Here is a 115343-nt window from a genome sequence, read left to right as displayed (position 1 = left end):
CATTTACCGATTGCGGCAGTGGCATAACCCGCTTTCTGCAATACATTTCCCAGTGTATGGTTATCAGCAAGATCTTTATCAAATTGATTATCACGAACTCTCGCATGCCCTTGGCTCAAACCAGAAAGTAAAGACGATCTTGAAGGGGCACAAACTGGAGCGGCGGCATAGGCCTGGGTAAGGATTGCACCTTCGGCGGCCATCTTATCTAAATTAGGGGTAGAAGTCCAGGGTTTAGTGCGGTCGCCTAGCTTGGCACGTTGATTTTGCCAAAAGACACCCACATCACCATAACCAAGATCATCAGTGAGTACAAAGATGATGTTAGGTTTTTTTGATTGGCCAAATGCTAAATTTACCGATATAATTAAAATAGTTGTTAATGTGCAGTATTTTCTCATTATTTATTTAGCTGTCATTTTTTCTAGTAGCATCTCCAGTTCTCTCACTTTTTTAGGAAACTTAGTGGCCAAATTAATTTGCTCGGCGATATCTTCTTTCAGGTTGTACAACTGTAGTTCTTGACTATTCCCCATTTCAATGCCAACTAATTTGTAATAAGCTACACCATTGTTTGGCTTAATATACTTCCAATCTCCTTTTACAATGGCTATAGCGGTCTTGTTATTTCCTTCAATAAGCCATTCCTTTCCTTTTTTATCAGTACCGATTAAGGCGGCGAAATGATTTTCACTATCGGGCGCATCACCTTGTGGAATAGTTTGGTTTAACATACCTGCAAAAGAAGCAACAAAATCTATCTGACTCATGAGTGCGTTAGAAACTCCTGATTTAATCTTGTTAGGCCAGCTTACAATAAAGGGAACTCTTGTCCCACCCTCCAGTAAACTATATTTGCCTCCACGTACTGCTCCCAATTGTTCACCGCCATATCCCTTGGTTGCACCGTCCTCATATCCATCATCTAATACAGGGCCATTATCACTGCTAAAAACAATCATTGTGTTTTCATATAAACCATTAGTTCTTAGTATTTTAACAATCTCTCCAACGGTCCAATCCAACTGCAAAATCGCATCTCCACGATAACCTAGGCCACTTTTCCCCTTGAATTTCGTAGCAGGCATACGTGGCACATGGGGTTCGGTTGAGTTATAGGACAAGAAAAATGGCTCTTTTTTATGATCTATGATGAAATTTTGAGCTCTCTCTAAAAAAGTAAAGGTCAGCTCTTCATCGGTCCATCGAGCTTTCGTACCACCGCTCATCCAACCAATTCTTCCAATTCCGTTTACAATGGTATTGTTATGCCCTTGTCCGGGTGATGCTATCATCTTAAGCAACTCAGGATTTTCTTTTCCCGTTGGGTCATTGCCCACTTTTTGTTTATAGTCTACCAGTATAGGATCATTTGGATCAGTAGCTACCACGAAACGGTTTTCCATAAATACAGTGGGTACCCTATCAGCTGTTGCAGGAAAGATAAATGAATAATCAAAACCTACATCATTAGGGCTAGGTTTGATCTCACTATTCCAATTTTTCGACACCTGTTCGCCCAGGCCTAAATGCCACTTGCCCACAATTGCCGTTGTATATCCGGCACCTTTAAAAACCTTGGGTAAGGTAGTTTTATCGGTAGGAACAATCATTTTCGCATCACCGGGTAAAATCCCAGTACCTGTTTGTCTCCAAGGGTACTTTCCTGTCATTAACGCGAAACGAGAAGGGGTACAGGTTGGCGAGGTTGCATGGCCATTGGTAAAACGAATTCCATTTTCGGCAAGCTTATCTATATTGGGTGTTTTGATAATTTTCGAACCATAACAGCTTAAATCTCCATAGCCCAAATCATCGGTATAAATTAGAACGACGTTTGGTCTTTGCCCAAAACTAGGCAAACCAAATAGCATTAATAAAACTCCAAGTGTCAGTTTTCTGTAGCTCATAGTGATAACGAGTTTTACGATCTAGCCAAAAAAGGTTACTTATGTACTCGTTTCGTAGGTTAAATCGCTAGTGGCCATGGTTGTGTGTGATAGTTGAACACAAATATATTTTATTTTTATACATTAACCTAAAGCTAACAAGTTAAGTACCTACTGTACAGAATTATTCATATTTCAATGCCTTTACTGGCGACTTTCTGATGGTTTTTATGGCTTGTAATGAAACTGTAACTAACGTAAGCACTAAGCTAATCCCTAACGCACCTACAAAAGGTATATATGATAAATCTGCACGATAGTAAAAACCGTTTAACCATTCTCTAATTAAATAGTATGATGCAGGCCATATTAATAGATTTGCTAGGATAACCAATTTAATGAAACTACTATTCAGCAATCCTAATAAATCTCTGATTGATGCTCCTAATACTTTGCGGACTGCAATTTCCTTGGTTCGTTGTTGTACCTCAAAGAACACCATGCCAAACAGGCCTATACAACATAGAAAGATGGCAATACCCGCAAACGTAATAAATAAGGAACCTAATCTCATTTCCGACTGATAGAGTTGCTCAAGATGAGTATCCAAAAATGTCAACTCGGACGGAATAGTTGGAAAATATTTCTTCCACAATTCCTCTATCATTGCCTTAGTTGAAGATAAGTTAACCGAATTAGTTTTGACAAATAAATAGCCAGCCATGCCATTTAGCGACAAGTTAATTGCTAAAGGATTGACTTTATGATGAAGCGACATACCATTAAAATCAGCAACTACGCCAATAACCTTTCCTTGTAAACCGCCAAAATTTAATACCGTATCTACAGGATGAGTAAGATTTAATGCCTTAACTGCCGCTTCGTTCAATAGAATTGGTTTCTGTGCAATAATTTTTTGATATGCTTCGTATGATGAAACAGTCCCCATAACATTGTCATAGTCCACCATGTCGGCACCAAATTTATCCGAAAAGGCTCTCCCTTTTACTACCTGGATGTTTAAAGTGTTGATGAAGTTTAAATCCGCATAAACATGATCAGATTTATATTCTGTAGTATCATTATCGTTTGTCCAAGAAGATGATCCTCCAAAAGATTTACCGATGTTAAAAGAGGATAAGCTTAATGACTTTATATCAGCTTTTCGCTGCAGCTCTTCTTTAAAATTGGCATAATTTTCCCCAAACATCGTAAAAGACGAAACCAAAATCTGCTCTTTATCAAAACCTAAGTTCTTATCCCTTATAAAATTCAATTGGGTATATATAGCAAGTGTGCAGATGATCAAAAAAGCAGAGATACAAAACTGGAAGATCATGAGAATATTTTTAAAACCAAACTTTCCAGATGTGTGCCCCGTATATCCCTTGAGTGTCTTAACTGGCATTAATCTAGAAAGTATAATGGCGGGGTACAAACCCGCAACAAAGCCTGCAAACACGATGATCCCTAAAGATATTAAGGCCGTTTTCAAATTTACCATGCCAGAAAGTGAAACTTCGACGCCCAATTTACCTCCTAAGTATGGAATTAAATCGTGAGTTAAAATTAGCGCCAGCAATGCTGCAAGAATGAAATACAAATAACTCTCGCTTAAAAACTGGACTCTCAGCTGTCTGGGTGAAGCACCCATAACCTTCTTCACCCCTATTTCTTTTCCTCTTTTTATGGATGCCGCTATGGTTAGGTTAATGAAGTTTACAATTGCAATCAATAAAATAAAAAATGCCACAACAGAGAAGATATAAATATATTTAATATCGCTGTTTGCCTCCATTTCACTACCAGTATGAGAATACAAATGAATTTTGCTTAAAGGCATTAAGTTAATTTTTACAGTTTTTGGAAATTTGTATTTTCCATAAAGTGCTTTCAATCTCTGTTCAACAACCAGTGGAGATACGCCTTTCTTCAATTGTATGTACTGAGGAATTGATGAATAGCCGCTCCAATTTAATTTTTTCGAAAGACCAGTTCTGGTAATTAAATCTGCACGAAAATGTGAGGCTTTTGGCAAATCTTTCATAACTCCTACCACTTGATACGCATTAGGGTAGTTAGCTAATGTGATAAGCTGTCCTACCGCATTGCCTTTGGGAAATGCAGTTTTTGCAAAACCCTCAGAAATAATTAAGGTATTAGCTTCTTTCAAAAGATTTTTGCTATCACCAATTACTAATGGAACAGTAAATATATCGAAGAAAGTATTTTCAGTAGTGGCTAAATGTTCTTTAAAAAAGTTTTCTCCAACTTTAACCTGCACCTCATGGCTATGCAACATCGTTGTCTTGTTCACTTCTGGAACTTCGTCCCGTAGCATCTCAGCCAAACCAGATGGTAAATTGATTTCTTCTTTCTGGTCCTTGCTATTAATAGAGTGTAAGCGGTAAATTTCATTTACGTTTACGTTATGCTGATCAAATGAAAGTTCAAACATCACGTACGCTACTAAAAGTACAACGGTACTTAAGCCCACAATCAAACCAATTAACTTAATTAACGTAGTTAATTTATGATTCCAAATATTTCTTAGAGCGATTTTTAAATTGAGTTTAAACATCTCCTTTTAAGTTTTACGTATTACATTACAAGTAAGTGCGAAGGATATTACGTACAATATATAACTTATCATATGTTATTCGTATTTTAATGAATTGACAGAATTACTTACTGCAGCTTTTCTAGCTTGCAAGCTAACTGTGAATATCGCAATTGCAACAGATAACACCGTAGCAATTAAAAAAGGCCAGATAGGCATATCAATACGATAAGCAAAACCTGCCAGCCATTTCCTAGTTAAAATAAAGGCAATTGGCCAACTTATGAAATTTGCCATTAATACCAATAATAGAAATGACCGGTTTAGCATATTCATCAATTGCAAATTAGAGGCGCCCAATATTTTTCGAATAGCAATTTCTTTAGTTCTACGTTTCGCCATGAAAGTTGAAAGCGCAAATAGGCCTAGTAGTGAAAGAGCTATAGAAACTACACTAAAAAGTACAATCATGTTTATAAATCGCTTATTCTCTTCCAATATCTTCTCAAAAGAATCATTTAATGCAGCATATTGCATGGGGTAATTAGGATAGGCAAGTCGCCATTCTCGGGCGATTTTTTCTAAAATCTGCTCACTATTTTCCGAAGAAAATCTCACTAACATGTTATTAGTATTAGAACTACTTCCCAGTTTAGTAATTTTATACATTGTTGGTAGAACAGCTTTATCAAAACCCTCATTATGATAGTCTTTAATTACCCCCACAATTTGTAGAATAGCTTTTCCACTATTTTGACTAAAGTGTTTACCGATAACATCTTTACCCAGTAATTGGGCAGCAGACTCGTTAAGTACTGCAGAAGTTAAGGTATCTGCTTTGTATTGTGGAGAAAAAATACGACCCTTCACCACTTTTACGCCTAAAGCCGGTAATGCTTCCATGGTAACAGTTACACTGTTGATGTCGATTTTCTTACCTTCATAATCAATCGGAGCGTTGAAATTAAAGGCATTTCCAAGAACTTGCGTGGTAGTACCTACATATTGGACTCCCGCGATCCGCCTTATTTTACTTGCAAAATTTTCATCGTAACTTGATTTAATGTTGATGACTTTTGATTTGTCAAAACCCAAGTCTTTATGATTAATATAGTCAGTTTGCAGCTGCATTACACCAATACTAATCATAAACGTAACTGAAATAACGAACTGAAAAATCACAAGTGCATTCCTAAGGAAAATTCCTTTAAGCCCATTTTCATAATTGCCCTTTAATACTGAAACTGGGTTATAGTTTGACAATATCCAAGCTGGATAAAAACCAGCAAGTAAAGTAACCAGTAAAAATAGTCCGATAAGCTGGATGATCAATACAAACAACTGAGCATTGTGCCAAAAGCTTAAGTTGACATTAAAATATGAATTGAAAGAAGGCAATAGTACTTCAATTAAAATAACAGAGAAAAATAACGCAACCACACTTTGCAATGCCGATTCCAAAAGAAATTGAATAATTAGCTGCTTCTTATAAGACCCTAATACTTTTTTGACTCCCACCTCTTTGGCTCTCTTAACAGACTGGGCAGTGGCTAAGTTAACAAAGTTGATAATTGAAATCAATAATAGAAATATGGAAATAGCGATAATCGGCTTTACCTTCTCCAACCAATTTACCGTTAAAGCTGGATTTCCGTGAACGGTCTGTAAACTAACTAATTTTAAACCCGGACTTTTACTTTTGTCTTTATAATACTCCTCAAAGCCAACATCTTTGCCGGCAAAAGTTTTCTTTTTAAACGCTACGTAAACGTTCTGTACCAGTTTATTTAGTTTAGTCGTATCACTGTTGTCTGTTATCTTGGCGTAAATCTGACAATAATTAGTTGTCCCAGGATTTTCGGGATCATTATCTTTATTACCTGTGCGTGTAATCGCATTGAATGCTACGGTCTCTGGTGTCGAAGGAGCAGCTACCACACCTGTAACAATAAGCGAGTTACCTTCATCTCCTTGCCAAACTAACGTTTTAACTTGCTTTCCTAAAACATTCAAACTTCCAAATAACTTTAAGGCAATAGCTTCCTTAAGAACAATAGAATTTGGCTTTTCCAAAGCGGTTTGTTCGTCGCCCCTTAAAAATTTATACGGAAAAACATGAAAAAAATGATGATCTGCGTCTCTGATATCTCGAATCATCACTGGGTCTGCATGCTCAATCTTTACTGCAGTTCCGTCGCTGAACGACCAAACCTTATCTATCTTTGTAATTACCTCAATTTGAGGAATACGTTCCTTTAATAAATTGGCAACTCTGCTATTGTTAGATTCCTGCCAATGTTCGAGATTATCTGGCGTAGAAAAACTATGTCTTTCTCTCACTTGGTAGACATTTTTTAAGTCTGTCGACCACTTGTCGTAACTCTCTTCGTGATTGATATACAACAATATAAACAGGAATGCCGTTAAACCAAGTGCTAATCCGCCAATATTAATTGCAGCATACACTTTATTTCTAAATAAATTACGGAGCGCGATTTTTAGATTGAGTTTAAACATAACCTGTTGTTTAGTAAGCTGATTTCTTGGTTTGTCGAGTATTTTGATTATTTAGAAACTGATACATCTTCTTTGATTACGCCGTCCTCAATTGTCAAAATCCTGTTTCCAAATTGCGCATTTTTCTCAGAATGGGTAACCTGTAGGATTGTAATATTTTCTTCCTGATTAAGCTTTCTAAAAAGGTCCATAATTTGTTCGGATTGGGCCGACTGTAAATTACCAGTAGGTTCATCGGCTAAAATGATGGAAGGTTGTGCTACAAGCGCTCTCGCTATACCCACCAACTGTTGCTGTCCGCCGGACAACTGATTGGGGAATAAATCCTTTTTGGCGACCATATTAAAACGATCTAATACATCCGCAATGCGACTTTTACGTTCTGCTCCTGGTATTTTCTTGTAAAGTAAAGGCGCTTCAATATTCTCAGCTACCGTCATCTCATCTATTAAATGATACGCCTGAAATACAAATCCGATATGGTTACGATATAATTCAATCCGCTTACGTTCATTCATCGCTGTTACATCCTCACCCATAAAATGATATTCACCATACGTAGCTTCTTCTAACATTCCTAAGATATTAAGTAAGGTAGATTTCCCCGCTCCAGATGGCCCCATAATGGATACAAACTCTCCTTGTTTAATACTAGTGGTTACATGGCGTAAAATGTAACTCTTAACACCCTTGTTGGCGTAATATTTTTCTATGTTTTTTAATTCTATCATGTTCGTTATGTTAAGCTTTCAACCTAAACTACTCGTATTTTAATGCATCAATTGTGTTTGCTTTTGCGGCTCTATAAGATCTTAAACTTACGGTTACAATGGTTATGGTCATTGATGTTACCATGGCAATTACAAATGGCCAGATATCCAGCGCAGTTCGATATTGGAAAGTGGTTAACCAATTAGAAACAAATATATAAGCTATAGGCCAAGCCGCCATATTTGCAATTAAAACCATCCATAAGAAACTACTGTTCAGCATTTTTATCAATTCTAAGTTAGACGCTCCTAAAACCTTCCGAATAGCAATTTCTTTGGTTCGTTGGGTTGCCACAAAAGATATCAGGCCAAATAAGCCGATAAATGAGATAAAGATTACCACCCCAGCAAATACCTTAAAAAGTGTACCCATGATCTGTTCAGTTTCATAATAATTTTTCAAGCTTTCGTCGAAGAATTCATTTTCATATACAGAATCAGGAAAAGTAGTATTAAAAATCTGCTCAACGTTTTTTAAAGCAGCAGTCATTTCAGTTAATTCCATCCGAATAGCAATCGTAGAAACTCTACTTTTTCTAGAGAATATAGCAATTGGAGAAATCTCTTCATGCAGAGAATAATTATTAAAATCTTTAACTACGCCAACGATTGGGCCCGATTGGCCCCAGACTTTCATTATTTTACCGATTGCTTCATTCGGATTTTTTACGTTTAGCTTTCTGAGAAGTGTTTCGTTTACAACAAACTCCTTGGTAGTGTCACTTTTACTAAGCGTTCTACCCGTAACTAACTGCAGTCCAAATGTCTTGAAATAATTTTCATCTGCAATTTTAATGTTAAGCTGAAAATCTGCGTCTTTTGAGCTGTTATAAGTAAAGCTTGTTTGATTATTGTTACCGGAAGAGGGAGGTGCGGAACAAAAGCTAATCGTTTTTACACCCGGTACCGCCAGCACTCGTTCCTGAAAACTGTTATACCTTATTCGGCTCACACTATCGCTCGGAATACCTACCAATGCGATTGCTTTAGTATCAAAGCCGAGTGACTTATTACGGATATAGCTCATTTGCTTGATGACTACCAAAGTGCTTACAATTAACACAGCCGTAATCGCAAATTGAACCACAACCAATGTTTTCCGTAAACCAACACCACCTGCATTGGCTGCTATTTTATTTTTAATCGCTAAAGCCGGACTGAAACCAGACATAATTAAAGCTGGGTAAATTCCGGCCAAGAAGCTAACTAAAATGAGTAGGCCAAATAGGAAAACAAAAATTACAGGGTGTCCAAACAAACTGAAAGAAACATTGCCACCGAACAAATTTTCCATTTTTGGCAAAGCCAGCTCAGAAAATACACAGGCTAATAGTAAAGCAATAACGGTGATTAAAGTAGTTTCACTTAGAAATTGCCAAATCAATTGCTTGCGCCTACTACCCATTACTTTTCGAACACCGACTTCTTTCGAACGACTCACAGCCTGTGCAGTTGCTAAGTTTATAAAATTGATGCAGGCAGTTAGCAATAAAAACAGACCGATGATAGCCAGGCCGATGATCTGTTTATAAGGTGTATTTTGCTGAGCAAAATTCCCATAATCGTCGCTGTGATGAATGTCTTTTAAAGCTTGAAAATGATGAAACTCTTTACCTACGCTATTTTCTACATAATACTTTTTTAGAAATTGCTCCAAAGGTTTTATTAGGTCATTTTGGGAAACACCTTTTTTAAGCAGTACATAACATTCTGAATTTGACGAAACGGACTTCCATGACTTATCATTTTTGCTCACAAAGCTGGCATAGCTAACAATAATTTTTAGCGGAAAACTGCTGTTTTGGGGATTATCTTTTATCACACCAGTCACCTTAAAATCTCGCTCGTTATCCAAAGTAATGCTATTACCCAGGGCTTTGCGCCAGTCGCCAAAATAAGTGTTTGCTGTCTCCTCAGATAATACAACAGTGTTTGGAGCGGATAGAGATTGATTTGGATTTCCAGCTAGCCATTGATGATCAAATATTTCAAAAAACGATGGTTCGGCATAATAAACATAACTTGAAACTTTAATTTCGGCTTTACCAGGTAGTGCTTTTACTTTAACAATACCTACACCTTGTTGTATCGCAGCTACTTTCTCAAATTGAGAAAAGTCGGTTCTCATAGCCGCTGGCAGCGGAAGCGGAACACCCTGAGATTTAGAGTCATTTCCATCAGGATACTTCCACGAAGAAACTACACGATAAATCCTATCTTCATTTTTATAGTCTTTATCAAAACTCAAGTGATAACGAACAAAAATGAAGATTAGAATACAACTGGCCAATCCAATTGAAAGACCGAATATATTAATTGCAGTATATCCTTTGTATTTCCAAAGGTTACGAATAGCTATTTTTAAATTTAACTTAAACATACTTTGTTATTGTTGGGTTTGTTGAGGTGTGTTTATAGTGTGCTGAATGCCAATTTTGTACCAAGGTTAGTTAAGAATATAAATAGCTATATATCAGATCATTAAGAAAACAATACTTTCAAAACTGTTCGTTAACGAACATCTGTCTGTACAATTGTGAACGATTAAGATCTACTCATGCTTTAAAGCGTCAACAGGATTTGCCTTTGCTGCCTTTCGTGCTTGTAAGCTTACCGTAAATAAGGTTAGCACTATGGTGATAAGGGTGCTCAAAATGAAAGGCATCATTGGAATGTCGATACTATAAGCGAAAGTTTTAAGCCATTTTTTGGTAAGAATATAGGCTAATGGCCACGATAGCAAGTTGGCAATAACTACCATAACAAAAAATGAAGTATTAATTAACTTTAAGACTTGTAAATCTGTAGCACCTAAAATCTTGCGTATTGCTATTTCTTTCATCCGCCCATTGGTTATATATTTTGCAAAAGCAAACAAACCTAGCCCAGCTATAAAGATCGTGAGGATGGCTGCCGCGAAAAAAACAGATTGTAATTGTTCTTGTTTTTTGAAAAGTTTTCCATATAATTCATCTAAGAATTCATAACGAAAATCTTCCCCATCTAATGGATTAATCTCAGGCCATTTCGCTTTCAAGGTAGCCAATGCACTGGCCATTTGACGCCTATCCACTTTGAGCATAATCTGCGTTTTAAAGTTGCTACATGGATCCTTAATCATATAAATCGTTGGTTGAACTGAATTTTCGAAACCTTGTGATTTAAAATCTTTAATTACACCAACAATTTTATAATTGATTTCGCAGCCTCTAATAATTTTCCCGATTGGGTTCTTAAGTCCATACTTGGCCACCGCACTTTCATTAATTATCGCAGAATTTGCAGTATCTGTTTTGAAGTCTCCAGTAAAAAAACGTCCCTCTCGAAGCTTTATATCCAAGGTTTCGAAATAGTCGAAATCAACGTCTACGAAATCAATATTTGCTGAAATACCGTTAGCGGTGTAATTATTTATACCACTTGCTTTTCCATCAGGTATAAAACTTGCAACAGTTGCGGATTGAACTCCCGGGACTTTCAAAATCTTATCCCTCACTGGCTCAAATTTAACCGGTTGATTAAAGAACGAGATATTTTTAATGTATACCACTTGGTTTGGGGTAAATCCTAAATCTTCGTTCTGCATATATTTAAGTTGCGAGTTAATAATGAACAAGCCAATAATGAACACAACCGCAATACTAAATTGAAAAATCAATAGGCCGCTACGTAGCCAAGAACTCTGCTTACTTGTAGAAAAGTTGCCTTTTAAAACCAATGCTGGTTTAAAACCAGCTAAAACCAGAGCTGGATAGGTACCTGCTACTACGGTAATGATACATACAATAAGCGGCAATTGCAGCAATAAATCATTCCCAAAACTCCAGATTGCTAGCTTAACTTGGAATAGGTTATTAAAGCTTGGCAATACTAATTCTGCTAAAATCAAGGCCAAAATTGTAGCAGTCATGCATTGCATAAAGATTTCAAGCAGAAATTGTATAGTGAGTTGAAATCGATAAGCGCCCAGCACCTTTTTTATGCCAACTTCTTTAGCCCGTTTCGCTGCCTGTGCAATACTCAGATTAGTAAAATTGATACAGGCAATGACCAGCATTAAAACCCCTAATATCGAGAGCGCTATCAAAACTTTGTATGGTCCATTATTGCCGGCTTTCGGTCGTAGATGCAGATTAGACAATGGATCCAAAAATGTAGCAATACCTTTTACTTCGTCAATTGTTTTCTTGCTGCCGCTGCTTTTTAGTAACTCTGCTCTATATAGGTCCGTAATTTTTTGGGATAGCTTAATTACATCCGTTTCAGGTTTAACCTGTAAATAAATGGTGTAGTCATTCATGTCATAATTATCGCTTCCACCAAACTCATTACCTATTGATATCCCATCGAAATTAAAATTCGATTGTACGTTTTTTTTGATAGACCCATCAATTATTCCGGTTATACCAGAGTTACTTGCGCCAAAGCCAACCATTTCAGGTTTATGGTCATTTTTGTTGGGAAATAGCACGCGCATATTTTCCTCGCTCAAATAAGTGAGCCTTTGTGCATCTCCGCTCGGTTTTTGTAGGCCGCCATTAGGCTGGATATTCAATATCTTCGCCGCATGATAATCAGCTTGGAGAATATTGTTAGTAAAAATCGTGTTTTTGCCATTTTTGATCACCAGTTCAAAAGAACTTCCTTTCACAAGGCCAGCTAACTCAACTTCTGGGAAATTTTGCTTGATAGCTTTCGCAAATGGGGCAGCTACATAATTAGTTTTAAATTCGGGATAAGCGATACCTACCGCATAAATCCTATCATAATTCGGATTTTCTTTATCAAAACTGGTTTCATAAGTAGCATACATCATTAATAAAATAAAGGCAGCCAGAGCAATGGCTAATCCCCCAACATTAATGGCAGTTATTCCTTTATTTTTCCAAAGATTCCGAAGCGCTATTTTCAGGTTAAGTTTGAACATTTGCAATATGATTATGGATAATACTTTTATTCGTATTTAAGTGCATCCACTGGATTCGCATTAGCAGCTTTAAAAGATTGTAAGCTAACGATAATGACGGTAAGTAGTAAGGTAAATACGCCCGATAGGATAAATGGTAAAATTGGCATGCTTATCCTAAAAGCAAACTCACTAAGCCATTGATTTAAAATTAAATAAGCAACTGGCCAAGCAATTAAATTGGCTATAATTACTAGAATGGCAAAATTTCTATTTAATAGCTTAAGTATATCCATTAATGAGGCGCCGAGTACCTTTCTAATGTTAATCTCTTTGCTTCTCCGTTGAGTGGTAAATGCGGCAATAGCAAATAACCCCATCAAAGCCAAAATAATTGTTACAGCAGATAGCATACCGATTAACTTTCTTAATTGTGCCTGACTTGCTAATAATTTTTCAAATGACTTATTCAAAAAATTATATTTGATTGGAAATTCTGGTTCAAGTTTCGTCCATTGTTTTTCTATTTCAGCCAATGTTGCTGCAGACTGCGCGGGATTAATATTTACGATCACATAACGTAACGGATTACCTCTCATATATTGAAAAACAATGGGTTGATAACTTTTCTCGGGACTATAATGATTAAAATCTTTTACAAGACCTATAATGTTTACCTCCTGCCCGTGAAACTTTAGGGTTTTTCCTACAGGATCTGTAATACCAAAGGTTTTAGCAGCTGTCTCGGTTAAAATAATAGACTTTGCTGTGTCTGAGGTATTTGTTGCACTATAGCCTCGCCCTGCCAATAGTTTCATACCCATGGCATTAAAATAATCCACATCGACAGCTATAAAATTACCTGTATAAGTATTTCCATTAGCGCTGTAGCTATTTCCGCCCATATCTTCCCCCGGAATATGATCGGCCCTCGAAATCGTATTAACTCCAGCAATACCTTTCAATACATTTTTAATCTTATTGAAATGCTGATCACTATTATCCTGCATCATATTAATAGCCAAAACCTGTTGAGGCTGATATCCAAGATCCTTAGTTTGCATGTAATTAAGCTGACTGTTAATCACCCAAATACCAGAGATAAACAATATTGCAATAGCAAATTGAGCTACGATCAGCGTATTTCTAACCCAATATCCTTTATTGCTGGTATTAAAATTGCCCTTAAGAACAGTTGCCGGTAAGAAATTACTAATTAATAGCGCAGGATAAAGACCTACCAACAGCGTAATCATTACCAAAGCGACAGCAATTTGCATCAAGATTTCTTGATAGTCGCTTAAATTCTCAAGCACTATGGTAGTGCTCAGTACAGCATTAAAGGATGGTAGAAATAACTCTACCAAGATTAAAGCAATAGTTAAACTAAAAACACATTGTAATCCAGTTTCAAGAATGAATTGAATACCAAGTTGCATTTTTTGCGCACCAAGCACCTTTCTAACACTTGTCTCCTTCGCTCTTCTGGTGGCCATCGTGACGGCTAAATTGGTAAAGTTGATAGCGGCAATAATTAGAACTAAAAATGCAACAACAAGCATAATGTACATGTAATTTCCAATACCATTATTCGGAAACTCATATTCAACTTTGCTTTTTGTAAGATGAATATCTTTAATCGGTTGAAGGTATAGGCTGTTGTTATTGATAAAGTTGGTAAAACCAGCTTGATCCTCAACTGGCAGTTTTTTAAGTTCAGCCAGCAAAATTTCTTTTCTAGTTTTGTTAAAATTAAGTTTAGTCTGCGCTAAGTCAGCATTATTTGTTAGTTTCACATAGGTGTAATAGTTGTTGCTATAGAAATCGGCCGACGCACTTTTTTTGAACCTCCTGATCAAATTAAACTTAAAATGTGACGGATGACGGGCTACATCAACTACAGCTTCTACTAAGTATCCTGTATTATTATCGAGTGTGATAGTTTCTCCTACCGGATTTACACCTTTTCCGTACAAAATTTCGCTGTATTCTTTACTTAACACAACAGATTGAGGAGTATTTAAGGCGCTGTTTACTTCGCCATAAACGGCTTGATATTGAAATACTTTAAAGAAGTTACTATCGGCGAGCAAAATATCTTTCATGTAAAGACTTTTGCCCTTTGTTTTTACCAACATTTCGCCAAACCAATAATCTTGGATACGAGTAGCAGCGGCTACGGCTGGAATATTTTCTTTGCTAACTGTGGCTAGATTGCCTGGACTTAAGCCAACATCTTCTCCCTCTGTCGACGTGTAATTTACCCTATAAATCTGTTGGTAATCTTTATTCCAAGTATCGTAACCGCGTTGATAGTTGGCATACAGCATTGCCAAAATAAAAATTGTTAGGGCAACCGCCAGGCCTGAGATACTAATAAATGTGTAGCTCTTGTTCTTCCACAGATTACGAAAGGCAATTTTTAAGTTAAGTTTAAACATCGTTTACAATTTATTACGTGTGAGATATAGTTCTACCTTGATTTTACAGTCTTTTGAGACTATTCGTATTTCAAAGCATCAACCGCATTTGCTTTAGCAACCTTAAACGTTTGCAGACTTACTGTTAGCAAAGCAATTAAAATAGAGGCAACTACAGCTAGTAGAAATGGCAAATAGTTAACATCAATCTTATAATCATACTTCTTTAACCAGTTAGTCATTAAAATATAGGCTATTGGTATGGCAATGACGTTTGCAATTACGACAAGTTTCATGAAGTCCTTGTTAAGTAGCACAAGAATATCTGACAAACCTGCTCCCAGAACCTTTCTAATGCTAATTTCTTTGCTTCTCTGCTCAGCCATATAGAGTGCCAAGCCCAGTAAGCCCAAGCAAGAAATGAAGATAGCAAAGCCACCGAAAACGTTTGAAAGAATACTTAAGAGTCGCTCACTCTGTAATTTTGTTTGCATACCCTCACTTACGAAAGTTATTTCTGCCGGATACGCAGAATTAAATTTTTGAGTGCTTCTTTTAATCTGCTCAATCGAAGTAGTTAATGATTGATTAGGATTTAATCGGAGTAACAACACCCCACTAGTCTTAACATTGTAATAGAATAAAGTCGGCTCGCCAATTTTACCTAATCGCTCACTAAAATAATCCTGAATAACACCTACTATTTTTAAAGGCTCATTATCCCAATGGATAATCGTTCCAACGGGCTTTTTTAGGTTCATTAATTTAACAGCGGACTCATTTAGCAATACAGAGGTATTGGTATCCGCCGAAAATTGGGGAGAAAAATCTCTTCCTGCTAAAACTTTAGCTCCTATGGTGTTTGTGAAAGCAAAACCCGTACTCCGGTAATTAATAATCGAGCGGTCGGTTGCGGGCTTTCCTGGCCAACTTACATCTCCCGTTATAGTACCACCTTCGGTAAATGGACTTGCAAATTCTGAAGCAGCAACTATAGCCCCCGCCTGGAGGAGTTCCTTCTTAAAAATTTCAGTTTTGCTCGGATCTTTAAACGCTCCTTCTAAATCTAATTGAACCATATTGTTCTGATCGAAACCTAACGGTCTGTTCTTCAGAAATTGAATTTGATTGTATACCACAATGGCCGATATAATCATACAAACTGATAAACTAAATTGAAGTACAACCAGCGCTCTTCTAAATGATAAAGTCCCGATAGAGCCTTTAAAGCCTTTAAGCACTTTAACTGGGATAAAAGACGATAAGTAGAACGCTGGATAGCTGCCTGCAAGTAGACCAGTGATTAGAATTAAACCAATAATCACTGTCCAAAACAGATACGAACTATAATTTATTTCAATTGTAACTGCCAATAAATTATTGAAGTATGGAAGGGAAACTTCAACCAAAGCAAAGGCAATCATCATAGAGAAAAGCGAAAGCATTAGCGATTCTAGGATGAATTGACCCATGATGGTTTGTCTGCTCGACCCTAAAGCTTTTCTCACCCCAACCTCTCTTGCTCTCTTTTCTGAACGAGCTGTAGATAAATTCATATAATTTATACAGGCCACAAGTAGTACACATAATGCTAAAAAAGCAAATAACTTAACTTGGTCGATTCCACCTCCCACAACTTTTCCATTTTCAAATTGGCTATATAAATGAATTTTACTAAGGGGAAAAAGAAATGGCTCGTAGATATAGGACTTTAATTCCGGTTCTTTATTTACGACAAAATTTTTAAGTAACCCATTAATTTGTTCAACAGAGGCATTGTCTTTTAGTTCAAATAGTGCGGCACAATCAATACTCCCCCATCCACTCGTTTTTACACTGGAATCAATTTGTTCAAAAAATGCCCATGGTTGTAAGATTTCAAATTGTATACTTTGGTTTTTTGGCAAGTCTTCGATTACCCCCGTAACCTGTAGCTCTTTTAAATTATCCCACTTTACACTTTTACCAATTGGATTTTCAGTTCCAAATAGCTTTTTTGCTGTAGAGGCTGTTAAAATTAGTGAATTTGGTTTGCTAAGAGCACTGCCTTCATTACCGTATAAGAAATTATAGCGTAAGATTTGAATAAAGGAAGGATCCACATAAAGAGACTTTAACTTAAATTTATTTTCGCCCTTGCTAAACAGTTTACTTCCATGATGAACATAAAAACGACTTGCTCTTTTGATACCTGGAATTTCTTCCATTACTGCTCCCGTTAACTTATAAGGAACCGCTCCGGTTGTTGCGATATTCCCATTAAACTTGAGATTAAGCTTGGCTAAATAGATCTTATCAAAATTTTTAAGCTGTTTGTCAAAACTCCATTCGTAATTCACATACAACAAAAGCATCAGTGAACAAGTCAGGCCAATTGCTAATCCGCCAATATTGATTAAAGAAAAGCCTTTGTTCTTCCAAAGGTTACGTAGGGCAATTTTTAAGTTTAATTTGAACATCTTAATGAGATTTATAGATTTTCTGACTTATTCATATTTCAAAGCATCAACTGGATTAGCTTTGGCCGATTTATAGGCTTGAAAACTAACGGTAATTAGTGCCATTGTTAAGGTCGCAAAACCAGCAACTGGAATAATCCACCAGCTTATTTCCGTATGGTATTCGAATTTAGCTAGCCACTTGCCCATTGCATAATAACTTAATGGAGTTGCGATTACGATGGCTACCACAATCATTTTAATAAAAGAGACAGATAAAAGCTGCATCAGGTTTGCTACCGATGCACCAAGTACTTTTCGTACACCAAATTCTTTGGTACGTTGTTCAGCACTGTAAGCTACTAAGCCAAATAAACCGAGGCAAGAAACAAAAATTGCTAAACCGCCGAAGAGATTAGAGAGAATACCTAATGTTTTTTCTTTTTGCAAGAGTTCTGCATAAACATCATCCACAAAGCTAATTTCTACCGGATAGGCTGGATTAAGCTCTTTAGTAATTTTAGAAACTGCTTCTATATTCTGTTGAATACTATTTGCAGTATTTAGCCTCATGGTAATAAAGCTGGTGTATTTGTCTGCAAACATTACAACCATTGGGCTATTTGATTTATAAGGTGTATCCCAAACATAATCATCAAACAAGCCTACAACATTATATTTCTCTTCATGGATCGTAATCGTTTCTCCTATTGGATTTTTAAGGTTCATTACTTTTGCTGCAGATGCACTAATCAAAATAGCGGAAGTATCTGAAGCAAATTGTTTAGAAAAATCTCTGCCACTAATTAGTTTAATTCCGTTTGTTTTAGTGAAATCATACCCTGCCCTTACTTGATTAAAAATGGTTAAATTTCTTTCCTGGGTCATACCATCCCAGCGTATATCTAAAAAATTTGAATTATGATGTGATAATTTGGTAGAGGTATTATTGATACTTGTAATTGCGCCAGACCTCAATAATTTCTCTTTATACAATTCGTACCTATCTTTTAACGCCCCTTCTTGCGGAATTTCAATTAGCGCATTGATATTTACTCCCAATGGTCTATTCTTTACATATTGAAGTTGACGATAGATAACCAATGTAGAGATGATTAATAAAATGGCAAAACAAAACTGCCCAACCACTAATACTTGACGAAGGCTTATCGAGAAATAACCTTTGCCTTGGATCTTCTTTCTTAATGTTTGAATAGGACTAAAAGAGGATAAATAGAATGCAGGGTAACTTCCCGCAATCAATCCTGTAGCTAGAACAATTCCTAAAATACCTGCCCAACTCGACGCGCTAAAATAAAATATATCCATTTTTATACCTAGCAGTTGATTAAAAGTGGGCAAGAATATTTCTAGCATAGCTATGGCAAGAACTACGGCAGCTAACGTTAGTACCATCGACTCTGTTAAGAACTGTGTGATCAAAGAAATCCGATTAGCGCCTATTGTTTTTTTAATACCAACTTCCTTTGCTCTTTTTTCGGATTTTGCTGTTGCCATGTTCATAAAATTGATACAAGCGATCATCAATATGCCAAAGGCCAATCCTACAAACAGATAAATTTGCTCAATATCGCCTCCTACGCTTACGCCATTCTCAAACTTTCCATAAAGGTGAAGTTTATTAAATTGATAAATACTATAGGGCTGCGTTGCTTGGTTTAGATGAGTTTTAACAACTTTATCTACTTTTTCGCTTACCTTAACTATATCAGCTTGTGAATCAAGTAAAAACATCGTCACATAACTGAAATTTCCCCAGTTTAAGCTTTTCGCATCTGCATCAACCATTTCATAAAAAGCCCAGGGCATTAAATAGTCAAATTTTAAAGTAGCTGATGTATTATCTGGTAGGTCTTTAATTACTGCCGAAACAGTTAAATCCTCCATATCCTGATAGCGAACAACTCTATTTAACACGTTGGTAGATCCAAATAAGGCATCGGCGGTACTCTTTGTAATAATGATCGACTTTGGATTTTGCATGGCAGTTGCCGCATTTCCCTCTATAAATTCATAGTCAAACAACTTTAAGATTTCAGGTTCGGCAAATTTTCCCAGTTTTTTAAAACTATTTTCGCCAACAGCTATCAATCCCTTCTTGAGGTAATTCATTCTGGCTAAATGTTTAATTTCAGGTATCTCTGCTTTTAGTAGAGGACCGAGTGCTGTTGTTGATCCTTCAAAAGTTTTAAATATCTTACCATCATCACCAGGGATATTAGTCATTACGGTATAAAGATTGGCAGAGTTTTTCCCATGCTTATCAAAATTCCATTCATAGGATACGTACACCAATAACATCAAACAGGCCGCCAAGCCAATGGCTAAACCAATTACATTGATAAATGAGGAAGTTTTATTCTTCCAGAGGTTTCGCAAAGCGATTTTAATGTTTAATTTGAACATCTTATTTAAGTTTTACGTATTGCTTTATAAGTTGTAGGGGCGAAATGCATCACGTATTATTCGTATTTAAGGGCATCGATTGGGTTGGCTTTCGCAACTTTGACCGACTGAATGCTGACTGTTAAAAACGCGATTAACAGGGAGATCACAACAGCTAAGGCAAAAGGCAAAACCGAGATAGTTATACGATATTCAAAAGCAGATAGCCATTGATTAATAACTATATAAGCCAGGGGAAAAGCAATCAAATTAGCAATAGCTACTAGCTTAATGAACTCCTTATTGAGCAATGCTAAAATATTAGCTGTGCTGGCTCCTAAAACTTTACGGATGCTGATCTCTTTTTTGCGCTGCTCCGCCATAAATAAAGCTAAACCTAACAATCCCAAGCAAGAAATAAAGATAGAAAAACCACCAAACCAATTAGAAAGTGTCCCTAATAGCTTCTCGTCTTTAAATTTAATTTCGAAGCCTTCATCAACAAATTTTCTATTAACTGGGTAATTGGGTTCTATTCCCTTAACAATAGCATCAATTGCTTCTAAAGAAGAACTAAGATTCTGATCGGGGTTTAAACGAGCGATGATGACCGAAGCACTCCAAGTAGAACTTGGAAAAAATATCATGGGAGCGACTTTTTGATAAGCACTTTCCACTACAAAATCTTTAACGATACCAACATTTTTCCGCTCATTTCCCCAAAATCTTATGGTCGCACCAATCGGATCTTTAAGTCTCATCATCTTAACTGCGGCCTCATTTAGCATCACGCTATTGGTATCGCTTACGCCGTTTGTTAAAAATTCTCTTCCCGCAACCAACTCGGTGCCAATTGTCTTTATAAAATCACCCCCAATTCCTCTATTATTAAAAAGAATAGATTCGCCTGGGATTTTTCCTTTCCAAGACACATCCGTGGTGTTATTGCCACTTTCGGTTATATCCTGACTAAAGAAAGTTACATTAGATACAGCGCCTGATTTCAATAATTGTGCCTTAATCAAGTCAAGCTTTGTTTGGTTGGCCATTTTACCTTGAACAGCAATCTGCACTAGGTTTGCCTTGTTGTAGCCAATTGGTTTATTCTTTACATAGCTAAGTTGTTGATAAATTACTGAGGTACAGACAATTAAACAAGCAGCGAAGACAAATTGCCCTACAACTAGAACTTTTCTAACTGAAACTGACGAATCTGTTTTAATCCTAAAACCTTTCAAAACTTTAATCGGTTCAAAAGACGACAGGTATAAGGCTGGATAACTTCCCGCAACAAGTCCAGTAACAACCATTAACAACAATAAGGTTATCCAAAACCTACTATTACTATAGTCAATTTCCAATTTGATGTCTAGCAGATTATTGAAGTAGGGTACACTAATCTCAACAAGGATAAACGCCAATACAGTAGAGATAACGGTTAGTAATACCGACTCTAATAAAAATTGATTGATCAACGATCTGCGGGAAGAACCAATTGCTTTACGCACCCCTACTTCCTTAGCCCTACCTTCGGAGCGGGCGGTCGATAAGTTCATAAAATTAACACAGGCAATCAACAAGATACAAAAGGCGAGCATTAAAAATATTTTCAACTGATCTATTTTGCCACCAACAGATTTACCATTTTCAAAATCGCTATATAAATGCCATTTAGTTAAGGGGTGTAATAAAGCCTCTGCTGTATTTCCCTTTTGATTGCGTTTATAAATGCCATGCATTTGAGCGTTTGCAGTGTCGAAAAAATTGTTATCTTTTAGTTGTACCACGGTAAGGCACATATTGTTTCCCCAATTATCTTCCTTTACCCAGCTCTCTCTTTTTACAAATAACTGCCAAGGCATAATGCATTCGAGGTATATGCTGGTATTGGCCGGTACGTCTTCAATTATTGCAGCTACCTTTAAAACATCCTCATTTTCTAGCTTAACCGATTTATTGATTGGATCTTCATTTCCAAAAAGTTTTTCAGCAAATGATTTGGTCAGGATAATGGAATTCACATCTTTCAAAACTTGGCTTGCACTACCTTTAATAAATTTATAGTCAAATATTTTGACGAAAGATGGATCTGCGAAAACTGCTCTACTACTTATTTTTTTCTCACCATAACTTATGAGCTTTGCATTTGGATAAGTGGAATGAGAAGCATATTTAACACCTGGTATCTTAGCCTCGACTTCTTTAGCCATTGCATTTGGCGTCCAAGCCCAACTAAAGGTTTTTCCATTGGCAACTGAATTTTGATAAACAATGTAAGTTTTATCATTATCAGTAAATTGTTTATCATAGCTCCACTCATAGGCTACATAAAGCAACAATACCATGCAACTGGCCAAACCAATGGCCAAGCCTCCAATATTTATCAAGGAGAAACCCTTGTTCTTCCAAAGATTGCGAAGGGCTATTTTAAAATTGAGTTTAAACATTTTCTTTACTTTTAAGGATTAAATCCCAACTAACAACTACTCATATTTAAGCGCATCAACGGGTTTCGCCTTTGCCGTTTTAAGCGCTTGCAGACTTACGGTGATTAACGTAACAATCACAGAAATAGCCATAGCAACTACAAATGGCCAAATAGTAATAATCGTACGGTAAGCAAATCCAGACAACCAGTTGTTCGACAATATATAGGCAAGGGGAATTGCAATTAGGTTTGCGACAACTATTAATAATAAAAAGCTCTTATTTAGCATCTTTAAGATATCACTGGTCTCTGCTCCCAATACTTTTCTAACGCCAATTTCCTTTGTTCTCTCTTGAACAGTAAAAGATGCCAATGCGAACAGGCCAAGCATTGCTATGGCAAGTGTAACATAGGTAAAAATATTAAACAACTTATCTAGTCTTACGTATTGAACATACACGTTTGCAAAGCTCTGATCTAGCCAGCTATATTGAAATGGAAATGGTTCAATAGCTTCCCATGTGTTTTGCACACCTTTAACAATTTGGGTTAAATTTTTATCTGCAACTTTGATAATAACGTTATCTGCTCTATTAGTATTTCTACCTTCAACAACGAATCCCGTAGGTTCTGCTGCCGTTTCCATGCCTTTCTGAATATGGTCTTTAACAACTCCAATTATTGTCCGATTATCAATCCATTTTTGTCCTAATAGTTTTTGTAGCCCGTATTTTTTTACAGCAGATTCGTTTACCACAATGGCAGTGCTATCGGTAATATATTGTTTCGAAAATGTACGTCCCAACTGAGCAGGCATGCCCATTACCTCGAAATAATCAAAATCTACGGTAACCATGCTTAGGTTTTGTACGCTTTTTCCTTCAAATTCTCTTCCTATAACCTGCATTGCTTTAACGCCCGGGTAATAATTAACTCTACTTACTTCCTTTACCCCTTCTAGGTTAAGCAAACGTTGTTTTAACTGTGCAAAGTTCTTCCTACTTTCTCCCTTTCTAATTTTAAATACCATCACATGACTCTTTTTAAAGCCTACGTCTTGGTTCTTGATAAAATTAACCTGTTGCCTAATAATAATTAAAGCAATCATAAACACAATTGCAACTACAAATTGAACAGAAATTAATGTTTTACGCATCCATAAACTTCCTACGCTTCTAGAAAAATTGCCTTTTAAAACCTTTACAGGTTCATAATTAGCTAAAAAGAAGGCAGCATACCCACCAGCCAATACTGTAACTACTAGCATAACCACCGAAATCTGGACAATCAGTTTCACGGGGTGAGCATAATTAAAAAGAGTTAAGTTTGTATCCATTAGGTTATTTAAAACTGGCATAAATGCTTCTGCAAGTACAAAGGCAATTAATAAAGCACAAATACATTGGATGATGGTTTCTGTTAAAAAATAAGAGATAAGATTTCTTTGGCCAGCACCCAAAACTTTACGGACGCCTGTTTCCTTTGCACGTTTAACGGATTGTGCAATAGATAGATTGGTGAAATTAATACAGGCAATAACAAGCAGTAATGCCGAAAACAAAACTAAGATGGTTACAATAGTCGGATTTCCTCTTTTAGCAGGATCCTGGGAAGAAGTAGCATGTAGATATATTTCAGTTACCGGGGTAAGGTATATCTGTGCGGTCTTTAACCAAGCCTGCTCTTTAAGGATAGGTAACTTGAGGAAAGCTTGGTTGAGCTTCTTCTCAAATTTGGCCTTATTAATACCTTTTTTAATTTTCAGATATGTATAGAAATTTCCATTGCCCCAGCCATCTCCTGATGATGATTTTTTCACAAAAGCGTCAGCATCCATATGTTCTGGTGTATTTGGCTCCTTATAAACGCCACTTACAATATACGTTGTAGTAGTGTTAACTACCAAATTTTTACCTACGGGATTCCCTTTGCCAAAAAGCTTTTCGCTTGCTTTACTACTAAGCACAATTTGATCTTTAGACAATAACGACTTTCCCACGTCACCATAAATAAATTGATAAGGGAACAAGTTAAACCAAGTGCTATCAACCCCCATAATATGATCAAAGTAAAGCTCATTTTTACCCGTGCTTACCAACCTTTGAAACATATCCCACACATAAAAACGGCCATAATCTTCTATTTCGGGCAGCGTCGCTTTTAAAGCAGGTGCTAATTCGGCCGGACTTGAAGAGTATTCTTCTTCGCCAGGTGCCCATCTTATCGAAATTCGGTAAGTTTCAGCAGCTTCGGGGTTCCATGTATCGTAACTTCTTTCATGATTGGCGAAAAGCAAAATCATAATGAAACCAGCTAATCCTACAGCCAAACCGAAAATATTTAACAAGGTATATCCCTTGTTCTTCCAAAGATTGCGAAGGGCTATTTTAAAATTGAGTTTAAACATTTTCTTAGTATCAAGTTTTAGTGTTAGATATCGAGACTTGCTATGTTAAATCAGTTCTTCCGTTCTTCCTTTATTTATTTTTTCGGAAATAACGTGGCCATCTTTTAAATTGATAATCCTATTAGAGAAACTTGCATCATGGCTCGAGTGTGTAACCATTACGATTGTTGTTCCGGTTTCATTTAATTCGCAAAGCAATTCCATTACCTCATTACCGTGTGTACTATCCAAGTTTCCGGTTGGCTCATCGGCCAGTACTAATTTTGGTTTAGTGACTAATGCGCGTGCCACTGCAACGCGTTGTTGTTGACCTCCAGAAAGCTGTTGAGGAAAATGACCACTTCTGTTAACAATATTCATTCTACCAATGATCTCATTAACCAACTTCTTACGTTCTGTAGCCGGAACTTTATTATAGATTAATGGTAATTCAATATTTTCAAAAACTGTTAACTCATCAATCAAATTGAAATTCTGAAACACAAAGCCCATGTTTCGCTTCCTAAAATTAGATCTTTCACGATCATTAAGTGTTAACAACTCGGTATCCACGAATTTATAACTACCACTTTCAGGTTTGTCTAAAAGCCCCATTACATTCAATAAAGTAGATTTACCGCAACCAGATGGGCCCATTATTGAAACAAACTCTCCTTCTTTTACATGCAGGTTAATCCCATTTAAAGCCGTAGTTTCAATTTCTTCAGTTTTGTAAACTTTTTCTAAATTTTCAATTTTGATCATTTTGATAATATTTAAAGTTGGCGCCCCGATCACGCACCTGATACGGAGCTTAAACCAACTAATTTGTTATAGTTCTTTGGTTATTTATTAATTTCAATAATATCGTACTGGTTAAATTGATCATAAGATGAGGTAATTACTTCGTCCCCCTTTTGCAAACCCTCCAATACTTCATAATATAAATAGTTTTTACGGCCAATTTTAACGTTACGTTTTGTAGCCTTTCCATTGTCGACCACAAACACCCAACTGCCGCCTGTACTTTGGAAAAACTGCCCTTGTGCCAATAAAAGAGATTTACTATTATCCGACAAGGTTAATTTAACTTGTAAGGAAAGTCCTCTTCTTAACTCTGTGGGCGATTTACCCTCAAACACCAACTCCACTTGAAATTGACCCGCAGTAACTTCAGGAATTACCTTTCTAACCGTAAGGGCATAGGTTTTTCCGTTAAACTCACATTGTGCTGTTTGCCCCTCTTTAACCCTATTGATATAATACTCATCAACACCTGCCTGCAATTTATATCCCTGCAAAACATCAATTTTACCCAACATTTCGTTGGCCCCGTACGACTTTCCAATCACAGGGTCATAGGATGATAAACGACCTGAAACAGGCGCTTTGATAGTCATATTCTCAATATTTTGCCTAATAGTTTGTAAACTTTCGTTCATTCGATTAATGGAAAATTCGATCTGCTGCAATTGCATAACACGACTTTGATTCTCTTGCTTAACAGCTTGCTTTAATAAAGCCTTTCTACCTAGATAATATTCGTAATCCTGGGTAGAGTTATTAAACTCTTGTAACGTGATTACTTTCTTAGAGAACAGTGAACTATCAATCTTATATTTTCTGGTTGCTGTTCGTAAGCTATTTTCAATATCCATCATATCCTGACTCATCATCCTTTGGTTCTGTTCCAAATCCAGCCGTAATTTCCTCAATTGATTAATCTGCTCTGTAATACTAGTTTCGCTTGAAGTATAACTCGACAAAGCATTTGGATTGGCAATACGTAATAAGCGAGTTCCCGCAACCACAGTCGCCCCGTTTTCGGTAAAAATTTCTGCAACAGTACCTCCTTCAGAGGAGCTCACAATTACCGAAGTTAATGGGACAACACTTGCATTTAAAAGTACCACGTCCTCAAAATCGCCATACTGAACTTTACTAACCGTAATTTTATCAGCCTCTGCCTTATAAACTTTGTTTAATGATAAGGTATAACCGTAAACAACTAATGCTATAAAAGCGATTACTCCTATTATAATCATTACGGTCTTCTTATTAAATCGTTTCTTCTGTATTACTTTATCCATTTTATTTGTAGTATGCTATGCCTTTTGCCAAGTTTATGCCAAGTGGCAATTAATTTTTAAAACGTTACAAATCAGCAATTTAAAATTATTCACTAAAAAATATTGTTCAATATCGGACAATACCTGTACAACAACGGACAGTTTGCATTAGCTTTGGGTTTTCACCAGATTAATAAAGTGTTATTACGAGGAGTTGCATGTTAACTAATTTAACTGGGAGATTGCTTCGCACCTCGCAATGACGATGCATGGTGATGACGCCGTTTAGAAAAGAATAAATTAATTCGAAGAATATGACCGACGCCAACATATTGGTAATTGATGACGATGATGACATATTATTGAGTGCCCGCCTTTTTTTAAAGCAACATTTCAATCAAGTTCTCACCTGTAAATCGCCCAGAGAAATAAATGTATTATTATCTAAAAATGAGATCGACATCATTTTATTGGACATGAACTATCAAAAAGGTACTAGCGATGGCAGAGAAGGATTGTATTGGCTGGAGCATATCCTGTCTATCGATAAAGATTACATAGTGATCTTAATGACTGCTTTTGGTAATGTAGAATTAGCTGTTCAAGCTATTAAAAAAGGTGCAATAGATTTCATTTTGAAGCCATGGGAAAATGAAAAGTTGTTTGCCACCCTTTCAGCAGCAGCTAAGTTAAGGCAATCGAATAAAAAAGTTAAGAAACTAGAGAAAATCCATTCGTCCTTGCAGCATGATATGGAGCGAAAATTTGAAAATATCATTGGTAACAATGAAAACGTTCAATATTTACAAAAGACAATGATCAAAGTTGCGCCAACAGATGCGAATGTGCTGATTTTAGGGGAAAACGGTACAGGAAAACAGGTATTTGCCTATGAGTTGCACAAGAACTCCTTGAGAAGAAAGCAGTTCTTTATGCATGTTGATCTGGGTTCACTCAGTGAAAATCTTTTTGAAAGCGAACTTTTTGGTTATACAAAAGGCGCATTTACGGACGCTAAAGAAGATAAGCCAGGCCGTTTTGAAATGGCAGATGGCGGTACTATTTTTTTAGATGAAATTGGAAACCTCTCTCTTCCCTTACAGGCAAAGTTGTTAAGTGTGCTCCAAAATCAAACCGTAACCCGTTTAGGAGATAGTAGAGCCCGGAAAATTGATGTACGCTTAATCACTGCGACTAATATGCCCTTGAATGAAATGGTAGCTAAAGGAACTTTCAGGCAGGATTTATTGTTCAGAATTAATACAGTAGAACTAATTTTGCCGCCGTTGCGTGAAAGAGGAGATGACATTAATCTTTTGGCTATGCATTTCTTAAATATATTTGCAACCAAGTACCATAAATCAATTAAAACGATTAATCCAACTGCGCAACAAGCTTTGTTAGCTTACAGTTGGCCAGGCAATATCCGCGAATTACAGCACGTAATAGAGAGAGCAGTTATCATGAGCGACGGTCTGGAGATAACTATGGAAGACTTACAGCTTTCTCCGCAGAAATTTGGCAATCAAACTCCTCTACAAACAGATATGCCCTTAGATGAAATGGAAAAGTTGATGGTAAATAAGGCAATTGAAAAACACAAAGGAAACATCTCCAGGGCGGCTGCCGAACTTGGCCTTACCAGAGCAGCTTTGTATAGAAGAATAGAAAAGTTTGGGTTATGATTCACCAACGATTTACATTTAAATTAATCATTAAGCTGCTATTCATTAATTTGATGGCAATACTCTTGTATTATCTCATTCGAAATACAGAATTGTGGTTTACCATAACAGGGGTAAGTATTATTTTGTTAGTTAGCATTGTATCCCTGTATTTCTACATTAACGAAATTAGGGATGACATTAAACGCTTCATTTTAGCCGTTAAAACGCGTGATCATACTTTAAACTTTAAGAATAAGGCAACAAAGGGAAGCTTTCCAGAATTATACGAGTCCTTCAACGAAATTATTCAAGTTCATAAAGATATTCAACTCGAGCAAGATGCCATATTCCAGCTTATTAAGACGATATTACAACAAGTTCCAGTCGGGGTTATTGTTGTCAAAAAAGAAAATAACCGAAACTCGGAAATATCCTTCTTTAATGAGGCGGCCACAAATCTATTAAACGTTCCCGCTTATCGCTATTGGCACCGTTTCGAACAGCATCTGCCTATCTTTGCCGGAGAAATAAGTAAAATCAACGGAGGTGGTAAACGCTTCTTAGAAATTAAATTGCAAGAAAAATTCATTCAGTTGTCTATAGAGGTTATCCCAATTAATTTATATGGCATAGATCATCTAATTATTTCTTTCCAAAATATTAAAGATGAAATTGAACAGAAAGAAACCGAGGCATGGAACCGGTTAATCGGGGTAATTTCTCACGAAATATTGAATTCCATTACGCCCATTAGCTCCCTTTCTGATACAGTAAATCAGATGATAGCCAATAAAACAACTTTAAACAGCGAAGATCTGGATGATTTAAAACCTGCCTTGCAGACCATTAAGAGGCGATCTGAAGGATTACTGGACTTCGTAAAAGACTACCGTTTAATTGCAGAATTACCTACTCCAAACACGGAACAATACAGCGTTGGAGAGGTTTTACAGCACATCAAAGTACTGATGCAACCCATGGTATCTGCTAAACACATTCAATTCCAAGTGTTGCAAACTGCCTCGAAAATCACGCTGCAATTAGATTTTAAATTAATTGAGCAGGCAATCATCAACCTGATTACCAACAGCATTTATGCCTTGGAAGATACCGAAAAACCTATTATTCAAGTTACGTACCGCCTAATACATAACAAGGTTTATATCGATGTCGTAGACAATGGTAAAGGAATCGATAAGGAAGACATCGAACGAATCTTTGTCCCTTTTTACACCACCCGGAAAAACGGTTCAGGTATCGGCTTAACCATTACCCGAAATATTATGAAAATGCATCAGGGCAGTTTAGAAGTAAATTCTGCACCAAACAGCCTTACTACCTTTTCACTAGTCTTTAATTATTCGTAAGATCTTTATACAGCGAGTATATTTATCGCTTCGATATTTCCTTGCTGAGCAGCAATTTCAGCAACTGTCAATCCCCTAGCATCACAAATATCCGTTTTGGCACCGTGTAATAATAACAACTTCAGGAGCTCATTTCTTCCAAACATGGCAGCAAACATCAAAGCAGTACCTCCATTTCCATGCTGCTTATTTAGGTCTGCTCCATTTTCAATCAACAATTCAGCGATGTCTGCATAGCCTTTAAAAGCTACCCCCATTAAAGCGGTGTTACCACCCAAATCACTCGCATTCACGTCGGCACCATGTTCAATCAATAATTTTGCCGCCTCGAACTGGTTGTTGTAACAAGCAATGATTAGGGGGGTATAGCCTTTCTCATCTTGTACATTGAGGTTAGCATCACCCTTAATGAGTTCGGCCAATACTTGGATATTCCCACTACGGGAAGCGTGGATTAAAAGTTCTGATTCTAGCTGCATTTTGTCTTTTAAAGAATAAACACAAAAGCTGATGAATAAGTTTTATGCTTCCATTAACTCGATCCAAACCGGACAATGGTCACTTGTTTTTTCCCATCCTCTTACGTGCCGATCAACTGCACCCCTCTTTAATCGCTTCGCTAAAGCTGGGTTCAATAGAAAATGATCTATGCGCAGTCCAGCATCTCTACCGTAAGCATTTCGAAAATAATCATAGAAAGTATAGATCTTCTCCTCAGGGTAGAGCGTTCTAATAGCATCCGTCCAGCCTTGGTCTACCACCCGTTTAAAAGCCGCACGAGTCTCCGGTCTGAATAACGCATCCTCCACCCAACGTTCAGGCTTATAAACATCTAATTCTGTAGGCATGACATTATAATCGCCAACCAATACTACGGGTAAATTCATTTCAACTAATTGCTTTGCATGTAAGGTAAACCTTTCAAACCAGTCCAATTTATAATCAAACTTAGGTCCAGGTGCCGGGTTTCCATTCGGAAGATATAAGCATCCTATCACCATTCCATTAATAGATGCCTCGATGTATCTACTCGGACTATCATCATCATCACCAGGCAACCCTCTTCTAAGCTCCTGAATTTCCATTCCCCTGGCCAGAATCGCTACGCCGTTCCAACTCTTCTGTCCATGCCAAATTGCCTCATATCCAGCGTCATTGATGGCTTGCAAGGGGAATTTATCTTGAGGAGCTTTTAATTCCTGCAAGCAAACAACATCCGGCTTGGTTTCCTCGAGCCAACGTAATAACACAGGCAATCTACCATTAACTCCATTTACATTGTAAGTCGCTATTTTCATGATCAATTTAGGGAAATTTAGTTCGTGAATCTCCAATAAAAAACTTAAAATTCCAAACAATAAGCCCTTTTTGGTGTTAAAACAACGGTTAATCATTTGAAAGTACTTTAATGAATAAAATTTGGATATCCCATTCAAAAAGTGTTCCTTATTGGCTCACCATTAGTTAAAAGCATGAAAACAATTATAATATCGAACAGACTTCCCGTAAAAATTATTGAAGAAAACAACGAATACAAATACATCCCAAGTGAGGGAGGATTAGCCACCGGACTTGGCGACATCTATAAAAATGGCAACTCGATTTGGATTGGATGGCCAGGATTGGAAATTCCAGAAGACAGGCAGTTAGAAGTTGCCAACAAACTTGCAGAGCTACACCTCTATCCAGTATTTTTAACCCAGGAAGAGATAAATTTATTTTATGAAGGATTTTCGAACGAAGTCCTATGGCCTGTATTCCATTATGTGGTTACCTACGCAAAATATGAGCAGTCTTACTGGGATAGTTATAAAGCCGTAAATGAAAAATTTGCCAATAACACAATAAAGTTTATTGAGCAAGGTGATCAAATCTGGGTCCAGGATTATCAACTGTTGTTAGTACCACATTTGATTAGGGCCTATAAACAAGATGCAATAATTGGCTTTTTTCAACACATACCTTTTCCTTCTTATGAAATATTCAGGTTAATACCTTGGCGAAACGAATTGCTAACAGGTTTAACCGGAGCTGACTTAATAGGTTTTCATACCTATGATGATGTACGCCATTTTCTTCATACTACAGCACGTCTACTTCCTATCACCGCTTCGGCAAATATTTTGACCTGTAACGAAAGGCAAATTGTGGTCGAAGCCTTTCCAATGGGAATAGATTTCGATAAATTTAGCTCTCTCCCTAAACAGCCTGCTGTATTTAAAGAGATAGAAAGACTAAACAATGTTCCAGATAAAGCAACCCATGTTTTATCCATTGATCGTTTAGATTATAGTAAGGGGATACTGGAACGTCTACAAGCCTACTCACTATTACTGGAAAATAATCCCGAATACGTAGGGAAAATTGTGTGGACAATGGTCGTTGTTCCGTCAAGGGATACGGTACCCCAATACAGGGACTTAAAAGAGCAAATTGATAGGACTGTAGGCGATATAAATTCACGACATAGAACTGCGACTTGGAATCCGATAAACTATTTTTATCGCTCCTTTCCGATTGAAGAATTGTCTATCTTTTACGCTACAGCTGATATATGCTTAGTAACCCCCATGCGAGATGGAATGAATTTGGTTAGTAAAGAATATGTTGCCAGCAGAAACAATGATGATGGTGTGCTAATTTTGAGTGAAATGGCAGGTTCATCGAAAGAGCTTACCGATGCATTGATTGTAAACCCAAACAACTTAGGAGATATTATGAATGCCATAGAGCATGCGATGCAAATGCCTCAGGAAGAACAGCGGGAACGAATGATAGCCATGAGAGCTGTAGTTAAAAAATTTAGTGTTAAGCGATGGGTAGACAACTTCATGTTAAAGTTAGCAGAGGTAAAACAACTCCAGGATTCTTTAAAAACAAAACATGCTACTAATGAGGTCAATAATCTTATTATTGACCATTATAAAGCAGCCCAGAGCCGAATATTTTTTCTAGATTATGATGGAACTTTGGTGGGATTTAAAAAGAATATTGAAAATGCTTCACCGGATCCGGAGCTTTATGAACTAATCGATAAATTAAATGAGTCGCCACTAAATAAAGTAGTCATTGTAAGTGGCCGACGTCATGAAACTTTAGAAAAATGGTTCGGACACCTTAAAATTGATCTTATCGGCGAACATGGTGCGTGGCAAAAAACCAGCGATGAAAACTGGAGCTCTCTTCCTCTTCTTACCAATCAATGGAAGCAAGAGATTAAGACACTACTTGAAACCTATATTGACCGAACGCCAGGATCTTTCATTGAAGAGAAGAGTTATTCTATTGTATGGCACTACAGAAAAGTAGAAGAAGGACTGGGCGAGTTAAGAGCAAATGAAATTGTTAGTCATTTAACTATTCTAACTGCCGATAGGGGTCTTCAGATAATGCATGGAAACAAAGTTATCGAATTTAAAAACATGGAAGTTAACAAAGGTAAAGCCGTTTTAAATTGGCTACATGATAAAAACCCCGACTTTATTATGGCTTTAGGGGATGACCATACCGATGAAGATATCTTTAAGGCAATGCCCCCAGAAGCGTTTACCATAAAAGTGGGAAATAACCCTTCTGAGGCTCGTTATTATTTAACGGATTATAAAGAGGTAAGGAAATTATTAAGCTCACTTGTTTAGTGGGTTAAAGGAATATAGGCCTATCCAATTTAACGGCAATTCTATAAGCTGCATTCATTAAACCTACGTGACTGTATGCTTGTGGAAAATTGCCCCATTGACTGCCATTTTTAGCGTCAACATCCTCGCTGAACAACAATAAATGGTTGCAATATTTGATAATATTCTCAAACTCTTTAATCGCATCGTCCAATCTCCCCACACATGCTAAGGCCTCTACATACCAAAAGGCACAAATTAAAAATGTGGTTTTGGGCTTACCAAAGTCATCTTCGTGTAAGTAGCGATAAAATAATCCATCTTCGGTTCTAAGATCTTCCTCCAGTGCAGCCAAATGATCTTTGGCCTTTTGGGAGGATGGATCTAAGTAATTCATCATAATCAATTGCAAGGTGCTTGCATCCAGATGTTTACTTCCGACAGCGTTTGCATACACTTTTCGTACCGGATCATAACATGCCTCGATATTTGCGGCAGCCTTATCTATTAAAATCTTCGCACGTTCCTCAAAACCGACATCGTTTATTGTGCGCGCCATTTTTAAGGCTGCATTGGCGCCTGCCCATTGAAATAGATTACTATAACAATGCGTATTGGCAATGTTTCTGAATTCCCAAATACCGGCATCCTTCTCGTCAATTGTGCTCTCAATTTTCGATAAAACATGATCCAGCCATTTTAAAGAGTCACTTCTTTCAGAAAACACAAACCGATGATCGGTGTAGAGCGGAAGCATAGCAATTAACACCTGTCCATAAATGTCGTTTTGGATATGTTCGGCTGCTTGATTACCAATTCTAATAGGCCGCTCATGGTTATAACCCGATAGATGGTCTAACGTATATTCGGTAATCTGGCGTTCTCCGGTGATACTATAAAGTGGCTGATAACGCTCGTCTTCGGCAAGTGAAATATCGGATAGATAAGCAAAATACTTCTCCATTTCTTCGAAATGGCCAATATGGTTCAAGGAGGTGAGTACATAAAACGAATCCCGTAGCCAACAATACCGATAATCCCAATTCCTTGTACTTCCTGGCGATTCTGGCAAGCTTGTGGTACTTGCGGCAATTATGGCTCCTGTATCTTCATATTGATGGATCTTTAAAACCAAAGCAGACCGGATTACAAAGGGCTGATGAAAAATAGCTATGGATGAATGCTTTATCCACAACCGCCAGTAATTTGTTGTTTCCTTTAAAAATTTATCAGCAGTACTATTTATGGGGGCTTCTAAATTAAACCCAAAGGTTAAAATAAGGTATTTCGTTTCATTCAGTACAAAAGCTTTATCCTCCAATATATAGTTTAAAGATACATTAGTACTAAGCTGGATATTTTCTTCACCGCCTTTAAAATCGATATGATTACTTCCCCGTGTAGCTTTTGTTTTTTTCAGCCCGTAATCACTTACCGGGTCACACTTAATTTTTATACGGGGGGTTCCAGCTAAAGCCTCAATTTTCCTAATAAGCATTAAGGGCTTATAATATCTTTCGTATAACCTAAATCGTGGGGCAAAATCGGTTACCCTATATTTCCCCTCCTCCGTAGTAATTTCGGTTCTTAAAACATTGGTATTTTCTATATAGTACTGATGAGAAGTGAATTCCCCAACAGGAAGGATAGAAAATTCGCCCCCCTTCTTTTTATCCAGTAAACTACCGAAGACAAACGGACTGTCGAACTTAGGCCAACATAGCCATGATATATCTGTATTTACATTAACATGTGCTATGAATGCACAATTTCCAATTATTCCTGTTTGATAAAGGTGTTTATTCTCCATATTCCATTATAACAAATAAAATCCGTAAAATGTTATGGGGAATATCAATTTACTGTTAGCCTATATGTGTGCCTCCGGGAATATCAACTCCTTTCTTAATCACTATAATCCCATCTTTAACTGCATAGAGTTCAAAATCGCCGTCTGGTAAATGATCACCCCCATTAATTCTTACATCATTTCCAATTTTACAATTTTTATCAATAATTGCATTATTGATAAAGCACCTGTCGCCAATACCCATTAAAGATCTTCCTAATTTAGTTTCAGACTCAATCTCTTCAAGAGTTTGATAATAATCACATCCCATAATATAGGCATTTGTAATGACCGTATCTTTGCCAATTCTACATCTAATGCCTAAAATTGTATGCTCAATCCTGCTCGCTTGCACAATACAACCTTCCGGAATAACAGTTCTTTCTAATGTGGTACCCGATATTTTCGAAGGAGGAAGCATTCTTGCACGGGTAAATATCGTATGAGCACTATCAAACATATTAAATTTCGGCAATTCATCAGTTAAACCTAGATTGGCCTCAAAAAATGACGATATATTACCGATATCAGTCCAATATCCTTCGTATTGATAGCTGAGAACTTTATTAGATTTTATCGCTCTTGGTAGAATTTCTTTACCAAAATCTTTTTCTTCGATATTTTCATTTAAGATATTCATCAAAAACTGGCGATTGAAAATATAAATACCCATCGATGCCAAGAAAACTTTTCCCTCACGTCCCATCTCTTCCCCAGTATCCGAAACCCATTCTTCTAAACCAACTTTCGGCTTTTCGGTAAATGAAGTAATCATGTGATCTTTATTCGCTTTTAAAATTCCAAAGTCTGTGGCGTCTTTTGCAGTAACCGGAATGGTAGCGATAGAGATATCTGCATCCTTTTCAATATGGGCTTTGAGCATCTCCCTGAAGTCCATTTGATACAATTGATCGCCTGATAAAATGAGTATATATTCAAACTCATGGTTCATAATATGATGCATACATTGCCTCACCGCATCAGCGGTACCCTGAAACCAAGTCGGATTTTCAGGCGTTTGCTCAGCAGCTAAAATATCAACAAAGGCTTTAGAAAAATGACTAAAGTGATACGTGTTTTTAATGTGTTTGTTTAAGGAAGCAGAATTAAACTGGGTTAAAACAAACATTCTATGAATACCTGAATTGATACAATTTGAGATCGGAATATCAACTAAACGATATTTACCCCCTATTGGTACCGCAGGTTTAGAACGTGTTTGGGTTAAGGGAGACAATCTGGAGCCCTGACCACCGCCAAGGATTACACCTAATACTTTATCTGTCATACTTTTTATTGCTTTACATGCTGTATAAATCTATATATTGTTGTGCCGCTCTATCCCAAGAGTGGTCTAAGTTCATGATAAACTTACGAATTTCCTTAAGCTTTTTCTGGTCTAAATAAAGTTCATATGCCCGTCCAATTGCATGTCCCACATCCCACACGTTAGTCTGATCATGACAAATTCCAAAACCTCCATCGCCAATGTCAATTACGGTGTCTTTTAACCCTCCTATGCGTCTCACAATTGGAATAGTGCCATAACGCAAAGCATACATTTGATTTAGACCGCAGGGTTCAACTCTAGAAGGCATTAATAAGAAGTCTGCCCCAGCATATATTTGGTGTGACAAGGCTTCATTATAACCGATATACGCATTATAAAAGCCCGGAAACTGATGGGTTAGCTCATTTAAACGATCTTCCACATGCGGGTCGCCAGAGCCCAGCACCAAAATATTAAGTTCCCCGTCGCTTTGTTGCAGGGCATTGTAAAAAATATCGGGTAGTAGATCTGCGCCTTTTTCTCCCACCAGCCTGCCTATAAATGTATATAATGGTTTCGTTTTATCTAAATTAAAAACATCACACAGGGCTTCTTTGTTTGCTTTTTTTCCGCTTTCTACCGTTTTATTGGTAAAACCTTTTTTAAGCATGGGATCTGATTTTGGATTCCAAACATCATTGTCTATACCATTTAAAATACCGGCCGACTTCCCTTTCTCCTGAAATAACAAACCCTCTAAGCCATTGGCTTGATAGCTGATTTCCTCCAGATAGCTCGGTGAAACCGTAGTCACCCGCCAAGCACATTTAATAGCCGATGCTAATGGGTTGATCGCATTTCCCCAATCTAATTTATTTGAATTCCGTAAGTCATAAGGCGGAAGATAATACAATTTGTCCCAGCCAAACTGACCTTGATATTGAGCATTATGAATGGTTAAAACTGTCGGAATATAATTCAAATGGCGGTACTGATGACAATTGCCGATCATAAATGGTATTAGTCCCGTATGATGATCATGACAGTGGATCACATTCGGTTTGTGTTCCCATTGGGCAATCCAATCTAAGGCAGCTATTTGAAATGCTAGAAAGCGTTCTGTATCATCATCATATCCATATACTTTTTCGCGGTCTAGCAACCCAGCAATATGCACCAGGAATAGATCAAAACCTAACTTATTTGTTCTTTCCCTGAAAATGCGAGCCTGTAAATTATGGTTTCCTAATCTAACCCATCCATCGTAAACAACTTCAAACTCGTTCTCATACAAAAATTTATTGCTATAAGCTGGCATTACCACTTTGGCTACGTGGCCAAGCTTATTCTGATATTTTGGCAAAGCGCCAACAACATCCCCTAAGCCACCAACTTTTGCAACCGGATAACATTCTGCGCTAAAGTGTATAATTTCCATATTTTGAAGCTTGAAAAAACTTCAGTCAAAATAGGCAATAGATTAAGCAATACCAATAAATAGGAAAAATAATTTCAATAAAAAATTAGTATTTGAATTAAAAGGGCGTGGATTTAAAGATGTCAGTCAGCTACACTTTAAGTAGACTTCAAGTAGTGATCAAGTAGTCATCAAGTAGGTATCAAGTAGGCTTTAGCACTACATCAAACTTACGTGATACCTACTTGATGCCTACTTCATCCATAAAGATTACTCTTCTTGAGCCAATATGGCGTAAAAATCTTTAATTGCATTAAATTGAGGATGTAGCGATACGACCTGCCCAAACACCAATAACGCTGGAGATTGAATGTGTTTTTCTATAATTAATTCCTCGATCGTTTCAACAATGCCAACTACTACATGCTCGTTTGCCGACGAACCATTCTCAATCACTGCTACCGGTAGATTTTCTTTGCCTTCTGCCTTAAAAATTGAAGCTATTTCCTTGATTTTCTCAATGCCCATTAATACAACTATGGTGGCATTTGATTTTGCTGCAACGTATAAATCCGGGGATACTTCTCCTTTAGCATTGGTTCCGGTAACTACCCAAAAGCTCTCACTAAGTGCACTATAAACCATTGGTATTTTCTGTAAACCAGGAACTCCTAAAGCACTCGAAATACCGGGTATGATCTCTGTGGGGATACTATAAGATTCGGCTACGTCTATTTCTTCATAGCCACGGGCAAATACAAAAGGATCGCCACTTTTTAAGCGAACCACATGACCATAGTTTAATGCATAATCAATCATCAGTTTATTAACCAACTCTTGCGAAAATGATTCATCTCCGGACCTTTTACCTACATAAACTTTAATTGCCTGCTTAGGCGCATGATTTAACAATGCTTCGTTTACCAAAGCGTCATACAAAACAACATCAGCAGTTTGTAAGGCCTTCACTCCTTTTAAAGTTAACAAATCTGGGTCGCCAGGACCAGCGCCTACTAGGCTTATCTTAGGTTCTACAGTAGCATTCTTTATTCTTTCTATAATCATCACGGTCGGTAAATTGGTTCAACAATACAAATGTATATAATATCTACCTTATTAGTAGTATTTATTTTAAAATAAAATTATGAACTATTATGTTCCTTGTGAGGAAGTGCGAACGAGTGTCCGTCATTGCGAGGTACGAAGCAATCTCTCACGATCAGATTGCTTCGTACCTCGCAATGACGGGTTAATCTCGCAATGACAGGTTAGCCTCGCAATGACGGGTTAATCTAGCAATGACAGCTTCCTACTCCACTGATGCCCTGAACATGAGCGCACCCACGGTAAGATTGGTTCTGCTATCAATTAAAATTGCTGAACCATTTGCCCTATTATCGCCGTATATATCGAAAGCCAGAGGTTCTGCAGTTTTAACCACTACCCTCCCAATGTCATTTAATTTAAAATCTTCAGCTGCAGCTTTTTCTAGCGTATTGATATCAACTTTATATATGATCTCTGCGATTTTACATTTGCTAATCCTGCTGTTGTGTTGGATTAAGTAAGTTACGGAACTATCTAGTGATCTGGCATCCATCCAACATAAATCTGCCTCAATGAGTTGAGATTCGAGAGGCTTGGCAACCGTATTTACCAAGGTGTCTCCTCTACTGATATCAATATTATCATTCAAATGTATCACAACGGATTGCCCCGCTGAAGCTTCTGTAAATTCCCTTTCGAAGAAGTCTATTTTTTTGATGGAAGAGCTGACGTTAGACGGGAGTACCGTAACTTGATCGTTCACCTTAAATGTTCCACTTAAAATTCTGCCTGCATAACCCCTATAGTCATGAAGCTGTGCTGTTTGCGGCCTAATTATCCATTGAACCGGCATTCTCGCTGAAGCAGATTTATCCAGCACCTCAACTTCCACTTGTTCCAGAAAATGGAGCAGACTTTCTCCTTCATACCAGCGCATAGCTGCTGACGACTGCACGATATTATCTCCTTTCAAAGCACTTACAGGTATATAGGTTACATTTTTTAAACCTAAGTTCTGCGCCAGTGCTTTGTATTTCTCGATGATAGCATTAAATACAGTTTCACTATAATTAACCATATCCATCTTATTGATGCAAACTACAATATGTTTTATCTCTAGTAAGGAAACAAGGTAGGAATGGCGGATAGTCTGCTCAATCACTCCGTTCCTGGCATCAATTAAAATGATCGCTAAATTCGAAGTCGACGCTCCTGTTACCATGTTTCTGGTATATTGAATGTGACCTGGCGTATCGGCTATAATAAATTTTCGTTTCTCGGTTTGAAAGTATTTATAGGCCACATCAATCGTTATACCTTGCTCCCTTTCGGCTCTTAGTCCGTCGGTTAAGATCGCTAAATCAATTGTTCCGTCATCATTCTTGCGATTAGCGTGCTTTAGCGCCTCTAACTGATCTGCTAAAATCGAATCTGTATCGTAAAGCAGGCGCCCTATTAACGTGCTTTTGCCATCGTCTACACTACCTGCGGTGAAAAATTTCAGTATATTCATATTGTTTTGTTCTTTTAATTAAAAGTATCCCCCTTTTTTTCTATCCTCCATAGCTGCTTCCGACACCTTATCATCCATCCGCGCTCCGCGTTCCGAAATCTTTGAAGCACTAATTTCCGATATGATATCATCAATCTGATCTGCTTCGGATTCAACTGCTGCCGTGCAAGACATATCGCCCACGGTACGGAACCGTACTTTTCTATTCACTACCACATCCTCATGGTCCATATTTAAGAAAGGGGACGCAGCCATTAGCTGACCATTTCTGGTAATACAATCCCGTTGATGGGCAAAATATATGCTTGGCAATGCAATTTTCTCCCTACGGATGTAATTCCAAACATCCAGCTCAGTCCAATTGCTAATAGGAAATATGCGAACATTCTCTCCTTTATGGATTTTACCGTTGTAAATATTCCATAACTCTGGCCGCTGCCGCTTTGGATCCCATTGCCCAAATTCATCACGGACTGAGAAAATACGTTCCTTGGCCCGCGCTTTTTCTTCATCTCTACGCGCACCGCCAATGCAGGCGTCAAATCCATGTGCCTGGATAGTATCCAAAAGGGTTACCGTTTGAAGCGCATTTCTACTGGCATTTTTACCGGTCTGCTCAATTACCTTTCCTTCATCTATTGATTGTTGCACAGAGCCTATAATTAACCTTTCTCCAATCCGTTGTACCATTTCGTCGCGGTATTGAATAGTTTCTTCGAAGTTATGACCGGTGTCAATATGCACTAATGGAAAAGGGAATTTCCCCGGACGAAAAGCCTTTTCTGCCAATCGAACTAAAGTAATTGAGTCCTTTCCGCCCGAAAATAATAAGGCTGGCTTCTCAAATTGCCCAGCAACTTCTCTTAATATGTGAATCGATTCTGATTCTAGTTCGTCTAAATAATCCATGTTTTTATGCTATTTCTTATAATTTGTTTCACTTTGTCATGCTCAGTATTCGTAATCGTCATTGCCAAGCTCCTGTCATTGCGAGGTACGAAGCAATCTCACGAACAGATTGCTTCGTACCTCGCAATGACGGGCGTAACCTCGCCACGATGATCTTTCAACCCGCATGTAGTCCGCATTCTTTCTTCGAGAGGTCTTCCCACCACCACCTACCCGCTCTAAAATCCTCTCCCGGTTGTACTGCCCTTGTACAGGGTGCGCAACCTATACTCGGGAAGCCTTTATCATGCAGCGTGTTATAAACAATGTTATTTTTCTTGATATAATCCCTTACTTCTTGCAAACTCCAATCGAAGATGGGATGAAACTTAATCAGCCTGTTCCCTTCGTCCCATTCTATGTTCTCCATATCATCTCTATTGGCACTTTGTTCGGCTCTAATACCTGTAATCCACATTTCATTATTGGCCAATGCGCGTTTTAAAGGCTCTATCTTACGGATATAACAACACTCCTTTCTATTTTCAACCGATTCATAAAAACTGTTTGGTCCCTTGGCATTTACCATTTGCTGCACCGCCTCTGTTTGCGGATAATAGGCATGGATCGGTTGTTGATAAACTTCTAAAGTTCTATTCCATACATAATAGGTTTCCGGAAATAGTCTTCCCGTTTCCAATGTGAAAACCTTGATGGGAATATGATGGCTAAATATTAAATGTGTAACCACCTGATCTTCCCATCCAAAACTGGTAGAGAACACGATTTTTCCCTTAAATTTTTCAGCCAGATGCTGTAGTTGGTGTACAACACCCAAACCTTTGAGTTCTTCTTTTAATTGAGTCAGTTCCATCTCCTATATTAATTTTAAAATGAAATTGATTATGCTTCTTAAACTAACAGTCATTACAATAATGCCTACCGCTACCATAATCGTTTTAGCAGAAATTTTATTGGAAACCCTTGCAGCAATGGGAGAAGCCAATGCACTCCCGATAACCAGACCTAAAACTGCTTCCCAGTATCTCCCACCCAACATGGTAAAAAAGGTTAGTGAACTTAACGTGGCAATAAAAAAGCGACTGATCTTTACCGTTCCTAAAGAGAACAAAGGATGACGACCTCCTGCGATTAAACTTGACAGCACGATCGAACCCCATCCACCTCCGAAAGCGGCATCAATAAAACCACCGAAAAAGCCTAGTACACCTATTTTTTTAATCTTCTGTGTTTCTCTCTTTCTTTTTATACTGAAAGCTTTCATCAAAATAATACCTCCAAGAACCAGTGTATAAATCGCTACGACAGGTTTAGTGTATTGACTAAAATTTTCGAGAGACGATAGTAAATAAGCTCCAATAATCGCCCCTGTAACTGCTGGAATAATTAAGACCTTAAATAATTTCCAGTTCACATTGCCCATTCTAAAATGCATCCAACCTGCTATGCCATTACTCAATACTTCGGAGATATGAATAGCCATACTAGCAGATGCGGGAGGGAGACCCATTGCTAAAGAAAAAGAGACTGTGGTAACTCCATACGACATACCAATGGCACCATCAATCATAGCGAATGTAAATCCAGCGCCCAAAAACCAATAAAACAATGGGTCCATGTTAATCAGAAACGTTTGAAATTCAGGCTCTGTATTCCATAAAGTAAATCCTACTACTCCAATAAAAGACAGGATTACTAGCCAAATCAGCCATTTAATATTTGTTTCCAAAAAGCTTTTTTTAGGACTAATAAGTCGTTCAGTAACCTTGTTTAACTGCTTTACTTTAGCAGCAAAATCGCCCGTTAATTGTTGCCTTAAAGAACTCATTTGCTGCAAAGTGGCATCCAACTCCTCTGGCAAACTTTCGGTAAGTAAGTGTTTTAATCTTTTTGCAATCGTTGGCGATTTCCCATTGGTGGAAATAGCAATTTTGAGATCGCCTTTTTTCACAACAGAGCCTAAATAGAAATCGCATAGCTCGGGTTTATCGGCAACATTGATCAGAAGTCCTCGTTGATGGGCATCTACCTTAATTTCTTCGTTCAGTATATGGTTATTCGTTGCTACAAATACGATATCGACCTCATTTAAGTCACTGGATTCATACCTCTTCTCTGCGATTTTAAGTTTAGGATAGGTTTGTTTAAAGTTGCTAATTGCTGGTATAATAGCGCTAGCAACAAGTGTGATATTTGCTTGTTCGCTATTTTTTAAGATAGCGGTTAATTTTTCAAGCGCAACGGGGCCACCACCAATTACCAAAGTACGCAACTGGTTCAGTTTAATAAAAACCGGAAACAGCTGATTTCCCATTTCTGACTCGGGAAACTGTACCTCTTCTTTCGGCCTAGGCGATATTAACATATGGTTTAATTAATTTAGTAAACGATGGATGAAGAGAAACCACTTCGCCAAAAATCAACAAGGCTGGAGCCGCTATTTTTGCGTCAGCTACCTTGCTTAAAATACTATCCACTTTACCAATTACTAATTTCTCCTCAGCTGATGAGCCATTTTGCACTACGGCTACTGGCAAATTGTTTTTACCCGCGACACTAAAAATGTCGACAATCTGCGGCAACTTTTTTAAGCCCATTAGGATGATAACGGTTGCGTTAGAATTGGCGGCTTGGTAAATATCTTCCGATACAGCACCTGATGAAGTTGTTCCCGTAATTACCCAAAAGCTCTCACTCATACCGCGATGTGTAACTGGAATTTGCTGCAAACCCGGTACACCAATAGCACTCGAAATACCTGGAATAACTGTTACAGCAATATTATACGATGTTGCAAAGTCTAACTCTTCATACCCCCTGCCAAAAACAAAAGGGTCACCACCTTTTAGGCGAACAACATGTCCGTAATTTAAAGCATAGTCTACCATCAGCTTATTGATAGCGTCTTGCTCAAACGAGTGCTCGCCGGAGCGCTTCCCTACATAAACTTTAATGGCATGTTTAGGGGCATAATTCAATAAAGCTTCGTCAGTTAACGCGTCATAAAGTACCACATCTGCACGCTGCAAAGCGAGTACACCTTTTAGGGTAATCAATTCCGGATCACCAGGACCAGCTCCTAATAGTGTTATTTTCGGTTCTATGTGTTGTTTATCTCTCTCCATGGTTAAGCAATTGCACGTATTTCATTAATCTGTTTTAAAAAACCTTTCGCCTCATTTAAGTACTGTGCCGCAAAGTCTAGGGTTGGCTCATTTTTATTAATTTGAAGAACTAGCTCGCTGAAAGGTGTTGTTAAATTTATTTCTCCACTTTCGACAAAGTGATTGTCAAACTCTCTAATCACGCCAACTTGCGTGCTGCTGTTAATGCCTTTATCGAGCAATAGTGATTTGGCTGCGCTGATAAATGTACTGTAGCTATGGTAAATCGAATCTGCATACGCCTGTCGTTCAAGCGCTTGTTTAGCCCATCCAAACTTTTCTTCGGCTTCAAGTAGTAAAGTTGCCACTAAATCTATCACCACCCCGGCACATTCGCCCACACCTATGGCAGTTTCGAAAGTTTCCTCATGTCCCCAGTCTACAAATTCATTGCTTTGTAAGGATGTGAGATCTGCTATCGGCTTTAACAGTTGATAGAAATAATCTTTCCCTTGTCGGTCGTAATAGCTATGAAAATTCTCTTCTGCAGGGCTATTCGCTTTAAAATCATTTAAAATGAGATGCAATACTTGCGGTGCTCTTTTAGAAGGCACTTTAATTACCCTTTCTGCCACACGGCCTCCGCCATCACCTACTGTTCCACCGCCCAGCATCACTTGCACCGCGGGTACCACTTTGCCATTTGCTTTAACAGAGCTACCATGAAAGCCAATTTCTGCCAAACCATGTTGTCCGCAAGAATTCATACATCCACTGATCTTGATCTTAATGTTCTTCTCGTAAATGAATTCTGGGAAATCTTCATAAATCACTTCTTCCAATACTTCGGCTAAGGTCATACTGTTAGAGATCCCTAAATTACAAGTATCGGTACCTGGGCACGTAGTAATATCTGCCAGACTATCGAAACCTGCGTGTGCTAAGTCTATATCTAGCAAAGCTTTATAAAGTGGTTGTAATGCATTTTTAGACACATATTTAAGCAATAGGCCTTGGTTTTGCGTTACCCTAATTTCGTCGGCCACATAAGGCGTGATAGCACGTACAAATGCTCTTGCCTGGTCTGTTTTGATGTCGCCAACTTTAATTTTTACATATACTGCGTAAAATCCATTTTGCTTTTGCGGCACCACATTGGTGGCTAGCCAATGCTGATAATGATTTTCATTGGCAATTGTTACGGGCGGATAATCTTGTGTAAATGGAAAATATGGAAGCGGAACACTGTTTATATCTATTGGGAAGGTTTTGACTTTATTCGCAATTCTTTCTTCTGCAACCAGTCTTAACACCTCGGCCAGACCTAACTTCTGTACCAGATATTTGAGGCGCGCTTTATTTCTATTGGTACGTTCGCCGTAGCGATCAAACACCCTTAATACCGACTCAGTAAAAGGGATTAATTCATCTTCCGGCAAAAACTCATTAATAGCACTTGCTAAAAAGGGCTGTGCTCCTAGTCCACCAGCAAACAACACCTTAAACCCCCGCTCCCCTTTTTCGTTAATTTTGGGAATAAATCCTAAATCGTGGATATAACTAAAGGCAGTATCTTTATCACTAGAAGAAAACGAGATTTTGATCTTACGCCCCATTTCTTGGCAAATTGGATTGCGCAGGAAGTAAGCAAAAACTGCTTGTGCATAGGGCGATACATCAAATGGTTCATCAGGATCTATTCCGGCATTAGGCGATGAAGTCACATTTCGAACGGTATTACCACAAGCCTCTCTGATGGTCACCTCGTCTTGTTCTAGCTTTTGCCAAAGCTCGGGTGTGCGATCTAAGCTCACATAGTGAATTTGAATATCTTGACGTGTTGTGAGGTGCAAATTACCACTTGCATACTCATCGGCGATATCAGCAATACGTAGTAATTGTTTAAAGGTTACTTTACCAAAAGGTAATTTAATACGGATCATTTGTACGCCTGGTTGGCGCTGACCGTATATGCCTCTCGCTAAACGCAAGCTTCTAAACTTCTCGTCATGAATTTTACCAGAACGAAAATCGTTGATCTTTCTTTCTAGATCGATAATATCTTGTTGGACGATTGGGTTTTCTAATTCTGTTCTAAAACTATTCATACTTAATTAAGATTTGTTAGGGTACACTACCAAATATCATTTGTTTTCTAGCCCGGATAAAGCGACAAACCAAATAATAATTGGACAAATATATATAAAGTATATAGATTTAGTAGTCTATTAAAGGAGAAAAGTTATAACTTTTTTAAAATACTGCTTCTACACTACTGAAATTGGGGTTTTCTCTTTATTGATAATGTCAGCAACACTGGTTTCACCAAGCACTTTTAAGGAAGCATCACGCACTTCGATAAACGCTTTACGAATTCCGCAGGTAACTTCATCATGGCATTCTTCGCACTTGTGATAAAATTTAATGCTGGCACATGGCACCATCGCTATCGGTCCATCGGTAATACGAAGGATATCAACTAAAAAAATATCCTTGGGGTCTTTGTTAAGGCTATAGCCCCCTCCTGCTCCTTTTTTGCTATATAAGTAGCCAGCGTTACGAAGGTCCAATAAAATCTGCTCAAGAAATTTCTTAGGAATACGTTCATCTTCAGCTATGCGGGCTATTTGCATAGGCGGCTGATCCATATTTTTACCAAGCATTACGAGTGCTTTAATGGCGTATTTTGTCTTTTTTGATAGCATTAGTACAAAGTTAATAAAATTTGCCAGTTTATTTTAATTAAGCTAAATGTGCAAAAATACCGCTCATATAAGCATCCGCTTCCGTGCCTGCACAAAATTATTTATCTTTCCCAACTTAAACCCCAATGAACCAATTAAAACGCAAATGAAATCAGTCAATTTCTTTTATGCTACGGTATTGCTTATGTCCGCTTTAGCGGTTAACGCCAATGACGGAACCAAGCCCAAGCTATGGTACAATCAACCCGCGAAAAAGTGGGAAACCGAAGCGCTGCCGATAGGAAATGGTAGATTAGGGGCCATGCTATTTGGTGATATCAATACCGAACATATTCAATTTAATGAACAGAGTCTTTGGTCGGGCGATAATAATTGGGATGGCGCATACACCACCGGAGATCACGGTTTCGGCTCGTATCGCAATTTTGGAGATATTACCATCAACTTTGATAAAATTGGCCAAGTTAATTCCTACAGTCGTTCTTTAGCCATCACAACCGGAATCCATAACACTACCTTTACTGCTAATGGAATTACTGTAAAACGAGATGCTTTTGCTAGCCACCCAGACCAAGTACTTGTTTTTAAATACACGGCTAATAAAAAGGCAGCCTTTTCTGGAAAAATCTCTTTAGCATCGGCACAGGGCGCCATCAGCACTGCTCAAAATAATGAACTGAGTTTTGCTGGCATCCTACCCAATCAATTAAAATATGCTGCAAGCCTGCGCTTGTTACAGAGGGGCGGCACAGTTCGCACAGAAGGGAATAGTTTAGTATTTGAGAATTGCAATACCTTAACGATTTACGTAAATGCCCGTACTAATTACAAGCCAGACTATGTGTTAAATTGGCGTGGTGCAGATCCAATGCCCCTTATCCAACAAGAACAGACAGCAGCGCAAAAATTAAGCTATCAAAAATTGATAAAGCGTCATATTGCTGATATTACTAGACTTACTAAAGCTGCAACCATCAACATTGGCACGAGTGCCGACAGTATATTGGCACTAGCTACCGATATACGATTAAAAAAATACATTGCCGGTGCTGCAGATCCCGATTTGGAAGAAACGTTATTTCAGTATGGGCGTTATTTACTGGTAAGCTCTTCACGTAAAGGCGGATTACCGGCTAACCTTCAAGGACTATGGAACGACAGCAATACCCCAGCTTGGGCGAGCGATTATCATAGCAACATTAACATCCAGATGAACTATTGGGGTGCGGAAACTACAGGTCTAACCGAATGCCATGTACCATTAATAGATTTTATAGTTGCTGCTGAAGAACCAAGTCGCATGGCTACCCGAAAAGCCTTTGGGGAAAGAACCCGGGGCTGGACTGCCAGAACCAGTCAAAGTATATTCGGCGGGCATGGTTGGGAATGGAATATCCCCGCGAGTGCATGGTATGCTCAGCATGTATTTGAGCATTGGGCCTTTACTATGGATAAAGCTTACTTAGCAAAAACAGCATATCCTATTTTGAAAGAAATTTGTCAGTATTGGGAAGATCGTTTAAAGCAAACTTCCGGCGGGACCTTGGTGGTCCCTATGGGCTGGTCGCCCGAGCATGGACCAAGAGAAGACGGGGTAATGCACGACCAGCAATTGGTATGGGATTTATTTCAAAACTACCTGGATGCAGCGAAAGTCTTAGGAATTGATGTCGATTATCAAGCAACAGTAGCCAACATGCAACAGCATTTAGCGCCTAATAAAATTGGAAGTTGGGGTCAGCTACAAGAGTGGCAAACCGATCGAGATAGGCCAGATGATCAACACAGGCATACTTCTCATTTATTTGGTGTTTATCCCGGCAGGCAGATCACCCTTAGCCAAACCCCCGCATTGGCCCACGCTGCTATTATCTCATTGCGCAGCCGAAGCGGGAATTATGGCGTAAACAGGGATAAACCCTTCACTGTTGCATCAACGGTAGGCGATAGTCGCCGTTCTTGGTCGTGGCCGTGGCGCGGTGCTTTGTGGGCTCGATTGGGTGAAGGAGAAAAAGCAGCGATAATGATTCGCGGATTACTCACCTATAATACTTCCCCTAATCTTTTAACTACCCATCCTCCCTTCCAAATAGATGGTAACTTGGGAATTATAGGTGCTGTTCCCGAAATGCTGATGCAGAGCCATGCTGGTGAAATTCATTTATTACCCGCAATTCCAAAAGCGTGGGGAATAAGGGGATCGTTCACTGGCTTAAAAGCACGCGGCGGTTTCACAGTTAGTTGCACCTGGCAAAACGGCAAAGTAATTTCCTATAAAATCAGTTCCGTAGTATCACAAAAAGTTAAGGTTCGTGCAAATAACGAGTTGAGGGAGATAATCTCTACAAGAATATGAAATGCTGCTGGGAGGTAGTTTTCTAAAACAACGTCACCCCGACATTCCAGCCCCACCAACCCTGGTTATTTCCACTAAACTTGTGGTGTTTTGCTGGAACAATATTTTGTTTATAGCCTTTTGCACTTGAGCCTGTGGGAGCGTCACTGTTATAATAAGCATAAGATGGTCCGCCGAATACAGCAAAACCTTTAAATAGCTTGATTTCTAAATTAGCTTGAAAACGCATTAATATGTTCGCATAATCCCAATTACCCAAATGCAAATACTGGGTAATCATTTCTGTTTCGATTGCTAACCGATTACCTAATAAGAAATCATGACCAAAACCAATTCCAATGGTTTCTATGTTTGCTGTATCGGAAAAATTTTTACCAGCAATTAAAAGCGTATACAATTTGGCATTGCCGGTTTTAAGCGCAACATTGGCATTTACTAAATCATTGCTAAAGAAACTTAGTTTTTTATACCCATTTTTGGAGAGGTTAAGCAAGCCAATTGACGTACCAGAGCTGCTATCCGCCAAATTAATTAGGCCAATCTGCAGTCCTTCATGCTTTTTGGCATAATTAAACACTCCGGCAATCTGTGTACCCGTAAACTTGCTTGTGGTCATATTTCCAATACCCGCAATCTGTACTCCTTTTACGTCTTTACGCACAAGGTTTCCTATCCCACCAATTTGCACTCCATTTAAATTCCCACTTACTGAATTTGCAATACCTGCAGCCTGAAAACCTCCTACGTTTTGTCTATCGTAATTAATTAAACCGGCGAACTGCGTTCCCTGAACATCACCACCTACCGCATTAAATAAACCTGCGGCTTGAAAAGAATTTACTTTACCTATAGTTAAATTAAATAACCCCGCTACCTCTACTCCATCAACACCTGCTGTATAGCCACCCAGCACATTCAGGGAAGCCTTATTGACCACCCGGCTACTCATCATGCCGTGCGAACTTAAACCAGGCAATAGCGAGGCTTGAAATGGCGTATTTGCAAAGAAGTTAGGAATGTTAAGATTTTGAATTCGTTGCTTAGAAGATAAAAGAAATTTACTAATTCCTAGATCTTCAATGGTATTCGAGAAAATAGTACCCCTCTCTTTATCGGGATCATTATATCCTTGCGGCTCAATTTTTATATCAGCAAGAAAAACCAAAGCAGTATCTCTATAGGTTTCTTTACTAGCAGTTAATATAACTTCTTTATGTTCTCCTTTAAACCGCAAGGTAAAATAGCCTTCATCATCCGTTAGCGTACTTTGCAATAGGCGTTTTTCGTAAACACTGGCTTGTTTTACTTTTTTCCCCGTTTTGGTATCAACAATGTAACCACTGATGAGATATAAATTTTCGGCAGTGGTAATATTTTCAGGCTCAATGGTTAAATGATTTACTGCATACCTTAGTATTACATATTCTTCGCTTTCCTTATAGGCAACCTTGCCAGCAAACATCCGGTCAAGCACATCTCGTACAGGCATACGCTGTACATTTAAATCGATTACACTATCTTGGTTAATTAATTTCCCGTTATAAGAAAAATAGAAGTTACCTGCTGTACTGATGTGCTGCAAAGCATCTCGAACACGTTGTTGCTTAATGTTGAAAGTAACCAATTTAGATAAATTGTTTCTATAGCCCTGTGCCCAAGCAAAATTAGAAAGCAATAGTAGGAAAAGAATAATTTTATGCTTCATTCGCTTAGTAAGACAATATAATTTCGTTTTGGTTACGCTTAAGTTTTAAATTATCAAAAGTTTTAATAATCGTTCTCAGATTTTCATCCAATGATTTTTCATAAGGTAAAGTTGTAGTTATTGTTAACTCTTTTGCCGCACCTGTTACGACTACATTACCACCATAAGCTTCATTTAAAATGGCGACTAAAATTGGTAAAGGTGTTTGATCGGCGATAAATAATTTACTTCTATAATAGTTATACAATTCATCGTTAACCGGTAGTTTGGCTAATTTATTTACTCCTTTTTCTAAAACCAATTTCTCTCCTTTATGCAATAAGACAGTAGCGTTACCCAAGCTCACCTTAACAATTCCTGTTTCAACTACTACTTCAGTTAATCCTTTTAAATGCTTGATATTAAAAGAAGTTCCAACCACCTCTACAGTAACCTTATCTATTTCAATTATAAAAGGTTTAGCCTTATCTTTGGCAACTTCAAAAAATACATCCCCACTTTCCAGTTTAATGTTCCTTTTATTTTTAAAGTTGTTTGCATATTCAATATGTGAAAATTTATTCAATGTAATTTCAGAACCATCTGGAAGCAGTTGTGACCTCACTTGGAGATTCGTTTTCACATCAGTGTAACCTTGGGTTTTAAAAATCGTGTAAAGTGCCCATGAACCTATAGCGAGCACAAATACCGCGGCAATGCGCGCCAATGAGTTGATTGGTTTTAACCTTATCGTCGCATTGGGCTTTACTGTATTGGCTTTATTTTTAAATTTTAGCCAAGCGGCATCGATATCTACCTCACGCTTACTCAATAAGTTCCTGCTTTCGGCCCAAATCCTTTCTAAAGAAGCTAAGTAAACAGGGTTCTCTGCAGTTGACTGCAGCCATTCATTTACCGCTGAATTTTCCTCAGCGTTAGTTTCCCTTAGTAAAAATTTAATTAATAATTCATCTTCCATCTCTTATCTCTCCTATTTTAAAAAATCTTTGTAATACATTAAACAAGAAAGCAATAAAATGAGGAAATCCGCCAATTTTATACGCATAATCCTCAAAGCCTTCCCCATTTGGTTTTCTATAGTTTTAGTAGATAAACCCAGCTCCTCAGCTATTTCTCTATATTTTAGTTCTTCAAATCTGCTCATTTGAAAGATAGTCCTGCACTGCTCTGGCAAATCGTTTAATGCTAAATTAATTTGCTGCTGCAATTCTGTAAGCTCTAACCGATCAGCCGCCGTATGATAAGCCGAATCCATACCATGATGGGTAAAATCCTGATATTTTGTTTTAACTTTTTGATGTTTCAAGTAATTTAAACTATCGTGATAAACGCATTTATACAAGTATGCTTTTAACGAGGTCTGTACACTAAGTTGCGCTCTTCTTTCCCAAAACTTTAAAAAAAGTTGTTGAACAATTTCTTCAGCATCATCTTCGTCCTTTACAATCACCGTGGCATAAGCAAGCAGCGCCTTATAATGCAGTCTGAATAAGGATTCAAAGTCTGCATCATCTAGGTAATGATCTGAAGAAGCGCTAATTGTTTTCAAGGTTCAAATATATTATTTTTCGTTGTTGGTTTTGAGTTGCTTGCCAAATCGTCAATGTTTTCCCATCATTACGAAGTGTTGCACAGAACGAAGCAACGCAATCCTAAAGCACAAATACCTTAAGGGGTAGATTGCTTCGTACCTAGCAATGACGAGATCTTGTTCAAGAACCTTTTTCCGCATCCAGACGTAGAACATACAACGTATTACTTATAACGTACAACTTCTAATCCCTAAATCGCTATCCTTTTAATAATCTCTTTGCCTGTTTCACTATGTGCTGTTATCAAATCAATATACTGCACTTTCGGGAACCAAAACGAGCCACCGTCTACTTTTACGAATACTCTCTTAAGCAACAAATTATCGTCTCCGTTTTTTATATACATCTTATAAGTATTGTCTGCTGTTGATTTTAATAAATAAAGTGGCATTTTTTTATAAGCAGCTAAACGGATTTCAAACTCATCCTTACCAAGAGATCTACATTTTACGCCATAAGCAAATCGCTGTTCAATTCCAGTTAAAGGTTTATACTTCTGTTCTTCTTCATACCTAATCCAGGAACCAATAACTGGTTTCTGCGGATCAATTGTACCATCTCTCCTAAAGTTAATTTCATAAATAATGGTGTTGGCATCAGGTGTACGCTGTAAGAAAAAAAGCAGGTTTTTCCCCACAGGTGTAGGGAGTGCTTCTGCAGTGTTTTGAGCACTTACCAAACTTGTTAACAGCAAAATAAATACCGTTATCATAACAATTACTTTAAAATGCTTATACTCATTGGATCTATACGTCGCCATAGATAAAGGCATTAATTTTCGGTGATGAATTTTACCAGGACTAGCGAAGATAAAAAATAGGGCTTCCTTTAAACCCCTGCTTGCTTTAACATCATTAAACATATCAATGTACTCTTGAAAATTGAGGAGAAAGGGATTAATTTTATGAGTTACCGGCTTAGTTAGCCCGTATATCGGCTTCTCTTCCTCGTATTGAAATGAATTAAATAGATGATCCCAAATCATAAAGGTAGCCCCAAAGTTCTTATCTAAATACTTTTCCTGACTCCCATGATGAACTCTGTGGTTGGAAGGGGTACCAAAATACCGCTCCATAAAAGGATGCAGTTTTCCAATGGCCTCTGTATGAACCCAAAATTGATATAAAGTGCTTAACTGACTAACTACCATAAATACAACAGGATGAAAACCAACTAACACTACAGGTATAAAGAAGATTACTTTGAAATGCTGTACCCAGCTTTGTCTGAATGCCACGGTTAAATTATAATGCTCTGCCGAATGGTGCACAACATGAGTTGCCCAAAAGAAACGGTTGTAATGCGAAATTCTGTGCGACCAGTAACTGCAAAAATCATATAGAATGAAGGCAGGAATTAACGTGTACCAATTCAGCAACATGCGCCAAGGCAAAAGATTGTACAAGCAAATTGCAGCATAAACCAACACTACCTTCATTAGCAGATTTACAGTTAAATTGCCTAAACCGATAAGTAATGAACCTAAGGTCTCTTTGTTTTCATAAGTTTTATGTTCACCAAAATGAGATACTAAGAGCTCAACAATAGTAAAGAAGAACACGCCAGGTAATGCATACAGCATTAAGTCTGGAGCTTTCGCCTGCAGCAAATTTACATCGGCTAAATTAATTTCGGCAGCGCCAAATAATTCGGGGATGGCTAACATGGTCTTAAAACTTAAGTACTTTGCCTGAACCAGAGACTTTGGTATCTAATTGTGGATTTCCTCTATAGTAAACCTCTCCGCTGCCGCTAATTCTAGCCTTTAAATAATCGGCAACTTGTACATGTATGTCGCCACTTCCCGAGATATCGATATCAGCCTCTTTTACATTTGCCTTTTGGAAGAATGCTTTTCCAGAGCCTGAGATAGTCGCATCCAAACGATCTATATTTAATGTTTGGTTTACTGAGATATCTCCAGAACCACTAATGCTCAAATCAAAATCTGCAATAGATGGAAAATTACCATCAATGTTAACGCTGCCGCTTCCGCTTAACGAAGTGCCTTTAACAAGCGGCATGGTAACAAAAATCTCGATATCATCTTGTCTAACATTGGCATTTTTATAGCTCAAGTTTAAACGTTTACCATCTAAAGTGGTTTTAAAGTATGGAATAAGATTGCTCGATCCTTTTAGAACAACTTTGTATTCGTTGCCATAGGTTACGTGAACTGGGCTAGCCCCGCTAACATGCAGACTAGTGAATTCGTTTAAGGTTCTGGTATCTGTAATTTGATCGCCATTGGCAGTTAACCGATCTTTTTGGCATGAGCTGAACATCAAAATGCCGAGCATAAATAATAATAAATGTTTCATTTGTGTGTGTTTTATAAAGTAAATATTTAAAGAGAATTGATTGTTAAATCAACTAGATGGTTGCATAGCTAATCAAAGAATCCCTAAAAAAGGATCTGTAAACCAGCCGTATAACCAACATATAGTGCATTGTAGTCATTGCCCCATTTGTTGTTCCAAGTCTTTAAGTTTTTAGTATAAAGTTGCTTCCCTTCATCAGTATTGGTGGTTACGTAGTTAATTGACGGTCCGCCGAAAACACCTAGTGTTTTAAACAGCTTGACATTCGGCATAACTCTGAAAGAGGTTTTAAAATATTCGCCTGCTTTAAAACTTTCTAAAGTAGTGGCAACAAGCTCGGTGTTTAAACTAAAGGCATTTGATGAAAAGAAATGAGCGCCTAAGCCAACTTCAGCGGCATACACTTCGTCTTCATTTTGATGGTTATAGCCTACTCCAATAATGCCATATAAAGCTTTTCCGCCTGACCGGAAGCTGAGCATGGTGGTTTGTGTTTCATCTATAGTTACGCCGATGCTTTTTTCGCCATTCTTAACGATGTTGATAATGCCTATAGGGTAATCTGAAGAGTCGGCGATATTGATAAAGCCTGCAATTTGCGCACCTTTTACTTTTTTCGCAATATTGATAAAGCCTGCAAGCTGAGATTCGCTTACATTTTGACTGGTAATATTTGCAAAACCTGCAAATTGGGCACCTTTAATGCTATGGGCAAGATTGATAAATCCAGCAAATTGGGCACCTTTGATATGATGCGCAATATTAGCGAAACCCGAGAATTGGGCACCTTTTACATTACCATTTGCAATATTGGTAAAGCCTGCAAAGGCTGCCCCTTTTCCACCACGATAAGTATTGGCAAACCCCGCAAACTGGGTACCATCGGCTTTGCCACCAATATGGTTAGAGAAACCTGCAAATTGACTTCCCACAGCATCGTGGCGAACGAAGTTACTTAGGCCGGCAAAAGTTAATCCTCGCTCGGCAGCAGAAACACCTGCAATTAAGTGAATAGAGAAGTTGTTAGTATCTAAAGGTGCGTGGGTTCCGTTAGAACTTAATGGATAAATAAAACCAACATGAATTTTGCCAGGAACTTGTGCAAAAAGGTTAAGGCTGGTTAATAAAAGTAACGCAAAAAAGATTGCTTTTAGAAGAGTGATTTTTTGTATCAAAAGTTTCATTTGTGTCTAATTTTAAAATGAGACAACAAGATGAAGGTCTACCCCTACGTCGGATAAAAAAATATTATTATTTTTTTGGGAGGCTATTCGTTGGATTCGTCATTGCGAGGCACGAAGCAATCTCACTGTGGGCGGGCCGGCATAGCGCTTTAAGGTTGCTTCGTGCCTCGCAATGACGAATTATCTAGCAATGACGTTACTTTAACACGTCGTAAGCAAACCGCAGTATCGTACCGAAAATGACAATCAGAAAGAAAATCCTTACAAACTTATTTCCTTTCAGTAAGGCAAGCTTAGCCCCAAAATACGAGCCGATGATGTTAAAAATCGCCATAGGTATGGCGTATTGAAATAACACATGCCCAGTAGAAGTAAAATAAATCAAAGCCGCTAAATTAGTAGCCATGTTTACGATTTTTGCATGCGCACTGGCTCCAACAAAATCGAAGCCTAGTACGGCAATAAAAACTAAAATCAAAAACGAGCCTGTGCCCGGACCAATCAGCCCATCGTAAAACCCAATGATTAAACCAAAGAGGCCTGCTAAAAAAACTTGCTTGGCAGGCGAATGCTCCTTTTGTTGGTGAATACCAAATTGCTTGTTAAAATAGGTATAAGCAGCAACGAGGATTAATACCACCAAAATAATTGGCTTAATTAAATCGTTGTTTAGTTTACTCACAGAATAAGCACCCATTAAGGAGGCGCAAAAGGCCGCAATAACGCAAGCAATTAAAACTTTATAGTTTAGCCTAATTTGCTTTGCGTATTTAAAAGCTGCAATACTAGTTCCGGCTAATGATGGTATTTTAACCGTACCAAAAATGGTAGCGACAGGATAATGCGGTAAAATAAGCAAGGTTGCCGGTGTTTGAAGCAATCCACCGCCGCCCACAATGGCATCGATAAAACCAGCTGCAAATGCGGCAAGGCAAAGGAGGATTAGTTCTTGAAAGAGAGGCGTCATTAACGTAACATCTTACATCCTTTCGGGCACATTGATACCCAAGATCTTCGTCCCTGCTTTCAATACATCAGCTGTTAGGCTACAAATATTTAAACGATGCTGTTTTACGTTAGCATTTTCTTCTTTTACAATTGGCGGTACCTCATGGTAAAACTTATTGAACAACTTAGCCAATTCATATAAATAGTTAGCTAAAAATGCTGGACTATATGATTTAGCCGCGTTGCTCAACTCTGCTGGATATTTCGACAACAACATGATCATGTCTAACTCTGTTGCTGTTAAAGCGCCTTGCTCCATACTCTTTGCCGCTTGATATTGCGCCTTACTCAGCAAAGATTTAATCCTCGCATGGGTATATTGGATAAAAGGTCCCGTGTTACCTTGAAAATCAATCGATTCAGAAGGATCAAATAACAGTCGCTTTTTAGGTTCTACTTTTAATAGAAAATATTTAAGGGCACCTAAGCCAATATTGGTATATAATTCAGCTTTTTCTGCCTCAGAGAAATCATTAATTTTACCTAGGGTTTCAGTTTTTTGCTTAGCAGTTTCAACCATTTCAGCCACCAAATCATCAGCGTCTACCACAGTTCCTTCTCTACTCTTCATTTTACCGCTTGGCAAATCAACCATCCCATAAGATAAATGGTATAATCCCTTGGCCCAACTTTTACCTAGTTTCTCCAGAATTAAAAACAATACCTTAAAATGATAGTCCTGCTCGTTACCAACCACATAAATGGATTGATCCATATGGAAATCATCATATTTCATTTGTGCGGTACCGAGATCTTGCGTAATATAAACTGAAGTTCCATCAGCTCTTAGCACCAATTTCTGGTCTAAACCATCGGCTGTTAAATCGATCCAAACAGAGCCATCTTCTTTTTTAAAGAACACACCTTTGGCCAATCCCTCATCAACGGTATCCTTACCTAATAAGTAAGTATTGCTTTCGTAATAATATTTATCGAAATCAACACCCAGGTTTTTGTAGCTAATCTCAAAACCTTCGTAAACCCAGCCATTCATCTTTCTCCAGAGCGCAATAACCCCTTCATCACCCGCTTCCCATTTCAACAACATTTGTTGGGCTTCTTTCATTAACGGTGCATTCTTTTTAGCTTCTTCTTCGGTCTGACCGTCTAATTTTAGTGTATCGATTTCTTTTTTATACTCTTTATCGAAGATCACATAGTATTTCCCAACTAAATGGTCGCCTTTTAAGCCAGAACTTTCAGGAGTTTCGCCATCCCCCCACTTTTCCCAAGCTAACATTGATTTGCAGATATGAATACCTCTATCGTTAACCAAATTCACTTTAAACACCTCAAATCCATCAGCCTTAAGCAACTCGGCAACTGAATAACCTAATAAGTTATTTCGTACATGGCCTAAATGCAGGGGTTTATTGGTATTTGGTGAAGAGTACTCTACCATTACCTTTTTACCATTTGGCTTTACAGTTAAGAAATCATCTTTTAAAAGCTCATTGTTGAAAAGATTTAACCAATATGAATCAGCGATACTTAGGTTTAAAAATCCTTTAACTACATTAAAAGCTGTGATTTCTGCTACATTGGCAAGCAGATATTCGCCAATAGCATTGGCAGTTTCTTCGGGTGATTTTTTCGAAAAACGAACAATAGGAAATACTACAAGGGTAATTTGCCCTTCAAATTCCTTTCTTGTTTCTTGTATATTGATGACACTTTCCGCTACATCTTCCTGATAAAGATGTTTAATAGCATTGAGTGTTTCGGTGATGATAAAATTCATGAGGCGAAAATAACTAAAGAAGTCCGTAAGTCAAAGATTAATGAGAGGTTTGGCATGGAGCGGCCTTCAGGGTATCCCTATTCAGGAAACAAACTTCACTTTCAGAAAAAATCTGCTAGCTTTGCACCACTACACCAAATATATGAACGAGCAGAAAGATAATTTCAAAATACAGGTAAATACTGAAATAGGTCGATTACGAAAATTGTTAATCCATAGTCCCGATAGTGGACTGGGTAAGGTTGTACCCTCCAAAGCTCAAGATTGGCTCTTCGAAGACATTGTACATTTAGATACGATCCGTAAAGACGAATACGATTATTACGTGAAGTTATTGATGTATTTCTTGGACCCTGCTAAGATTAAAGGAAAGTTAGCAACTATTGACTCAGATGAAGCTGATAGATCATTTTTTAAACCTGATAGTAAAGATTTTCACGCTTCAGAAAATGTAATCGAATTACAACAGTTGTTGGGAGATGTCTTAGAAAATACTGCTATTAAAAAGAAATTAAGTGCTTCGGTTTGCGCCATTGAGGGCTGTACTTATAAGCTTCAATTACAACTAATTGAAACTGAACCTACGGAGCTGGCTAAAACTTTGATATCTGGCTCATTGCCAGATGGAAGAATGATCTTTTCTCCTATCCCAAACCTGATCTTTACCCGGGATGTGGGTACTACCATCAACAACTATATCTTACTCAACAAGCCCGCTAAAAAGGCAAGAGTACGCGAAAGTTTATTGATGCGTTACATTTTTTTTAATCACCCCATGTTTGCTAATTATCATGACCACGTATTAGAGATTCCAGATTCAGAGCATCATTTCCTGCGCCCGGGTGAAGAGTTAGAGAACAGAACTACTTTAGAAGGAGGCGATGTAATGATGATTAGCCCTAATCATGTACTTATAGGTTGTAGTGAGCGTACTTCGCCCTATGGCGCCAACGAAGCGATGAAGTTGTTATTCGAAAATAACGTGGTTGAGAAAGTTACGGTTGTTAGAATTCCAAATAAACGGGATTTTATGCATTTAGACACGGTATTTACGCAGGTAAAACGTAATGTGTGGGTACTATTGCATTCAATAGCCAGTGTTGATGAAAATAAATATAAAACCCCAATTGATTTCTTAGTGCAACCTGAACCTAAAGAGCAGACTGAAATTATCCAGTTTTACAAGGATAAAAGTAAACCTAAGCATTTTGTGAGCATGGAACAGCTTTTTGAAGATATTAGCACAAACGACCTTAAGAGCACCGAACCTGTTGAATTTATTTACAGTGGCAATGGTGTTTTTCCTTTTGATGCTCGTGAACAATGGACAGATTCTTGTAACCTTTTGGCCATTAAAGAAGGTGTAGTATTAGGTTACGATAGAAATGACAAAACGGTTGAAGCATTTAAAGCAAAAGGGTTTAACATCGTTAAGGTAAAGGATTTGATTAATGATTTAGAAAGCGGTAAAGCTAATGCCGATACGCTAGTAGATACGTTAATTTTAATGCCTTCAGCAGAGTTATCGAGAGCCCGTGGCGGTTTTCACTGTATGAGTCTTCCTTTATTAAGAGATGACCTAAGCTAAACAATTAACCAATTTAAACAGTAACCAACTAACCATCGTGCAGACTACCAACCATATTTTAATGATTAGGCCAGTTGATTTTAAATTCAATGCGCAAACGGCTGGCAATAATAAATTTCAACAAGAGTCGTCAGACGAAAATGTACAAAGCTTGGCACTGAAAGAGTTCGATGGCTTTGTAGCGATGTTAAGGAACAATGGCGTTGAAGTTACAGTAATTGATGACACGTTAACTCCAGAAACGCCCGATTCTATTTTTCCCAATAACTGGGTTTCGTTTCACGATAATGGAGAAGTAATCCTGTATCCGATGTTCTCTGAGAACAGAAGGGCGGAACGCAGAAAGGAAATCATAGACCGTATCCATGAAAATTTTGTTATTACGAGGATAATAGATTTGAGTGCAAATGAGGCTAACAATGTATTCTTAGAAGGAACCGGAAGTCTGGTTTTAGATAGGGTAAATAGAATTGCCTATGCCTGTTTATCATTAAGAACAGATGAAAAGGTTTTAGCTGAATTTTGCAGCAAAGCAGGCTATAAATCAGTAGTTTTCAGCGCGCTGGATGATCAAGGTTTTCCCATTTACCATACTAACGTGATGATGTGTATTGGCAGTCGATTCGCTGTAGTTTGTTTTGATTCAATACCTGATGAAACAGAAAAAAACACATTAAGAAGAAGTTTGATCGACACAGGTAAAGAAATAATTGAGATCAGCTTTGCGCAGATGAACCAATTTGCCGGCAATATGCTGGAAATTAAAAGCAATACTGGAGATGACTTATTGGTAATGTCGGAGCAAGCATACCTATCGTTAGAGAGCAATCAACTTGCTTCATTAACGAAATATTGCAAACTTGTGCATGCGCCTTTGTACACGATTGAGAAAAATGGAGGTGGCAGTGCCAGGTGTATGTTAGCAGAGGTACATTTACCAAAGGTTTAGGTGTTAGTCATTGTTTTAAGGTATGCTACTTCGTTTAAGGCATGCTATTTCCGTCATTGGGGGCATCCTATTCCGTCATTGCGAGGTACGAAGCAATCTAATTGAGATTGCTTCGTACCTCGCAATGACGGCCCTACCTCGCATGACGGCCGTGCCACGCAAAAACAGCACTATAAAGTTCGTTGTATAAACGAATAGTACTTTAACTCGATAATATCATTCGGAATTGGATTATCGTTCCAAACATCATTAATTGACAAGGCTGTACCTATTGCCGTTGCTTGTGAAACGGAAGAAGCATATACTTCAATATCGGGGATAGATATTGCAAGCAAGTGCATATAGATTGCATTTTTACCAAAACCTCCATCCACAAAAACTCTTTTTACACCAGGATTTAAAATTAACCGCAACGAATAGACCTGCTGTTTAACTAAATCGAAAATCAATTGATGATAGGCTTCCTCAGCGGTTTTGAATAAACTAAGATCCCTTTTTCCAAAGGCTGAAGTAGTAGAGAACTCCTGTTGCGGAAACTGGTTTTCTGGAACTTTCGTTCCGAGCTTTAAGAACAATCCTGGGTTAAACTTTAAATGCTTGAAAAGATACGCTGCACGGTCATAATGCTCAGCAATGCGTTTCAATTGCTGGTCGTGCTCATTCCCGGCAAAAATCCTGGAAGCTTTAACGGCTTTACCTTTAAAATGCATGTAACAAAGGCAGTCTTGTTTTAGCTCCTCAGCCGTTAAGGGATCTTGATTAAACGGATTTAAGCTAATGCACCATGTCCCTGTTGATAAAAGTACAAATGGAACAGAGAAATTAGCCAGATAAGGAATCAATGCAGCAGAACTATCGTGCAGCCCCACGCCAACTTGATAACTCTTGCCTTCAAATTGGCATGCTGAACTTGAATCAGCTGGCGTAAAAGTTCCAAACTTGGCAACTAACCCCTCCTCAATTACCCATTGATGGTATTGATTCTTATTAAAATCCCACAGATGGGTGTGGCAACCAATACTGGTGATATCGGCAACTGCTTTACCGGTAATTAAATAACTTAAATATTGAGGTAAATGCAGCGCATATTTAATTTTAGCAAAAAGTTCAGGTCTTTCCTTTTTCAGGCGATAAAACTGGAGGCCAGAATTTAAACTTCCCAATACTGGTGAAGCTGTTTGGAGGGAGAGCTGCTCTTCTCCACCGTACTTTGTATAAAACTCATTTTTTAGTGCTTCGGGATAAGCCTTCAGATAATTATACAAAGGCGTTAAGGGCTCACCGTTTTCATCCAGGTATACAAAACTGGCACCATAGGTAGAAAAGTTGATCGCTTTGATCTCATACTCGGCCATTTTTGATACCTGATGTAATGAATCGTATACTGATGAACGCAAGCTCTCTAAGTTTTCGCAGGGTTCTCCATCTTCATCAACCGTTTCGACGAAACGGGCTGAGCGTTCGTACACAATTTGATAGTTCTCGTCGATCAAGAAGAGCTTCTTGTTGGTTTTCCCAACATCAAATATTGCAATAACTGGTATAGGCATCTTAACTGTTGATTATAAACCGGTAGCCACCGTGTTTTGACCGCGTTCACCTATTAAGCTTTTTCTACACCCTAAATTACGATATAAATTTAATGGCGACAGAGCTGCACCCGCCCTTAGTCGGGCCTCGGCTACAATGGATCTTAAATCACTTCTAAACGTATGTTGTAAAATTTCCTGACAAGCAACCACGTCATTATTTTGTTGCGCTTCAGTTAACGCTTTTCGATCTACCAACAGCGCTTGAGCATAGGCAATCATGATCGCTTCAATTGATTGTAATAAATCCTCTAATGGGTCTTTAACGTTGTGTGACGCATCAATCATCCAGCCTAAGCTAGTGGCATGATCCATGCCTCGTGCGTCCATCCCTTCAACCAATTCGTTAAAGATCAAGAAAAGTTGATATGGCTTAATGCTTCCGGTTGTCAAATCATCATCCCCGTATTTGGAGTCATTAAAATGGAAACCGCCTAGTTTACCTTCCATTAACAGCAACGCAACAATTTGTTCGATATTAGCATTTGGCAAATGGTGTCCTAAATCGACCAGAGTATAGGCTTGCTCACCCAGTTTGTTAGCATATAATAACGACTGTCCCCAATCGCCAACCGTAGTCGAGTAAAAGTTAGGCTCATAAGCCTTATATTCTACAAACATCTTCCAGTTAGCAGGTAATGCAGCATAAATCTCTTGTAAGCTGTTTAAAGTATTTTCGAAAGCCTTCCTAAAGTTAAGCTGTCCTGGGAAGCAAGATCCATCGGCTAACCAAACAGTTAAGGATTCAGAACCCAAGGCTATACCTTGTTTAATTACTTCAACATTGTGCTCAATGGCCAACTTTCTAACTGCTTTGTCAACATGTTGCAAAGATCCGAATTTATAGCTTAAAGCCTGTCCGGGCTGATCTTGGAAAGTGTTAGAGTTTACAGCATCGAACTTAAGTCCGTAGCTAGCAGCTAGGCTTTTAATCTGCTCGGGATTTTGAGGAATATCCCAGGGAATATGCAATGATATCGCTCCGCTTGAAGCATTTAGTGCATGTAATAAACCGACATCTTCGATTTTCTCTTCGATGTTACGCGGTTCACCGCCATTGATAGCGAAACGGCCAAAGCGGGTGCCGCCAGTGCCTAAAGCCCAGCTTGGGATAGCAATTTGAAAGTCTACCAGTTTTTGAATCACTTTCTCTATATCCACAGATTCCCATTCATTTTTTAAATGAGAAAGTTGTTTTTGATGCTTACCTAAAAGCGTATCGTTATGCTGTGCTATTTGATTTTTCTCGATGTTCATGTTAAGTATTTTATTTTTTTTTCCACACTTTTCTCACCCTTTACCTAAACACTTTGACAACCTTTCGGTTGTCAAAGTGCCTATCTCACAAATGCTATGGCAACTCCCCCGTCCACATTCAATACATTTCCGGTAGATTTATTCAGCAAGCCTCCTACAAAAGCAAAGCATGCATTGGCAATGTCATCAGGTAAAATGATTTGGTTCAACAGGGTGCGTTTTGCATAATAAGCAGGCAATTCGGCCACAGTTACACCATATGCTTTGGCTCTACCCTCGGCCCAACCACCTGCCCAAATATTGCTGTCACTAATTACAGCATCGGGATTAACCACATTTACACGGATATTATTTGCTCCTAGTTCTGCCGCATTTAATCTACTCAGATGCAATTGAGCAGCTTTTGCACTACCATAACCTGCATTATTAGGCCCACTAACCAAAGCATTCTTACTTACAATATTAATAATATCGCCACCAATATCTTGCTTTTGCATAGTATTTGTTGCAGCTTGCGTGATAAAAAACTGGCCCTTTACCAAAACATCATATAATAAATCCCAGTCCTTTTCGGTATGGTCGCCGATTGTTTTCGAGATTGATAATCCAGCATTGTTCACCACGATATCAATGCCACCAAAAGCTAATGCGGCAGCATCAAAGGCGGCATTAATATCTTCTGCACTGGTTACATTTAATGAAACAGTACTGTAAGCGTCTTTTCCATACATAGCTTTAAATTCTTCTCCTGCCTCAGCTAAACGCTCGGCATTCATATCGTTTAAGATAACTACTGCACCTTCCGAAACAAATTTCTTGGCAATAGCTTTACCAATCCCTCCGGCACTTCCTGTTATTAAAGCAATTTTACCAGTAAGGGGCTTCGGTTTTGGCATGCGCTGCAATTTCGCTTCTTCTAATAACCAATATTCAATATTAAAAGCTTCTTGGTGTGGTAGTGAAGTATATTCAGAAATCGCTTCTGCCCCCTTCATTACATTAATCGCATTGATATAAAACTCGGCCGCTACCCTTGCCGTTTGTTTATCTTTCGAAAAAGTAAACATTCCAACACCTGGATATAAAATTACGACAGGATTAGTATCACGTATGGCTGGACTATTAGCATGCTTACACTTTTCGTAATACTCCGTGTACATTTCCCTGTAAGCTTCGAAAGCAGGTACTAGCGTAGCTTTAACAGCGGTTGCATCAGTCAGATCTGCATTACTTGATAAATTCAATACCAGCGGACTTATTTTAGTCCTCAAAAAATGATCTGGACAGCTAGTTCCCATTGGCGCTAAGCGTGCTAAATCATTTGAATTGATAAATTCCAAAACTCGCGCGTCATCGGTAAAGTGACCTATCATGTGTTGTTTTGATGAGCACAATCCACGTAAAACTGGCGCTAATGCAGCTGCTTGTCTTTTACGTTGCGCCGCATCGGCACTTTCTATTTGTTGTCCACCAAATATAGGTCCTTTTTTACCATAGTTATTTTGCAGATAATCAGAGCAAATCTCAATTACATTTAAAGTATTGATATAACTTTCATAAGCAGTATCTCCCCAAGTAAATAAGCCATGAGAGCCTAACATAATTCCTCTGATACCCGGATTTTCAGCTAAGCATTGTTTCAGTTGCAAGCCTAACTCGAAACCTGGTTTCTTCCATTCCACCCAACCAATAGTACCATTAAAAAGTTCCTCTGTAATCTTTTTTCCATCTTTAGCAGCCGCAATTGCGATAGCTGCATCAGGGTGCAAGTGATCTATGTGTTTAAAAGGCAAAAAGCCGTGTAATGGTGTATCAATTGAAGGCGCTTTCGAGCTTAGATCAAAAATACAATGGTTAAATAGCTCTACCATCTCATCTTCATGTTCCACACCCCTGTAAATATTTTTCAAGCTCCTTAAGCGATCAATGTACAGCGCAGCTAAGCCACTCTTTTTTAAGGTACCTAAATCGCCACCGGAACCCTTTACCCACATCACTTCAGTTTCGGAACCTGTTAGCGGATCTTTTTCCATCAACTTACAAGAGGTATTGCCACCACCATAGTTGGTTAAACGCAAATCGGCACCTAATAAGTTGGAGCGATAAATTAAAAGCGCTACTTCATCTCCAGCCAATTTGCTAGCTTCTTCCTCATCCCATAGGTAACTTACGTACTTGTATTCTTTAACCGACATATATTAGATTTTTTATTTATTGGTTTATTCGTTGTTGAAAACTGCTTATTTAATAGAATTTCCGTAGCCTACAATCAGTACAGAAGCTATAATGGTAATAATTCCGACTACTACGGTAATAAAGGTTTTCCTCGACACGCCTTTCCATTCTTTTAAGATTATTCCCCACATATTGGCAATCAAAATGATAAATGCCATGTGTAAAATCCACGAACTTGCTCCATTGCCCATTTTGCTTTCGCCCATACCGTAGAAAAAGAACTGCAAAAACCATGTTGTACCTGCAAGGGCAGAGAAAATGTAATTTTTCAATAATGGAACGGTAGGTTTTGTATAATCACCGAAAGTTTTATTACGGGCATTTAAAATCATACACCAAATAAAATTAGTTGTTAAGCCACCCCAAAGCACAACGATATAGGTCACATTGTTTTGAAATAAGAAATTCCCTGTTTCGCTTGGATTAGCAGCTTTCCAAAGTGCATTTGCAGCATCGGCCATAGGCTTTCCTGCTTCGATCCCAAAATTAAAGCACGCGCTTAAAACACCGGAAACAATTCCTACAAACAAACCTAAGCCAAATTTATATTCTGTTTTAACTTCCATGCCATGCGGATCAGTTGTTGATGCTTTTAATTCCTTTTCTTTCATCATCCCTGCTTTGCCGCAAATCACAATACCAATTACACAAACTAATAAGCCCAATAATACCATGCGACCCCATTCTGTAGTTAAAAACATAGTGAATGTATCCTTGCCTTCTTGCGGAAAAACGTCGAAATAAATGGATGGAAGGATAGAACCTAAAACCATACATAGCCCTAAAATAATGCTACTTCCTAGCGAAACACCTAAGTAACGAACGCCTAAACCATATGTTAATCCGCCGATTCCCCACAATACGCCAAAAAAGTAAGTAAGCGCTAAAATTTGTCCGCCAGTGGTCGAAATAATTCCCGCAAAGTCTGGAATAGTTAAATAAGCAGCTAACGGTGGAACAATAAGCCATGAAAAAATACCACCTACTATCCAATAGCTTTCCCAAGCCCAACCCTTTACTTTTTTATATGGAATGTAAAAGCTACCAGAGGCAAAACCTCCGATAAAATGAAAAAATACCCCTAAAATTGCTTGCATGGTTATTTATGTTTGGTTAGCCGAATGTATAAATTGCTAAAAATTTAACTGTTATGAACTGTTATGGAAAAATAAATTTAAGATGTATGTAACGTGTAACCTACAATTTTGAACTAGCGTCATACTACAAAATCAATTTAACATGCGCATTTTTGTTTTCCTCATTTTACTTTCTAGTTCGCTTGAGCTTATAGCCCAGCAGCAAACAACAAATAAATCAGCCCTATATCCTTTTGAAGGCACTTATGATTTTGGAAATCAACATAAAATCACCCTTGGTATTTTTGATGAAATTAACAAGAGCCTTGTTTATTTAGACCTTAAAACCTTACAGCTAGGTGCCTTAATAACGATCGATAAACATCAATTTAGAGACAACAACGACAGTACTAAAATATTTTCGTTTAAATATAAAGGAGCAGTAATTGAACAATTAAAGCTTCAAACAGGAGATAAACAGCTTATTGGCAAGAAAATAAGTAGTCATATTCGCAAAGAAGTTTCTTTCAAAAGCGATACTACTTTGCTTAAAGGCGATTTATATCTTCCAGACTCCAAAGGCCCTCACCCTGTTGTAGTATTTGCGCATGGTTCTGGTGCAAGTACTCGTGGCGTAGGTTTCTTCACGACTTACTTTTTACAATTGGGAATTGGCGTATTAACGTTTGATAAAAGAGGTGCAGGTTTATCGAGCGGCGACTGGGAGACGGCTAGTTTAGAAACCTTAGCGGATGACATCTGTGCTGGCATCAGCTTTCTGAAAACCATACCAATTGTAAATCATCAACAAATTGGCATATTGGGTAATAGCCAGGGAGGCTGGGTTGGTTCAATGGCAGCTGCAAAGACAAAAGATTTAGCATTTCTGCTAATGCGCGTAGGCTCTGGCGAAAGTGTTTTAGAAACGATCAGCCATGAATATAGGGGTTCTTTGTTGGCTGATGGCTTCAACATTGTTGAAGTTGAAGAGATAATCGGTATGTACCGCAGACATTGGCTTGCTGCTGCAGCCGGTAAAACATGGGAAGAAGGCAATGAGGTATTGAAGAGCCACAACAGCAAAAACTGGTACAAAAAACTCTTCCCAGAAGAAAGGGTAAAATCTCCAAGTTCAGCAAAATGGTGGATCTGGCTAAAGGCAAACCTGGCTTACGATTCTTATGATTATTTAAAGAAAGTTCAAGCGCCAACATTATGGCTAATGGCAGAGAAGGATTGGAATGTAAATTCGCAAAAAAGCTACCCACTAGTTAAGCAAGCTTTAACAATAGCAAGTAATAAAGATTATACTGTTAAAATTATCCCCACTATGGGACATACCGGAATGGTAGTTAAAAGTGGCTATTCCAACGAGCCATTAAGTTGGAAATATGCCGACGGTTTTTGGAACACCATGGAAACTTGGTTAAAGGAAAGGAAAATCGGTAAATAACAATCGTTGTATAGGCTAGCACCTATTAATTAGGTAACATTTCTATCCCAATTCGTAAAAGCAGATGTAAAAATTTTAATTTACATCGAATTTAAATGCTTTTAGATTAATTAATATGATGAATAGATATTTACTATTTGTAACGGGTTGTGCGCTAAGTTTAAGCGCCACGGCTCAGCAAAGCAGGTCATTAACTGATAAGGACTATGAACGTGCTGAGAAATTTATGGCTTACAATACCGAATCTTTGATAGATAAGGCTAATTTAAGGCCCAACTGGTTGGCAGGAGATCGATTTTGGTATTCGATTGCAACAGCCCAAGGAACGAATTTTGTTTTAGTAGATCCAGCTAAAAAGGGTAAGCTACCTGCATTTGATCACCAGAAAATGGCCGCTACACTTTCTACTGCAGCTGGGTCAAGTTATCAAGCTAACAAATTGCCAATTACAGCGCTTTACTATGCCGCCGATGGAAAATCAATTGGTGTTACAGCTGATGGAAAGCGATGGAAAGTTGAGTTACCAAGCTATAAAATTAGCGTCGACAATTCAAGCCCAGTTAAACCCATCGCTAGTGCCCCGCAAGGTAGAGGCAGAGGTGCTGGCATGGCAGGTGGCGTACCTGAAACGCTATCGCCAGACGGCAAAAAAGCGGTATTTATTAAAGATTATAACCTATGGGTACGCGACTTAGTGACAAACGAGAAAAAACAGCTCACAAAAGATGGAATTAAGGATTATGGGTATGCTACAGATAACGCTGGCTGGAAATCGAGTGAAAGGGCAATTGTAAGATGGTCGCCAGATTCAAAAAAAGTAGCAACTTTTCAGCAAGACCAAAGGATGTCGAGCGATATGTACCTTGTTACCACCAATGTTGGAGCTCCTGTGTTAAAAGCTTGGAAATATCCACTTCCAGGCGACAAAGAAATCCCAACTATTAGAAGAGTGATTATCGACGTAGAGGCTGGAACCGTAGTGAGCTTAAAAATTCCTGCAGATCCACACCGCGCCACCATGAGCGATGATATTGCAAGCAGCGGTACTTTAGATGATATTGACTGGAAGGCTGATGGCTCAGAGATGGCATTTCTATCGACTTCTAGAGATCACAAAGAAGAAAAATTCCGGATTGCAAATGCCACTACTGGTGAAGTAAGAGAGGTTTTCGAAGAAGTCGTAAAAACACAATTCGAATCAGGTCGCGGCGCTATCAACTGGCGTTATTTACCAAACTCTAAAGAAATACTTTGGTATTCGGAACGCGATAACTGGGGTCATATGTATTTATATGATGCCACTACTGGAAAGCTTAAAAATCAAATTACCAAAGGTGAATGGGTAGTAACTCGTTTATTAAAGGTTGATGAAAAGAATCGTCAGTTGGTGTTTATGGCAGTTGGTCGTGAACCAGGCAATCCATACTTTGCACATCTTTATAAAATCGGTTTTGATGGTAAAAACTTAGTTTCGCTAACACCAGAAGAAGGAAACCATCAAATTACATTCTCACCATCTGAGAATTATTTTATCGATACTTATTCTCAACCTAATGTGCCACCTGTAATGACTTATCGCAGCATGACTGGCAAATTGATTACAGACTTAGAGAAAACTGACGTATCACGTTTGCAAGCTACAGGATGGAAAGCTCCAACACCTGTTTCGGTAAAAGCAAATGACGGCAAAACCGATATTTATGGTTTGGTATTTACACCAACCAATATGGATCCTCAGAAAAAATATCCTGTGATAGACTATATTTATCCTGGTCCACAAGGCGGTAGCGTTGGGAGTTGGTCATTCTCGGCATCTAGAGGCGATCATCAAGCTTTAGCAGAATTAGGCTTTATCGTAGTAATGATTGAAGGCACGAGCAACCCTTTCCGTTCTAAAAGCTTTCATGACATGAGCTACGGCAATATGGCTGAGAACACCTTACCAGATCAGATTACGGCCATTAGACAACTTGCTGCAAAGTATCCGATCGATACGAATAAAGTTGGTATTTGGGGACATTCAGGTGGTGGTTTTGCAACCGCAGCAGCTTTATTACGTTATCCTGACTTCTTTAAGGTAGGTATCGCAGAATCGGGAAACCACGATAATCGTAACTACGAGGATGATTGGGGCGAGCGTTATAATGGTTTGGTTGAAAATTCTAACTATGAAGCACAGGCAAACCAAAATTATGCTAAGAATTTAAAGGGTAAATTGATGTTAGCACATGGAATGATGGATAATAATGTACCTCCGTCTAACACCATGTTAGTAGTTGATGCTTTGATTAAGGCGAACAAAACATTCGATTTACTATTGTTCCCTAATAGTGCGCATGGTTTTGGAGCTTTTGGTCCCTACATGATGCGACGAAGGTGGGATTACTTTGTAACGCACCTGCTAAATGCTATACCTCCTAAAGATTATCAAATAAAAGGCGCAAGGAATTAGGAATACCTGTATTGTAGATTTCGACTAAAATGATGCGTCATTGCGAGGCACGAAGCAATCTCCATGGTATATGGCGCTTTAAGATTGCTTCGTACCTCGCAATGAAGAAGTTTGTCAATAAATTAAGTAAAACTAAAGTTGTTTGTTTGGTTATGATAAATATGTGAATTCTTCATAAATAAAAATACCCGCAAGTTTTGCTTGCGGGTATCTATTGTTTCATTGAAGTTTACATCAATTACTTCTTTTCGAAAATATCTCCTGGGTTCCAACTTGGTCTCTGCTCGTCGTTAGCCACTAAATAACCAATCAAAAAGTTAAGTTGGGCATATTTACGTCCTGCCTCAAAATCAAATATGCCATTGATATCATCCTGAGGTTTATGGTAATATTTAGCGCGCCATTTTTCCACAAATAAGTTCAGGTCATTTTTACCATCGGCAGTCTTATTACCATATTTAATGTGCAGAGCTGGAATACCCTGTTTGATAAAACTATATTGATCGCTTCTTACAAATCTATTTTCCTTTGGTTCCGGGTCCGCTTCAACTGTTAAACCCAGGTGGCTCGCGGCTTCAGAAACAGGATTAATAAGGGTAGAATGTTCAGCGCCTAAGGGAGCTACAGAAAGTAATGGAGCAATAATTGCCGGCATATCGGTATTTACATTTGCAACTATGTTTTTTACAGGAACAGTGGGCTTTGTCGCAAAATAGCTTGAACCTAATAGACCCATTTCCTCACCTGTAACCATTAAGATAAGCACAGAACGTTTGGGCTTAACTTTCAAATTTTGGTAAATCTTGGTAATCTGCAGTAAACTTGCAACTCCTGATGCATTATCATGTGCTCCATTATAGATTGAATCGCCAGCAACCACGGCGCCAACACCAACATGATCTAAGTGAGCACTGTGTACCACAAACTCTTTCTTTAATTTTGGATCTGTTCCTGCTATTTTTCCCGCTACATTGAATGTATTAAAGTCAGTATAGGTGCTCTGATAAGATGCTTTAAGTTTAAAATCAGTCACAAAAGATTGTGGCTTTCCACTTTTTAAAAGCGTTACGGTTTCTGCTAGCTGCTTACCTGCTTTGCTAAAAATAGTCTGACAAATAGGGTTGCTCAACATACCTACGATCTTTATTTTAGGAAAAGGATAAGAAGATGATGAAACCAACTTTCCTTTACTATCGAGCATACTAGTACTTGGTCTGGGGTTCATGAAGCCACGACTGTTGCTGGTTGCAGTGCATAATATAACCCCAACTGCGCCATGGGCTAACGCATTACTTTGTATGGTAACTAGGTTCTGGTGATGAGCAGCATCAGATGAGGGGAAAGTTTCGGGTGTACCACGGATAACTAAAACCACCTTTCCTTTTACGTTGAGATCTTTATAATCATCGTAATTTAAGCCGGGCGCAGTAATGCCATAACCAACAAAAACCAAGCCTGCATCTACACTACTTTGTGCTGCAATGGGATTAGGTGTAAGGGCAATGTCTTTACCTCCAACCAACAGGGTTTCGATACCTTCGGCATTTAAGGAAGCACTAAATCCTGGTATAACGGTTGCTTTACGCATCAAGATTGTTTGCACCCAGGTACCTTTTTCACCTGCAGGCTTTACACCATTTTTTTGTAGTTCACTTACTACATAATCTACCGCCATTTGATAACCAGGTTTTCCAGGCTGTCTACCTAACAGCTTATCATCAGCAAGATAAGTGATATCGGCTTTCATAATATCTGCACTGGCATGTTGCATAGCAGTAGTTACATCTGCATTGATGCGTTCCTGACTATATACGTTGTTAATTATGCTTAAGAAACAAACAAGCGTTAAAATTTTTGTCTTCATGTTGCAATTAACAAAAAATTAGGTGGTTTTAAAATATCGCAATAAAAATGCTACATTAGGTGCGCTTATGAATACCGAAATACACCAGCAAGGTGAGATAAAAATAGCCGAAATTACAGCAGATCGCTTCTTAATAAACGATGCAGAAGACGGCCTGCAATTACTTGTAGATTTATATTACCAGGGTTTTGATAAAATTATTATTTACGAAACGAATATTACACCAGCTTTTTTCGATCTGCAAAATGGCTTAGCAGGCGGGATACTGCAAAAGTTTTCCAACTTTAGGGTTCAACTTGCCATAGTTGGCAACTTTGATCTGTATCCAAGCAAAAGTCTACAGCAATTCATCTCAGAGAGCAATAAAGGTCGTCAGGTTAACTTTTTACCTACTATTAAGGAGGCGAAAGCGAAACTATTTTATTGAGTTACCAATCAACGCCCGTCGGTTTTTTATCATAATCTTTTTGTCAGCGAGCACAATAAACTGTTTATGATTAAACTCATTTAAAACTTTAAAAACCGTTTCGTATGTTGTACCGGCAAAAGAAGAAATGTCTTGTCTGCTCATAGTCGATTCGATATAACCCTTTTCATCAACCCCAAAAATCTCTTCAAGTTTGCTCAATACTTTGGCAATGCGTCCTCTAACGTCCATGTGTACAAGGTCCCTCATATTTAATTCAGCCTCTCGCAACTCATTGGCATAATATAGCATTAGTTCATAAGTTAATTGGGGATTCACTTTTAACGTGGTTTTTAAAAACGATGCGCTTATTAAACACACTTCTGTATTCTCTAGTGCAGTAGCCGACACGGGATATTCTTCATTGGTTCCGATGCCCCTGTGTCCCAGTACCTCACCTTCTTTAGCAATTTTTATGATTAAGTCTTTATCTGGCCCCCATTGTTTATGCACTTTAACTTTACCATTGTGCAAAAAATAAAAACCTTGAGCCTGCTCACCTTCCGAAAAAATCTGTTGTCCTTTTTTAAATTGGTGGATAGTTGCGCGGTTTGTGATCATATCTTGCCATTCTGACAAACTGTGTTTACAAAGAAAACAATTGAGGTGTTTCGGTTCTTTAGTATCCATTAATTATTGTTAATACAATATAAATATAGGATTTATTTTAAAATAGATTCAAATTAATATTGTTAAAACAATACTTTTGCAAAATGTTCAGAAAATCTTCTAGGGGGAAAATTCCCATTGCACCAGCACTTGCAGATCTGGAGGCCTATTTAGAGCCATCAGGGAGCTTGGTAACGAAAAGGTTATTATTAATTAGCTTGCAGGTGATAATGAATGCGATCATCATTGGCGGGATTGCTAAATTATTAGTGTTGTTAATCGATCTGATTACCAATCTTTCCTTTTATGGGATCGTATCTGTTGAAGAACGTTCTCCGGCTGGACATCAATTAGGAATTCTGGTGATAGTGGTTCCAGTTATCGGGGCACTTGTTGTAGGTATGATGGCTAGATATGGCTCTCAAGCTATTAGAGGTCACGGTATTCCAGAAGCTATGGAACAGGTACTTACGAATGAAAGCAAGATTAAACCAATTATTACGTTGTTAAAGCCAATATCTGCCGCTATTTCAATAGGAACGGGTGGGCCTTTTGGGGCTGAAGGCCCGATTATTTCTACTGGGGGTGCATTAGGATCGTTTGCTGGGCAACTGATGCATATTACACCAAATGAGCGAAAAATAATGCTGACTGCCGGGGCAACAGCTGGTATGGCTGCAATATTCGGAACGCCGATGGCTGCAGTTTTATTGGCCATAGAACTGTTATTGTTTGAGTTTTCTCCTCGATCAATTATTCCTGTAGCGCTTGCCTGTGTAACGGGCACGGCCATGCACCATTTACTTTTTGGGAGCGCACCGGTATTTGAAATGGCACCATTACCCACTCCGAGTTACCAAAATATGATTGCTTATACCTTAATGGGTGCGGTAATCGGTGTGATTGCCACTGGCGTATCGAAAAGTGTTTATTTGATTGAAGATCTTTTTGAACATCTTCCCATTCACTGGATGTTTTGGCCCGCGATAGGTGCCATTGCAGTTGGTGTGGTGGGTTATTTTGCGCCTTATACGCTAGGTGTGGGATATTCCAATATCTCCGCATTGCTTAGCGGCTCTATGACGGTTCAGATGGTTTTGGGTTTGTGTTTGCTTAAATTTATTTCATGGGCTGTGTCGCTGGGCAGCGGAACATCAGGTGGAACGTTGGCCCCTCTATTAACCATAGGCGGCGCAACAGGTTTGGGTATTGGCATGTTAGTAATGTACATCTATCCATCGAGTAATGTAAACCTCCCAACTTGTGCATTAATTGGCATGGCTGCTATGTTTGCCGGCGCATCAAGGGCTTTACTTACTTCGATTATATTCGCCTTCGAAACTACTATGCAGCCCAATGGGCTATTACCTTTAATGGGTGCTTGTACAGCCGCTTATTTCGTTTCATTTTTAATAATGAAAGGAACAATCATGACCGAGAAGATACAGCGCAGAGGAATTGCTACACCAAGCGCCTATGAGCCAGACGCACTTCAAGGTATCAATGTGGGTGAGCTTATGCATACGAAAATTCCTGTAGTTTCTCCTCAAAGCTTCATAGAACAGGTAAAGAAAAGTGTTCAACATCATAAAGATAATAAGCTTAAGGGTTTTATTGCCTGCGATAAAGAAGGTAATATGCTGGGAAGGATAAGTATTAGTAGCCTTAATAACCCTAATGCCGACAAAAATCGTGTGATCGCAGATATATTGAATAAACAACAACTTTACGTTTATCCAGATAGTCGCATTGCCCTAGCTATACAACTTATGGACCGATACCAGACTGATTTTATTCCAGTAGTAGACAGGACCCAGAAAAATAAGGCTATAGGTATTTTAACTGCTCCGATGATTTTTGCGGCATATAGTAAGCATAAGGGTACCGACCAACGTTATCAACGGGCTATCTCTATTAAACGTAGCGGTTATAAATTGGTAGTCTATGGAAAACAGCTGTTGGGGAAAGATAACAAAAAAGAAGAGTCTTAGATGTGTTTACCTCATCATACATAGTGCACTTTTAACCCTTTACCGCCTTATTATATTGCTTGAAGATTATAAACATCGTAGCCAGTGATAAAATGATCAGCACAGCATAACTATAAGTTAAATTGAGCTGATCTTTTGCTGGGATCGCTGCGATAATGCCGTAACTTAAAAAGGAGACGATTACGTAATTGATACCGCCTGTGAGGCCGCTTGCAATCCCTGCATTTTTTGGAAAGCGACTTAAGCAAAAGGTAAAAAACGTATTAAATGTATAGCCTGAAGAAGCATGAATTATAAAGGCAAAAAACACCATTGAATAAAGGTTTTCTACAAAGAAAACGCTACCAAACATTGTTAAACAAAACAAACATTGTAGTAGGAGGTTAACAGATAGCTTTTTTACAAAAGGTTTGTTAATAGTGGCTTTACCCAAAAAGCCGCCGAGCATTACTGCACCACCCAATAAGAGTGAGCAATAACCGGCAGTAATCGGACTTAATCCCAGTTCGTGCTCAATGATAAACGGGCCTGTCATGTTGTAAACCATCACCATCGAGTAAGATAACCCTAGCATAACAATCCCTAAGGTGAAACTTGCTGTACCGATCATTGAGCTATACACACTAGCGATCTTTTTTAAACTGAAGACCATAGGTTGTTTAATCGTTTCGCCACTAAAAATCAGTTCTAAAATAAGAATGGTAACTGCGAACAAAGCCAAAAAGTAAAAGTTTGCCTGCCAGCCAAAATAGTTTTGCAAATACCCTCCTACAAAAGGAGCAACAATTGGTGCCGTTGCCCAGATAATAGAGAACATACTGAGATAGTTCTTTAATTGATCACCCTTATAAACGTCTACAAAATAAGCTCTCTTTGAAACTACAATCGCACCAACTGTTATACCATGTACAATGCGCATGGCATAGATAATATATATATTTGCGGTATTGGCAATGACAATACTGGCAACAGCAAAAATTAGCAGGCTGATCAAGTTGATGCGGTATCTTCCGAAACTATCTAATAAACTACCCACAAATAGCTGCGAAACCCCATAGCTAATTAAAAACATACCCAAGGTTAGCTGCACGGCTAACTGACTTACCCCTAAATTTTGTGCCATAGTGGGTAACGAAGGGATGTAGATATCGGTCGCAAAGCCCGACATAGGTATTAAGGAAAAAGCCAATAAAGTAGCTATTTGCTGATTTTTTGGCTTCAATGGAGTAGTAAACATCGCACGTTATTTACGCGCAAAGGTAAAGTTTAGCAACCATTCCTATTCACATGAGATTGTAATAAATATTAGTTTCGTACTCTCCCTTTTTCTGCCTCTGCCCCATCTGCATTAGGTTGGTGCAAATTGGCATTTTGCTACCCTGAATGATCATGAAGGATTTTCCAACCATCTTTTTCGCGGGTAAATATCACTGAAAAAGTTCCCTTTCTTTCCTTTAACTTATCATTTGCTTTGAGGATAAATACACCGGTTAATAATGCATTATCTTTTCCGAGCATGGTCACTTCATAGTTGGTATAATTTAGATCTTGCTTATTTTTACCGTCTTCAAAGTAATATTTAACATACAAGTCTCTAATGCTGGCCAGTCCCGATCTGCCGGTAGTCATCATCATGGTTGCTTTAGGGGAATATAGTGCCATATAACCATCTAGGTCGCCCTTGTTCCAGGCAGTTGCGGCCTCGTCCATTAGTTTAATAAGCTTAGCACTTGCATCCTGTGCATTGGCCTGAACTGTAAAGAGCAGCATACAGCCTAATAATAGAATTTTAATTGTTTTCATATTTGGTTTAATTGAGTAACTCCTTTGTATTATAAAATTTGTGTGTAGGGTAAATTGCCACAGTATTGTGTGATAAAATTTTTTCTCGGAATCATCTGCAAGTACGCATAATTTCCGTTTAGCTGACTTCTTTGTTTTAACTGGTATAAAAAATAGCCTCCCAAATCGATAATGATTGGACATTTTGCTTCATACCATACTCGATGTGGATGCGACCAGCGAAAAGAATAATAATAAGAAGTTAGCGGCACGTTTCGAAGTTCGGGATGATGAAAGGTCATTACTTTAGGCTTTTCAACACCTAAAATGATATCGCTCTTGCGTACCATGGTTAAATTGGAAGTGTGGGAAAACTCAAAGGCTGAAAGTCTGGAGTCTGCTACGTCTGGAAGGTGTTTTAATACTTTAAATCCTTTAAACTTTGCGCCGTTTACTACCCATATTAAATTTGGATAGAATGCTTCTCTACTTCGAAGTTCCTCCAAACAGAGGGGCGAATTCTGAAACTCAATGGCAGTGCCGCATGGGGTAAATATATCTGCCCGATGGTAATAGCCTTCTTTACGGTTTAAGAATGTTTTCTCACGGTAAGCTTCTGGAAAAGCCTTTTTCCAATCGCTATGCCAGGCCGTTTCATTCGGATATAATCGTAATATCTTCTCAGAAGTTTCTGCTGCTACTACCTCAAGACCTGCCATTTGCTATTGGGTTGTTATAATTGCTTAACAACTCAAAGCTAGGAAATAACAGTTAAATATTTCAACTTAATGCTAACAAATTTAGCAGTGTAGCTACCACTATGTTATTTACCTTCTCCCAACCATATTTTTCGAATGGCTAATTGCTCCGGCGTAGCATCAGTCATAAGTTCAAGTCTGTTATAGTCTATCTTTTTTACAAACTGAACGGGTTGCGACAAAACAACCTCTTCCTTAACGCCACTGGCATTTTTTCGATTGACGACGATTGTTAATTTATCACCTTCTTTGGCATTTGCACTAAAGTTTCCTGTAACGGTTCCGAAATTTGCTGGAGTTAATTTAATGTTGTTTAAACTAATAATTTCATCACCCAATTTATAACCCATTGCTTTACCAAAATCATTTAAACGATTTGCATTAGCAATAAAAATGACACCTTCGGCATTTAAGCCAGGTGCGAAACCGCCTAGTGTCACCGCCTTAATTTCTGTTTCTGGTATATGCTTAACACCTGCATAGCCAAAAAACTGATCGTACGGGATCGGGGTACCACCTTCTACATACTTGCTAAAAAAAGTACGGATCTCCGGATAGGTCATTTTCTCAATCACATCAAAAAGCTCATCGTCATCAAAATATTTATCCTTCCCATATTTAGCACTAAGCTCCTGCTTAAGGTTAGCTAAGCCATATTTTCCATTAGATAATTTCAATAAATACAAATCTAGCGAAGCGGATATTAAAGCTCCTTTTTCGTAGACATTGCCATATTCATTTTTCCATTTCCCAGCACTTTCTTTACTTAATTCGGTAAAACTCAAAGTGTCATTTAGTTGCTGTCTAGAATTGGTAATCTTTGTACTTAATTTCTTCAAAAACTCTTCAACAGTGTTAATTCCATATTGCACCTGTACATGGTGTGCATCATACTCTGTACTACCCTCATATAACCATAAATGCTTAGAAAGAACAGGATTATTAAAATCAAATTTCTTTACTTCTTTAGAACTGATGGTTAATGGGGTTACAATATGGAAAAATTCATGCGCAGACATATCGACCCAACTGCCAATGGCTTCTTCCTGTGGTTGCTCATTTAAGCTATAAAATGAAGAATAAGAATGTTCCCAAGCACCAGAAATATTGAAAGGTGTTTGTTCTCCATTAAAATAATAAATAAACGCATATTTATTTACTGGCAACTTACCGCCCAGGTATTGATTTGTAGCTAATAAAATCTCTTTCAGGTGTTCGGCAATAAAAGCAGATTTCGCCAGCTTATTTGGAGAATATACAGATACCAGCACATCCGTATTCCCGACTTTTACAGAAGTTGTATCAGGCAAACTGAACATAATCGGCGAATCATATAAGTGGTCTGCATTGTTACATTTATAAATATCGGCAGTGGCAGAAGTTTTTACAGGTACTAAACCAGTTGAGCCATAAAAACCTGTAGGTTTAATAATGTTTAACTCAAAGGGAAGGTCTTTCAGTTTATCGAGATAGCCAAAAACACCGCAGGTATTGAACACAAAGTTTTTACCTTGTTCAAAATTAGTGCCAGCCATAGGATATACAAAGCCTTTGATTTTGGTATCCCAAGTATCTTCTACATCATATACAATTTTAAATAACTTTTTCGCATTAGTAATTTCCCAGCTATTATCACTCGTTCTTTTCACCTGAAGTGTATCGCCGGCTTTATTGAGTGCCTTAAGATTGTGTACAAAACGGCCATAATCGCTATACATATAAGTTCCTGGTACAATCTTAGGTAGATAAAAAGTAGTTGTAGCTGTTTTAACTTTTGGAGTGTGAAGCGTAATTGTTAAACGATCGTCTTTAACTTCATTTAAGTTTACACTATAGTTATAGCTTTTCTGTGCCAATGCCGCAAGACTACTTGCGACAAATATTATCGAGCAGAGGCTTATTCTTCTTAATATTAAAATCATCTCTTTAGAAATTTATAGGTTTTTGCAACACAAATGTAGCGATAATCACTAAAATTAAGTTATCACTTTTTTAAGGCGCGGTAAACAACATCTTGAATCCTGCTTCTAATATTTAATTGATAAAGCTTATCGGTAATTTTTGGATGAACACGGTTTGAGAGAAATACATAAATCAAATTGTACTTCGGATCAACCCAAACACAAATTCCAGTAAATCCGGTGTGCCCAAATGTGCCAGGAGAAGCAAGTTTAGCGGGGTAGTTTTTAGTTGTATCCGGATCGTACATATCAAAGCCTAGCGCTCTCCTACTTACAGCAGACTGTTTAGCAGTAAACAACTTAACTGTTTCGGGCTTAAAGTAGCTTTCGCCTCCATAGGTACCTTTATTAAGTAACATTTGGTAAAGTATACCTAGGTCATTCGCACTCGAAAACAGACCTGCATGACCAGAAACTCCACCCATTAATGATGCACCAGGATCATGTACGTATCCATGAAGTAATGATTTGCGAAAGTTACCCTCCTCTTCGGTGGGTACAATCTGGCTTTTTTCGAAACGGTTTCTTGGTAAAAACCCAGCCGTATACATACCAAGTGGTCTATAAAACTGATCTTGTACATATTTCTCGATAGGCACACCCGATTGCCACTCCACGATCTCTTTCATTACGTATAGGTTCATATCTGTATAGAGATAAGTACCGCGGTTCTTGAGGGGTGCTTTCAAAAAAGCTGGCCAAAACATTTCCCTAAAATACCCTGGTTTAAAGTAATAGCCATCGGTTACTTTTACAGGGTATAATCTGGAAGAATCAGCGCTATATTCTTCCGGTCTAAGTTTGAGATAAAATGAAACTGGGGTTACACCAGATTGGTGCGTTAATAGCTCCCTAACCTTTAAATCTTCCTTATTTGTGTTTCTTGCATTGGGTATATAATCGCCTATTGTTTTATCGAGACTAATTTTGTGCTGCTCATATAGCTTCATCGCCGAAACGGTAGTAGCCGATACTTTGGTAACTGAAGCTAAATCATAAATATCTGTTAGTTTAGTTGGCTCGGTTCCATCATAGGTATGTGACCCATAAGCCTTATTAAAGATTACCGTACCATCCTTTATAACGAGTACTACGGCGCTTGGCGTTGCCTTTTCGCGAATTGCTTCTGCAGCAATTAAATCAATACTATCTAAATCCGCGGATTTAATGCCCACACTTTCTGGCATGGCATATCGTAATCGGGTTTTTGTAGTCGAATACCCCGATCCTGCTTTGTATTTAGCACTGATATTTTGCTTTAATGTACCTTTTGCTGCCAAACCGCCAAAAATTATTTGTGCTGTATGATCAGCCGCTTCAGCACTAAGCGTTGTGCTCCATATTACAGGTCCTGTAATGAAGTCGAGCTTCTTAAGTGCTTTGAGCTCTCCAAAACCAGCAATAACGAGTTTTTTCCTTTGTTGGTTTTCAGCAATAAAACTGATAATCTCGGGGTCATTTAGTGACTGGGCTGTTACCTGGATAATCAAGGTATTATAAAACTTCAGATAGTCGCCCATTAAATTAGCTAGATGAAGTGAATCTGTTCGATAAGAAGTCGCATCAAAATTGTTGATTGAAGCATATTTACTCAAGAGACTATCGAATACTGAGGCGTGTACCGAACCAAAATTGATACTGGCAATTCTTCTTTCGGCAAGTCCCTTAAGCGGGATAATTTTCGCTTGGTTATTAAACAAAAATATAGCAGGGTTAGCTTGCCCATATCCTATTTTTGCCATTGAAACAAACAGTAGAAAAGACCATAAGAGGTTGACAGATATCCTTTTCATTCTATAATTTACTAATTAGCTTATCAGTTAATACTTTATTAAAAACTTTTAGACTACCAATTGCACCTTTAAAACTATTTTGTGTATCGCCTATATATTTTAAAGGAAAAAATAATGTTTGCACCTTAGCTATCTTGTCTTTTGTATTTGCGAATGATTGCATAGCACCTTCTAAACGTTCCACGAACACACCATTCACATACAAAGAAGTACCCTTGTTATTGCCTGTGATAGTAATTTTAGTCCATACATTTTCTGGCACGGTATAATTAAAATTATAATCATAACCTTCTCTTGAGAAGCCTAACATCGAAGTATTCAACTGTTTAAGTTTAACAATAGCTTTTGGCGATGAAAAAATGACTGCGTTTGCAGGATTTCCGGCGCTCGGGTTTATGGTGAATGAAACTGTGTAATCATAACCAATTTCGTTTAAAGTGGTTTGGAACGGTTTCTTCTTACCCGTAAATCTCCCCGATTTTGAACTGGTAAAATCGTATTGCAATACCAAACTATCCTTCCCGTTTACCTTTCCACGAAGATTTAAGCCTGGTCCTTCACCTATTTGTTTACTTAATCCATTAAAAACTTCAAACTTCATTAAACTATCGGCCGTATTTCCTATCCACATTTTTTGCGACAATACCTGAAGTGCTGGAAAAACACGATCTGTTACATCTTCTTGAGTAATTCCATTGCCTACATGATCATTCCAAACGGCAAAGGCTCCACCTCTTATTTGCTTATTATCTTCTGAAAACACTTCTTTTCCAATCACATTGGGTGCCCATTTTTGATAAATATTTTTTAGATTGAGGTAATCATAATAGTAACCTGCTTTTGGAACAATATATAGCCACCCATCTGGTGTACTGATACCCTTATAACCCAATTTAAACATCTCGGCCGGTTCTGCATAGCCGTTATACCAAAGGTTCATGGTTACGTTGGTCGATTTCACGGGTGTTTGTCCCTTTGCGTGGGTAAGCGCACCCCAAAGTCTAACCCTCTTACCAAAGCTTTCTACGTATTTTATGGTGCTATCGGTAAACTTTCTGAAGTTTTCTGCCTCAGCTTTAGCATATTCATCTGTACCAATATGCACTTCTTCATTAATGAATACGGGGTTTGGTCCTTGTAAATATTCTTTAAATATATTGTGAACCACTTCGTAAGTTTTGGGCTTAGTGATATCCAGGTGGTCCGCACCATATTTATCACTGGCGATTTCGGGTACTGCTTTGGTTATTGATAATGCATGGGCAGGTGCATCAATTTCAGGTACAATGGTTACACCATAAGTATTACCCAATTTCTGTAAGTCGATAAACTCTTTCTTGCTATAACTTCCATCTTTGGCAGTAAGGCCAGGGTAAGTTGCATTCTCCAGTCTAAATGCCGAATAGGTTTTACTCCAATCGTTGTTAAAAAACTGCTTAAATCCGTTATCGTTTAAGTGAATTTGAAAGTCGTTCATTTTATAATAAGACAATAACTTCACATAGTTTCTTAGAAAATCTATCGTAAAAAATTTACGGCCAACATCTAGCACAAAGCTCCTTACTTCATATTTAGGGAAGTCTTTTGCTATCCCTTTCGGAATTTTGAGCTGGGTTGGATCTTGTGCTAAAATTTGAAGAATAGTTCTGGTGGCCCAAAACGCTCCGAGAGGTGTTTTTGCATGGATAGTTAGATAGTCGGCTATTTGCAGTTCATATCCCTCGCTTGCGATTGATTGACTATTGTTATCGACATGAAAATAAATATCTCCTTTTTGAGGTTTACCGGTTTTAATCCGAATATTTCTCTTTGGATAAACAGCTTTTAAATCATTGGCAAACGTTTGGACATAAGTGGTTAACAAGTCGTTAAGCTTGTCATCTACAACCAAGTTTATAGTTGATTTTAAGGTATAGAAGCCTGTGTTACCTGTCCATTCCTGTAATTTTGGAATAACGAAGGGTGCACTATTTTGTGCATTAACATGATACGTGAACAGCACTGAAAGAAGGGCAAAAGCAAGTTTTAATTTCATAGGGTGGCTAAGATAGTCAGAATTAAGTTAATTTATAAATGCGTACATAATCAACCTGCATGGAAAAAGGAAGATGTGCCTTATTGATTGGACCAGGCCATCCAGCACCACCTGCCTGATTAAGAATTAGGTAAAACGGAACATCGAAGGGCCACTGTTTAAGGTCGCCATTGGCAGCTTTAAGGTAAGTGTATGTTAAAACGTTATTAACAAAGAATTTGATGCTTGAAGGAGTCCATTCAATAGTATAAATATTATAATTGTTTTGACGGTATGATGTTGAATTAGAGGCTTTACTTCCGCCACTGGCATCAGTTACTACACTGTTATGGATTGTTTGGTAAATAACACTATCATTATTTACGTGCTCCATTATATCAATTTCACCACCAGCTGGCCAACCATTACCATGAGCGGTTTTTGGTTCAGGCATCATCCATATTGCCGGCCATGAACCCTTACCTTGGGTAAATTTAGCCCGAACTTCTATTTTACCATAGGTAATACTAAATTTACCCGATGATTGTACGCCACCAGCATGATATGGCAAAGGATCATTAGGAATCACTGCACTATCCATTCTCAATAGGAGATTGCCCTTATTTAAAGAGGCATAAGCTGGCAGTGCCGTCATGTACTTGTTCCATGCTACTTTTCCACGTACACTATATTGCCATTTTGTTGAGTCGAAGCCCCCTTTTCCTTTAAACTCATCAGACCAAACGAGTTTATACTTGGATTGCTTTGGTACAGCATCTGGTACCGCAACAAAGGTGAACATCCATTTTTCGGGATTATTCCAGTTCTTTCCATTAAAACTACCAATGGGTGCTTTAATACGGATGATATTCCAGCCTTTCCTTAATTTCAAGGATACGGGCGGTCGATACTCATAGCTTTCGTCTACATATGGAATTTCTAAATTACCCTTCTGACCGGCACGAAGCCATACAGGTGGTGAAATCAATTCACCATTGAGCCAGACTGCTGATTGGTGTGTATCCCATTGATTTAACGGCGGGGTATCTGTTGCTTGTGATCTTGATGGGTTACCAAAACCAATCCAAAAGTTTTTAATTGTATCTTTCTCTGCCCATATTTTTCTGAATGCATACCAGGTAGTATTTGGGCTAGGATTTTGTATCACACCTTTAATTTTTGGCGCCCACCAATGCCTGAGAATAATTGTTGCCCCTAATGCAGTTTGTTTTGCCGATGCCTCTTCCTGTTTAAAAATAGGTTTCTCAGGTTCGAAAGCTTTTGATAAGTCGCCCCCATTAGGGTAGGGCCCATATAGTTGCCAACTTATGGTTGATTGCGCTTGATAAGGGAACGGCATTCCAGTAAAATTTTGTTGTTGATGAACTAACAAACGTCTCTCAAAGTCCTTAAATTCGGTTAGCGCCTGTGCCCCATTTAGATCCATATTTGCTACCCAACCGCTATAACCCTTTCCTAACCAACTACGTTCAGCAAAGGCCAACATTGCAGGATAAACGCCATTCATTCGCAGTATATCACTTTCATGCGCAACGGCACGATCTGGCCAAACACATAAAGTTGCGCCCAAAGCAGTCTCATTTCCGGTATCTACATCCGCTAATTGTCTGTTAAAAATGGTAACCACACTTTCCAGGGGATCCATATGATTAACATATAAATGTCTCGAATCAATGTATTGGATCTTAGTTTTCCCGCTAGTTAGTCCCGCATCATCCATCCATAATTGCCTAATGGTAGATTCATCGAAATTACCCCCTGGTTCCCAGCCAACTACCTTTTTATTTAGCGATTTAAGCAGGGCCAAAATCTCAGGCAAAAAATTCTTATTGGTAATCTTTACTTCATCAGCTCCTATATGGATATAGGGTAAATCGTAAGTTTCGCAAAATTCTTTTAAGATATTTTTTACAATGGCTAAACCTGAATCACTCTGCATATCTACTTTCATTGCTCGTTTAAAAGCAGCGCTATGCCCAGGCATATCAATTTCTGGAACAAACTGTATGTGTCTTTCTCGGCAATAACGGATAAGTTCTTTAATTTCTGCGGTCGAATAATACTTGCCTTTATTTCGTTCCATGTACTGTGCGTTTGTTAGCTCCGGATACCGTTTAATAGCTAAGCGCCAAGCAATATCTTCTGTTAAATGCATATGAAACACATTTAATTTATATTGGGCCATGACATCAATTTGTTGTTTCAGCATTGCCATCGATTGGTAATTACGCCCTACATCAACCATATATCCCCTCCAAGCAAAAGCGGGAGCATCTTGGATGTCGATTGCCTTTACAAAACGACTGCCGCTCAACTGTTTTAACGTTTGGGCACCATAATATATTCCCGTTCGGGTGTAAGCTGTTATCACAATTTTTGTTGCCTCAACTTTTAGCCGATAAGCTTCTTTTTGCTGCTCGCCAAGAGCGGGCGATCCTATTTCGAGCTTAATAAACGGGTTGCCAATAGCTTTATTTCCCTTTACAATTTTTGCAGTAATGTTTTCAGCAGCTAATATTTTCTGAACTAATAAAGCTTCATTTTTTAATGAATCTACTGAATAGAAAATATATTTTACTTGATGAATAGGGAACTGGTCTTTCGATAGGACAAGTGATTGTGGTTTTGGAATAAGGGTTAACGGTGCCTGTGCGATTACACCCATACACCATAAAAGAAAGGAAACCGTTAATATTTTTTTTTTTGTTAGAAACATATACGTGTTTGCTTAATATCCTAGTTCTTGTAATAGTTGTGAACAATACCACTCTTGTCTGGGTAAATGAAAGGGTCCTTTAAAAAGATTACCTTTTGCAGTTTGTGCTAATGAGCCATCTCTATGTAAATAACCAAACCATTCACCATGTTCACGATCGTGAAATTTTTGATAGGCATAATCATGAACCATTTTATGCCAGCGGGCATATTTTTCATCTCCAGTTAATGTATAGGCGAGCAATGTGGCAATGATTGTTTCGTTGTGCGGCCACCAGAATTTCATATCCTGCCAATACTCTTGTACAGGTTTATCATATACGTCTCTAAAATATAAGATCCCGCCGTGCTCCTTGTCCCATCCACGCTCCCACATATAGTCGAGCATTTTACAACCTAATGCAATCAATTCGGGGTCGTTGTTCCGGTATTTTGCCTCATGCAAAATAAACCATGCTCCTTCTATAGCGTGACCAGGGTTTAAGGTTCTTCCGTCTACATGATCAATAATAGCCCCATCTGGCGCAACTTGCTCCATTACACATTTGATGTCGTCTTTTACGAAGTTGTTGTTGATTTCATCAATCCATTTCATGATCCATTCATCACAACGTGGGTCGCCGATGGTTTCTCTTAATTGCTGTGCGGTGTTCATCATAATCATGGGTACACCAATACCCTTTGCAGGGCGTGTACCTGTAAATTTCGCAGGCAAAAGATCAGGTTTGGTTGCGTATTCAATACATTTCCCAAAAAGATATCTGGCCTTTTCAGCAGCCTCTTCATCGCCACTCGCTTTTGCATAGGCGGCGTTGGCAATAACCGCAAAGGTTTCGGAAAAGTAATATCTTCTTTTACGAATTGGGTTTCCCTCTCGTGTAACGTGGAAAAACATTTGGCCATCTGTATCAAAACAGTATTTATTCAAAAAATCTATCCCTGATTTTGCACCATCCAGCCAGGCCTTTTTAGATTCTATGGTATTATAAAGTGTGGATAATAACCAGGCAGCACGCCCTTGGATCCAAACCGCTTTATCGTCGTCAATTAAACTCCCGTCCTGATCACGCATTAACAAATAACCACCATATTCTTCATCAATGGATTTAGGAAACCAAAAAGGCACTGTATTATTCAATAACTGATTTTTATAAAATACTGAGAGATTCTTCAGCTCTTCCTTTGTATAGCTCATAAAGATTTATTTTACGGTAATAGAAAATGTTGAGGCTGGCAGTTTAACTTCGTTCACCAGATTTGCTCTTGTAAATGGCTGCCAAGCATAAAGCACCTTAACGACAATCCGATTAGGCGGTATGGTTAAATGGACCTCATTTTTATAAATATTTGCTTTAACTAGCAGACGATTTCCTTTATCATCTTCTATTTCAAAGCCCTTTAAAATGGATCCATTGCTAGGCTGTAATTTCTGCGCATGGTTAAAAGTAATTACGATCAAATTGCCCTTTCTAATCGCTTTCACTGCATCTGGTCCGCTGGCTTTGATATTTTGGTGATAAGTGTTTTTCAGCGCTAAGCGTGCTAATCTTTCACCCACTTCCCTTTTATGTACTGGGTGCACATTTAATGAGTCTCCAAGATCTGAACTCACTGCCATTGCGGCGTTTGGGATAAGGGATTGGAGTTTTCGCTGTGCATTGCGGAAGTATGGCCATGATGGGCGATCTATGGCCGACAGTTGTACATAATAAAAAGGAAAATCAGCATTCCAATGTTTTCGCCAGCTTTTCACTAACACGGGCATTTCGTGGTTAAAAAGTTCTACATTATGCGCATTACTTTCTCCTTGATACCAAATTATCCCTTTGATAGGGAATTTGATCAGCTTTGAAATCCCAGCTTCGTAATTATAGGCAGGTTCATAAGGATGTCTTTGCTTTGGATTACCTGCATTTTTCAGGTTCATATCCGCCCTGCCCCTTGCCCACTCTTGCATAAAGTCAGATTTCCGCCAGTTATTCGTTAAATCGACTAAAAGATCGTCATGTTCTAATGTCTTTCTATCGATCCACGACTCGAGTGTTGAGCCACCTACTGCCATTTGAATTAACCCTATTGGTACATTTACTTGCTTTGCTAACTTTTCGCCAAAATAATAAGCAACTGCTGAAAAATCAGCAACGGTATTAGGTTCCAAATTTGTCCATGTTGCAGAGAAATACGCAAGTTCATTCAGCGCATTTAATGTCTGTTGATCCCAAGATATATTATCCGTTTCAGCGATTGCATTAAACTTTAACAATCTTATGGGTAAATTTTTGTTCAGATTAGCAATTGTGTTAATACCGTTTGCGGCTGATTTTAAAGGAAAAGCCATATTAGATTGACCGGAGCATAACCAAACATCTCCAATAAGGATATCTTTCAAACGCCGTGTTTGAGTACCAGAAACGATTGTTAAATTGTAAGGCCCTCCAAACTTCATAGCAGGGAATTGAACTTTCCACTTTCCTGTACGATCTGTTACTACACGCCTAATCATATTATTAAAGTTAACTTCTATCTGGTCGTTCGCATTAGCTGTTCCATATACACCAATTAATTGGTCGCGCTGTAATACCATATGATCAGCAAATAAAGGATCCAACTTAAAGCCTCCAAAATCGCCGGTTATATTTTGATAAACTGCTTTGGCGATAATTCCTGCCCCCCTTTTGTCAGGATGAAGATTATCGGCAAAAAGCTCAGGGCGATTATGTAAGGCTGCATATAGATCTATCAGCGGGAGGTGGTTAACCTTGGCAATGGATTCTATTTTTTCCTGAATTTGCCAATACCAATCACGAGTTCCTGATTTGAATCTTGAATGTCCGCTAAAAATAGGACTGAGACTGCAGATATAAATCTTCATATGAGGATTTCCTTGTTTCAAGGTATCTATTAACCATTGATAATCACTTTGAAACTCATCTTTAAAATTTGGCCAATTTCTGGGGTCTGTGTCATTTAACCCTAAATGAATTATGGCAATATCAGCTTTAAAGTTTAACAGGTTAATGAATTCCTTAGTTTTATTGTAAGGCCTGTGCCCTTTCTTTAAAAGCGTTGCTCCACTTAAGCCAAAATTGCCCACTTCATAGTTATTACCTAACAATTGTTGCAGTTGAGCGGGATACGAATTCTGTAAGGGATTAGGTAATAAATATCCAGCTGTTACAGAATTTCCAACGCAAGCAACTTTAATTTTTTGTCCGTATACATTGTTACTGCACAAAAATGTGAGCGCAATAATTACCCTGGCAACAGTCTTCATTGATTTATTTTAAGATTTCGGTTACCGGGATACGTACAAAATACATATCTCTCACACCTTCATAAAAGAAACCAATCATGCCATCATCGATCTTTGTTAGGGATGAGTAGCCGAATAACTTTCGATCATCAACCAATAGCTCATTTTTGCTGTCCCAGCTTTCGCCTAAATCCGTACTAGCTTTGATAGTTAAATTAAACCTGCCATTTTGCGTATTATCATTTCCGAAGAAGACTACTTGCTGTTGTTTGCCTTTAACTAGAACATTAGCTTTGATAAAGCTGGCCATACAAACTGGATCTTGCAGTGCTTGGTAAGAAGTATGGTGTTCGGTCCAGGTTTTACCCAAATCAGCCGTGGTGGCAATACTTCTAAAACTTCCCCGGTTATCTCTCATATTTAACATTAATGTTCCAGGTGAGGTTTCTATAAGCTGTGCTTCTGTTGTATTTGGGATCGGTCCGTCTTCAGTTTTCCAGGTTGTACCATGATCTACACTATACACTAATGTTGAGTGCGGCATAGCATGCTCGTCCCAATATTGTGCAGCGAAAACAATTTTACCATCAGCCATCGCTATTCCGCTACCGGGGCCGTTAAAAAACAAATTCCATTCTGGATCTTTCACCCCAGCGGTGATGCTTTTGGGTTTCGACCAGGTAAGGCCATCATCATCACTACTTACTACCACCAACTGTCCGGTAACATCTTCTGAGAGACCAGGTTTTGACCCTGCGATAGAGCGATTTCCTTTACTCCACAATGCGATTACCCAAATCTTTTTGGTAATGGGATCGAAAAGCACCGCGGGATCTCCCACCCCGTTGTTGTCGTGTGGTTCGCCCATATCCATCATCACTTTCATCGGCTCCCATGTTCTACCACCGTCTGTACTTCTGTTCATACCTACATCAATATTTGCTGGCAGATCTCTCGAATTTTTATATCGTATATCGTATACCGCAATTAATGTACCTTTATCTGTTGTAGCTATTCCCGGAATTCTAAAGGTATGGATGTCGTTTTGGCCACCTTTAACTACTGCAATACCCAATCGTTTTACAAATCCTTTCCCTACCTCCCTAACTTGATGTTTCTTTGAATTTACATCCTCCAGTTGGACAACATGAAACTCGATCTTTGAATCGATATCTGCGTCTTTTTTAAGTTTGGCACTGAACCAAATATAATTTACACCGGGTTTTAAGTGTAGGCTAATTGCCAAGCTTTCACTGATTCTGGTAGGGTTAAGCTTTGCCAAATGTTCTTTTTCATTAAAGGAGGCTTCTCTACCGGTAAAATATACATCTACGCTTTCAACGGCTTGTAATGCGGCGGAGTTTGCTTTTAGCGTTAACTTCCGTAATGATAGTTTTTCTCCCGCAGGAACATATATTCGTAAATACAATAAAGGATTAGACTCTATTCCTTTAAATATTGGCGACACTGGTGCTGAAGCCGTAATTGTAATTCCTGTAGTTGAAAAAGCCTGAAAAGCAAACAGGTTGAATATCAACAATAAACCTAGGCTTAATTTTAATCTCATAGCTTTCATATGTTAATTGGTTTGAGCATCTGTAAAGTCGTTAAATTTTGGACGTAAGAAATAAAGTTGGATCATTAAGGCTGCAAAGACGATGATGGATAACATGGCAAAATCATGACCTAAGTTTCCAGAATCAGTTGATTTTCCCAGTAAATCTGTAATATAGGCACCTGCGAATACGCCTGTCATATTCATTATTCCATAAGCTGTTGCACGGTATTTCGAGGAAACAAATTGACACAATATAGGCATATTATTTGCATCGAACATTCCGAAACCCACTCCGAAGCAAAGTGCTGCACCTACTACATGAAACAAAGAATGACCAAAGCCTATCAATAATAGCGAAGGAATGGTTAGGCCCAAACCTATTGCACTCGTATAAATGCGGCCCTTCAAGTTTTTCTGCACCCACCTATCTGATAAGATACCGCCAAAAATTACACCGATAAACGAAGAAGCGGCAATGGTAATGGTAGACAAAGGTCCGGCTTGTTCCATAGGCAGGTTTAAGTTCTGCGCAAATAAAGTTGGGAGCCAGTTTTTAACGCCCCAACCGGGTAAACTTGGAATAGCGAAATACATTAAGATAATCCAGAACGAAATATTACTGAGCAATAATGCTAAGCCTTTAAGGATAGGTACTTTTGGGCCAGCGGTAAGCTGATCTGTTGCGGTTGCTTTAGCAACCTTTTTCTCACGCAGGAAGAAGACTAAAATTAGTGCATATACAATGCCTATCATTCCAAAAAAGTGGAACGTAGCTTGCCAGGTATAATTTTTAGCAACTGTGGCCCCAAAGCCGCCTAGTGCCTGCCCCATGTATAAACCAGTCATATGAATACCAATAGCAAGGGATCTGGTTTTAGAGCTATGAAAATCGGCAATGAGCGATAAGCCAGCAGGAATATATAAAGCTTCGCTTACGCCCATAATAGCCCTTAAAAGATAGAGCTGATTAAATGTTGTGGCATAGCCCATTGCAAAGGTAACGGCACTCCACACGAATAAGCTACCTACAATTAACCATTTTCTATTAAACTTATCGGCAATAATGCCCGACACCGGGCTCATAAAACCGTATATCCATAAGAAGATAGCCATTAAGTAACCGAAGTTTGTGGCCGATTGGAGATCTGCAATATCAATTTGCATGGAAGGTTTCATGGTAGAGAGCATTTGCCGGTCCATATAATTTAACAGGGCAACCACCCATAGAAGGCCCACTACTGTCCAAGCATATCTTTTGGTTTCCATCATTTTGTATATTTTATTTTACCTACCAAAATATGAGGCGTTCGTACGCCTGCTCTAATTTCGCCCCCAGCGACGACGATCTCCTCATCAAATATTACCGCAGTTGTAGTTACTGTTCCATACGGCATGGTGCTTTTCAGTACTGTCCAATTGCCCTTCAAAAGACTGTATTTTAAAACCGTTTTGGCAAAACCTGGGTGGCCTTCTTGAAGTTTGGCCTTCTGCCGGTTTAACGTTTCTTTCTTTAATGTATCTTTTTCGCGGTCTATCGTAGCAATCAACTTCTCGGTTTCATGAAAAGTCTTTCCCTCATCGCCACTGAAGATTAAAATGTCATTTCCTTTAACTATTCCAGTCGCAGCCGACACCGGATAAGGCATGGCATTTTTGGTTGTCCAGGTATGCTCACTCAGCTTAAAAGCATAAACCTGATTGTAAATTGTACTGGTATCGCCAACGTTCTTCATTCTACCGCTAATAAGGTAGATTTCATCACCAGCGCTTACTAATACCGTATGGGAAACAGGATGGGGAAGATCTTCCAATGCTTTCCATCCATCGTTTAACGCGTTTAAATTTAAAGATAAAAACTGATTGCTGGCTCCATCCGCATTTTCTCCGCCAGCCACATAAAGTTTATCTCCTTTATAGGTTAAGGCAGCATTAGTTAAGCCATTCGGTAAGTCTGGCAGATAGCTGGTCGTTAATGCTCCGGCATTCCATGTTAGCAATAAAACCTTATTAACCAATCCATTCTCATTTTCTCCGCCCGCAATAACCATTCCTTTAGGGGTACTGCACACAGCACTGTATGCTAAGTTAAATGGGAGTTTCCATTTACAGTTGGTATCCGCTAAGGTTAAACCTGTTGTGGACTTTGCGTATACAAAGATATCATCATAATAACGCTTCTTTCCTCCTTCCCAAGGCATTTGATCAGGAAAATTGTTGCCCCCAGCAAGCACAAGCTTATTGGCTAAAACACCAATCGCGGCACCTGCCAGACCGACAGATACATTTTGTTGATGGGCAGGAGGAATGTTGCCTGCCATAATCCAGGCAATGTCGTGGATGTTTGCCTTTTGCGCCAATAAATTCGGAGTTAATATTGTAGTAATCAATAAAGTAAGATAAAAAGTAGTGTTTTTCATAAAAAAAGGCTTAGGTAAAGATACCATTGCCAATGCAGTTAGGCGCTCAAAATGTTCGCTTTTTTAGTTTACCGACCTAAAAGATTTAAAATCTAGGTTTGCAACCTCAGCGCTGAAATCCTCAAATGCAGTAGCACTCATATTCTTAACAGGAAGTCTAAATCCGCCAAAATCAAAATCAACCAACTTCATATATGCTTTTCCGGTAGCGATACCACCGTACTTTCCCAGTAAACGAATAAAGTCGATTGATTTTTGTTGTAGTGCTGTTGCTTTTTGGAGATCATTTTCTTCGAAAGCTTCCATTAGTTGATTGTATAAAGGAGCTATGTAATTAAAAGTACTACCCACAGAAGCCTTTGTTCCCAATACCAATGCGGAGAGCATATTTTCATCTCTACCCCATAGCATATCGAACTTACCACTGCTAAAGTTCATACAGGAAAGAAAGTCCATAAAATCTTCGTGCGTATATTTAATGCCAGCGAAATTTGGAATGTTCCCATCTACTTCTTTCAATAGATCGATCATGGCAATATTAGCTCCTGTTAACACTGGAATGTGGTAATAATAAAAAGGCATATTGGGAACTTCTATCGCTATTTCCTTACAAATTTCGGCTAAAATAGCTGCATTTGCTGGTTTAAAATACGAAGGTGCAGTAAATGAAACCGCATATAACCCAATTGATTCGGCATGTTTGGCCAATACTTTGCAATCCGCAATACACGTTCCACCCAACAAAGTCATCACTTTAAAATGTTCATCATCTTTTGTTGCATCTGCCCAGGCTTCTGCTATGTGCATCTTTTCTTGCATGGTGAGCGATACACCTTCTCCAGTTGACCCACAAATGAAGGCTCCTGTAACTTTGTTACGTTTTAAAAATTGATAATATGCGGGAATTAAGGAAGGATTTATGTCTCCATTTGCATGCATCGGTGTAAATGGGGCTGCAATTAAACCTTTTAGTGGTTTGAAATTCATGGGAAATGTAGTAGTTTTTAAAATCATGATGACAGGATAGGAAGATTACAGACTATAATATTCGTAGTTATAGTCTGTAATCGTTATTTATTTAGCTAAACCTGTTAGGGTTTGGTAGTAGGATAACCAGGTGTTTGATTAACTAAAGGATCATTGGTCCATATCGCTTTTTCAATTGGCCAAAGAATTTCGTAACCCTCTGTTGCTTTATCAAGCACGCCATATTTATGGTTTGGAGATTTAAATACTAATGGCTCGTTAGCAAATTTCATTCTTCGTAAATCATACCATCGCTTACCTTCAAAAACAAACTCCTTACTTCGTTCTGCGAAAATAGCCAGTTCATTTGCATCCTTGCCACTAGTTATAAAAGGTGTAGGATCTGATAGAGGCGCAAAAGCCCTGTCTCTCACAACTTTAATATAAGTCGAGGGATCTCCACCTTCCGCGTTCACAATTTCTGCAAGCATTAATTGCCTGTCTGCTTCCCTATAAACCGGCCAATCGTCTGTAAAATATTTCTTATTGGTTGTTGTAGCTGGGTCTGGGCCAATGAATTTAACTAAGGCAGTATTTCTTATTGTTGGAACCCTTGGATTAACGCCCGTATTTACTTTATAATAGTCATAAAAAGTGGCGTTCCTCCTATTGTCTGCCACATTGTAAGTTTGGAAAAGTTCAAAAGTATAGGCATAGCGTTGGATTACCTGTTGAGAGTTTGTTTGCGCCAACTTTAGTGGGTCGACCAAGAAATTACCCACTCCTGCACTTGCAACAGAGTCTTTATAGTGCTGACCATCGAAATTAAAAGTTGAGTAAGTAAATTGAGCTACACTAGGCATTTCGGCTTCTCCAACAGCGTATCTTATGGCAAAAATAATTTCACTATTGTTTTTAGTTTTAAATACGTTTGCAAAGCTGCTGGCAGTGCCAGTTAGTAAGCTCGTTCCGGTTACGGCGTTTAAAGCTGCTTTTGCATCGGCTAAATCGGCAGTTGTGTTATATACCTTGGCCGACCATAAATACACTTCACCTTTTAGCATCAGTGATGCATTTGGCGACCATTGGCTTTTATCTGAAGTAGTAGCTACACCGTTGAATAGTTCAATCGATTTATTAACGTCGCCTTTGATTACTGTTAATACCTCTGCTTCTGTTGCTCTGGCTTTACGTAATTCTATGGGATCAATTTTACCGTTTGAAACTTCGGGTTCCAAGCGAATAGGAACTCCTCCATAGGTACGCAATAGGTGAAAATAATAATAAGCCCTCAATCCATAAGCTTGCCCTAAGAAAGCATTTTTTCTGGCAGGAGATAAAAATGTTATTGCTTCAACTTTTTGAATAAACAAGTTGATTTGCAATATTGGCTCATAAAAACCGGCCCAACTACCAATACCAGTTGAGTTCTCTGATAGATCTTGTTGTATGATAGGTAGTTCATTCAAAGAGGTGTTTTGTCTGTCCACATTGCTAAAGCTTCCACCTCTTAACTCGCCAAGGCGTTCGAACTGAAACATACTGCCTCTAAACTGGCCATGCATACCAGCCATGAAGTTGTTTACTTGTGCTTCGTTTTGCCAAAAATTACCATCTCCAAAGTAATCTTCCGGCGCCAAATCTAGTGTTTTACGGCAAGACATCGTGCTGATTACGAGCGTAAATGCTAATGCTATATATTTTAACTTATTCATAATATTTTATTTAAAAGGTTAGGTTAGCGCCAAAAATTACTTGGGTAGGGATTATATAGGCACTATTCTGAGAACCTGTACGTTCAGGCAAATTAAGTTGTTTATTTGTTAGGTACCCTAGATTTTGTCCAGTAGCGGTAATCGTTAAGCCGCCTATTTTAGCCTTCTGAAGTAGTTTTGTCGGCAGACTGTAACTTAATGAGACCTCTCTAAAATTTAAATAATTCGAATTTACCCAAAACATATCACTTGGTCTGTCGAAATTCTTTGAGTTTAACTGATCTGCCCAAGTATATCTCGGATAAGCTGCGTTCGGGTTTTCTGGTGTCCAGGTATCTTTAACAACTTCTGTTGCATTGAATTCTCCCTGAAAACTTCCTAATGCCCAAAGTTGCATAAAGTCCATTTGTTTATAACCAAGTGCAAAATCAATACGAGCAAATAGACTTAAACCTTTCCAGGAGATGGAAGTATTAAAGCCCCCTGTCCAACGAGGCAATGTGCGACCTAACTTCACCATATCTCTGGTATCGATGGTATCATTCAAATCGATATCTTTCCATTTAACATCACCTAATCGAGTAGCGATAAACGTAGGTGAATTTGCGTTGGGATTTAGATTTTTGCTAGCAATTAACGACTGGCTAGCTACTTTTTTACCGGCAGAACCACCATACCATACTTGCCCGGCGGCTAAATCTATTTTGTTATATTTCGCTAAATCATCCGCATTTCTTATGATTCCCTCTTTAACAAAACCATATATCTCACCTGGCTCTTGTCCTTCTTGAAGGCCGGCAACCCAAACCAATCTATTTGTTGCTGGATCATAAATCTGCTGACCGCCTTGCCTGTTATTTTCATTTCCATTAAAAGGTAGTTTAAGTATCCTGTTTTTATTCCAAGCTGCATTAGCACCTATCTCCCATCGTACTGCACTTTTCTGAATGATCTTGTAGTTTGCTTCTAATTCTACGCCTGTATTTTGCATGCTTCCATTGTTGGTGCGAACAGAGGAAACACCAGAAGAAGTTGGCAGCTGTACATTTGCTAATTTATCGGATGTAATTCTATTGTAAACACCAACGCCTGCAGTGATTCTATTTTTCAAAAAGGCCATATCCAATCCCCCTTCTAAGGTGGTACTTTTTTCCCATCTTAAATTTGGATTTGCAGGGGTATTTAAGAAACCTATTACCCCATTATAGGCATTCTGCGGTCCATAAGCACCCTGTAATTCATATAAACCAATGGCATTGGAAGTTCCGATACCAATGTTTCCATTCTTACCATAACTCGCTCTTAGTTTTAAAAACGATAACCAGTTTTGAGTTGACTGCATAAAGTTCTCCTTAGAAATTACCCATCCGGCAGAACCTGCTGGAAATATCCCGAATTGGTTGTCTCCAATTAGTCTAGAAAAGCCATCTCTTCTTACTGTAAAAGAAAGTAGATATTTTTCATCATAATCATAATTAGCTCTAGCAAATTGCGATAATATCCGTTCTCTACTGTGACTTGAAACGATATTTCTAGCGCCTATTCCTGCAACATCTTTAGCAGTAAGGTTTAAATCTTGAAAATCATCTGTAGGTGCTAACTTTCCATCTGCAGAAAATCCCTTGCTGTAGGCGTCAAAATATTCGGCACCTACCATCGCATCAAAACTGTTTTTATGAATTAACTTCTTGTAATTCAAAATCGCATTATAGGTTTGTCTAGTAGTGCGGTTGAAGGATGCAGCAGATGTCCTATCTCTATTCCAACCTGTATTGGGGTTGGTAAGACTCATAATCCCTGTTCTAAAGTCCCTATTAAAACTCTCATAAAATCCCTCCTCATAAAACAAGGTACCTTTTACTTTGAAGAATAAATCTTTTGTAAAATCTACTTTGAAGGCCTGACTCAGGGTAAATTTATCCGATTGGTTGTCCACCTTATATTTATCGATATTAATTATAGGATTACCGTCACTTGCATCACGTCCCAATAACAAATCACCTTTTTCGTTTGTTCCACGCATAGTTGGTGGTGCAGAAAGCATACGTCCCCAATAGTTCGCCTCGCCGTTAAAAAGAGATTGATCTCTCCAATTGGCTTTGATAAACTGAACTCCGCTTTCAGATTTCAACCATTCTTTTACATTATAATCTCCATTGACGCTAAAATTTAAACGACGGTAAAATGTTTTTAACGAGAGACCGCCTTCATTATAATATCCTATGTTCGCAAAATAGCTACCTTTGTCGTTTCCACCATTCATACTGATATTATAATCTTGCGAAAGAGCAGTTTTATGAAGCCCATAATCCCCGTAATTAAAATCCTTATAAATTAGGTCTGCGTATGTTCCATTGGGATCGTAATTACCCTGAGCATTGGTGGGAACGGCATCTTTCATTGTTTTCCAGCCTGTATTTTTTGAAAGCAACTCTTGGTTAACAGCAGTTAAACGCATTGTACTCCAAATAGCATTGCTACTATAATTACCATCTAAAATATTGCCCGCTCCATCTTTATAAACATTTCCTGTACCTCTAGGACCAACTGCGGCCAGCGCACTATTTGACGCAACTGTTCCTAACGTACCGTTTTTGATAGCTTCAACCACGCCTAAACGCGTCCATTTGATATAATCTTCGGCACTGAGAAAATCGTACGGGGTATTCAAATAACTTACACCTGTTCTTGATTTCAAGGAAATAGACGATGATCCTGTTTTCCCTCTTTTTGAAGTAATCAAGATTACCCCATTACTGGCTCTAGCTCCATAAATAGCAGTTGCAGAAGCATCTTTCAAAATTTCCATACTCTCTATTTCTTCAGAATTGATATCACTTAGAGAGTTTCTCACTTGACCGTCCATCAAAATTAGCGGACTACCACTACCGTCAAAATTCGTTCCTCCTCTTAAAGTAATACTTGCAACTGAGCCTGGTCTTCCTGTTGTTGTAGAAACTCTTAAACCAGGTATTGTACCAGCCAAGGCTTGAGCAGGATTAGATCGCATACCTGTTTCCAAAACCTTTGGATCTAATTTTGATACCGAGCCTGTTAATTTTGACTTCTTTATGGTACCATAACCAACTACAACGACTTCGTTTAACGCTTGATTATCTTCTTCCAAGGTTACAGCAATGGATGATTGGTTGCCAATAACAACTTCCTTAGCAATGAGGCCGATAAAAGAGAAGACTAATATATCTCCATTTTTTGCCGGAATGCTAAAATTCCCTGTTCCATCTGTTAAAGTTGTTATCTTGGTCCCTTTTATCAGCACACCTGCGCTTGGAATTCCAACACCGGAAGCATCGGTTACACGCCCAGTTATATTTCTATTTTGGGCATTAGCGATTAGCATCATGAAGCTCATCACTAGTGTTAGCACTAATTTGCTAACGTTTGATTGGTAATTTTTTCTCATACATCATGGTTTTATTTGATTATTATGTTATACATAATACTTTCGAAGTACGGAATTATTTTTATTTGTTCCAAATATTTTGTTCATTTTAATTGAAGTTTTTTTCTCAGTAATGTTATATATTTGCTCCCAGGGAAGTATAGCGTATTTTTCCTATCAATAAATTATACATAATAATGGATTTTTTGGCCAATTTTAAGCAGGTAGATACTAGTTCTTTAGTAGATCGGGTAGAAGACAACATCGTGCAATTGCTTCAAGAAAAAAAACTTAAAGTTGGCGATAGCATTCCTACAGAATTAGAACTTTGCAGTAATTTAGGTGTAAGTAGAACTGTTGTTAGAGAAGCATTGTTACGATTGAGAATGATGGGGTTGATAGAATCAAAGAAGAAAAAAGGTTCTGTAATTACCTCACCAGATATATTTGGGGTGTTGAGCAAAAGTATGAATCCTCATATTTTAGATCAGGGTACGCTGAAGGATATATTTGAAATAAGAATGGTATTAGAAATTGGCATGGCCGACTTCATATTTCAGCACATTACCCAGCCCGATATCGAAGAGTTGAAAGCAATAGTAGGTAATGAACCTAATGCCACACAAAATCATCTCTTTAATATCGATCATGAAATTGCCTTTCATGGAAAATTATATGACATCACCGGAAATCCGACCCTCAAAAAATTCCAGAGTATGTTATTACCTATTTTCGATTATGTACACAACAGTGGTTTGTTAAAAAAGCAAATCCAATTTGACAAATATGTATCACATAAAGGGTTAGTGGATATCTTAGAAAATGGCTCTCCCGAACTTTTCCGTAATGCCATGAGAAACCATCTTGAAAATCATTTTAACCGACTTTTTTCGGAGATGTAATTTGCAATTTAACTACTTTCCTAGCTGCGTCGAGAATATCTTTATAGCATCTGCGTCATCATATTTCTCCATTTGATTTTTTAGCTCATTCATTAAACTTGCCGTAACTTTTTCATATCCCTTCTTGCCGAAAACATTATCTACCTCATGTGGGTCCTTTTGCAAATCATATAGCTCCCATGAGTTTACCCTCGTATAAAAACGAATGAGCTTATAACGCTTATTTTTAACCCCAAAATGAGGAGAAACTGAATGCTCGCTATTCTCATAGTAGTGATAATAGATAGCACTACGCCCCTGAGCCTTCTGTCCCGTTACTAAAGGCAAAAATGATTCCCCTTGTATGTCTTTGGGAATATCCACACCTGCGGCATCAAGCACCGTCGGCGCAATATCCATGTTCAACACCAAATCATCTGATTTGGTACCTGGTTTAATTACGCCTGGATAGCGCATAACCAGTGGAGTTCTGAAAGATTCTTCATACATAAAACGTTTGTCAAACCAACCATGTTCACCCAAATAAAAGCCCTGATCCGATAGGTAAATTACGATGGTATTTTTTGACAGGTTGTTTTTCTCAAGGTAATCCAATGTGCGCCCAATGTTTCGATCCAAGGATGCAGCTGTACTAAGATAATCCCGCATATAGCGCTGATACTTCCACTCGATTAATTTTTTACCACTCAAATTCCGAGCTTTTAAATCGGCCTCAATGGGCTGATAATAAGCGTCAAATTTACCTCTCTGTTCAGGAGTCATCCTATTTACCGATGGTTCTCCATTTTTACTGTAGGAAAGCATTTTCAAATCATAACCCATCAACATTGTTTTGTCAATACTCATATCCTGTACCTTAGCAGCTTCACGATTCATATAATGATCATAAAAGTGCTTGGGCAGTGGAAAACTAACATTGTCATACAGCCCCATATCCCTGGTATCGGGTAACCAAGTTCGGTGGGTAGCCTTATGCCCTATGACAACACAAAACGGCTGGCTTTTATCCCTTGAATCTAAGTACTTTTCCACTTCATCTTCTATTACATTACTTACATAGCCATTAATGCGCTCCAGTTTCCCGTCCATGTTCAAAAATTCCGGATTATAATAGTGCCCCTGTCCCTTTAAGATTTTATGATAATTAAATCCCTGTGGGGTACTTTCTAAGTGCCACTTCCCTATCCATGCAGTTTGATAGCCAACTTTTTGCAATTGTTTTACAAAGTGGTCTTGACTTCCATCAAACTGATAACTAATATTGTCTTTAAAGCCATTTTTATGACTGTATTTACCGGTTAATATGACCGCTCTACTTGGTCCGCAAATAGAATTAGTAACATAGCCTTTGTTAAACGTAACGCCTTCCTTGGCTATCCTGTCTATGTTCGGTGTTTTTGCAATTTTACTTCCATATGCACCAATTGCCTGATAAGCATGATCATCGGATACAATGATGACAATATTTGGTTTTTGTTGGGCCAAACTAACATTATTAGTAAAAATTGTAAATAAGAGGGAGGTAATTATAATTTTCTTCATTAAATAATTGAATTTGTATTTTAATTTATTTGGGCGGCTTCTCTCACGTTTGCGCCTTTCCTTTTGGTTAATTCATCACCTAGGTCGGCTCGTGCTTCTTCGACATACTGCATAATTTTTTCCACCATTTCTGGATACAAGGTCTGGACATCATAAATTTCACCAGGATCGTGAGCTAAATTATAAAGTGCCATCTTTACGGGTAAGAACTGCGAGCTACCGGGCACCCCATCTTTACCTAGGGTTCCGGCATAAGTTTGCGAGTTGCTTGGCAACACAAGTTTCCAATTCTTATATCTTACCGCTTTCAAATTATTGGCGTCATAATAGTAATAAAAAACCTCACGTACCGCAGCTGTTGAATTTCCCAAGAGTAAATCGGCAAAATTCAATCCGTCTATTCTATTTTTTGGCAACTTACTATGTGTGAACGACGCAACAGTAGGTAGTATATCTAAATTAGTCATTAACCTACTATTTACCGAACCTGCCTTAATCTTACCAGGCCATCTCACTATAAAAGGCACACGTGTTCCGCCATCCCAAGCGGTTCCTTTACCCTCGCGTAAACCACCAGTGGAACCAGCATGGTTACCGAAACGAATCCATGGACCGTTATCGCTGGTGATAATTAGAATGGTATGCTCAGACAAATTGTGCTTATCTAAGGTATTCATGATCTCTCCTATAGACCAATCTAGCTCCATAATCACATCCCCAAAGAGTCCTATATCACTTTTTCCCTTAAATTTCTTTGAGGCCGCTAGTGGCACATGGGGCATGGGGTGAGCTAAATATAAAAAGAAAGGTTGCTTTTTATTATTCTCTATAAAATCAACGGCCTTGCGGGTTAATACTCCCGTCAATGCTGCTTGATCGTCGAGTGTCGTATTGGTAGCAACGATTTTATCGCCTTCGTAAATAGGTAGAGGTGGATGTTTAGCCTTAGGATTACCTTCTTCAACGGGCTTGCCATCGTAATTAACGGGCCAATAATCATGTGAATAAGGGATTCCATAAAAGCTGTCAAAACCATAGTTTAGGGGTAAAAATGGTGGTTGCGCTCCCAAATGCCATTTACCGAGCATGGCAGTTTTATAACCTGCATTTTTTAAAAGAGAGGCAATTGTTTCTTCCGAAGGATTTAATGCTATCTTGGTGGTTGGTGAAAATGCATGAGCTAGACCTAACCTATTAGGGTAACAGCCGGTTAAAAGCCCTGCCCTTGATGGGCTACAAACAGCTTGCACGGCGTTGAAATGTGTAAAACGCATTCCTTGTTCGGCCGCTTTATTAAAATTAGGGGTAGCAATACCAGTCATACCATAGGGTTCGATATCTGCATAACCCATATCGTCCATATTAATAATAATCACATTAGGATGCTTATTATTTGCCTGAGCAAAAACGAGAACACTGGCAAACGTCATACAAATCGTAAAGATGATTTCTTTTAATTTTATTTGATTGGTTAAACCTTCCATTCTTTTTTCAATTGTCTGCCTATTAATTTATTAGCCTCTTTATCGTCAATGAATTTCTCTTTTTCAGGATTCCATTTTAATGGTCTTCCCAATTCGTAGGCAATATTAGCCAAATTACAAACTGTTGCGGTGCGGTGCCCTGTTTCAACCGGAGCAACAGTGTTTCCCCTGGTTTGAACAGCATCTAAGAAATCTTGGTAATGATTTTGACTAAAATACACTTGCTTATCACTTTCGCCAAATTTATAATCTTTTAAAGAAACAGGATCAGTAACCAATTTACCACGCTGAACTTCCAACTTGCCCTTACTCCCAATAATTTGTATCGCATTACTTATACCAAAATTTTCATGGCTTACTTGAATCCCATTAGCATAAGTAAAATTTAAGTATTTATTGTCGGTACTTGGCGGATTAAAAGCTACAGGACCGCTCATATCCATAGCTAAACCCCACTGTACAATGTCGAACATATGTGCACCCCAATCGGTTACCATTCCACCTCCTATCCCCTTATATAAGCGCCAATCTGCCCACGCAGGCTGCTCATTAAAATTCGGTGCTATACGACTATTGTAATGTACATATTCATTTGGTCCAAGCCACCTATTCCAGTCTAAATCTGCTGGTACATCTTGCTTAGGTAAATCGTAGGGAACTGGAGGTGCACCAACACTTACTTTGATAGATTTAATATCCCCCAAAAGCCCATTACGCATAATATTGGCTGTTTGCCTAAACTCTGCCCACGACCGTTGCATGGAGCCTGTTTGAAAAACTCTATTATATTTTCTCGCTGCCTCTACCATTGCCCTGCCTTCAGCAATACTGAGTGATAAGGGCTTTTCACAATAAATATCTTTCCCTGCTGCTGCCGCCCTCACCGCCGCAGCAGCATGCCAATGGTCTGGCAAGGCAATCACTACTGCATCGATATCTTTACGCTCAAGTATTTCTCTAAAATCAAGATATTCCTGACAAGACTTTTGAACGTTGGTATTATTCTTTTTAGCATAATACTCATTTGCTTGCTCCGCAAAAGATTTCAGTTTTCTGCCATACACATCACTAGCAGCAACAATTCTGGCTTTTTCTAAACCTATAAACGAGTTCTTTAGTCCAACCCCCTGACGACCAACTCCAATAAAACCTAAACTCACCTGATCGCTAGGTGCCAAATAACCTACGCCACCAAGTACGTGCCGGGGAATAATTGTAAACGCCGTTAAAATACCTGCGCTTTTAATAAAGTTCCGCCGCGAAGCGAAGTTATCTTTTACTCGTTCTTTGTTCATTTCCTGTGTAATTTGATTCGTTTAAAGATATAATATCTATTTTAAATACTTATCACTCTATTTCTAGCCACCGTTTTCCATACTTTATCGAGCGTACCGTCTTTAATACTTACCGCAGATTCATATAGCGCACAAGTTGGACAGACGTGATATGGCAAGCCATATAGCACATCTCCTATTTGATAAGTATGATTTTCTGAAGCTTTTAGGACCATATGCTCTTCACTATGGGAAACAGCTTGCAACTCTGGAGCATTTAAGAACCGGAGCCGACGGGTAAGTTCGTATTCTGAAGAAACAGATTTATGTCCGATATCAACAGTAAGCAGTACATTCGACGGCATAGAAACGATTCTTCCAATTACCAAGGCCGAGGGTAAAAATTTTTGTTCCGGCAATCCGTTCAGGTAATTACCATCCCAGTAAACAAAAGTACCCGGGCTACATTCTACCTCATTTAATTGCGCATAAATTGGAAAAGAGGGCGAGCCACCCATAATCATTTCCATCTTGTCGGCACCCTTTGCCAACAGTGCTTCTTTCAATTTCAAAACCCTCTGATAGATTTGCATGCACGCCTCCGAGCGTTTAAAGATATCTACCTCATCAATATGCCCATCATAAGCGTGTAGCCCCATAAGTTTTAAAGCAGGTAGTCGGGTTATCTTCTCATAAAGTTGAACTGCACTTTCGGGCACTATTCCCGTTCTATTCATGCCCACATTCAAATCTAAATAAATGGCAATGGTAAGTGAGTTGTTTTGTGCTATGTTGGAGAGTTCTTCAGCAGCGGCTATATGGTCTATTAAACAGGAGAATTTTGTGGCGGGATACTTTTTGATAAGTTCAATAAAGCGGTCTATCTTTGGTCCATTTAATTGGTATGCTAGCAACACATCTTTACTTTTGCACATGCCTAACATTTCAGCCTCTGCAATGGTGGCACATTTAAACTTATTGATCCCAGCTGAAATCATCAGTTCAGTAACTGCTATACTCTTGTGTGTTTTCACATGAGGCCGCAGCCTATTTACATAGTTAACACTATTAATTAACGTTTGGATATTCCGCTTCACCCGATCTACATAGATCACCAATGCAGGGGAATCGAGTTTGTCAACATTACTTATTTCATACCATGCTTGTTCATTGATTTGCATGGTCCAAAATACAAATATTTGCTTAATAGTTAGGTAGCTTCCTATAATTTGCAGTTAGGCGTTCTTTTAGCTAAGTTTGAAACAGCTCTTCTATAATTCGAACTTATGACAGATATTGTAAAACGAAATAATGTATCCATTTTTGGCTCGGGGAGTAAGACAATGGTGCTTGCACATGGCTACGGATGTGATAAACAGGTATGGAACGATATCTCGGCAGCTTTTGAAAAGGATTACAGTATTGTAACGTTCGATTATGTAGGAGCTGGAGGTTCAGATTTAACGGCTTATAATAGCGAACGCTATTCAACGCTCGACGGTTATGCCAAGGATATATTAGAAATATATCATGCCCTTTCCCTAAAAGATACAATATTCGTTGGTCATTCGGTTTCGTCAATGATCGGCTTACTAGCTGCAAACCAACGCCCCGAGTATTTTGAGAAGCTCATTTTCCTCGGTCCTTCGCCTCGATACCTTAACGATGAAGAGTATCACGGAGGTTTTGAAAGATCAGACCTCGAAGACCTATTTGAAATGATGGATAGCAACTACCTAGGCTGGTCTAAAGCGCTTGCTCCGGCATTTATGGCTAATCCAGACAAACCAGAGCTTGGAGAACGATTAACCAATAATTTTTGTGCAACAGACCCTATTATTGCACGGGAATTTGCAAGAACAACATTTCTGGCCGACAATAGAAGTGATCTTAAATATCTTATCACACCATCACTCACATTACAATGTACGGCGGATATAGTAGCGCCGATGGAAGTTGGACAGTATATGCATGAGCAGTTGAAAGACAATACGATGGTTATTCTGGAGGCTACCGGACATTGCCCGCACATGAGTGCTCCCGATGAAACCATTAATGCGATTAAAGCCTATTTAAACTAAGGATACCTGTGGATAAAAAGTTCTTGGATTCACTTACAGACCCGGTTGCTCTTTATGAGAACGCTCCTTGCGGCTACCTTTCTTGTACGGCCGATGGCAAAATTATCAAAATCAATCAAACTCTACTTAATTGGTTAGAGCTGGAACGTGAAACCGTACTATACAAGTGGAATTTAAATAATTTAATCAGTCGCGGTGGAGGTATATATTACGAGATGTTCTATTTCCCTTTGCTTAAGCTACAGGATTCGGTACAGGAAATTAGTTTTGATTTCATTCGTAGTGATGGTTCAAAGTTTCCAGGCCTGATGAACTCTAATACGGTAAAAGCGGAAAACGGTGAAATTCTTGCCATCAATAGTACAATTTTCAATATTACGGACCGAAAAAAATACGAACACGATCTGCTACAGGCTAAGAGAACTGCCGACAAAGAACGCAATCATTTTGAGTTCCTTTCGGACTTTGTTCCGGAAATGATCTGGACAGCAAGTAGCGCAGGACATATTAATTATGTTAATAAACGCTTTACGAGCTTCTTTGGTAATGATACCGAACTGGTAAGCTTGTATACAAAAATTCACCAAAATGATCGCATTGCATTCCTGAGAATATGGACGTCATCGCTTCGTTCGGGCACAGGATTTACAAAACAAATTAGATTAAGAGATGTATTAGGGAATTATCAATGGTACCTAATTCAAGCTTTGCCTAACCGCGATGATGACAACCAAATCAGTAAATGGGTTGGTACTTGTAATAATATCGATGAACAAGTAAGCGAATTTAACCGAATGGACGAATTCATTTCAGTTGCCAGCCATGAATTAAAAACTCCGATAACTACTTTAAAAACGGCAATGCAACTTATGGAAAGGTTGAAAAGCTCCTTAGACCAAACTTCTCGAATGCCAAACCTAATCGAAAAGGCATCGCGTAGTGTAGAGCGAGTAGGTGTGTTAATTGACGATTTGCTTAACACCCAGCGCATAAAAGAAGGTCAAATGGAACTTAAATATTCTGTCTTAGACCTTCATCAATTCCTCGAGGAGCTGATCGTAGATCTTCCGGTAAACCGAGATCAACAGCTCACCCTGAACGCACCTAAAGACATACTTTTCAGAGCAGATGCGCAGCGACTTGAACAGGTTATTCTTAACTTTATTACCAATGCCAGCAAGTATGCAGCAAAATCCAAGTTCATCGAGTTAAAGGCCGAAGCTTCAGAGACCGAAATTAAAATCGCCGTGATCGATACTGGAGAAGGTATAACAGCAGAAAAATTACCATATCTTTTTGACCGTTACTATCGCGCAGACAACTACGGCAGACAATACTCGGGGCTAGGTCTGGGACTTTATATATCAAGCGAGATTATTAAACGCCATGGAGGTAAAATTGGCGCAGAAAGTACGCTTGGTAAAGGGAGCATCTTTTGGTTTACCCTCCCCACTATTACCCCGTAACACCACTAATAAGTATCTCGAACAATTTGACGCAGCAGATTTAGATTTGCATGCGCTTCGCCCATCGTATTATTGAAATAAACATACACCTTTTTATCCTCGCTAAGCCACGCCGTTATATAACTCGCATACTCATATAATATATCGTCGCTATAACTACCCCGATAATTCCCACCTGGCCCATGAAAGCGCAAATAAACAAAATCGGGATGGGTTTCTCGCAACGGACTATTAGCAGGGCTTTTGTCATGGATTACCATCCCGAACTGGTAATGTTCCAAGAGTTCATAAATTTCATCGACATACAGAGATGGGTGTCGGAATTCTAAAGCAATTTTCCATTCCATTTGCACATCATTCTCCCTAAGCAAAGACATTAGAAACTTAAGTTGTGATAAATCCCCTATTTTAATACTTGGGGGAAATTGCACCAAAAGACAGCCCTTCTTCTCCTCAACGTTATTAATTACGTGAAAAAAACGTGAAATGACCTCTGGATCGAACGCCAGGTTCTTATTGTGAGTAATCTCTCTGAAAAGCTTAAAAGTGAACCTAAACTCTTCAGGAACATCAGCTGCCCACCTATGCACAGTACTGCTCATAGGCATCTTATAAAATGAGCTGTTAATTTCGATGGTATCCATCAGGGACGCATAATAGCACAATCGCGATTTCTCTTTAAACTCTTCGGGATAGTAGAGCTTATTTGGAACAGGCAACAACAGTCCACTTGTTCCGGAATAATAGTTATTAAATTGAATATCCATTAAGGTATAAACACGGTAGGCTTAAAATTGTGTCAAAATGATGTTAGACCACGAGTTCTATGTGGATAAATTCCTTTCCGCAACACCCAACAAACATTTACCTTAGTCACTCCAAATCAATACCCCTATTTTTCATGACCCTGGATTCGCTGCACAAGCTCATTATCGACTTTATCGAAAATACTAATCGTCCGATTTTTTTAACTGGGAAAGCGGGAACTGGAAAGACAACCTTCCTACGCTATATCAGATCTAATACGCATAAGAACTTGGCTGTAGTTGCCCCAACAGCAGTTGCAGCCATTAATGCAGGTGGATCAACTATACATTCCTTTTTTCAAGTCCCTTTTGGGCCCATACCTCCTTTATCCTTCGATTCGCTATTTGCAGAATTCTATGGTAAAAGCTTTGGACCTGAGAAATCAAAACTCATTAAATGTTTGGATTTGTTGATTATCGATGAGATTAGTATGGTGAGGGCAGATACAATAGACTACATCGATAGAGTACTCAGATTTGTAAAAGGAACAAACCAACCATTTGGCGGGGTGCAGATATTGATGATCGGCGACCTTTATCAACTCCCGCCAGTTTTCCAAAACGACTGGCATCTTTTAGGCAAGTTTTATAAGGGTCCTTACTTTTTCGACAGTCTTGTCTTTAAGAGATCTTCCTTAATTACTTTCGAATTGGAAAAGGTTCATAGACAGAATGATCCGGTCTTTATAGAAATCTTAAACGAAATCCGTAGTGGTGCTGTGAGCGATGCGCTCTTAGCCAAGTTAAATGCAAATTACCAAGCTCTGCCCAGCAGCGAAAATCTTGCTCATTATGTTACCCTAACCACCCATAATCCGCTTGTTAAAACAATCAACGAAGAACGACTACAGCAACTACCCGGAAACACACATACTTTCAAAGCTACCGTAACCGGAGACTTCCCAAAAGAAGCATTTCCAACTGAGGAAGAACTCGTACTAAAAACAGGTGCCATGGTAATGTTTATCAAAAATGACGCCTCTGGTAAAAAGCAGTTTTATAACGGCAGAACCGCTAAAGTTGATAGCATAAGCGGCGACACAATCAATGTTACTTTTCTGGATGACAGCACTCCATTTGAAGTAGGAAAGGAAATATGGGAAAACAACAAATATACACTCTCAGAAACCGATCAAAAAGTTACGCAGAGCAGTGCCGGTTCGTTTACCCAATTCCCGTTGCGGTTAGCTTGGGCAATCACCATACACAAGAGCCAAGGGCTTACGTTCGACAAGGCCATTATTGATGTTGGCGCAGCATTTGCCCATGGACAAACCTATGTGGCCTTAAGCCGCTGCCGAAATTTGAACGGCCTTATTCTAAAACATGAGGTTAAGAAAGACAACATCATCACCGATCCGGCAGTTTCATCTTTTATGAAAAAAGCACAGCAGGAAACTCCAGATCAACAGAAACTTAAAGAGGCAACAGAGGCACTGGAAAAAGAAGTTTTACTGGAAAGCTTTGATTTTGAATCTATCCATCAAACTTATCAGCAACTAAAAGCAGTTGTGATAGCATTGCTTCCAGACGAAGCACTTATCATCCAAAAATTAACCTCTTCAACAGAACTCCTCGAAAAGAAGATCAATGCCGTCGCAAAAAGCTTTAGCCAAAAAGAACTCGTGACTACTCAGCAATTGAAACTAGCAACAATTAGGCCTCGGTTACACAAGGCGTCCGACTATTTCCTACCCCCTATCATTTCGTTTCACGAACATATTTTAGACCTGCATAAATTGGTTGAAGGAACTCCATTTCATGCCGATTACTTCCCTACGCTTAACCTGCTAATTGAGCAATTAGCAACAAAAATCGAAATCTTCAAACTGTTTGCCGATTTGCCAACTGTACAAGCTATCATCCACGCTGCTAAAAGCAGCGCCGTTAATTACAAGGCGCTCGATAGCTGGAAGAAAAAACAAAGCAAAATCGCTACGGTAGAAAATCCAGCACTTTATGCGCAACTCCTCCACTGGCGAAAAAACACCGCTGAAGAAAAGAAATTATTAGGCTACCACCTCATATCTGACGTAGCATTATCTGAAATCGCCGCTAAACTTCCCAGATCACTCACCGCATTGGCCAAGGTTAAAAGTGTGGGCGAGGGAAAAGCCGCTGAATATGGCGAGCAGATATTAAGGCTCATCAAGCAGCATCTTGGAGAGAGCGATTTGTTTGGATAATGGCAAAATGAAAATTTTCAAATAAAATTTCTTCGAAAAAACGCCCTTTGGAGCTAATGGGCTAAATGTTCTCTTCATGTTACGAGACCCAGGAGACTGCCAGTATATAATCCATTTTCCTATCCTTGTTTTAATTATTGAGTTTACCCGTTTATACGCTAGGATAAACCTAGCTTATCGCTAGTCCAACTCAGGCCATTGTTAGAGTCTTGTCAGACTAGCGTTAGACTTTGTTAGACCTAAAGTCTAAGTAAAGGCAGTTGGCAGGCCAATGAAGGGCTGAGTTGGAACGAGCAACGGACGACGAATTAGTAACAAATAACAAAACATAAACAAAATGGCAAAGATCAAAAAAGGAATTTTAGGACCCTTATCAGGAAAATTAGGGCCTGTTATTGGCGGAACGTGGAAAACGATTTCATACCTCAGAATCGCTCCACCAAAGAGCAATAAAAGCAAGCGAACTCCAGCGCAAATAGCCACACAGGAAAAAATGAGGTTTATCAATAAATTTCTGGTTCCCTTTCACCCTTATATTACGGTTGGAATGAAGCATGAAGCAGAAAGTCAAACTGAAATTAGTGCTGCATTCTCGGCAAATTACCATGAAAGTATTTTGGGCATTTCTCCCAATCTAAGTGTAGATTTTGGTAAGTTTATTTTCAGCAAGGGTATTTTACCGATGGTTAAAGATCTTGCAGTTACATTGGCTGATGGTTTCCTCCATATTACCTGGAGTTTTGAAAGTGTACCAAAAACAAGTTTCGATGATCAAATGATTATTGTTGCATATGCTCACGAGCTGGAAGAAACAGATGGCTTTATTGGTGGCGTAAATCGTGCAGCTAAAAAATGTGCCCTCCAATTAAGTGAGCATTTTATCGGTAAAGCGATTGACGTATATGTAAGCATAACTTCTTTAGACCGGAAAAGAATTGCGAATAATGTTTATTTGGGGAGATACATTAGCGGTTAGGCCCATAATCCGGGCCAGCGGTGCACGTACAATATGCGACTGAGACCAAGCAATTTCTCGCAATTGTGCATTCTGCTCTTTGGGATGGCTGTTGGTCTCGGTTAAATGCCATAGCCAATAAACAAATGCTATGGAGGTTTGATTTTGTTGTTCACAAAAAATGCCCTCGATAGCTTCCTGCTTTCGGGGGCATTTTGATGCTGCATAACAGCTTTATTGTTATTTTAAGAATTCTATCTCAAATTGGTTTAAGAAAGGATTACCATCAATACCGAATACCGGCAAAATCTTGATGTTCATCCAATACAGCATCGTAGCTGAGACCGCCGCAGGCGTAAGGATAATAGATTTACCGCCTGCATTCGGATCTGGAATGTTTCCTGCCGGCAAGCTCGTTCCCATAGATGGCCAAGAGAAAGGGCCTGACAAATACATATCATAACCTACAGGTGCTTTGTTTGAAATTACTCCTTCACCGCCTTCATTTATAGGCCAAAAGCCTATTAAGTTTGCATAGTTTGGATGTTTAGTAATGTCTTTTAAAGCGATATTAGCAGTTACAACAGCAGGTTCCAAAGCAATGTTGAATATGCTTAAATTAGCTGCATAGAAATCTGAATTTCCTCCAACAACACCTAATTTCAGCAATTCGGTGGTATTGATATTTTTGGATGCACTCACATTGTAAGAACTTTTAAATACTCCATCTACAAAAGCTGATGCAGTTCTTGTAGTAGAGTTTACATATTTAACGGTCATGGTTAAAGTATGCCATGAACCATCCGCTAGGCCCGCAGCAATACCCAATTGTTGCTTACCACCGCCACCATTATTGGTACCTCCAAATTCCAAATTCCATTGATTACCTTCTTGCATCCAAAACCATCCCGTATAGTTTGAGGTACTTTTACCTAAAAATTGAGGATAGTAGTTAGCAGACATAAACTTGGTTTGCATTTGCACCGAAAAATCTTTGTCGGTTCCAAAACTATAAAGTCCATGATCATCAGGAACAGCCGCAACAATCGCATCGGTTTTAAAATTAACCGTATTGAAACCAGATTTCTTAACTTCTTCTTCTTTTAGATTTTTATTCGAGGCAATTAAAAATCCTGGCTTTGGATCATCATTGCTTCCACCATGATTAGTTGTCACCATTATCAGCCAATCTTCGTTTACATAATTTTTTCGTGCCTTTAATGCAGTAATTATATTACCTACATATTCGTCTGCTTTAACAACAGCAGCTTTATAAGTAGCATTGGTTGCTAAAAAGCCTCCGCTTGCACCAGCAGCTTGCACATCTCTAAAATTAACGATCATGGTGCCTAAAGGAGTAATGGTATTGATAATATTTATCGCAGAATCTTTCACCGCTACATCGGTTGTTACCACAGGTGCGCGATCTACCACTTTCACATAATTCCTTAATTCTGCCCATGGGGTTACCATCGCTGTTTTTACAGATTTATATTGCAGCACATAGTCAAAACTATTTCTAAAAACAGCAGGAGCATCATGTGAATTCTCTTTCGGTGTAGGCTGAAACGTATTTTCCCTGATCAAATGCTTGCTATAAC

Annotated in this window: 77 protein-coding genes (2 of these 77 cut by a window edge); 15 read left to right on the top strand and 62 right to left on the bottom strand. The window is 38.5% G+C overall.

What is annotated here, in order from left to right; all coding sequences use genetic code 11:
* The 14 genes from BM207_RS08080 to BM207_RS08015 form a co-directional block, all read right to left on the bottom strand.
* Nucleotides 1-401, bottom strand: the 5' end (the start) of a protein-coding gene (locus tag BM207_RS08080) for a sulfatase-like hydrolase/transferase (protein WP_090993074.1). It extends 1639 nt beyond the left edge of the window; 401 of the gene's 2040 nt are visible here — the first part of the coding sequence; it begins with the start codon at nucleotides 399-401; its stop codon lies off the left edge, out of view.
* 3 nt (nucleotides 402-404) lie between these two features.
* Nucleotides 405-1910, bottom strand: coding sequence for a sulfatase family protein (locus tag BM207_RS08075; RefSeq protein ID WP_090993073.1), 1506 nt, complete (start codon nucleotides 1908-1910; stop codon nucleotides 405-407).
* A gap of 163 nt (nucleotides 1911-2073) precedes the next feature.
* Nucleotides 2074-4470: an ABC transporter permease gene (locus BM207_RS08070; protein ID WP_090993072.1), complete on the bottom strand. Its 2397-nt coding sequence runs from the start codon at nucleotides 4468-4470 to the stop codon at nucleotides 2074-2076.
* A gap of 75 nt (nucleotides 4471-4545) precedes the next feature.
* Complete coding sequence (locus tag BM207_RS08065; RefSeq protein WP_090993071.1) at nucleotides 4546-6966, bottom strand: ABC transporter permease; 2421 nt, start codon at nucleotides 6964-6966, stop codon at nucleotides 4546-4548.
* Between the two features lie 47 nt (nucleotides 6967-7013).
* Nucleotides 7014-7697: an ABC transporter ATP-binding protein gene (locus tag BM207_RS08060; RefSeq protein ID WP_090993070.1), complete on the bottom strand. Its 684-nt coding sequence runs from the start codon at nucleotides 7695-7697 to the stop codon at nucleotides 7014-7016.
* Nucleotides 7698-7725: 28 nt separating this feature from the next.
* Entirely contained in the window at nucleotides 7726-10116 is a 2391-nt protein-coding gene (locus tag BM207_RS08055; RefSeq protein ID WP_090993069.1) for an ABC transporter permease, read from the bottom strand.
* Between the two features lie 171 nt (nucleotides 10117-10287).
* A complete protein-coding gene (locus BM207_RS08050) occupies nucleotides 10288-12663 on the bottom strand; it encodes an ABC transporter permease (RefSeq protein WP_090993068.1) in 2376 nt (791 codons plus the stop codon).
* Nucleotides 12664-12689: 26 nt separating this feature from the next.
* Complete coding sequence (locus BM207_RS08045) at nucleotides 12690-15083, bottom strand: ABC transporter permease (RefSeq protein ID WP_090993067.1); 2394 nt, start codon at nucleotides 15081-15083, stop codon at nucleotides 12690-12692.
* Nucleotides 15084-15142: 59 nt separating this feature from the next.
* A complete protein-coding gene (locus BM207_RS08040; RefSeq protein ID WP_090993066.1) occupies nucleotides 15143-17521 on the bottom strand; it encodes an ABC transporter permease in 2379 nt (792 codons plus the stop codon).
* A 27-nt stretch (nucleotides 17522-17548) separates the two neighbouring features.
* Nucleotides 17549-19927 carry an ABC transporter permease gene (locus BM207_RS08035; protein ID WP_090993065.1) on the bottom strand — a complete coding sequence of 793 codons (2379 nt, stop codon included), beginning with the start codon at nucleotides 19925-19927 and terminating at the stop codon, nucleotides 17549-17551.
* Nucleotides 19928-19983: 56 nt separating this feature from the next.
* Nucleotides 19984-22353 carry an ABC transporter permease gene (locus BM207_RS08030; RefSeq protein ID WP_090993064.1) on the bottom strand — a complete coding sequence of 790 codons (2370 nt, stop codon included), beginning with the start codon at nucleotides 22351-22353 and terminating at the stop codon, nucleotides 19984-19986.
* A gap of 36 nt (nucleotides 22354-22389) precedes the next feature.
* The gene (locus BM207_RS08025) at nucleotides 22390-24741 is read right to left on the bottom strand and encodes an ABC transporter permease (protein WP_090993063.1); all 2352 of its coding nucleotides are present in this window, start codon (nucleotides 24739-24741) and stop codon (nucleotides 22390-22392) included.
* Between the two features lie 45 nt (nucleotides 24742-24786).
* A complete protein-coding gene (locus BM207_RS08020; RefSeq protein ID WP_090993327.1) occupies nucleotides 24787-25485 on the bottom strand; it encodes an ABC transporter ATP-binding protein in 699 nt (232 codons plus the stop codon).
* A gap of 80 nt (nucleotides 25486-25565) precedes the next feature.
* Entirely contained in the window at nucleotides 25566-26810 is a 1245-nt protein-coding gene (locus BM207_RS08015) for an efflux RND transporter periplasmic adaptor subunit (RefSeq protein WP_090993062.1), read from the bottom strand.
* 293 nt (nucleotides 26811-27103) lie between these two features.
* Between BM207_RS08015 and BM207_RS08010 the strand changes: the two genes are divergently transcribed.
* Both BM207_RS08010 and BM207_RS08005 read left to right on the top strand, forming a co-directional pair.
* Nucleotides 27104-28474 (top strand): sigma-54-dependent transcriptional regulator, encoded by a 1371-nt coding sequence (locus BM207_RS08010; protein WP_090993061.1) that lies wholly within the window; start codon nucleotides 27104-27106, stop codon nucleotides 28472-28474.
* A 53-nt stretch (nucleotides 28475-28527) separates the two neighbouring features.
* Nucleotides 28528-29823, top strand: coding sequence for a sensor histidine kinase (locus tag BM207_RS08005; protein WP_245768058.1), 1296 nt, complete (start codon nucleotides 28528-28530; stop codon nucleotides 29821-29823).
* Between the two features lie 5 nt (nucleotides 29824-29828).
* Here the strand turns inward: BM207_RS08005 and BM207_RS08000 are convergent, their stop codons facing one another.
* A complete protein-coding gene (locus tag BM207_RS08000; RefSeq protein WP_090993059.1) occupies nucleotides 29829-30302 on the bottom strand; it encodes an ankyrin repeat domain-containing protein in 474 nt (157 codons plus the stop codon).
* A gap of 42 nt (nucleotides 30303-30344) precedes the next feature.
* The gene (gene xth, locus BM207_RS07995; RefSeq protein ID WP_090993326.1) at nucleotides 30345-31121 is read right to left on the bottom strand and encodes an exodeoxyribonuclease III; all 777 of its coding nucleotides are present in this window, start codon (nucleotides 31119-31121) and stop codon (nucleotides 30345-30347) included.
* A 174-nt stretch (nucleotides 31122-31295) separates the two neighbouring features.
* On the opposite strand from xth, the gene BM207_RS07990 reads away from it, so the two are divergent.
* Entirely contained in the window at nucleotides 31296-33461 is a 2166-nt protein-coding gene (locus BM207_RS07990; protein ID WP_090993058.1) for a bifunctional alpha,alpha-trehalose-phosphate synthase (UDP-forming)/trehalose-phosphatase, read from the top strand.
* A 4-nt stretch (nucleotides 33462-33465) separates the two neighbouring features.
* Here the strand turns inward: BM207_RS07990 and BM207_RS07985 are convergent, their stop codons facing one another.
* From BM207_RS07985 to BM207_RS07935, 11 genes are all read right to left on the bottom strand, one after another.
* Entirely contained in the window at nucleotides 33466-35250 is a 1785-nt protein-coding gene (locus BM207_RS07985) for a glycoside hydrolase family 15 protein (RefSeq protein ID WP_090993057.1), read from the bottom strand.
* Nucleotides 35251-35305: 55 nt separating this feature from the next.
* Nucleotides 35306-36577 carry a glucose-1-phosphate adenylyltransferase gene (locus BM207_RS07980; protein WP_090993056.1) on the bottom strand — a complete coding sequence of 424 codons (1272 nt, stop codon included), beginning with the start codon at nucleotides 36575-36577 and terminating at the stop codon, nucleotides 35306-35308.
* A 13-nt stretch (nucleotides 36578-36590) separates the two neighbouring features.
* Nucleotides 36591-37997, bottom strand: a complete 1407-nt coding sequence (locus BM207_RS07975; protein WP_090993055.1) for a glycogen synthase — start codon at nucleotides 37995-37997, stop codon at nucleotides 36591-36593.
* A 249-nt stretch (nucleotides 37998-38246) separates the two neighbouring features.
* The gene (cobA, locus tag BM207_RS07970) at nucleotides 38247-39041 is read right to left on the bottom strand and encodes a uroporphyrinogen-III C-methyltransferase (RefSeq protein ID WP_090993054.1); all 795 of its coding nucleotides are present in this window, start codon (nucleotides 39039-39041) and stop codon (nucleotides 38247-38249) included.
* Nucleotides 39042-39285: 244 nt separating this feature from the next.
* Complete coding sequence (locus tag BM207_RS07965) at nucleotides 39286-40536, bottom strand: sulfate adenylyltransferase subunit 1 (RefSeq protein ID WP_090993053.1); 1251 nt, start codon at nucleotides 40534-40536, stop codon at nucleotides 39286-39288.
* 18 nt (nucleotides 40537-40554) lie between these two features.
* Entirely contained in the window at nucleotides 40555-41445 is an 891-nt protein-coding gene (gene cysD, locus BM207_RS07960; protein ID WP_090993052.1) for a sulfate adenylyltransferase subunit CysD, read from the bottom strand.
* Nucleotides 41446-41602: 157 nt separating this feature from the next.
* Entirely contained in the window at nucleotides 41603-42298 is a 696-nt protein-coding gene (locus BM207_RS07955) for a phosphoadenylyl-sulfate reductase (RefSeq protein WP_090993051.1), read from the bottom strand.
* 3 nt (nucleotides 42299-42301) lie between these two features.
* Nucleotides 42302-43810, bottom strand: a complete 1509-nt coding sequence (locus BM207_RS07950; protein ID WP_090993050.1) for a TSUP family transporter — start codon at nucleotides 43808-43810, stop codon at nucleotides 42302-42304.
* Nucleotides 43794-44570, bottom strand: a complete 777-nt coding sequence (gene cobA / locus BM207_RS07945; RefSeq protein ID WP_090993049.1) for a uroporphyrinogen-III C-methyltransferase — start codon at nucleotides 44568-44570, stop codon at nucleotides 43794-43796. The genes BM207_RS07950 and cobA (BM207_RS07945) overlap by 17 nt, the downstream gene beginning before the upstream one ends.
* 2 nt (nucleotides 44571-44572) lie before the next feature.
* Nucleotides 44573-46657 carry a HEPN domain-containing protein gene (locus BM207_RS07940; RefSeq protein WP_090993048.1) on the bottom strand — a complete coding sequence of 695 codons (2085 nt, stop codon included), beginning with the start codon at nucleotides 46655-46657 and terminating at the stop codon, nucleotides 44573-44575.
* Between the two features lie 159 nt (nucleotides 46658-46816).
* Complete coding sequence (locus tag BM207_RS07935) at nucleotides 46817-47254, bottom strand: RrF2 family transcriptional regulator (RefSeq protein WP_090993047.1); 438 nt, start codon at nucleotides 47252-47254, stop codon at nucleotides 46817-46819.
* 145 nt (nucleotides 47255-47399) lie between these two features.
* On the opposite strand from BM207_RS07935, the gene BM207_RS07930 reads away from it, so the two are divergent.
* Nucleotides 47400-49610, top strand: a complete 2211-nt coding sequence (locus BM207_RS07930; RefSeq protein ID WP_218155032.1) for a glycoside hydrolase family 95 protein — start codon at nucleotides 47400-47402, stop codon at nucleotides 49608-49610.
* A 22-nt stretch (nucleotides 49611-49632) separates the two neighbouring features.
* Here BM207_RS07930 and BM207_RS07925 read toward each other — a convergent pair whose 3' ends face one another.
* The 8 genes from BM207_RS07925 to argS all read right to left on the bottom strand — a co-directional run bounded on the left by BM207_RS07925 (nucleotide 49633) and on the right by argS (nucleotide 59161).
* Complete coding sequence (locus BM207_RS07925; protein WP_090993046.1) at nucleotides 49633-51315, bottom strand: STN and carboxypeptidase regulatory-like domain-containing protein; 1683 nt, start codon at nucleotides 51313-51315, stop codon at nucleotides 49633-49635.
* Nucleotides 51316-51319: 4 nt separating this feature from the next.
* The gene (locus BM207_RS07920) at nucleotides 51320-52273 is read right to left on the bottom strand and encodes a FecR family protein (RefSeq protein WP_090993045.1); all 954 of its coding nucleotides are present in this window, start codon (nucleotides 52271-52273) and stop codon (nucleotides 51320-51322) included.
* 12 nt (nucleotides 52274-52285) lie between these two features.
* Nucleotides 52286-52864 (bottom strand): RNA polymerase sigma-70 factor, encoded by a 579-nt coding sequence (locus BM207_RS07915; RefSeq protein ID WP_090993044.1) that lies wholly within the window; start codon nucleotides 52862-52864, stop codon nucleotides 52286-52288.
* A gap of 233 nt (nucleotides 52865-53097) precedes the next feature.
* On the bottom strand, nucleotides 53098-54573 hold the full coding sequence (locus BM207_RS19090) for a DUF4833 domain-containing protein (protein WP_177217082.1): 1476 nt from the start codon (nucleotides 54571-54573) through the stop codon (nucleotides 53098-53100).
* A gap of 4 nt (nucleotides 54574-54577) precedes the next feature.
* A complete protein-coding gene (locus BM207_RS07905; protein WP_090993043.1) occupies nucleotides 54578-55228 on the bottom strand; it encodes a head GIN domain-containing protein in 651 nt (216 codons plus the stop codon).
* A gap of 83 nt (nucleotides 55229-55311) precedes the next feature.
* Nucleotides 55312-56412 (bottom strand): hypothetical protein, encoded by a 1101-nt coding sequence (locus BM207_RS07900; RefSeq protein WP_090993042.1) that lies wholly within the window; start codon nucleotides 56410-56412, stop codon nucleotides 55312-55314.
* Nucleotides 56413-56608: 196 nt separating this feature from the next.
* Complete coding sequence (locus tag BM207_RS07895; RefSeq protein WP_090993041.1) at nucleotides 56609-57379, bottom strand: sulfite exporter TauE/SafE family protein; 771 nt, start codon at nucleotides 57377-57379, stop codon at nucleotides 56609-56611.
* Nucleotides 57380-57391: 12 nt separating this feature from the next.
* A complete protein-coding gene (gene argS / locus BM207_RS07890) occupies nucleotides 57392-59161 on the bottom strand; it encodes an arginine--tRNA ligase (RefSeq protein ID WP_090993040.1) in 1770 nt (589 codons plus the stop codon).
* A 40-nt stretch (nucleotides 59162-59201) separates the two neighbouring features.
* Between argS and BM207_RS07885 the strand changes: the two genes are divergently transcribed.
* On the top strand, nucleotides 59202-60749 hold the full coding sequence (locus BM207_RS07885) for an arginine deiminase family protein (RefSeq protein ID WP_317040284.1): 1548 nt from the start codon (nucleotides 59202-59204) through the stop codon (nucleotides 60747-60749).
* A gap of 61 nt (nucleotides 60750-60810) precedes the next feature.
* Nucleotides 60811-61698 carry a citrulline utilization hydrolase CtlX gene (ctlX, locus tag BM207_RS07880; RefSeq protein WP_218155031.1) on the top strand — a complete coding sequence of 296 codons (888 nt, stop codon included), beginning with the start codon at nucleotides 60811-60813 and terminating at the stop codon, nucleotides 61696-61698.
* Between the two features lie 170 nt (nucleotides 61699-61868).
* Here ctlX and BM207_RS07875 read toward each other — a convergent pair whose 3' ends face one another.
* The 4 genes from BM207_RS07875 to rhaT all read right to left on the bottom strand — a co-directional run bounded on the left by BM207_RS07875 (nucleotide 61869) and on the right by rhaT (nucleotide 67876).
* Nucleotides 61869-63248, bottom strand: a complete 1380-nt coding sequence (locus tag BM207_RS07875) for an FGGY-family carbohydrate kinase (protein WP_090993037.1) — start codon at nucleotides 63246-63248, stop codon at nucleotides 61869-61871.
* 12 nt (nucleotides 63249-63260) lie between these two features.
* A complete protein-coding gene (locus tag BM207_RS07870; RefSeq protein WP_090993036.1) occupies nucleotides 63261-64544 on the bottom strand; it encodes a sugar isomerase in 1284 nt (427 codons plus the stop codon).
* A gap of 80 nt (nucleotides 64545-64624) precedes the next feature.
* Nucleotides 64625-66739, bottom strand: a complete 2115-nt coding sequence (locus BM207_RS07865; RefSeq protein ID WP_090993035.1) for a bifunctional aldolase/short-chain dehydrogenase — start codon at nucleotides 66737-66739, stop codon at nucleotides 64625-64627.
* Between the two features lie 45 nt (nucleotides 66740-66784).
* Nucleotides 66785-67876, bottom strand: a complete 1092-nt coding sequence (gene rhaT / locus BM207_RS07860) for an L-rhamnose/proton symporter RhaT (RefSeq protein ID WP_090993034.1) — start codon at nucleotides 67874-67876, stop codon at nucleotides 66785-66787.
* A gap of 142 nt (nucleotides 67877-68018) precedes the next feature.
* Between rhaT and BM207_RS07855 the strand changes: the two genes are divergently transcribed.
* Together BM207_RS07855 and BM207_RS07850 are read left to right on the top strand one after the other, a co-directional pair.
* On the top strand, nucleotides 68019-69308 hold the full coding sequence (locus BM207_RS07855; protein WP_090993033.1) for an alpha/beta hydrolase family protein: 1290 nt from the start codon (nucleotides 68019-68021) through the stop codon (nucleotides 69306-69308).
* Between the two features lie 115 nt (nucleotides 69309-69423).
* Nucleotides 69424-71760 (top strand): S9 family peptidase, encoded by a 2337-nt coding sequence (locus tag BM207_RS07850; protein ID WP_245768057.1) that lies wholly within the window; start codon nucleotides 69424-69426, stop codon nucleotides 71758-71760.
* A gap of 238 nt (nucleotides 71761-71998) precedes the next feature.
* Here the strand turns inward: BM207_RS07850 and BM207_RS07845 are convergent, their stop codons facing one another.
* A complete protein-coding gene (locus BM207_RS07845; protein WP_090993032.1) occupies nucleotides 71999-73624 on the bottom strand; it encodes a M28 family peptidase in 1626 nt (541 codons plus the stop codon).
* Nucleotides 73625-73691: 67 nt separating this feature from the next.
* Here BM207_RS07845 and BM207_RS07840 point away from each other — a divergent pair, with 67 nt between their 5' ends.
* The gene (locus BM207_RS07840) at nucleotides 73692-74051 is read left to right on the top strand and encodes a DUF4180 domain-containing protein (RefSeq protein WP_090993323.1); all 360 of its coding nucleotides are present in this window, start codon (nucleotides 73692-73694) and stop codon (nucleotides 74049-74051) included.
* Here the strand turns inward: BM207_RS07840 and BM207_RS07835 are convergent.
* A complete protein-coding gene (locus BM207_RS07835) occupies nucleotides 74040-74720 on the bottom strand; it encodes a Crp/Fnr family transcriptional regulator (RefSeq protein WP_090993031.1) in 681 nt (226 codons plus the stop codon). The two genes, BM207_RS07840 and BM207_RS07835, sit on opposite strands and share 12 nt — an antisense overlap.
* Nucleotides 74721-74803: 83 nt before the next feature.
* Here BM207_RS07835 and BM207_RS07830 point away from each other — a divergent pair, with 83 nt between their 5' ends.
* Nucleotides 74804-76690: a chloride channel protein gene (locus tag BM207_RS07830; protein WP_090993030.1), complete on the top strand. Its 1887-nt coding sequence runs from the start codon at nucleotides 74804-74806 to the stop codon at nucleotides 76688-76690.
* A 31-nt stretch (nucleotides 76691-76721) separates the two neighbouring features.
* Here BM207_RS07830 and BM207_RS07825 read toward each other — a convergent pair whose 3' ends face one another.
* The 15 genes from BM207_RS07825 to BM207_RS07755 form a co-directional block, all read right to left on the bottom strand.
* Nucleotides 76722-77927, bottom strand: coding sequence for an MFS transporter (locus tag BM207_RS07825; protein WP_090993029.1), 1206 nt, complete (start codon nucleotides 77925-77927; stop codon nucleotides 76722-76724).
* A 137-nt stretch (nucleotides 77928-78064) separates the two neighbouring features.
* Nucleotides 78065-78493, bottom strand: coding sequence for a YybH family protein (locus BM207_RS07820; RefSeq protein WP_090993028.1), 429 nt, complete (start codon nucleotides 78491-78493; stop codon nucleotides 78065-78067).
* 29 nt (nucleotides 78494-78522) lie between these two features.
* Nucleotides 78523-79191, bottom strand: coding sequence for a competence protein (locus BM207_RS07815; RefSeq protein ID WP_090993027.1), 669 nt, complete (start codon nucleotides 79189-79191; stop codon nucleotides 78523-78525).
* Between the two features lie 104 nt (nucleotides 79192-79295).
* Nucleotides 79296-81152: a M61 family metallopeptidase gene (locus tag BM207_RS07810; RefSeq protein WP_090993026.1), complete on the bottom strand. Its 1857-nt coding sequence runs from the start codon at nucleotides 81150-81152 to the stop codon at nucleotides 79296-79298.
* Between the two features lie 62 nt (nucleotides 81153-81214).
* Entirely contained in the window at nucleotides 81215-82984 is a 1770-nt protein-coding gene (locus tag BM207_RS07805; protein WP_090993025.1) for a serine hydrolase domain-containing protein, read from the bottom strand.
* 1 nt (nucleotide 82985) lies between these two features.
* Complete coding sequence (locus BM207_RS07800) at nucleotides 82986-85019, bottom strand: family 20 glycosylhydrolase (protein WP_090993024.1); 2034 nt, start codon at nucleotides 85017-85019, stop codon at nucleotides 82986-82988.
* 22 nt (nucleotides 85020-85041) lie between these two features.
* A complete protein-coding gene (locus BM207_RS07795; protein WP_177217081.1) occupies nucleotides 85042-87735 on the bottom strand; it encodes a family 20 glycosylhydrolase in 2694 nt (897 codons plus the stop codon).
* Between the two features lie 12 nt (nucleotides 87736-87747).
* Entirely contained in the window at nucleotides 87748-88929 is a 1182-nt protein-coding gene (locus BM207_RS07790; RefSeq protein WP_090993023.1) for an AGE family epimerase/isomerase, read from the bottom strand.
* Nucleotides 88930-88935: 6 nt separating this feature from the next.
* Nucleotides 88936-91008: a GDSL-type esterase/lipase family protein gene (locus BM207_RS07785; RefSeq protein WP_090993022.1), complete on the bottom strand. Its 2073-nt coding sequence runs from the start codon at nucleotides 91006-91008 to the stop codon at nucleotides 88936-88938.
* A gap of 4 nt (nucleotides 91009-91012) precedes the next feature.
* Nucleotides 91013-92554: a sialidase family protein gene (locus BM207_RS07780; protein ID WP_090993322.1), complete on the bottom strand. Its 1542-nt coding sequence runs from the start codon at nucleotides 92552-92554 to the stop codon at nucleotides 91013-91015.
* A gap of 12 nt (nucleotides 92555-92566) precedes the next feature.
* The gene (locus tag BM207_RS07775; protein WP_090993021.1) at nucleotides 92567-93814 is read right to left on the bottom strand and encodes an MFS transporter; all 1248 of its coding nucleotides are present in this window, start codon (nucleotides 93812-93814) and stop codon (nucleotides 92567-92569) included.
* Nucleotides 93811-94962 (bottom strand): Kelch repeat-containing protein, encoded by a 1152-nt coding sequence (locus BM207_RS07770; protein ID WP_143095928.1) that lies wholly within the window; start codon nucleotides 94960-94962, stop codon nucleotides 93811-93813. Before BM207_RS07770 ends, BM207_RS07775 begins: the two co-directional genes overlap by 4 nt.
* A 63-nt stretch (nucleotides 94963-95025) precedes the next feature.
* Nucleotides 95026-95949: a dihydrodipicolinate synthase family protein gene (locus tag BM207_RS07765; RefSeq protein ID WP_090993321.1), complete on the bottom strand. Its 924-nt coding sequence runs from the start codon at nucleotides 95947-95949 to the stop codon at nucleotides 95026-95028.
* A gap of 104 nt (nucleotides 95950-96053) precedes the next feature.
* Complete coding sequence (locus tag BM207_RS07760; RefSeq protein WP_090993019.1) at nucleotides 96054-97643, bottom strand: RagB/SusD family nutrient uptake outer membrane protein; 1590 nt, start codon at nucleotides 97641-97643, stop codon at nucleotides 96054-96056.
* A gap of 10 nt (nucleotides 97644-97653) precedes the next feature.
* On the bottom strand, nucleotides 97654-101067 hold the full coding sequence (locus BM207_RS07755) for a SusC/RagA family TonB-linked outer membrane protein (protein ID WP_090993018.1): 3414 nt from the start codon (nucleotides 101065-101067) through the stop codon (nucleotides 97654-97656).
* Between the two features lie 176 nt (nucleotides 101068-101243).
* Here BM207_RS07755 and BM207_RS07750 point away from each other — a divergent pair, with 176 nt between their 5' ends.
* Entirely contained in the window at nucleotides 101244-101948 is a 705-nt protein-coding gene (locus BM207_RS07750; protein WP_090993017.1) for a FadR/GntR family transcriptional regulator, read from the top strand.
* Nucleotides 101949-101960: 12 nt separating this feature from the next.
* Here the strand turns inward: BM207_RS07750 and BM207_RS07745 are convergent, their stop codons facing one another.
* From BM207_RS07745 to BM207_RS07730, 4 genes are read right to left on the bottom strand one after another with little or no spacing between them, the layout of a single operon-like run.
* Complete coding sequence (locus tag BM207_RS07745; protein ID WP_090993016.1) at nucleotides 101961-103490, bottom strand: sulfatase family protein; 1530 nt, start codon at nucleotides 103488-103490, stop codon at nucleotides 101961-101963.
* A 20-nt stretch (nucleotides 103491-103510) separates the two neighbouring features.
* The gene (locus tag BM207_RS07740; RefSeq protein WP_245768056.1) at nucleotides 103511-104974 is read right to left on the bottom strand and encodes a sulfatase family protein; all 1464 of its coding nucleotides are present in this window, start codon (nucleotides 104972-104974) and stop codon (nucleotides 103511-103513) included.
* Entirely contained in the window at nucleotides 104962-106269 is a 1308-nt protein-coding gene (locus BM207_RS07735; protein WP_090993015.1) for a Gfo/Idh/MocA family protein, read from the bottom strand. The genes BM207_RS07740 and BM207_RS07735 overlap by 13 nt, the downstream gene beginning before the upstream one ends.
* 41 nt (nucleotides 106270-106310) lie before the next feature.
* On the bottom strand, nucleotides 106311-107429 hold the full coding sequence (locus BM207_RS07730) for a D-TA family PLP-dependent enzyme (protein ID WP_218155029.1): 1119 nt from the start codon (nucleotides 107427-107429) through the stop codon (nucleotides 106311-106313).
* 105 nt (nucleotides 107430-107534) lie between these two features.
* Here BM207_RS07730 and BM207_RS07725 point away from each other — a divergent pair, with 105 nt between their 5' ends.
* The gene (locus BM207_RS07725) at nucleotides 107535-108329 is read left to right on the top strand and encodes an alpha/beta fold hydrolase (protein WP_090993014.1); all 795 of its coding nucleotides are present in this window, start codon (nucleotides 107535-107537) and stop codon (nucleotides 108327-108329) included.
* An 8-nt stretch (nucleotides 108330-108337) separates the two neighbouring features.
* A complete protein-coding gene (locus BM207_RS07720; RefSeq protein ID WP_090993013.1) occupies nucleotides 108338-109795 on the top strand; it encodes a sensor histidine kinase in 1458 nt (485 codons plus the stop codon).
* A gap of 5 nt (nucleotides 109796-109800) precedes the next feature.
* Here BM207_RS07720 and BM207_RS07715 read toward each other — a convergent pair whose 3' ends face one another.
* Nucleotides 109801-110562: a DUF72 domain-containing protein gene (locus BM207_RS07715; protein ID WP_090993012.1), complete on the bottom strand. Its 762-nt coding sequence runs from the start codon at nucleotides 110560-110562 to the stop codon at nucleotides 109801-109803.
* A gap of 134 nt (nucleotides 110563-110696) precedes the next feature.
* Here BM207_RS07715 and BM207_RS07710 point away from each other — a divergent pair, with 134 nt between their 5' ends.
* Both BM207_RS07710 and BM207_RS07705 read left to right on the top strand, forming a co-directional pair.
* Nucleotides 110697-112787 (top strand): HRDC domain-containing protein, encoded by a 2091-nt coding sequence (locus tag BM207_RS07710; protein WP_177217080.1) that lies wholly within the window; start codon nucleotides 110697-110699, stop codon nucleotides 112785-112787.
* Between the two features lie 337 nt (nucleotides 112788-113124).
* Complete coding sequence (locus BM207_RS07705) at nucleotides 113125-113763, top strand: DUF6266 family protein (RefSeq protein WP_090993010.1); 639 nt, start codon at nucleotides 113125-113127, stop codon at nucleotides 113761-113763.
* Between the two features lie 219 nt (nucleotides 113764-113982).
* On the opposite strand, the gene BM207_RS07700 is transcribed toward BM207_RS07705, so the two are convergent.
* A protein-coding gene (locus BM207_RS07700) for an alkaline phosphatase family protein (protein WP_090993009.1) crosses the window boundary here: on the bottom strand, nucleotides 113983-115343 show its 3' portion. Its footprint extends 295 nt past the window's final position; only the last 1361 of its 1656 coding nucleotides appear in the window; its start codon lies beyond the right edge, outside the window; its stop codon occupies nucleotides 113983-113985.

Source organism: Pedobacter insulae, assembly GCF_900113525.1.
Classification (GTDB): domain Bacteria; phylum Bacteroidota; class Bacteroidia; order Sphingobacteriales; family Sphingobacteriaceae; genus Pedobacter; species Pedobacter insulae.
Note: the sequence above shows the minus strand (reverse complement) of the source record. Positions and strands in the feature narration are given on the sequence as shown.

Excerpts from the sequence above, each read along its gene's own strand:
- BM207_RS07885 (WP_317040284.1), top strand. The coding sequence starts at position 59,202 with ATGAGAGGTTTGGCATGGAGCGGCCTTCAGGGTATCCCTATTCAGGAA.
- BM207_RS07835 (WP_090993031.1), bottom strand. The coding sequence starts at position 74,720 with ATGGATACTAAAGAACCGAAACACCTCAATTGTTTTCTTTGTAAACAC.
- BM207_RS07855 (WP_090993033.1), top strand. The coding sequence starts at position 68,019 with ATGCGCATTTTTGTTTTCCTCATTTTACTTTCTAGTTCGCTTGAGCTT.
- BM207_RS07940 (WP_090993048.1), bottom strand. The coding sequence starts at position 46,657 with ATGAATAGTTTTAGAACAGAATTAGAAAACCCAATCGTCCAACAAGAT.
- BM207_RS07930 (WP_218155032.1), top strand. The coding sequence starts at position 47,400 with ATGAAATCAGTCAATTTCTTTTATGCTACGGTATTGCTTATGTCCGCT.
- BM207_RS07865 (WP_090993035.1), bottom strand. The coding sequence starts at position 66,739 with ATGTCGGTTAAAGAATACAAGTACGTAAGTTACCTATGGGATGAGGAA.
- BM207_RS08075 (WP_090993073.1), bottom strand. The coding sequence starts at position 1,910 with ATGAGCTACAGAAAACTGACACTTGGAGTTTTATTAATGCTATTTGGT.
- BM207_RS07990 (WP_090993058.1), top strand. The coding sequence starts at position 31,296 with ATGAAAACAATTATAATATCGAACAGACTTCCCGTAAAAATTATTGAA.
- BM207_RS07815 (WP_090993027.1), bottom strand. The coding sequence starts at position 79,191 with ATGGCAGGTCTTGAGGTAGTAGCAGCAGAAACTTCTGAGAAGATATTA.
- BM207_RS07795 (WP_177217081.1), bottom strand. The coding sequence starts at position 87,735 with ATGTTTCTAACAAAAAAAAAAATATTAACGGTTTCCTTTCTTTTATGG.
- BM207_RS07775 (WP_090993021.1), bottom strand. The coding sequence starts at position 93,814 with ATGATGGAAACCAAAAGATATGCTTGGACAGTAGTGGGCCTTCTATGG.
- BM207_RS07845 (WP_090993032.1), bottom strand. The coding sequence starts at position 73,624 with ATGAAGACAAAAATTTTAACGCTTGTTTGTTTCTTAAGCATAATTAAC.
- BM207_RS07745 (WP_090993016.1), bottom strand. The coding sequence starts at position 103,490 with ATGAAGAAAATTATAATTACCTCCCTCTTATTTACAATTTTTACTAAT.
- BM207_RS07980 (WP_090993056.1), bottom strand. The coding sequence starts at position 36,577 with ATGACAGATAAAGTATTAGGTGTAATCCTTGGCGGTGGTCAGGGCTCC.
- BM207_RS07800 (WP_090993024.1), bottom strand. The coding sequence starts at position 85,019 with ATGAAATTAAAACTTGCTTTTGCCCTTCTTTCAGTGCTGTTCACGTAT.
- BM207_RS08030 (WP_090993064.1), bottom strand. The coding sequence starts at position 22,353 with ATGTTTAAACTCAATTTTAAAATAGCCCTTCGCAATCTTTGGAAGAAC.
- BM207_RS07820 (WP_090993028.1), bottom strand. The coding sequence starts at position 78,493 with ATGAAAACAATTAAAATTCTATTATTAGGCTGTATGCTGCTCTTTACA.
- BM207_RS07965 (WP_090993053.1), bottom strand. The coding sequence starts at position 40,536 with ATGAATATACTGAAATTTTTCACCGCAGGTAGTGTAGACGATGGCAAA.
- BM207_RS07765 (WP_090993321.1), bottom strand. The coding sequence starts at position 95,949 with ATGAATTTCAAACCACTAAAAGGTTTAATTGCAGCCCCATTTACACCG.
- BM207_RS07935 (WP_090993047.1), bottom strand. The coding sequence starts at position 47,254 with ATGCTATCAAAAAAGACAAAATACGCCATTAAAGCACTCGTAATGCTT.
- cysD (WP_090993052.1), bottom strand. The coding sequence starts at position 41,445 with ATGGATTATTTAGACGAACTAGAATCAGAATCGATTCACATATTAAGA.
- BM207_RS07870 (WP_090993036.1), bottom strand. The coding sequence starts at position 64,544 with ATGAACATCGAGAAAAATCAAATAGCACAGCATAACGATACGCTTTTA.
- BM207_RS07840 (WP_090993323.1), top strand. The coding sequence starts at position 73,692 with ATGAATACCGAAATACACCAGCAAGGTGAGATAAAAATAGCCGAAATT.
- BM207_RS07710 (WP_177217080.1), top strand. The coding sequence starts at position 110,697 with ATGACCCTGGATTCGCTGCACAAGCTCATTATCGACTTTATCGAAAAT.
- BM207_RS08060 (WP_090993070.1), bottom strand. The coding sequence starts at position 7,697 with ATGATAGAATTAAAAAACATAGAAAAATATTACGCCAACAAGGGTGTT.
- BM207_RS07925 (WP_090993046.1), bottom strand. The coding sequence starts at position 51,315 with ATGAAGCATAAAATTATTCTTTTCCTACTATTGCTTTCTAATTTTGCT.
- xth (WP_090993326.1), bottom strand. The coding sequence starts at position 31,121 with ATGAAAATAGCGACTTACAATGTAAATGGAGTTAATGGTAGATTGCCT.
- BM207_RS07825 (WP_090993029.1), bottom strand. The coding sequence starts at position 77,927 with ATGTTTACTACTCCATTGAAGCCAAAAAATCAGCAAATAGCTACTTTA.
- BM207_RS07785 (WP_090993022.1), bottom strand. The coding sequence starts at position 91,008 with ATGAAGACTGTTGCCAGGGTAATTATTGCGCTCACATTTTTGTGCAGT.
- BM207_RS08000 (WP_090993059.1), bottom strand. The coding sequence starts at position 30,302 with ATGCAGCTAGAATCAGAACTTTTAATCCACGCTTCCCGTAGTGGGAAT.
- BM207_RS07920 (WP_090993045.1), bottom strand. The coding sequence starts at position 52,273 with ATGGAAGATGAATTATTAATTAAATTTTTACTAAGGGAAACTAACGCT.
- cobA (WP_090993049.1), bottom strand. The coding sequence starts at position 44,570 with ATGGAGAGAGATAAACAACACATAGAACCGAAAATAACACTATTAGGA.
- BM207_RS08020 (WP_090993327.1), bottom strand. The coding sequence starts at position 25,485 with ATGATCAAAATTGAAAATTTAGAAAAAGTTTACAAAACTGAAGAAATT.
- BM207_RS07975 (WP_090993055.1), bottom strand. The coding sequence starts at position 37,997 with ATGGAAATTATACACTTTAGCGCAGAATGTTATCCGGTTGCAAAAGTT.
- BM207_RS07705 (WP_090993010.1), top strand. The coding sequence starts at position 113,125 with ATGGCAAAGATCAAAAAAGGAATTTTAGGACCCTTATCAGGAAAATTA.
- BM207_RS07770 (WP_143095928.1), bottom strand. The coding sequence starts at position 94,962 with ATGAAAAACACTACTTTTTATCTTACTTTATTGATTACTACAATATTA.
- BM207_RS08055 (WP_090993069.1), bottom strand. The coding sequence starts at position 10,116 with ATGTTTAAGTTAAATTTAAAAATAGCTATTCGTAACCTTTGGAAATAC.
- BM207_RS07985 (WP_090993057.1), bottom strand. The coding sequence starts at position 35,250 with ATGGAGAATAAACACCTTTATCAAACAGGAATAATTGGAAATTGTGCA.
- BM207_RS07730 (WP_218155029.1), bottom strand. The coding sequence starts at position 107,429 with ATGCAAATCAATGAACAAGCATGGTATGAAATAAGTAATGTTGACAAA.
- BM207_RS07810 (WP_090993026.1), bottom strand. The coding sequence starts at position 81,152 with ATGATTTTAATATTAAGAAGAATAAGCCTCTGCTCGATAATATTTGTC.
- BM207_RS07900 (WP_090993042.1), bottom strand. The coding sequence starts at position 56,412 with ATGAAACTTTTGATACAAAAAATCACTCTTCTAAAAGCAATCTTTTTT.
- BM207_RS07830 (WP_090993030.1), top strand. The coding sequence starts at position 74,804 with ATGTTCAGAAAATCTTCTAGGGGGAAAATTCCCATTGCACCAGCACTT.
- BM207_RS08070 (WP_090993072.1), bottom strand. The coding sequence starts at position 4,470 with ATGTTTAAACTCAATTTAAAAATCGCTCTAAGAAATATTTGGAATCAT.
- BM207_RS07760 (WP_090993019.1), bottom strand. The coding sequence starts at position 97,643 with ATGAATAAGTTAAAATATATAGCATTAGCATTTACGCTCGTAATCAGC.
- BM207_RS08015 (WP_090993062.1), bottom strand. The coding sequence starts at position 26,810 with ATGGATAAAGTAATACAGAAGAAACGATTTAATAAGAAGACCGTAATG.
- BM207_RS07735 (WP_090993015.1), bottom strand. The coding sequence starts at position 106,269 with ATGAACAAAGAACGAGTAAAAGATAACTTCGCTTCGCGGCGGAACTTT.
- BM207_RS08005 (WP_245768058.1), top strand. The coding sequence starts at position 28,528 with ATGGCAATACTCTTGTATTATCTCATTCGAAATACAGAATTGTGGTTT.
- BM207_RS08065 (WP_090993071.1), bottom strand. The coding sequence starts at position 6,966 with ATGTTTAAACTCAATCTAAAAATCGCGCTCCGTAATTTATTTAGAAAT.
- BM207_RS07740 (WP_245768056.1), bottom strand. The coding sequence starts at position 104,974 with ATGGAAGGTTTAACCAATCAAATAAAATTAAAAGAAATCATCTTTACG.
- argS (WP_090993040.1), bottom strand. The coding sequence starts at position 59,161 with ATGAATTTTATCATCACCGAAACACTCAATGCTATTAAACATCTTTAT.
- BM207_RS07755 (WP_090993018.1), bottom strand. The coding sequence starts at position 101,067 with ATGAGAAAAAATTACCAATCAAACGTTAGCAAATTAGTGCTAACACTA.
- rhaT (WP_090993034.1), bottom strand. The coding sequence starts at position 67,876 with ATGCAAGCAATTTTAGGGGTATTTTTTCATTTTATCGGAGGTTTTGCC.
- BM207_RS07950 (WP_090993050.1), bottom strand. The coding sequence starts at position 43,810 with ATGTTAATATCGCCTAGGCCGAAAGAAGAGGTACAGTTTCCCGAGTCA.
- BM207_RS07715 (WP_090993012.1), bottom strand. The coding sequence starts at position 110,562 with ATGGATATTCAATTTAATAACTATTATTCCGGAACAAGTGGACTGTTG.
- BM207_RS19090 (WP_177217082.1), bottom strand. The coding sequence starts at position 54,573 with ATGTTAGCCATCCCCGAATTATTTGGCGCTGCCGAAATTAATTTAGCC.
- BM207_RS07905 (WP_090993043.1), bottom strand. The coding sequence starts at position 55,228 with ATGAAACATTTATTATTATTTATGCTCGGCATTTTGATGTTCAGCTCA.
- BM207_RS08025 (WP_090993063.1), bottom strand. The coding sequence starts at position 24,741 with ATGTTTAAACTCAATTTTAAAATAGCCCTTCGCAATCTTTGGAAGAAC.
- BM207_RS07875 (WP_090993037.1), bottom strand. The coding sequence starts at position 63,248 with ATGCCTATACCAGTTATTGCAATATTTGATGTTGGGAAAACCAACAAG.
- BM207_RS07805 (WP_090993025.1), bottom strand. The coding sequence starts at position 82,984 with ATGAAAAGGATATCTGTCAACCTCTTATGGTCTTTTCTACTGTTTGTT.
- ctlX (WP_218155031.1), top strand. The coding sequence starts at position 60,811 with ATGATTAGGCCAGTTGATTTTAAATTCAATGCGCAAACGGCTGGCAAT.
- BM207_RS07750 (WP_090993017.1), top strand. The coding sequence starts at position 101,244 with ATGGATTTTTTGGCCAATTTTAAGCAGGTAGATACTAGTTCTTTAGTA.
- BM207_RS07895 (WP_090993041.1), bottom strand. The coding sequence starts at position 57,379 with ATGACGCCTCTCTTTCAAGAACTAATCCTCCTTTGCCTTGCCGCATTT.
- BM207_RS08035 (WP_090993065.1), bottom strand. The coding sequence starts at position 19,927 with ATGTTCAAATTAAACATTAAAATCGCTTTGCGAAACCTCTGGAAGAAT.
- BM207_RS07725 (WP_090993014.1), top strand. The coding sequence starts at position 107,535 with ATGACAGATATTGTAAAACGAAATAATGTATCCATTTTTGGCTCGGGG.
- cobA (WP_090993054.1), bottom strand. The coding sequence starts at position 39,041 with ATGATTATAGAAAGAATAAAGAATGCTACTGTAGAACCTAAGATAAGC.
- BM207_RS07780 (WP_090993322.1), bottom strand. The coding sequence starts at position 92,554 with ATGAGATTAAAATTAAGCCTAGGTTTATTGTTGATATTCAACCTGTTT.
- BM207_RS07955 (WP_090993051.1), bottom strand. The coding sequence starts at position 42,298 with ATGGAACTGACTCAATTAAAAGAAGAACTCAAAGGTTTGGGTGTTGTA.
- BM207_RS08045 (WP_090993067.1), bottom strand. The coding sequence starts at position 15,083 with ATGTTTAAACTTAACTTAAAAATTGCCTTTCGTAATCTGTGGAAGAAC.
- BM207_RS07850 (WP_245768057.1), top strand. The coding sequence starts at position 69,424 with ATGATGAATAGATATTTACTATTTGTAACGGGTTGTGCGCTAAGTTTA.
- BM207_RS08010 (WP_090993061.1), top strand. The coding sequence starts at position 27,104 with ATGACCGACGCCAACATATTGGTAATTGATGACGATGATGACATATTA.
- BM207_RS07790 (WP_090993023.1), bottom strand. The coding sequence starts at position 88,929 with ATGAGCTATACAAAGGAAGAGCTGAAGAATCTCTCAGTATTTTATAAA.
- BM207_RS08050 (WP_090993068.1), bottom strand. The coding sequence starts at position 12,663 with ATGTTCAAACTTAACCTGAAAATAGCGCTTCGGAATCTTTGGAAAAAT.
- BM207_RS08040 (WP_090993066.1), bottom strand. The coding sequence starts at position 17,521 with ATGTTCAAATTAAACTTAAAAATTGCCCTACGTAACCTTTGGAAGAAC.